This is a genomic window from Methylobacterium sp. D53M, from assembly GCF_053345625.1.
On the sequence record NZ_JBKFAL010000014.1, the window covers coordinates 1 to 111,389 of the forward strand.

Sequence of the window (111,389 nt, forward strand, 5' to 3'; positions counted from 1 at the left end):
TCATGAAGCTCGTCGCCGCCGTCCAGGAGAGCCTGGGACCGCGCCTGCCGCTGCGCGCGGTCTTCGATCACCCGACGCTGGCGGATCTGGCCGCCCGGATCGACGCGGACGGCAGCACCGGCAGCACCGGCGGGGCCGGGGCGGCCGACCTCACCGACATGGAGAGCTGGCTCGACGCGATCGAGACGGCGGCAGGAGCGACGCGGACATGACCCTTCAGGCCACGCAGATCGCGCGACGCTTCGCCCGGCTCGCGCCGGAGCAGCGCCGGGCCTTCCTCGCCAAGCTCGCCGAGAACGGGATCGACTTCGCCACCCTGCCGATCGTTCCGGCGGACGGCGACAGGACGGCGCTGCCGCTCTCGGCGGCGCAGCGCGGCCTGTGGCTGACCTGGCAACGCGAGCCCCTGAGCCCGGCCTACAACCTGACCGGCATCGTCGAGATCGCCGGGACCCTCGATCCGGCGCGGCTCCAGGCCGCCGTCGACGACCTCGTGCGGCGCCACGAGCCGCTGCGCACCACCTTCGGGCTGGATCCGCAGGGCGAGCCGTGCCAGCGCGTCCACCCGGCCGCGCCTGTCCCGATCCGGGTCCGCGAGGGGCTCGACGCCGCCGGCAGCGACGCCCTCGCGGAGGCCCTGGCCCGCACGCCGTTCGATCTGGAGGCCGGCCCCCTGCTCCGCGTCGAGCTGCACCGCCTCGGGGACGGCACCGACCGGATCCTGCTCGGCCTGCACCACATCGCCGCCGACGGGCAGTCGATCCCCCTGCTGCTGCGCGACCTCGACGCCCTGTACGCGGCCCGGTCGCTGGAGGCGGGGGCCGACGGGCTGCCGCCGCTGCCCGTGCAGTACGCGGATTACGCCCTCTGGCAGCACGGCCGGCTCGAGGCCGGGGAGGCCGAGCGCCAGGCCGCGTACTGGCGCTCGGAACTGGGCGCGTCCCCGCCCGAGACGCCGCTGCCCCTCGACCGGCCCCGCCGCGCGGAGCGCGCCGCTTCGGGCGGGATCCACGCGTTCCGGATCCCGCCCGGGGTGAGCGAGACCCTGCGGAGCCTCGCCCGCCGCGAGGGCGCGACGCCGTTCATGGCCGCCCTCGCGGGGTTCGCCCTGACGCTGGCGCGCTACGGCGACGGCGCGGACGTGCGCGTCGGCCTGCCGCTCGCCGACCGCGCGCGGCCCGAGACGCGCGGCATGGTCGGCCACCTGACGGGCATCGGGGTCCTGCGGGCGCGGGTCGACCCGCGCGACGGTTTCCGCGTCCATCTCCGGCAGGTCCGCGATCGGCTGCTGGCCGCCCAGGCGCACGCCGACCTGCCGTTCGACCGGATCGTCGCGGCGTCGGCGACGGAGCGCCGGCCCGGGCTCCACCCGCTGTTCCAGGTCAAGGTCACCGAGCAGGCCGCGCCCCCGCCCGACGCCCGGTTCGCCGGACGGCCGATGCGGCTGCGCGGCCTCGACGGGGGCGACGTCCACTTCGACCTCAGCCTCGATCTCGTCGATTCCGCCGAGGGCCTGTGCGGCCGCTTGGCCTTCGCCCGCGACCTGTTCGACCCCGAGACCGTCGCGGGCCTGGCCGAGGCCTTCGCGACGCTGCTCGCCGCGGCCGTCGCCGAACCCGACCGCCCGCTCTACGCGCTGGCGAGCCCCGCCCCGGCCGCGGCGACGGACCCGGCTGCGCTCGACGTGGTCGCGCTCGACGTGGTCGCGGCCTGGCGCGCCCGTGCGGCCGAGGCGCCGGAGGCGCCCGCCCTGCGGCAGGGCCGGCGCTCCCACAGCCGGGCCGAGCTGGATGCCGCCTCGGACCGCCTCGCCGCGCGGCTGGCCGCGGACGGGGCGGGGCCGGAGACGCGGGTCGCCCTCCATCTCGGCCGCGGCCCCGAATGGGTGCTCGGCCTCCTGGCGATCCTCAAGACCGGCGCCGCCTACGTGCCGATCGATCCCGGCCTCCCGGCCGCCCGCCGGGCCGACCTCGTGGCCGAGTGCGGGGCCTGCCTCGTCCTGGGCGACCCGGTTCCGGGCGACCGGCCCGACCGGCCGGTGATCGCGGCGCGCTTCGACCCGGCCGCGGACGCGGCGGCCTCGCCCTTCGCGGCCGCGCCGCCGCATCCCGACGCGGCGGCCTACATCCTCTACACCTCGGGTTCCACGGGCCGGCCCAAGGGGGTCGTCGTGACCCGCGGCGGCCTCGCGCAGTACGTGGCCGGAATGCTCGCGCGCGTCGGCCTGCCCGCCGGCGGCCGCGTCGCGATGGCCTCGACCGTTGCGGCCGACCTGGGCAACACCGTGCTGTTCGGCGCACTGGCCGGCGGCTCGGAACTCGACCTCCTCGACCACGAGACCGCCCTCGACCCCGACCGCTTCGCCGCGGCGGTCGGTGGGGACGCGGCCGGGGGCCGGAGGATCGACGCCCTGAAGATCGCGCCGAGCCACCTCGGCGCGCTGCTCCAGGCGGCCGACCCCGCCGCCGCGCTGCCCGAACGGCTGCTCATCCTCGGCGGCGAGGCGCTGCGCTGGCCCCTCGTCGACCGGATCGCCGCGCTGAAGCCCGGCTGCCGGGTGGTCAACCATTACGGGCCGACCGAGGCGACGGTCGGCGCGCTGTGCCAGGAGGTCCGCGCGGGGGCGGAGCACCGGGGCGGTGCGCTCGGCCCGGAGGACGGGGCCGGACGCTGGGCCGGCGGCGCGCCCATCGGGACGCCGCTCCCGGGCGTCCGCGCGCGCGTGCTCGACGGATTCCTCGCACCGGTGCCGCCGGGCGCGACGGGGGAGCTCTACCTCGGCGGGCCGCAGGTCGCGCGGGGCTATCTCGACCGGCCGGGCCTCACCGCCGAGCGGTTCGTTCCGGACCCTTACGCCGGCCCCGGGGCGCGCCTCTACCGGACCGGCGACCGCGTCCGGCTTCTCCGCGACGGCAGCCTCGCCTTCGTGGGCCGGGCCGACGACCAGGTGAAGATCCGGGGCCACCGGGTCGAGCCCGGCGAGGCGGCCGCGGCCCTGCGCGAGATTCCGGGAATCCGCGACGCCGCCGTCATCGCGCTCGCCGAACCGGAGGCCGACGGGGCAGAGGGCCCGCGCCTCGCCGGCTACGTCGTGGCCGACCCGGACCTCGACCTCGCGGCGCTGGGCGCCCGGCTCGCCGAGCGCCTGCCGCCGGCCCTCGTGCCGACGAGCCTGACCCGGCTCGACGCGCTGCCCCTGACCCCCAACGGCAAGCTCGACCGGCGCGCCCTGGCGTCGCTGGAGGCGGCGCGCGGGACGGAAGGGAAGGATCCTCCCCGGGACGGGACGGAACGGGTACTCGCCGCCCTCTGGGCCGACCTCCTCGGCCTGGATCCGTCCGCGATCGGCCGCCACGACGCCTTCGCCGACCTCGGCGGCGACTCGATCCTGAGCCTGAAGATGCTCGCGCGCATCCGCCGGCAGGGCGTCGCGGGGGGCAAGACCCTCACCCTCGCCCAGATCCTCGGCGCGAAGAGCCTCGCCGACCTCGCCGAACGCGTCGCGCCGGCGGCTCCGCGCGGGCCGGAGATCGTCCATCTCCGCCGCGAGGGCGGACGGATTCCGCTCTTCTGCGTCCCCGGCCTGATCGCCAACGCGACCGAGTTCGCCGCGCTGGCCGCGCGGCTCGGCCCGGAGCGGCCGGTCCACGGCTTCGTCAGCCACGTCTACACGGAGGCGCGCTGGCAGGGGTACGACGTGCCCGCGCTGAGCGGCGCCTACGCGGACTGCATCGCCGCGCACGCGCCGGGCGGCCGGTGCGCGCTGGTCGGCTGGTCGTCCGGCGGCGACCTCGCCTACGAGACCGCGCGCCGTCTCGACGGGCGCGTGCGCGTCGACTTCCTGGGCCTCGTGGATGTGTTCGAGTCGGTGCCCTTCGCGGCGCCGCGGGCTCTGGACGCGGACGCGCGGGCGCTGGCCGCGCGGCGGCGCGCGGACTGGCTGGACGGCTCGCGGATGGCCGAGCAGTGGCGCGGGCTGATCGCCCGCATGGACGCGGACGAGCGGGAGGCGCTCGACGCCTACCTCATCGACAACCCGGAGCTGCCCGCAGACGGGCCCGACCTGACGGCGCGCGAGTTCGAGCTGTGGGCTCTCCTGGACAAGCGCGTGCGGGCCAAGCGCCACGCCTTCGCGCCGCTGGCGCGGCCCGTGCACGTCTTTCAGGCCGCGGATTCGCTGACGCGACCGGAGCGCCTGCGCGACTGGAGCGCGCTGGCGCCGGTCGCGGACCTGAGGATCATTCCCGGCGCGCGGCACCTGGACATCCTCCGGAGCACCGCGTTCCGGGACGCGTTCGCCGAGGCCCTCGACGCGGCCGAAGCCTGATCCGGGCGCGGGCCCTTCCGCGAGGGCCCGCGTCGATCCCGACAGGACGGCGCGGACCTCTGCTCCCGCGCGCGGGACGAGGGGCCGCGGCGGCGGCGGGGACCCGGAGCGCGCGGCGCTCCCGGTCCGCGGCGGGCGCAGGGGTGCGTCGGATCAGGGATCGCGCGCCGATCCGGCCGGGATCACGGCGGCGGGGTCACGGCGGCCGTCCGACGCGGATGCCCGGGCGCGGTCCCGCCGCGTCCGGACCCGCCGCCCCGCGTGGGGCGGCCGCCGGCGAGAGGCTCACCACCGGTATGTGAGCGTCCCGAACACGTTGCGCGGCTCGCTGTACCGGCAGCCATTCACCGTGACGCAGGTGACGTAGGAATGGTCGAGGACGTTGCGGGCGTTGATCTGGGCGCGCCATCCCTTGAGGCTCGGGTCGGCGACGCCGAAATCGTAGAGCGCCACGAGGTCGAACAGGGTCGCCGCGCGCGAGTCGAAGGTCGCGCCCGAGATGTTCGAGCTGCCGACGTAGCGCACGCCGCCGCCGAGCCGCAGGCCCGGGATCCCGAACAGGCCCATGTCGTAGGTGCCGAACACGCCGGCTTGGTTGTAGGGCACGAGGTCGAGGCGCTGGTTGAAGTTCGCCGCGACCGTGGTCCGCGTCTGCCGGGCATCGGTGTACGAGTAGGAGGCGACCGCCTCCAGCGGGCCGAAATTCGTCCGCGCCTCGGCCTCGAAGCCCTGCGAGCGGACCTGCCCGGCCTGCGTGCTGAAGACCGGGTTGACCGGGTCCGCCACCAGCGCATTCGTCTGGTTGATCCGGTAGAACGCGGCGCTGAGCAGGGTGTCGGCGCCCGGGACCTCCCAGCGCAGGCCGCCCTCGTACTGCTCGCCGAGCGACGGCTGGAAGGGATTGCCGTTCCGGTCGGTGACCGCGAAGGTCTGGAAGGACTGGCTGTAGGAGACGTAGGGCGCCAGCCCGTAATCGCCGAGATAGAGCAGGCCGAGCCGCCCGCTGAAGGCGCTGTCGTTCTGATCGAGCTGCGCGCCGGTGCGGTAGGTGAGGACCTGCGTGCGCGCGAAGTCCTGGCGGCCGCCGGCCAGGAAGACGAAGCGGTCGAACCTGACCTGATCCTGGACGTAGATACCGACTTGGTCGAGCAAGCTCTTCGAGCCGGTGTTGATCGCGTAATTGATCCGCGGGTAGGTCAGGCCGTAGACCGGGGCGTAGACGTTCAGATTGCCGACGGTGCCGTTGGTGTAGCGCTCCGAGTTCAGGAAGCTGCGGTAGTAGTCGATGCCGGTCAGGAGCGTGTGCGCGGTCGGGCCGATGACGAACTTCGTCTCGAGCGAGGTGTCCGACGCCACGCCCGTCGCGTTCTCGTTGCGCATGCTGATGCCGCGCGTCGCGACCTGCCGGTTCGCCAGCAGCCCGTTCGGGAGCAGGTAGTCCCAGTCGACCCCCGACTGGTAGTAGCGCAGGGCGTGGCGCAGCCGGACCGAGTCCGAGAAGGCGTGGTCGATCTGGTAGCCGATCGCGCCCGACCGGGAATCGAAGCGATCGAAGGCGGGCTCGCCGTAGAACCGGTCGATGGCGAAGCGGGGGAACCGGCCGTTGGGCAGCAGCGTGCCGACCGCCGAGAGCGGCGGCTGGAAGCGCGTGTGGATCTCCTGATAGTAGCCGAGCAGCGTGACGGAGGTCGCCGTCGACGGCCGCCACGTGATCGCGGGCGCGATGTAGCGCTTGTCGTCGGGCGTGTACGCGAGATAGCTGTCGCTGTTCCGGATCAGCCCGGTCAGCCGGTACGACCACGCGCCGTCGTCGGTGAGCGGTCCGGTGAAATCGCCCGACACTTCCTTGCGATTGTACTGGCCGAAGGTGACGTTCATCTCGTTGAACGGCGTCTGGAGCGGATGCTTGCTGACGGCGTTGACGATGCCGCCGGGCGAGAGCTGGCCGTACAGGATCGACGCCGCGCCCTTGAGGACCTCCAGGCGCTCCAGCCCGTACGGCTCCTGCGTCCCGTCATAGACGCCCGATTGCAGCTTCAGGCCGTCGCGCAGCAGCCCCGAATTGCCCGCCTCGACGGTGAAGCCGCGGATCGTGAAGCCGTCGGAGACCTTGGCGAAGCCGCCCACGGCCTGGCTGCTCAGGCCGGGCGTGTAGGCCAGGGCCTCGGCCAGCGTCGAGGCCCCCTCGTCGCGTATCTGACGGGCGCCCACGACGTTGATCGTCTGCGGCGTCTCGATGATCGGCGTGTCCGTCTTCGTGCCGGACGCGCTCGCCTTGGCGACGTAACCGTTGACCGGCCCGGTCGCCGTGTTGGGCGACAATCCTCCCTGTCCGACAACCTGGATCTCGTCGAGGGTGACAGCAGTCTGCCCGCCGCTCACCGGCTGCGCGGCCAATTCGTCGGCGGGCAACGAGATACCGACGGCCGCCGACAGCAGGAGCGGCCCCCAATACGGGAGGCGCTTCTGTGGTCGATCGGACGGAGCGGGAGCGAAATCGACGCACATGCAGGCAACTCTTGGGCGCTGCAGCCGCCGCGGTCGGATTCGGCTGCGAGACCTCCATCTGCGCGGCCGCCGTACAGGAACGCAATAGGTCAATCTCGCCTGTGAGCCTATAACGGCAGTTCAGTTGCAGATCAGAGACAAAATCAACATGTAATAATTCTAATTTGCGAGATTTCCCCGGACCGCCCCGTCCGATCACTCCGCGCGAAATCGGCGGAAGAGAGTTGCGCACAATCGCTCTACTGCGATGTGCTAGTCCTCGCAGGACAACCCGGCAGGGATGGCGGGATCGACGTGATCCGTGACGCGGGCGCGGGAGCCCGCCGAACATCGCCCGGCTCGGGGCCCGGATCGGGGCCCGGATCGACGCCCGGATCGACGCCCGCTCTCAGACGGCCCAGTCCGCCGCCAGCGCGGCGGCCGCGTACCGGGCGCGCGCCGCGGCGTCGCGCGGGAGCCCGGCGCGCTCGCACCACGCCGCGAAGATCTCCGGCTCGACCGGCACGCGCACGACCTCGACGCCGCTGCGCTGCACCTCCCGTTCCATCTGCTCCGTGGCGACGCGCCAGGTCTCGTAGTCGGGGGGCAGCTTGGCGCCGTCCGCGAGGCTGGTGCGCAGGGATGGGTACTGCTCCGGGGTGTACCAGGGCAGTCCGACGCGGCGGGGGCGGTCCATCTGGGCTCTTCGAACGGTCACGCTGAACGACCGTCAACGGTCATGGGCGGCCTCTGGTTCGAACCCGCATCGCGATCATGCCCCGGCGGCCTCGACCCTCACCGTCTCGGGCTTCCGCGTGCGGCTCGGCCGGCGCCGAGGTCCGGGATGTCCAGATCGAGGAGCGCGGCGCCGAGGCCCTTGCCGTGCGCGTCGAGGGCCAGGGAGCGGGTAACGCCGCCGCCGAGCGCGCCCGTGAGCACGAAGTTCAGCGCCCCGAGCTTCGGCAGCGCGTAGCGGGTCACGTCGCCGGTCACGAGCCCGCGGAAATGCGCCCGCACCCGCTCGACCGTGACGTGCGCCGCGAGGTGCTCGTAATCGGCCGCGTCGTAGGCGATCAGCGCGATGTTCGACGTGTTGCCCTTGTCGCCCGTGCGGGCATGGGCGAGCGCGCGCAGCTTCATCCTCGGATCTCCCGGCTCTCAGGCTTCGACGACGTGCACGTGCGGCCGGGCGAGGGCGGCCGGGACGAGGACCGACTGCACCGCCACCACCTCGCGGGCCGATTTCCAGGCGCCGCCGCCGCCGGCCGGGCCGTTGGTGTAGAGCGTCTCGACCTCGTTGCCGATCCGCACGGCCTCGGCGTGGGTCTCGGTCCGCCCGGCGACCCGCAGGCGGACCTCGTAGGGCTCCCGCCCGCCCGACAGCGCCGCGCCGTGGAGCGCGTCGACGCCGATCAGGTCGCAGCGCAGCTCGGTCGTCGCCACGCCGGTGAGGGCGAGGCGCTCGCGCACCACCGACAGGGCGAGCCGGCCGCGGGCCAGGGCGCCGGGCCCGGCGTAGGAGATCTGCCCCTCGCCGATATAGGAATCCACGTACCCGACCGAGACCTTCAGGAGGCCCGTCGCCGGCGCGCCCGTCGCGCCGCGCACCCGGACGCGGTCGGGGCCGACCTGCTCCATCTCGACCTCGGAGAAGTCGCCGACCACGTCCGGCTGGATGTAGCGCGCCGGGTCGTGCACCTCGTAGAGCAGCTGCTCCTTGCAGGTGGCGAGGCTGATCCGGCCGCCCGAGCCCGCGACCTTCGTGATCTCGACCGTGCCGTCCTCGGCCACGATTCCGATGGGGAAGCCGAGGCGCGCGAGGTCCGGTACGTCCTTGCAGCCCGGATCGGCGAAGTAGCCGCCGGTGATCTGGCCGGCGCATTCGAGGAGGTGGCCCGCGAGGGTGCCGCGGCCCAGGCGCTCCCAGTCGTCCATCGCCCAGCCGAAGGCGTGCACCAGGGGGGCCAGGAACAGGGCCGGATCGCCGACGCGGCCGGTGATGACCACGTCGGCGCCGTCCGCGAGGGCGGCCACGATCGGCGCCGCGCCGAGATAGGCGTTCGCCGAGACGACACGGTTGCCGAGGCCGGCGACCGGCTCGCCGCTCTCCTCCAGGACGAAGTCGCCCGCCCTCACCGCGTCGAGCAGGTCGTCGCCGGTCACCGCGGCGATCCGCAGGCCGGCGAGGCCCATCTCCCGCGCGAGCGCCCCGGCGTTCCGGGCGGCGGCGACCGGGTTGGCCGCGCCCATGTTGGTGACGATGCGGATGCCGCGGGCCCGGCACGGCGCGAGCACGGCTCGCAGGCGCGCCTCCAGCAGCGGATCGTAGCCGCCCTCGGGGTCGCGCAGCTTCGCCTGCTGCGCCAGCGCGATGGTGCGCTCGGCGAGGCACTCGAACACGAGGTAGTCGAGGTCGCCGCGCTCGGCGAGTTCGACGGCGGGCTCGATGCGGTCCCCGGCATAGCCGGCGCCGGCGCCGAGGCGGACGGTTCTCATGGCGCGCTCTCCGCTGTCAGAGGGGTTCAGATGGGGAAGACGCCGAGGACGACGCAGGCGAGGGTCATCACCACCGAGGCCGCCAGCAGGAACGGGAAGGTGAATCTCTGGTGGTCGGCGAGGTCGATCCCGGTCAGGCCGCAGACCAGGAAGGTCGCGGGCGTCAGCGGGCTGACGGGGAAGCCCGTCGTCATCTGGCCGAGCAGCGCCCCCTGGGCGACCTGCACCGGCGGGACGCCGAGCTGGTGGGCCACCTCCGCCACCACCGGCAGGACGCCGAAGTAGAACGAGTCCGGGTCGAACAGCATCGACAGGGGCATCGACACGAGGCCGAGCCCGAACGGGATGTGGCGCCCCATCTCGGGCGGCACGAAGGTGACCGCCGTCTGGGCCATGGCCCTGAGCATGCCGGTGCCCTGCATGATCCCGGTGAACACGCCGGCGGCGAGGAGGATCGAGGCCATCAGGATCGCGGCCCTGGCGTGCGCGTCGACGCGCTGCCGCTGGGCGTCGACCTGCGGGTAGTTGATGACCAGCGCGAGCGCCGTGCCGAGCATGAACATCAGCGCCGGCGGCACCTTCTCGGCCAGGAACACCATCGTCCCGAGGACCGCGGCCGTGAGGACGATGTTGATCCAGAAGCGGTCGGGCCGGCGCAGGGCCCGCTCCGCGTCGCTGAGGGTCCGGGCGGTCGTGGCCGGGCCGGGCGCGGACCCCGCGGACCCCGTCGCCCCGGGGACGAGGGCCAGACGGCGCTCCTCCCGAAGGCCGAGCCAGTACGAGGCGGCGAAGATGAAGACGAGCCCGACCGCTTGTACCGGCACGAGGGGCGAGAAGATCTCGGGGATCGGCAGCTTGAGGGCCGCGGAGGCGCGGATCATCGGCCCGGTCCAGGGCAGGAAGTTCACGCCCGCCGCCATCGAGGCGGCGCAGGCCAGGATGCGCCGGTCGATGCCGACGCGGTCGTAGAGCGGCAGCATCGCCGGGATGGTGATCAGGAACGTCACCGCGCCCGACCCGTCGAGGTGGATCAGCAGCGCCAGCAGGGTGGTGCCGGGCACGATCCGGGTGGGGCGGGTGCCGACCCGGGCGAGGATCCGGTCGATGATCGGGTCGAGCATCCCGGCATCGCTGACGATGCCGAAGAACAGGATCGCGAACACGAACATGCCGACGACGCCCGCGAGGCTCTGCAGGCCGGCGAGGACGAACTTGCCGGTGTCGAACCCGAATCCGCCGATCAGGGCGGCCGCGACCGGGATGACGATCAGCGCCACGAGGGGCGACATCCGCTTGGTCAGGATGACGGCGAGCAGCAGCCCGATCGTGCACAGGCCGAGCAGGGCCAGCATCCGTTCCTCCCGTTGGCGCCGGCGCGGTTCGGATCCGCGCCTGTATCGGGTCAGGAAACGGCGGAATACTTCATGATACAATTGAAAAGATCGGATCGCAGCGATAGTCTGAGATTATGGATCTCAGCCTGCGGCAAGTCCGGGCCTTCGTGTCCGTCGTCCAGGTCGGCAGCTTCACCCGCGCGGCCGCCCTGCTAAACCTGTCGCAGCCCGCCCTGACGGTTCAGATCCAGCGCCTGGAGGAGATGCTCGACGCGCGGCTCCTCGACCGGACCAGCCGCACCGTCGCGCCGACGCGGCTCGGCCGCGAGCTGCTGCCCGTGTTCGAGCGGGTGCTGCGCGACCTCGACGCCGTGGTGGTCGACACCCGCGACCTCGCGGCACGGCGCCACGGGGTCGTGCGCGTCGCGACGCTGCCGTCCTTCGCGGCGAGCGTGCTGTCCGACGCGATCGTCCGCTTCCGCGCCGAGCACCCCGCCGTGACGTTTCGGATCAAGGACGTCATCGCGCAGCGGGTGCTCGACCTCGTGCGCGACGAGGAGGCGGATCTCGGCATCGTCGGCGGCGACGTCCGCGATCCGGAGATCGGCGTCCTGCACCGGACGCGCGACACCCTGCACGTGATCTATCCCGCCGATCACCCGATCGGCGTGCTGCCCCGGGTCACGATCGCGGCGCTCGCCGAGCACCCCCTGATCCTGATGGACCCGGCCACGAGCGTGCGGGCGGTGGTCGACCGCGCCTTCGTCGGCTCGGGCCGCCTGCCCCGCGTGGCCTGCGAGGCCACCTACATGATGACCGCTGTCAGCATGGTCCGGGCCGGCCTCGGCCTGACGATCCTCCCGGGCGCGGCGCGGGAGATCCGGGCCGAGCCCCTGCTCCGTTCGCGGCCGATCGACGACCCGCTGTTCGAGCGTCCGGTCTGCCTGATCAAGAAGGCCGGGCGGACGATGCCGCCGGCGGCAGAGGCGTTCTGCCGGATGGTGGCGGACCGGCTCGCGGATCCGGGCGGGACGGCCGCCGGCGCCGCGCCGGGCCCCTGACCGGTCGGCCAGGTCCTCAGGCCCGGTGCCGCACGACGCCGTCCATCATGGTCAGGGCGACCTTGGTCCGGTGGATCTCGTGCGGATCGATCGTCAGGATGTTGCGGTCGAGGACGATCAGGTCGGCGCGCTTGCCCACCTCCACCGACCCGATCCTGTCGTCCATGCGGAGCTGGTAGGCGGCGCCCATCGTGTTGGCGTGGATCGCCTCCGCGACCGTCAGACGTTCGTCGGCGGGGCTCAGCACGGGCGCGTCCGGCCGGCCGACCAGCTGCCGCGTCACGCCGACCTGGATCGACGTGAGGGGCTCGTAGGTCGAGACGTAGCCGGCCGCCGGCCAGTCCGTGCCGAAGGAGACCCGCCCGCCCTGCTTCAGGATCGTCCTGGTCCGGTACATCCGGCTGGCGCGGTGCGCGCCGTAGCGCGCCATCATGTTCTGCAGCGTGTCGGGGTCGGCCGACGACCAGTTGGCCGAGAACTGCGCGGTCACGCCGAGCCGGGCGAAGCGGGGCGCGTCGCTGTCCTCGACATAGACCAAGTGGGCGATGGCGTGCCGCCGGTCGCGGGCCGGGTTGTTCGCCACGGCCTTCTCGATGGCGTCGAGGGCGACGCGGGCGGTCCGCTCGCCGCAGGCGTGGACGTGGACGTCGAAGCCCGCCGCGTCGACCGCGCCGACGAGGTCGTGCCACTGCGCCTCGGTGAAGGGCGACCCTCCGGTCGAGTCGGGCATGTCGGCGTAGGGCTCGATCAGCCACGCCGTGTAGCCGCCCTGCGAGCCGTCGCCGACGATCTTCACGATGTCGACGTGCACGAGCTCGCCGGAGACCTGCCGACGCACGGCGTTGAACTGCTCGACCGTGTCGTCGATCGGCAGCGACTTCACCGAGTAGGAGGCGGAGACGCGGAACGGCAGCGTGCCGCGCTTCTCGGCCTCCACGTAGAGCGCGATGATGGCGGCCTGATCGCTGCCGACGGGCGGGACGCCCGCGTCGAAGACCGTGGTGATGCCGGCGGCCGCGGCCTTGGGCAGCCAGCCCTCCAGCAGGCTGCCCATGGCGGCGACGCTGATGGGTTCCACGGCGTTGACCAGCCCGAGGACCGCGTTGACCTCGAGCACGTAGCCGGTGGGGTCGCCCTTCTGGTCGCGCGCGTAGTAGCTGAAGCGCGGGATCGGGTCGGGCGTGTCCCGGTCGACGCCGGCCATCGCCAGCGCCTTGGAATTGGCCCACAGGCTGTGCCCGTCGATGGCGAAGAAGAAGGCCGGCCGGTCCGGCAGGATGGCGTCGAGTTCGGCCCGGTTGGGGCCCTCCGGAGGAAACATGTCGACGCGCCACCCGAAGCCGCGGATCGGCCCGGTCGGATGCGCCTTCGCGTAGGCCTCGATGGCCGCGAGGACCTGGGCGAGGTTCTCGCGCTGCAGGTCGACCCCGGACGTCAGGAACGCGCCGAGGAAGGGGTGGGTGTGGCCCTCGACGAAGCCGGGCATCAGCAGCCGGCCCTGGAGATCCACCACCTGCGTGGCCGGGCCGGCCAGCGCCAGCGCGCCGGCCGCGTCACCGACATGGACGATGGTGTTGCCGCGCACCGCGACCGCCTCGGCCCAGGGGGCCGGCCCCGCCACCGTGTAGACGGGGCCGTTGTGGAACACGACGTCGGCGGGCCCCGCTGCGGCCGCGCGGCCGCTCCCCGGTTCGGCGCGGGCGCCCGTCGGGACGAGGTCCAGCGCGAGCGCCGTCGCGGTGATGGCCGCGCCCGACCGCAGCACCGCGCGCCGATTGACGGCGCGCCCGCCCCCGAAGGCCTGGAAATGGGGCGCCCAGTCACACGCGACGCACATGCGAGGCTCCCTGTTCCCGGATCCGCTCTCGACGGGACCCGATCCCGCTCTTGTAAATACTTAGCTAATATTTATTAGCGATCGACTAAGATCTGACCGGATAGCTTTCGCCCCATGATCGCGCGATCGGATCGGACCGACCGGGCCGGCAGCCGAACCGGTCCGCCAACCGATCGCTCCGAGCGCAGTCGGGACTCTATCGGCCAGTCGGATTACGGTGGATAGTGGAGCCATCCGGCTCACGACTGGACGAAGGCGGTTTCGGGAGGCGACGGATACTGCCAAGCTGTTTCACGCGCGCTCGACGACGGGAGGTACGATGACCCGAACCCTCTTCCGCTCCGCGGGCCTGGCCCTGCTGAGCTTGGCCGTCCCGGCCACCCTCGCGGCCCAGGGCCTGGCGCCCGACCAGACCGGGACGGGCGGCGGCCCGGCCACGACGATCACGGCGCCGAACACCAACAGCCTCGGCGTGACCAAACCCCCCGGCACGTCCCTCGGCCCGGGCGAGGTGCCGCCGCGCGCCGTGCAGGAGCACGAGCGCGCCCGGCTCAACAAGATCGAGCGCAGCATCTGCGACGGCTGCAACTGAGCGCGGGCGGGGCGGCCCGATCCCCGGGCCGACCGGCGCGCCGAGGCCCCACGCGGGCGGCGGTCCCGGTCGTTGTGCACCGTTTCGGAATATAGATCCGGGAGACAGACGCTCCGGCGGGGCAGCCGCGCCATGCCCCCTCTGCCGTGCGGGAGAGGGGCCCGCACCGCGGACGGCACGGGCTCGGCGATCGCCCCGTCGCGCCTCGATCGGGCGCAGCTCTAGGCGGCCCGGACCTCGTCCAGGAAGCTGCGGACGGCCCGGCTGAGCCCGTCGGACCGGACCGCGAGAGTGCGCGCGGCGTCGAGAACCTGCGTCGCGGCCGATCCGGTCTCGCCGGCCCCCTCGCGCACCGATCCGATATGGCCCGTGACCTGCCGGGTCCCGTGCGCGGCCGCCTGGACGTTCCGCGCGATCTCGCGCGTGGCCGCGCCCTGCTCCTCGATCGCCGAGGCGATGTGGGTGGCGATGCCCGACATGTCGTCGATCGTGCGGCTCACGCCCTGGACCGCCTCCACCGCGCCCCGCGTGGCGGACTGGATCGCGCCGATCCGGGCGGAGATCTCCTGGGTCGCCCGGGCCGTCTGCTCGGCCAGCGTCTTGACCTCGGCGGCCACCACCGCGAAGCCGCGGCCGGCCTCGCCGGCGCGCGCCGCCTCGATGGTGGCGTTCAGGGCGAGCAGGTTGGTCTGGCTCGCCACGCCCGAGATCAGGCCGGCCGCCGCGCCGATCCGGTCGGCGCTGTCGGACAGCTCCCGGATGATGGTGCCGGTCTCCTGCGCGCGCGCGATGGCCGAGGCGGCGATCTCGACCGAATGGGTCACCTGCCCGCTGATCTCCTGCACGGAGGCCGCCATCTCCTCGGTCGCGCTCGCGACCTGCTGGACGTTACCGGAGGTCTGCTCGGCGGCGACCGAGACGCTCGCCGCGAGGGTGTTGGTCTGCGCGGCGATCTCGGTCATCGAGGCGGCGGTCGCCTCCATCTCGGTGGCGGCGGCGGTCAGCTCGTCCGTGAGCGCCCCGGCCTCCCGCTCGAAACCGCGGGTGATGCGGTCGAGCAGCTCGGCGCGGCGCATCTTGGCGGCGTCGGCTTCGGCCTGGAGGGCGGCCAGCCGCCGCGCCTCGATCCCCGAATCCTTGAAGACCTGCACGGCGTCGGCGATCTGGCCGATCTCGTTCCGCTCGCCCTGGTGCGGGATCGCGACCGCGAGGTCCCCGGCCGCCAGCCGCCGCATCGGTTCCAGCACGGCGCGGACACTGGCGGCGATGCTCCGCACGATCAGTGCGCCGAGCGCGGTCGCGAGCACGAGGGCCACGGCGCCGATCGCCAGCATGAGCCGCTTCGCGCCGGAGGCGGCGGCCGCGCCCTGGGCGATCGCCGTCTCGCCGCTGGCGTTGTTGAGCGCCACGATCTCCTCGAGCGCCTGGGAGGCCGCCTTGATGTGGGGGCGGACGCCGACCAAGCTCTCGCGCAGCGCCAGATCCTTGCGGCCCGTCCGCGAGTATTCCAGCACGGCCGGGATCGCCGCGAGGTAACTCTTCCATTCCCGGTCGAACACGTCGAAGAGCGCGCGCTCCTTCGGACCGTCGATCAGCGGCGCGTAGTTGCGCATCGCGGCGGCCACCGCCTCCGTCTTCTTCGACAGGGCCGCCTCCTCGGCCCGCATGTGAGCGGCCTCGGGATAGAGGATGTGGTTCACGACGCTGACGCGCACGTCGATCACGTTGCCGCGCAGCTCGCCGGCGTAGCGCACGCTGGGCAGGGTGCCGTTGCCGAGGCGGATCTGGTCCTCGGCGAGATCGCCGACGGCGTGCAGGCCCACGCCGCCGACGAGGAGCAGACAGACGATGAGCAGCGCGAGTGCTCCGACCAGCCGGTGCTGGATCGAGAGTTTCGCGAACCAAGCTTTCATTGTCCGAGCGCAGCTCCAGAGCGGGGCCACCAAGATGGAAGCGCGACGATAAGATTCCGTTACGGGATCTGTTGCTGATGCTCCCACAAGCAGATCGCCCAAATCAATTTTCAGTTGAACTCTTCGCGCCCATCATTTTGTCTGTCCACGCATCGTCACTGCTGAACGAGATCTGACGCAGAGCGTGCAGCTGTCCTCCGCGGATGGGAGCGGCTCGCTGCGGCGCCGCGCGGGCCCGCGCACGGCCGGGATCCGCGCTTCGTCGCCGCGCCGGGCGGCACGACCGGGAACGGGTCGCCCTCGGCGCGTCGGGCGCGCGGCGTCACAGGGGATAGCGCATGGCCACGTTGCAGCGGGCATAGCGCCGGCCGAACCGATCCATGATCTCCGGGTCGTGCCGGAACCCGACCTTCTCGTACAGGTGCACGGCGGCCGCGCACTTGGTGTTGGTCAGCAGGTAGAGCGTCTCGATCTCCATGGCCGCGGCGCGGGCCAGCACCGCCCGCAGCAGGTGCTCGCCGGCCTTGCGGCCCCGGGCCCGCGCGGACACGGCCATCTTGGTCAGCTCGTAGCAGCCCGCCTCCGTCCGCATCAGCGCGCAGGTGCCGACGATCCCGAGATCCGCCGACTCAACGAACAGGATGAGCCCGCCGCGGTCCAGGATCTCGCCGCGGGGATCGGACAGGATCCGGCGGTCGTTCTCCTCCAGCGCGAACATCGCCTCGATCCACTCGGCGTTGATGTCGCGGAAGCGGTCCGCCAGCGCGTCCGTGTAGTCTCGGATCGTCAGGCCCGTCGCGGTGTCGCCGGCCGCGCCGTCCTGGCGGATGCGGGCCGCGAACGGGGCGGCGTCGAGCCTGCGCTCCAGGGCGGCGACCTGGTCCAGCAGGGGGCCCGACAGGCCGGCACACAGGCTCGCGACGGCCCAGTCGACGCGCGGCCAGAGCGCGTCCTTGGCGCGCGCCATCAGGGCCTTGCCCGCACCGCTGAGCGACAGCGCCTTCTGGCGAAGGTCCGCGTCCGACCGCGCCTCTTCGAGCAAGCCGAGCGCGACGAGGCTCGCCGCCGTGCGCGTGGCCGCCGGCTGGCTGACGCCGAGGGCGGCGGCGGCGTCGCCGATGGTCAGCGGCCCGTAGCGGTCGATGGCGGCGAGGAGCGGGAACTGGGCCGGCTGGATGCCGAGCCCCTCGTCCCGCAGTATCCGGGCGGCGTCGGCCTGGAAGCGGTCGGCGAGGCGCTTGAGGCGGCTGCCCAGGAACAGCGGCCCGAGTTCGTCGAGGATGTCTGCCGGCATATCGGTCCTCCCGACACGATTTATATAACGCGTTATGCTTTACGCAAGTCCTCATAACTCGAAGGTCGGCGCATCGCGGCACTGCCGCGATGGGACGATGGCTCAGCGGTATAGCCAGTCGCCCCTCCGGAAGCGATCGCGTCAGATCGTAGATTGTGTCCCGTGCGCACTGGTCGATCGCGCAACGTAAGGTAAAATCACTCAACCCTCGCTCATCGGTCCCGCCGTGAACGTCGTACCCCGTTCCCTCTTCACGACGGATGCCCTGCCGGAGCGCGACCGCTTCGCCGCGTGGCGCGCGCTGTTCGCAGCCCACGACCTCGATGCCGATCCGCACGGCTTCTCGGGCCGGATCGAGACGACGCTGATCGGCCCGATGGCCCTGCGCGTCATGAGCGCCGCACCGCAGGGGCCGGCCCGGTCCCGCTCCCGGATCCGGCGCGACGGTCAGGACGGGTTCGTCCTGCACCTCAGCCGGCACGCCTACAGCGTCGAGACCGAACGGGGCGTGGCGGAGGTTCCGGCGGGCGCGGTCAGCCTCAACGACCTGTCGCAGCCGTACCGCCGCAGCCGGGTGCCGGAGACGGACTCGCTGATCCTGGCCGTCCCGCGCGCCTCCATCGCCACCGTGCTGCCGGACGAGGACGCGATGCACGGGCTGATCCTGACCGGCGGCGCGGGCCGCCTGCTCGCCGACCATATCCGGAGCCTGGCCGCGCATAGCGGCGCGATCACCGCGACCGACGCCGCCCCGATCGCGCAGGCCACGCTCCACATGGTCGCGGCCTGCGCGCGCCCGAGCCTGGAGGGAGCGGCCCGCGCGGCCGCGCCGCTCGAGGCCGCCCGGCTCAGGGCCGCGAAGCGGTTCATCCGCGGCCAGCTCGACACGCCGCCCCGGATCGACGCGATCGCGCGGGCGCTCGGCATATCGCGCTCCCAGCTCTACCGCCTGTTCGAGCCGGAAGGCGGGGTGGCGCGTTACCGCGCGCGGCAGCGCCTCGCGGCCGTGCGGGCCGCCCTCGACAATCCGCTGGAGCCGCGGTCGATCGGCGCGATCGGGGAGGCCTACGGCTTCGGGAGCGGCGCCCAGCTCAGTCGCGCGTTCCGGGAGACCTACGGCCTGACCCCGCGCGACTACCGGGTCTCGCGCAGCGGCGGCTGACGCGACCGGGACGCCGGGACGAAGTCCGTCGCGGCGTGGGTCTGCCGCGAGGGGGGTCGGGACCCGCGTGTCGTCGTGGCGCCGGCGGTCAGAACCGCCCGGCGATCGTCAGGCGCACGGCCGTGGGCTCCACCGGGTGGAAGACGCGGTCGATCAGCCCCGCGGCGGGCTCGCCCGGAAGGCGCGAGACGTAGGCGTAGGTGATCTGGTCGGCCTTGCTGTTCGTCAGATTGAGCACGTCCAGCGAGACGCTCACCCCGGTGTCGAACAGGTAGCCGATGCGGCCGTTGAGCAGGGCGGTCGCCCGGGAGCGGATCGCGTTGTCCTCGATGAGCGGGCGCGGCCCGAAATAGCGGACCCGCAGGCTCCCGAACCAGCCGAGGGGCTCGCCGAAGGTCACGCCCGCCGACGCGATGGTCGTGGGCGCCTCCGGCACCCGGTTGCCCGCCGGGTCGTAGCTGGAGAACCGGGCGTTGGTGATCGTCAGATCCCCGTCCAGGGACAGCCACGGCGTCACCGCGTAGCGGTTCGTCCACTCGACGCCGAACCGGCGGGTCGGGCGGCTCGGCTCCGTGGTGCCGGTGTCGCCCTGGAAGATGTTCTCCGAGGCGAAGTCGAGCCGGAACAGCGCGAGGCTCGTCTCCAGCCCGGCGATCGACCGGTTGCGCAGGCCCAGCTCGTAGCCCGTGGAGGGCACCAGGAAGGGCGACCGGGTGATGTTGAACAGGGGGCTCGCGGGATCGACCGTGGCGGTCACGCCGCGCGCGTCGTTCGAGTGGAAGCCGCCGCCGTAATTCACGTAGATCTCAGTGTCGGACCACGGTCCGAACACGAGGCCGAGCTTCGGGTTGACGATGCCGTCGGTGGCCCGTCCCGAGTTCGCCGGCGTGTCCGAGCGGACGTCGGCGTAGTAGCCGTCCGCCCGCACGCCGACGCTCGTGCGCAGCCACTCGGTCCAGCGCACCCGCGTGTCGAGGTAGAGGGCGCCGCTCGATTCCAGCACGCGGTCGTCGAGCACGGTCGAGCGGTACTGGCGGACGGCGGTGTTGAACAGGCCGACGCGGATCGAGTCCGTCCGCGTCTGGGCGCCGACCTCGACCTCCAGCGGCCGGCCGAACAGGTCGCCCTGGAAGATGTGCAGCACCTCGCCGCCGCCGAGGACGCGCTGGTCGAGCTGGTGGAACTGGTCGCCGCCGACGGGATCGTTGAGGAAGTAGGTGAAGTCGTTGAACAGGTTCATCTGGTAGCGGATCACGTAGGCCGAGGCCCGGGTGATGCCGGTGTCGTCCGTCGCGCTGAACCGCCCCGACAGGGAGAAGCGGGCGGTGTCGCCGCCATCCTTGGGGTTGAGGGTGCCGTAGCGGCCGATCAGCCCCGCGCCGACGGCCCGCTCCGGGATCTGGTTGGTGGCCGTCCAGCGGGACGCGTAGGCCATGCCGGTGACCGCGAACCCGTCCAGCGCCGTGCCCTGGCTGTAGCGGGCGACGCCGTTGAGCTTGCGCAGCGCGTCCGGGACGGTCCATGGCCCGTCGTAGACCTGCGCCTCGCCGGCCACCAGCAGGGTGCCCTCGCCCAGCGGGGCCGAGGCGATCGACAGGGCCCGCTTGTAACCGAAGCTGCCGATCGAGGTCAGCGCGAGATTCTCCCGCACGGTGTCGAGATAGTCGATGCGCACCGAGCCCGCGGAGGCGAAGTCGCCGTCGCGCACGAAGTACGGCCCCTTGTGGTACTCCACCGCGCCGACGAGTTCGGGGATGAGGAAGTTGAGGTCGGCGTAGCCCTGGCCGTGGGCGTGGGTGCGCATGTTGACCGGCATGCCGTCGACGCTGATGGCGATGTCGGTCCCGTGGTCGAGGTTGAAGCCGCGCAGGAAGTACTGGTTGGCCTTCCCCTCCCCGCTGTGCTGGGTGACGATCAGGCCCGGCACTGCCTCCAGCACCTCGCCGGGCCGCGTGACCGGGCGGGCGTTGAGGACCGCCCCGCCGATGAGGCCGGCGCTGGCCGCGTCGACGCTCAGCAGGGCGCCGCCGATCCCGGTGACGCCGCCGACATAGCCCGCGCTGGCGCCGGGCCCGTCCGTCGCGGGGATGACTGGAGGCGCCGCGGGGACCACCGAGATCTCGGACAGGGTGACGGCCGACGGTGTCGGGGCGCCCTCAGGCGCCGCCCAGCCGCGCCCGGCGGTCGCGACGACGAGGCCGCCCGCGGCGAGCAGCCGGGTCACGGCGCGGAGGCCGGGGGCGGCAGGCCGGTGGCGGCAGACAGGACGGGAAGTCGAGCGGGAAGTCGGGCGGGACACCGGCAGACCGGGCGAGGCGTGGCGATCCCCGGACTCTCGCACGCCGCCCGTATGATAAACATACGAAAAAATCATACGGGCGGATTAGGCCGGCCGTGTTGCGCGTGGGGCGCAGTCGACGGGGCGCCGGATCGCGGGCGGGGGGCGCCCTCACCCCGGGCCGTCGTCGCCGTGGCCCGGATGGGCGTGGGCGTCGTCACCCTCCGGGATGAGGTGCAGGTGACCGTAGCGGACGCCGCGCTGCGTGACGACGGCGTCGGCGTAGCTCTGCATCCGGGCCACCGGCCCGCGCAGGACCGCCACCTCGAGGCACGCGTCGTGGGTCAGGTGCACGTGCAGGCTGGCGATCGAGACGCCGTGCTCATGCCCCTCGCCGGTCAGCCGGCGGGCCAGGTCGCGGGTGCCGTGGCTGTAGACGTAGCTCAGCGCCCCGTAGCAGGCCGCCGATCCGTCGGGCTCCGCGGCGCGGACCGGCGCCAGGGCGTCGCGGACGATGTCGCGCACCGCCTCCGAGCGGCTGCCGTAGCCGCGCCGCGCGCAGAGGTCGTCGACCGCCGTCAGCAGGGCGTCGTCGATGGTGATGGTGATGCGCTGCATGCCCGTCCTGCCGCTCCCGTGGCCTTCTGGTACGGGGACGCGGGGCCCGTGAACAGCCGCCGGGCCCGCATCGCCCGGCGCGGCAGAAAAAGAGCCCCGAGGGCCGCGCCTCGAGGCTCAAGTTCTGGGTCTCGGGGACATGTCCAGCGTGCGCTTGGGATGGACCGCGCTGGAACGCCTGGGCCGAAGGATCAAGGGCGTGAAAATCGACGACACAGGCGCGACCGGCTGGCATGCCGGCCGAACCATTCTGCACAGATACAGTCGACGCGCATCCGATATATGTCAGGCTTCGGAAGTTATTTTGAATTAATTCGCCGCACTGGGTTCAATATACCAGTTCAATTTTATCATATCGTCTCCCGATCTCCCGGTACCGGCATGCCGGGCCGGGTCTGGTCCCGCCGCGCGTGCCCCGCGATCGAGAGCCCGGCGGCCTCCGCGGGGCCGCGGGACGCTCCGCCGCGCCGCGCGATCGTGCGGACCGCGAGCAGGATGAGGGCGGCGAGGGCCAGCATCGCGCCGTCGAAGGCGAGGAAGACCGGCTCGACCGGCGCGTCGCTGCCGAGCCGGAGCGCGACGAGGCGCCCGACATCCGCGGCCGCGACGGCGCCGTACAACGCGGCCGCCGCCGTCAGCGTCTCCGGCCAGACCCGCCCGGCCGGGCGCAGGAGCGCCGCCACGGCGACGAGCAGCCAGACGACGAAGAAGGCCCCGACCTCCCACTCCGCCCGCGCGGGCAGCGCGGCGGGGAGCAGCCGGTTGGCCAGGAAATAGGCGGCGACGGCCGCGGGCAGGCCGGCGATCGTCGCGACGTTCAGGCCCTGGACGAGGCGCAGGCCGAAGCCCCGGGGCGCGTCCCCCTTGGGCAGGCGCGCCACCGCCCAGAGCAGCAGCCCGGTCGCCACCATGGCGCTGCCGGCGAGGCCGCACAGGAAGAACAGCACCCGCAGGGCCGGGCCGGCGAAGTGCGCCTCGTGCAGGCCGACCATCGCGGTGAACGTCTTGGTCGCCGGCCGCAGGCCGCCCGCGCGCACCTCCAGGACCGCGCCCGTCACGCCGTCGAAGGCGATCTGCGGGTGCTCGTGGGAGAGGCCGTGCGGCTCCTCGAACACCGCCACCACGGTGGCGCGCGCGTCCGCCGGGTTGACCACCGTGATCCGCTCCAGGGGTTCCGGCCGCATCGCCAGGGCGCGGACCACCAGCGGCCCGACCGGCACGAGCGTGCCGGGCTGGCCGGCGGGCGGGCGCGGCGCGGTGATCTGGCCGGACTCGGCGAAGTAGCGCTGGCTGTCACCGCGATAGGCCGTGTTCAGGCCCCAGGGCACGTACATCACCATGAGGGTGGCGAGCCCGGTATAGGTGATCATCAGGTGGAACGGCAGGGCGAGCACGCCCGTGACGTTGTGCGCGTCGAGCCAGCCCCGCTGGGCGGACTTGTCCCGCCGGAAGGTGAAGAAGTCGGCGAAGATGCGCCGGTGGGTGACGATCCCCGAGATCAGCGCCACCAGCATGATCATCGCGCAGGCGCCGACGATCCAGCGGCCCCAGAGCGGCGGCAGATTCAGCTCGAAGTGGAAGCGGTAGAGGAAGTCGCCGCCGCGCGTCGCCCGCACCGCCGCCGGCGCGCCGCTGTCGGGATCCAGGAGGACGTGGCCGGGCGGGCGGCCCGGGCCCGTCCGCCAGAACAGCTCCAGCACCGGCCGGTCCGGCCGCGGCAGCGCGAGGAACCACGTCCGCGCGCCGCCCGCATGGGCCTGCAGGTGGGCGACGCCGCGCTCGGCCGCCGCCGCGAGCTCCGCCGGCCCGAAGGTCCGGTCGGTGCGGAGCTCGGGCCGCATCCACTGCGAGATCTCGGGCCGGTAGTAGCTCGCCGTGCCCGTCACGAAGACGGCGAACAGCACCCAGCCGACGACGAGGCCCGACCAGGCGTGGAGCCACGCCATCGACTGCCGGAAGGTCTTGCCCACGGCGGCCGCCTCACCAGCGGTAGCGCAGGGTCGCGTAGACCGTGCGCGGCAGGCCGTAATAGCAGCCCGAGTAGGTGAAGCAGCCGGTCACGTAGCGCTCGTCGAGCAGGTTCTGCACGTTGATCTGCGCGCTGAGGCCGGCGAGCCGCGGGTCGAGGTGCTTCATGTCGTAGGAGGCGACGGCGTCGACCAGCACGCTCTCGGGCACCTGGAACGTGTTGGCGGGATCGCCCCAGGACGGGCCGAGGTAGCGCACGCCGCCGCCGAGGCCGAGGCCGATGAGCGGGCCGTCGGTGAAGCGGTAGTCGACGAACAGCGAGGCCGTCGTGTCCGGCACCTGCACCGGCCGCAGCCCCTGGAGCGGCACCTGCCGGCGGGTCAGGTCGTTCGTGGTGAAGCCGGTGTCGCGGACGTTGCGGATGTCGAGGAGCGAGAAGCCGCCGATCAGGCTGAGGCCCTCGGCGAGGGTGGCCCGCGCCTCGAACTCGACGCCCTGCACGCCGACCTCGCCGGTCTGCACGACGAAGCCGGGATTGACCGGGTCGGTGGTGGTGGCGTTCGAGCGGCGGATGTCGAAGAACGCGGTGGTCAGCAGGATGTCGGTGCCGGGCGGCTGGTACTTGATGCCGGCCTCGTACTGGTTGCTGGCGATCGGGACGGGGATGCGCCCGGCCGAGCCGAAGGCGGCGTCGAAGATCCGCCCGTTGACGATCGGCTCGAACGCCTCGCTGTAGGAGACGTACGGGGCGACACCGCTGTCGAACAGGTAGAGCAGGCTGGCGCGGCCGGTGAAGGCCTCGGCCGGGACGTCCTGGATGGTCAGCCCGTTCGGCGCGAAGGTGCGGGTCGGGCCGGTCTGCCGGGCGGTGTCGTAGCGGCCGCCGAGCGTCAGGATGAAGCGGTCGAACTTCGCCTGATCCTGGAAGTACACGCCGGTCTGCTGCGCGTCGATCCGCGAGGTCGACGTGAAGGCGGGGAACCGGATCGGCAGGTCGTGGTCGGGGGCGAGGGCGTTCAGGCTCGTCGTCGCCGGGAACGGGCCGGTGACGGACCGCGTGCTGAAGGTCCGGTGGTCGACGCCGAGCAGGGCCGTGTGGGCGATCGGGCCGGTGTCGAAATCGGCGATGAAGTTGTTGTCCATCGTGTAGGCTTCGATGTCGACCTGGGTGCCGCCGACCGACCGGCCGATGATCGGGCCGCTCGTGTACGGGCCGTTGACGTCGCCGAAGGTCGTGAACACGCTGCGGTAGTCGCCGTTCGAGCGCAGGTAGCGGCCGGCCGAGTGGAAGCGCAGGTTCTCGGCGATCCGGTGGTCGAACAGGTACTCGACGGAGGCCTGGGTGCGGTCGGAGCGCTCGATGGTGCGGTCGCCGTCGTAGAAGTTCACCGGCAGCCGGCCGAAGACGCCGCTGCCGAAATTGCGCGGGAACACCGTGCCGACGGCCGGGAAGCCGCCGTAGAAGCCCGAGAACGGGTCGCGCTGGTAGTTGGCGATGACCGTGAGCGAGGTGTCGGCGGAGGGCCGCCACGTGAGGCTCGGGTTGATGAAGGCGCGCTCGACCTTGGTGGTCACGGCCGGGCCGTCGCCGTTCCAGCCGAGGCCGATGACCCGGTAGGCGAACTGGTCGGCGAGACCCGGGATGTCGGACGCGATCGGGCCGCCGACGTCGAAGCCGCCGCGGACCTCGCTGAAGCCGCCGCCCTGGACGAAGATCTCGCCGTGGCGGACGAATTGCGGGACCTTCGAGACGAGGTTGACGAGGCCGCCCGGACCGGACTGCCCGTAGAGGACCGAGGCCGGCCCCTTGATGATGTCGACCCGCTCCAGGCGGTAGGGATCGACGCTGGGGAAGGCGTCGCGGTTACCGGGCAGCGCCATGTTGTCGAGGAAGATCGGCGCGGTGAAGCCGCGGATGTAGAACTGCTCCAGGCGCGTCGAGCCGGCGCCGCCCCGCTGCTCGGTGGTGACGCTCGGCGTGAAGCGCAGCGCCTGGTTGATGGTCAGGGCGTTCTGATCCTCGATCTGCTGGCGCCCGATGACCGACACCGACTGCGCCGTCTCCAGGATCGGCGTGTCGGTCTTCGTGCCGACCGTGCTGCGGCTGGCGACGTAGCCGGGCACCGGCCCGGTCGCTCCGCCGCGCCCGTACAGATCGCTGTTCAGGCTGCGCGCGCGCGCCTCGCCGCTCACGCTGAGTTCGGACAGCTCGATCTCCGTGGCGGGCGCCGGCTGGACGGGCGCGGGCTGGGCGAGCGCGGCCGCCCCGAGCGTGAGTATAGATGTCGACGATACAAACCCGATCCGGAGCAGCCTCTCCGCGCGATCGAACGCGCGCGACGCGGTCCGTTCATTGACATATCTCGACATTATACCGACTCTAAACAGGAATTACTGGGCGAAGATACGCGCCGATGCCCAGCTATCACGGATCCGTGAGCAGTATGTGCCTCTGATGACACATCTTTAAGAAACGTATTTTGGTATTCCTCTAATGAAAATATGCTGCGGGCGGCCGGGCCGGGAGCGAACGCCCCGGGCGCGCGCTCCGCGCGGGGGACGGGCCGGCGGGCGTCGGCGGCGCAGCGACAGAGCGCGCGTTCCCGGCGACGGTCACCTCGGGTAAGATCGGCCGGCCGCGATCGAGGCGGCCCGGCGCGGGTGCCGCCCCGTCGGCCCTCACGCCGTGCGCCGATGACCGAGCCGATCTCCGCCGCGGCCCATGCCCGCACGATCCTCTCCGCGCACGAGCATCGCCGCCCGATCGCGCCGCTGACCGACTGGGATCCGGCCCTCGACCTGCCGGCGGCCTACCGGGTGGCCGAGGCGGTCCGGGTCCTGCGCGGGGAGCGCGGCGAGCGGCCGGTCGGCTACAAGATCGGCTTCACCAACACGACCCTGTGGGAGCGCTACGGCGTCCGCGCGCCGATCTGGGGGCACGTCTACGACACGACCCTGCGCGACCGGGCCGCCCTGTCGGGTCCGGTGCCGCTCGCCGCCTTCGTCGAGCCGCGGATCGAGCCGGAGATCGTGTTCGGGCTGGCGCGCGCCCCCGAGCCCGGCATGGATGCCGCGGCGCTGATCGCCTGCCTCGACTGGGCGGCGAGCGGCTTCGAGATCGTGCAGTCGCTCTATCCGGGCTGGCGCTTCGCGGCGCCCGACACCGTCGCGGCCTTCGGCCTGCACGGGCTGCTGGTGGTGGGCGAGCGGGTGCGGATCGCCGCGGACGCGCGATCGGCCTGGCTCGGCGAACTCGCGGGCTTCACCGTCGAGCTGCTGCGGGACGGGGCCGTCGCGGACCGGGGCGGTGGCGGCTGCGTGCTCGGGACGGGGCCGCTCGCGGCCCTGGCCCACCTCGTCGATGCGCTGGCTAACGATCCGGTGGCCCCACCGCTCGACGCCGGGACTGTCGTCACGACGGGCACGCTGACGGACGCGCTGCCCGTCGCCTCCGGTCAGCGCTGGCGCACGCGCCTCGACGGGCTGCGGCTTCCCGGCATCGACCTTGCCCTGATCTGAGAGACCCGGCACGGGTTATCGTGCCGGGTGCGTGCGGTTTCCCGGCCGGCTCCGGGTCTCAGGCATTGGTGATGGTTAGCCGACATGCCAAATGCTGGACCATGCCTGGACGCCCGCGGCGACGCCACACGACCTTCCTCGTCTCCGTGACCGCGGAGGGCGCCTGCGCGGCGCCCGGCGCCACGGTCTACGCAGTGATGAAGCCCAGCGCCGAGGAGGCGCTGGAGGCCGTCCGCGCCCTCGCCGGCCCGTCGGCCAGCCTCGCGATCGTGGGGAGCCTGTCCACCCGGATCGCCAAGGCTCTCAAGCTGAAGCCCGACACGCCGCGGGTGGTCTGAGCCGCCCGGCGGCCCGCAGGCGGCTCAATCCACCGCGAGCCGGTAGCCGACGCCCCGCACAGTCTGCAGGAAGACCGGGTTGGCGGGATCGACCTCGGTCTTGCGACGCAGGCGGTTGATCTGCACGTCGACGGTGCGCTCGGCCGCCGCGCCGCCCGGACCGGCGAGCTGCTCGCGCTCGACATTGGCGCCGCCCGCCGTCGCCAGGATCGTCAGGATCTCGCGCTCGCGCTCGGTGATGCGGATCAGCTCGTCGTCCCGGCGCAGTTCGCCCCGGTCGATCCGGAACGCGAACGGCCCGAAGGTCACGGCCTCGGCGGAGGCCGCGCGGGGCCGCGCGCTGCGCTTGATGATGTTGTTGAGCCGCAGCGTCAGCTCCCGCGGCTCGAACGGCTTCGGCAGGTAATCGTCCGCGCCGATCTCCAGCCCCATCACCCGGTCGTTCGGGTTGGAGCGGGCCGTGAGCATCAGGATCGGCACGCGCGAGGTCTCGCGGACGCTGCGCGCGTAGTCGAAGCCGTTCTCGCCGGGCATCATCACGTCGAGCACCATGGCGTCGAACACGACGCTCTGGGCCCGGGCGCGCGCCTCCGCGGCGCTCGCCGCCGCGGTGACCCGGAAGCCCTGGTCGGTGAGGTAGCGGGCGAGCAATTCGCGCAGGCGACGGTCGTCGTCGACCACGAGGACGTGGGGCGCCTCGTCGGGCAGGTCGGACCGGGCGGCGTGGCTCACGCGGGCTCCTCCGCGTCGAGGCGCCCCTCGGCCCCGCCCCCGCGCCGCGCCATCAGGCGCTGGACCGCCGGCCGGTCCTCCGGCTCGATCATCGCCATCAGGAAGTCCTCCGGGGAGCCCCGGGCATCCGGCGCCGCGAGCGCCCGGGCGAGGCGCCGGGCCTGGACCCGCGTCAGGTCGGCCGCGAGCCCGGCGCCGGCCTCGGTGCAGTACAGGAGGCGCTGGCGCCGGTCGCTGGAACCGGGCTTCTGCGCGACGTAGCCCTGCCCGATCAGGTCCTTGAGCACCCGGTTCAGGCTCTGCTTGGTGATGCGCAGGATGTCGAGGAGCTCGGCGATCGTCAGGCCCGGGTACCGGTCGACGAAGTGCAGCACCCGGTGGTGGGCGCGGCCGAACCCGTAATCGGCCAGGATCCTGTCCGGATCGCCGACGAAATCCCGGTAGGCGAAGAACAGGAGCTCGATCAGGTCGTCGCTGCCGAGGGCGGCCGGCGCGGCGCCCGGGACGGGTTTCGGCGCGAACATCTCCTCGCGCGGGGCTGTCCGTGTCACGGCGCGGCCGCTCCCAACGGGTGATAGGTCAGTCCCCATGACGTTTCTCAAGGCGGCCGGGGCCCGTCAACCCTGGCCGGGGCGGCCGGGGCGCCGACCGCCCCGGATCCTCAAGCGTGTACCCGCGGGATTGCCCCCGGTCCGACGCCTCCGCTACGCAGGCCCTCGGGCGACGGGAGCGGACGCGCATGGCCGAGGCAGGGGAACCGGGATCGGGACGCCTCTGGATCCGCGACCCGCGCGCCGTCCTGGCCGAGGGCGCCGGCGGCGGAATCGTGGTGGCGGGTACCCGGATCGTCGAGTGCGTGCCGGCGGGCGCGCGGCCCGCCGCGCCCGTGGACGCGACCTTCGACGCGTCGCGCCACGTGGTCATCCCGGGGCTGATCAACACGCACCACCACGCCTTCCAGACGCTGACCCGCGCCCATCCGCTGGCGCTCAACAAGCCGCTCTTCCCCTGGCTGGAGGCGCTCTACACGGTCTGGGGGCGGATCACCCCGGAGGCGTTCCGGCTCGCCACGCGGGTCGCCTTCACCGAGCTGCTGCTCTCGGGCTGCACCACGGCGGGCGACCACCACTACCTGTTCCCGAAGGGCCTCGAGGCGTCGATGGACATCCAGGTCGCGGAGGCCCGCGACCTCGGGATCCGGGCCGCGCTCACCCGCGGCTCCCTGAGCCTGTCGGACCGGGCGGGCGGCCTGTCGCCCGCGGCCCTGACCCAGGACGACGACGCGATCCTCTCGGACTGCGAGCGGGTGCTGAACCTGTTCCACGATCCCGCCCCCGGGGCGATGGTGCAGATCGCCCTCGCCCCCTGCTCGCCCTTCTCGGTGACCGAGCGCCTGATGCGCGCGAGCGCGGAGCTCGCCGCCCGCAGGGGGTGCCGGCTGCACACCCATCTCGGCGAGACGCGCGACGAGGAGGCCTATTGCCAGCAGATGTTCGGCTGCCGCCCGGTGGAGTACCTCGAAGAGGTCGGCTGGCTGAGCGACCGGGTCTGGCTCGCGCACGGCATCCACTTCACCGATGCCGAGGTCGCGCGGCTCGGCGCGGCCGGCGTCGGTGTCTGCCACTGCCCGACCTCGAACATGACCCTGGCCTCGGGCCGCTGCCGCACCTGCGAGCTGGAGGCGGCGGGCGCGCCCGTCGGCCTCGGTGTCGACGGCTCGGCCTCGAACGACAGCTCGAACCTGATGGAGGGGGTGCGCCACGCCCTCATGATCAACCGGCTCACCTACGGGGCGGAGGCCGTGACCCACCTGGACGCCCTGCGCTGGGCGACCGAGGGCTCGGCCGCCTGCCTCGGCCGCTCCGATATCGGCCGGATCGCGCCGGGCCGCGAGGCGGACCTCGCCCTGTTCACCCTGGACGAGCTGCGCTTCTCCGGCGCCCACGACCCGCTGGCGGCGCTCGTCCTGTGCGGCGCTACCCGGGCCGACCGGGTGATGGTCGCGGGGCGCTGGCGGGTGATCGACGGGCAGCCGCTCGGGGTCGATACCGGGATGCTGCGCGAGGCGCATTCCCGGCTGGCGGTGGACTTGTTCGGGGACGCGTAGGGGCGGCCCCTGATCCGACCCGCTCCGTCATCGCGAGCGCAGCGACCCAGGGCAGCGCGCGATCTCCGGATACTGTGTGTCCCTGGATTGCTTCGCTCCGCTCGCAACGACGAACGGCGGGGCCCGCCCGTGGGCGAGCCCCGCGCGACGTTTCTCAGAACAGCCCGTCGATCTGCCCGTTGGCGTCGAGCCGGATCGTGTCGGCGGCCGGCACCCGGGGCAGGCCCGGCATGGTCATGATCTCCCCGCAGATCGCCACCACGAAGCCCGCGCCGGCCGAGAGCCGGACGTCGCGCACGCCGACGATGTGGCCCTCGGGGGCGCCCATCAGGGTCGGGTCGGTGGAGAACGAGTACTGGGTCTTGGCCATGCAGATCGGCAGGTGGCCGTAGCCGTCCTTCTCGAAGGTGGCGAGCTTGCCGGCGGCCTTGGTCTCGATCTGGATGTCGGCGGCGCCGTACAGCTTGGTGGCGATCGCCCGGATCTTGTCGGTGAGCCGGCTCTCGGTCTCGTAGGCGTGGCGGATCGGCGCCGGCTCGGCCTGGCTGAGCTTGACCACCGCGCGGGCGAGCTCCTCGGCCCCGGCGCCGCCCTCGGCCCAGTGGCGGCAGGTGATCGCCTCCACGTCGAGCCGCTCGCGGCACAGGTCCTTGAGCTTGGCATGCTCGGCGTCGGTGTCGGCGTGGAAGTGGTTGACGCCGACCACCACCGGCAGGCCGAAGCCGCGCAGGTTGGTGACGTGACGGGCGAGATTGGCGAAACCCTTCTCCAGGGCGTCGATGTTCTCGGACCCGAGGTTCTTCTTGTCGACGCCGCCGTGCATCTTGAGGGCGCGGACCGTCGCCACCACCACCACGGCCGAGGGGGTCAGGCCCGCCTGCCGGCACTTGATGTCCAGGAACTTCTCGGCGCCGAGATCGGCGCCGAAGCCGGCCTCCGTCACCGTGTAGTCGGCGAGCCGCAGGCCGGCCCGCGTGGCGATCACCGAGTTGCAGCCGTGGGCGATGTTGGCGAAGGGGCCGCCGTGGATCAGCGCCGGGTTGCCCTCGAGGGTCTGCACGAGGTTCGGCTGCAGGGCGTCCTTGAGCAGCACTGTCATGGCGCCGGTGGCCTTCACGTCCTTGAGGGTGACGAGCTTGCGGTCGCGGGTCTCGGCGATGACGATCCGGCCGAGGCGCTCCTCCAGGTCGGCGAGGTCCTTGGCGAGGCAGAACACCGCCATCACCTCGGAGGCCACCGTGATGTCGAACCCGTCCTCGCGGGGGAAGCCGTTGGCGACGCCGCCGAGCGACTGGTTGATCGCGCGCAGGGCCCGGTCGTTCATGTCGACGACCCGGCGCCAGTGGATGCGGCGCACGTCGATGTTGAGCTCGTTCGTCCAGTAGACGTGGTTGTCGATCAGCGCGGCCGCGAGGCTGTGGGCCGACGTGATGGCGTGGAAATCGCCGGTGAAGTGCAGGTTGATCTGCTCCATCGGCACGACCTGCGCCTTGCCGCCGCCGGCCGCGCCGCCCTTCATGCCGAAGCACGGCCCGAGCGAGGGCTCGCGCAGGCAGATCATGGTCTTCTCGCCGATGCGGTTCAGGGCGTCGCCCAGGCCCACCGTGGTGGTGGTCTTGCCCTCGCCCGCGGGCGTCGGGGAGATCGCGGTGACCAGCACGAGCTTGCCGGGCTTCCGGCTCTCCAGCCCGGCGATGTAGCCGTGGTCGATCTTGGCGATGTGCTTGCCATAATTGTGGAGCGCGTCATCCGGGATGCCGAGCTTCTCGGCGACCTGCGCGATCGGCTTCAGGGTCGCGGCGCGGGCGATCTCGATGTCTGACGGCATGGGCCTTCCTCCCTGGGTCGCGGGCACGTGCCCGCCCGCCGGCTCTTGCCGTGCGAATCTCCTGCCGGGCGGGACGCGGCGTGGCCGCCCGCGAACGGCCACGCACTGTGCGTCAAAGCTCGCGAAAATGCGCGTCGATTTTTATGAGCTGGCGGACAAAATACTCTTGTCGATCGCGCTGTCCCCCGCTCCGACGCCGGCGCGCTCCCGGATGGTCCGTCCGAGCCCGGCCGCCGGGGGTCTTCGCGGGCCCGCGCCGCTCAGAACTTGACCAGCTCGACGCGCCGGTTCTGCGCCCGCCCCGCCTCGCTGTCGTCGGCGGCGACCGGGCTGGCGGCGCCGAAGCCCTTGGCCCTCAACCGGTCCTTCGCGATGCCGGCGCCGACGAGCCTCGCCATGACCGCTCTGGCACGGCCGTCGGACAGGGCCTGGTTGTGCGCGGCGGCCCCGGTCCCGTCCGTGTAGCCGTTGATCGCGAGCCGCAGGCCGGGATCCGTCCGCAGCAGGGCCGCCACCGCATCGATCTGCGGGGCGGAGGCCGGCAGGATCTCGGTCCTGTCGGTGGCGAAGTTGACCTGGATCACCGCCTTCCCGGTCTTGTCGAGATCCTGCTTCAGCCGCTCGGCGGGCAGGAGGGCGGCGGTCTGCACGAACGGCTTCGTCTCGAGGATCGTCCAGGCCGCGGTGAAGCTGTCGGGCACGAAATGCACCCAGATCTGCCGGTCCGGCCGGCGGATCACCCAGGTCTGGGCGGGCACGTTGTAGACGTCGCCCAGGCCCTCATACATCCCGATCCGGATCTCCTCCGGCAGCGTCTCCGTCACGGAGTTGGGGATCCGGCCGTCGGCGATCTTCCGGCCGCCGGCCTGCGTCAGCACGGCCTCGATGTTCTTCTTCAGCTCGTAGGCGGAGTAGGTCTTGCCGTCCTTGGGACCGATCAGGGACTGGAAGACCTTGCCTTCGACCTCGTGAAGCGCTGCGCCGGTCCAGAACAGGAAATGCCCGAATTCCCGCGTCTCGGGCGGGTTCACCGGCTGGTAGCCGTCGGGCAGCGCGAAGTAGGGAAAGCGGCCGAGCGGCGCGTCCGAGACGGGAACGGAATCGAGCGCGAAGGCCTTCGGCGCCGCCGCCGCGTCCTGCGCCCGCGCGGGATCGGCCCCGATCCCGGACGCCGCGCAGGCGAGGACCAGCAGGACACAGACAGGCTTCAGCGCTCTCACGTCGCACTCCGGAACGTTGCGGAGGCGCGACGATAGCGGGCGCGGATCGGTGAGCAATTAGGTCGCTCGACCTACGGCCTCCGGGCCGCAGCGCGGGCGCCCGAAGCCGCGACAGGGCTGCGGGCGCGGGCCGGATCTCGAGGCCTCGCGTCCCGAAATGGCCCGCGCATCGTCGGGACGGCGCGGCAGCCGCACCGCCCCGAGGTGGGACCTGGCGGGAGGCCTAGCCCCCCGACTTCTTGGCCTTGTCGGCGGAGCCCGGCGCCTCGTGCGGCTGGGGCGCGCCCTTCGGGAGTTCCGGGTTGTCGGGATTGTGCGGGGCGGCGACCGGGGCCGGCACCGTCTCGGCGGTGGCGGTGGGCTTCTCGATGTCGGGCAGCCCGTCCTTCAGCTTCGCGTTGATCTGGGTGAGGTCGTCCGGCTCGGGGTTCAGGTCCTTGGCGTGCTGCCACTGGAACTTGCCCTCGAGGCGCCGGCCCGCGCGCCAGTAGGCGTCGCCGAGGTGGTCGTTGATGGTCGGATCGCCGGGCTTCAGCTCGACCGCCTTCTCCAGCTCGCGCACCGCGTCGTCCCAGCGGCCGAGGCGGTAATAGGCCCAGCCGAGGCTGTCGACGATCATGCCGTCCCGCGGGCTCGCGTCGGCGGCCTGCTGCAGCAGCTTGAACGCCTCGTCGATGTTGATGTTCTGGTCGACCCAGGAATAGCCGAGGTAGTTCATCACCTGGGCCTTGGCGGCCGGCTGGTTGGCCGGCACCAGGGACAGGGCCTTCTTCAGGTCGGCCTCGGCCTTCGGCCACTGCTTGGCGCGCTCGTAGGCGGTGCCGCGGAAATAGTAGGTCGTCCAGTAGTTGGATTGCGGCCGGTTCCCGATCAGGTCGATGGCGCGGGTGTAGGTGGCCGCCGCCTCCTCGTACTTCTTGCGGGCGCGCTGCACGTTGCCCAGCGCGGTGATGACGTCGATGTCGTCCGGGTGGGCCTTCATCGCCGCGTCGAGATGGGCCAGCGCCTCGTCGCCCTTGCCCATCTGCTCCAGGTTCAGGCCGATCTGGATGTCGGCGTTGAGCTTGAGCGGGGAATTGGCCGGGATCTGCGCGTAGGCCTCGTTGGCGCGCTCGGGCTGCTTCATCCGGTCGAGCGTGTCGGCGAGCGTCAGCCGGGCCAGCGCGTGGTCGGGGGCGAGGTAGAGGGCGAGCCGCAGGTAGATCACCGCGGGCAGCTCGTCGCCCTGGGTCGAGCCGGCGGAGCCCAGCCCGTACAGCACCTCGGCGGCGCCCTCCTGGGCGGTGCCGATCAGCCGCGTGAGCGGCTTGCCGTCCTTCAGCTTCTCGAGGGCGTCGCGCACCAGCGGGTGGCGCGGCGAGAGCTGGTCGAAGTCGGAATAGGCCTGGATCGCCAGGTCGGTGCGGCCGAGGCTGGCCTCCATGCGGGCGTAGGCGTCGACGATGCGCAGGGTGTTGTGGTCGGCGTCGTAGGCGGCCTTGAGGCGACGCTCGGCCTCAGCGTTGTCGCCGGTCACCGAGGCGATCAGGCCGGCATGGTAGTCCCGGAAGGTGTTGTAGTAGCGCTCGCCCCGGAGCTTGTTGACCGTCTCCAGCGCCTTCTTGCTGTCGCCGGCGCCCGCGTAGGACCAGGCGGTGAGCAGCGTCGCGGTCAGGTCCGTGGCGGCGCCCCGGCCGCTCCGGGAAAAGTTCTGGCGGGCGGCGGCCCACTGGCCGGCCTTGATCTGGCGCACCCCGAGGGAGAGGTTGGCGAGGCCGTTGGTCGGATCGCGGGCGATCAGCTTCTCGGCGGTGCGGAACGCGTCCGGCAGGGCGCCGTCGGCCAGCAGCGAGATGAAGGCGCGCTCGACGAGTTCCGCGTTGCGCGGGTCGGCCTTCACCGCCTCGCGGTAGAAGGTCGCCGCCGCCGCCGTGTCCCGCGACGCGCCCGCGATGTAGGCGGAGAGGAAGTTGCCCTCGAGCGAGTCCGCGGGCTCGTAGTCGAGCACTGGGGTCGATTCCTTCGGCTGCGCGGCGAGCACGGTCTGCGGGAGCCCGGCGGCGAGCAGCAGGGCGAGCGCCGAAACGCTCCGGCGGGCGCGTGTCATCATCATGAACCGATCGCGGCTCCTGGGCGCCGGCCCGTCGGGGGCCGGGCGCGAGAATGGCGGGGCATCCCCGAAAAAACGTTGGGGACACTGAACCCATCCCGCCAGCCCCGCAAGGCGAAAGGATGGCGCGGGGGTTGAGGCCGGGTTGGTCGGCCGTCCCGTCATCGCGAGTGCAGCGAAGCGACCCAGGGCGGCGGGACGTCTGCCCACGGAGCGGTTCACTGGATTGCTTCGCTGCGCTCGCAAAGACGTGAGCCTCGGCCCCTCGGCCGAGGGCTGACCTCACATGTTCGGGTAGTTCGGCCCGCCCGGACCCTCCGGCGTCACCCAGTCGATGTTCTGGTTCGGATCCTTGATGTCGCAGGTCTTGCAGTGGACGCAGTTCTGCGCGTTGATCTGGTAGCGCACGCCGTCGCGGGCTGAAGAATCCTCCACCCACTCGTAGACGCCGGCCGGGCAGTAGCGGCCGGACGGGCCGCCGTAGACGTCGTGCTCGGAGCGCTTCTGCAGCTCCATATCGCGGACCTTGAGGTGGGGCGGCTGGTCCTCCTCGTGGTTGGTGTTCGACAGGTAGACCGAGGAGAGCCGGTCGAAGGTCAGCTTGCCGTCCGGCTTCGGGTAGACGATCGGCGTCACCTCCGAGAGCGGCTTGAGGCAGGCGTGATCCGGCTTGCCGTGGGACAGCGTGCCGAACGGCGAGGCGCCGAGGATGCTGGTCGCCCACATGTCGATCCCGCCGAGCCCGACGCCGACCAGCGTGCCGTACTTGGACCAGAGCGGCTTGACGTTGCGCACCGCCTTCAGGTCCTGCCCGATCGGGCTGTCGCGCCATCCGGCCTCGTAGGCGGTGAGCTCGTCGCCGGCGCGGCCCGCCTTCAGGGCGTCCGCGATGGCGTCGGCCGCCTGCATGCCGGACAGCACCGCGTTGTGCGAGCCCTTGATCCGCGGCACGTTCACGAAGCCGGCCGAGCAGCCGACGAGGCACCCGCCGGGGAAGACCAGCTTGGGGACCGATTGCCAGCCGCCCTCCATGATGGCGCGCGCGCCGTAGCCGATGCGCTTGGCGCCCTCGAACGTCTCGGCGATCATCGGGTGGGTCTTGAAGCGCTGGAACTCCTCGAACGGCGACAGGGTCGGGTTCTCGTAGTTCAGGTGCGTGACGAAGCCGACCGAGAGCAGGTGGTCATCGAAGTGGTAGAGCCAGGAGCCGCCGCCGGCCTTGTTGGGCAGCGGCCAGCCCATCGTGTGCTGCACCAGCCCGGGCTCGAACTTGCCGGGCGCGAGCTGCCAGAGCTCCTTCACGCCGAGCCCGTACTTGAAGTGGTCGCTGTGCCGGTTGAGTTCGAACCGCTGGATCAGACCCTTGGTCAGGTTGCCGCGGGCGCCCTCGCCGAACACCGTGTACTTGGCGCGCAGCTCCATGCCGCGGGTGTAGTCCTCGCGCGGCTCGCCGGACCGGCCGATGCCGAGATCGCCCGTGGCGACGCCCGCCACGGCGCCGTTGCCGTCGAACAGCACCTCGGAGGCCGGGAAACCCGGGTAGATCTCGACGCCGAGCGCCTCGGCCTGGGCGCCGAGGTACTTGCAGACGTTCGAGAGCGAGCCGACGAAGTTGCCGTGGTTCGACATGAGCTTAGGGAAGAACACGTTCGGCAGGGTGATGCCGCTGTTCTTGGTGAGCATCATGAACTCGTCGCGCTGCACCTCCGTCTTGAGCGGCCGCTCCGGGTCCTGGCGCCACTCCGGCAGGAGCCGGTCGAGGCCGATCGGGTCGATCACCGCCCCCGACAGGATGTGGGCGCCGACCTCCGAGCCCTTCTCGACGACGACGACCGAGATCTCCTCGCCGATCTCGGCGGCGCGCTGCTTCAGGCGGATCGCGGTGGCGAGGCCGGCCGGGCCGGCGCCCACCACGACCACGTCGAAATCCATGCTCTCGCGTTCGGGCAGCGCCATCCTCGGGTTCCTTTTCTTGTTCCGGCGCCCGGTTCGTCGCCGGGCCGGCCTTCCTGATGCCGTCTCAAGCGATTCCAAGCTAGAAAGGCAAGTTGCCGACGCTCAAGCTCAAGGCAAAGTTCCCTTTGCCGCAGGGAACGGCGTCACAGCGCTGCGCCGCGCCGCGCTGTTCGGTCACGCAAGTCCTTGCCACCCGGAGCGATTCGGCGAGTTGTCCACAGGCCCCGGCGATCCCACATGCTGAGTCCCATGCCGAGCCCCACCGACGCGCAAGCCGACCTGATCGCCTATCTCGACTTCCACGTGGAGGCCGGGGCCGACGCGGCGCTCGACGAGCACCCGCACGACCGCTTCAACGAGGCCGATACGCCGGCCCCGACCCTGCGCGCCGCGCGCCGCGCGGCATCCCGGGCCGCCGAGCCGTCCGCCAGCCCGGTCGCCAACACGCTCGTGCCGCCCCCCGGATCGCTGCCCCCGGGCACGGCCGCGCCCACCGCGGCGCCGCGGACCTTCGGCCGCGCCGCCAGCGCCCAGCCCGACGAGGCCGCGAGCGACGCCCGTGCCCGGGCGCGGCAGGCCAAGTCCCTCGACGAGCTCGAACGGATTCTCGCGGATTTCGACGCCTGCCCGCTGCGCTTCACGGCGAAGAACCTCGTCTTCGCCGACGGCAATCCCGAGGCGCGGGTGATGTTTCTCGGCGAGGCGCCCGGCGCCGACGAGGACCGGATCGGCAAGCCGTTCATGGGCCGCTCGGGACAGCTCCTCGACAAGATGATGAAGGCGGTCGGGCTCGACCGGACGAGCGCCTATATCGGCAACATCGTGCCCTGGCGGCCGCCGGGCAACCGCAACCCGACCCCCCAGGAGGTGGCGGTGTGCCGGCCCTTCGTGGAGCGCCAGATAGAGCTCGTCGACCCGGACATCATCGTCTGCCTCGGCGCGCCCGCGACCCAGACGCTGACCGGCACCAAGGACGGCATCCTGCGGACCCGAGGCCGCCTCTTCCCGTACAAGTTGCCGAGCCGCGAGGTGAAGCTGCTCGCCACGCTCCACCCGGCCTTCCTGCTGCGCCAGCCGGTCCAGAAGCGTCTCGCGTGGCGGGACTTCCGGTCCCTGCGCGCCCTCCTCGACGGGAAAGCGTGACCGCGAGCTTGACCGGAGTGACGGAACCGGCTCTCCCCTCCCGCCATTAGAGCTTCGTTCCCGCTGCTGGCGCGCCATCGGCCGGACACGACGACGCACAGCCAATCCCGGCCCCCCCGAGGCGGCCGGCGCAGCACCGATGGCGGGACCCAACCATGCGCTGGGAAGATCTACGCAGCTCCGACAACGTCGAGGATCGCCGGGGCGAGGGCGGCGGCGGTGGCGGCATGGGCTTTCCCGGCGGCGGCGCCGGCGGGCTCGGCATCGGCACCATCGTGGTGCTGCTGATCATCAGCTACTTCACGGGCATCAACCCGGCGATCCTGATCGGCGGCGCCCAGCAGATCGGTGGCGGCGGCCGCAGCCAGCAGGAGCAGGTCGACCCGCAGACCCAGGCCAAGCGGCGCCAGGCCCCGACCGACGAGAGCGGCCGGTTCGCCTCCAAGATCCTCGGCAACACCGAGGACGTGTGGAGTCAGATCCTGCCGCAGCAGACCGGCAAGCAGTACACCCCGACGACGCTGGTGCTCTACACCGGCGGCACGCGCTCCGGCTGCGGCTCGGCCCAGGCCGCGATGGGCCCGTTCTACTGCCCGCTCGACAAGAAGGTCTATCTCGACACCGGCTTCTTCAAGGAGATGGCCTCGAAGTTCGGCGTGAAGGGCGACTTCGCCTACGCGTACGTGATCGCCCACGAGGTCGGCCACCACGTCCAGGACGTGCTCGGCATCCTCGGCAAGGTCCAGCAGCGCCAGCAGCAGGCCTCCAGCAAGACCGAGGCGAACGCCCTCTCGGTGCGGATCGAGCTGATGGCCGACTGCCTCGCCGGCGTCTGGGCCAAGAACTCCAATGACAAGTACGCCGAGCTCGAGCAGGGCGACATCGACGAGGCGCTGAACGCCGCCGCGCAGATCGGCGACGACGCGCTCCAGCAGCGCTCGCGGGGCTACGTGGTGCCGGATTCCTTCACCCACGGCTCCTCGGCCCAGCGCCAGCGCTGGTTCATGGCCGGCTACAAGAGCGGCCAGACCAAGTCCTGCGACACGTTCCGGACGGCCAACAACTGAAGGCGGATCGCGGCTTCACGAGCCGTCCCCGTCATCGCGAGCGCAGCGAAGCGACCCGGGGTAACGTGACGTCGCCGGATGTGGCGCCGCTGGATTGCTTCGCTCCTCTCGCACTGACGGCGCGCGGAGATCCGGCGGCCACGCGCCTCACCCCCGGCTCAGCCGCCGGGCGTTGGCCTGAACCTTCCGCCGGTAGCTGCGGATCACCTTGCCGTTCGAGGCGCCCGCGGCGAGCATGAGCGCCGCCTCGCCGGCGGCCAGCATCTTCTCCGTCACCATGAGCTGCGCCTCGGCCTGGGCCGCGGGGCCGCCGAGGGCGAACATCGCCATGCGCTGGGCGATGACGCCCTGCGCCTCCAGCCCCAGCATGGCCATGTCCATGCCCGTCATCCACCAACCGAACAGCATCGCGATCCTCATGTTGCCCAGGGCAACGGCCGAGCCTCATCCTGGGTCCCGGGATGCGCCCAGGCCTGCGCCGGACGCAAGCGTTATCCCGCACTGCGGCACCCTGCCTTTGCGCCGCGTCGGCCGATGCCGTAAGCGGCCGGGATACTCCCGGACACCTTCCGGACAGCGACCTCCCGGACAGCGCCCGCCGCCATGATACGCCTGGACAAGATCACCAAGCAGAACGGGCGGCAGCTCGTCTTCATCGAGGCCTCGGCCGCCCTCCAGCGGGGCGAGAAGGTCGGCCTGGTCGGCCCGAACGGGGCCGGCAAGACCACCCTGTTCCGGATGATCATCGGCCAGGAGCAGCCCGACGAGGGGCAGGTCGCGGCCGACCGGGGCATCACCATCGGCTATTTCAGCCAGGACGTCGGCGAGATGTCGGGCCGCAGCGTCGTCACCGAGGTGATGGACGGCGCCGGCCCGGTGAGCGCGGTCGCGGCCGAGCTCGCCGAGCTCGGCGCGGCGCTCGCCGACCCGGACCGCGCCGACGAGATGGACGCCCTGGTCGAGCGCTACGGCGAGGTCCAGGCCCGGTTCGAGGAGCTCGACGGCTACGCCCTGGAGGGCCGGGCCCGCGAGGTGCTCGACGGGCTGAGCTTCAGCCAGGAGATGATGGACGGCGACGTTGGCGCCCTCTCGGGCGGCTGGAAGATGCGCGTCGCGCTCGCGCGGATCCTGCTGATGCGCCCGGACGTGATGCTCCTCGACGAGCCGTCCAACCACCTCGACATCGAGAGCCTGATCTGGCTCGAATCGTTCCTGAAGGCCTACGACGGCGCCCTGCTGATGACCTCGCACGACCGCGAGTTCATGAACCGCATCGTCACCAAGGTCATCGAGATCGACGGCGGCGCGCTGACCACCTACTCGGGCGACTACGCCTTCTACGAGGGCCAGCGGAAGCTCAACGAAGCGCAGCAGCAGGCGCAGTTCGAGCGCCAGCAGGCGATGCTGGCGAAGGAGATCGCCTTCATCGAGCGGTTCAAGGCCCGGGCCTCCCACGCCGCCCAGGTGCAGAGCCGGGTGAAGAAGCTCGACAAGATCGAGCGCGTTGAGCCGCCCCGGCGGCGGCAATCGGTGGCCTTCGAGTTCCAGCCGGCACCGCGCTCGGGCGACGACGTCGTGATGCTCAAGGGCGTGAACAAGCGCTACGGCAGCCGCACGATCTACGAGGGGCTCGACTTCTCGGTGCGGCGCAAGGAGCGCTGGTGCGTGATGGGCATCAACGGCGCCGGCAAGTCGACGCTGCTCAAGCTCGTCACCGGCACCACCGCGCCCGACGACGGCTCGGTCACGGTCGGCGGCAGCGTCAAGCTCGGCTACTTCGCCCAGCACGCCATGGACCTGCTCGACGGCGACCGCACGGTGTTCCAGACCTTGGAGGATTCCTTCCCGCAGGCCGGCCAGGGGTCGCTGCGGGCGCTGGCCGGCTGCTTCGGCTTCTCGGGCGACGACGTCGAGAAGCGCTGCCGGGTGCTCTCGGGCGGCGAGAAGGCCCGGCTGGTCATGGCGCTGATGCTCTACGACCCGCCGAACTTCCTGGTGCTCGACGAGCCGACCAACCACCTCGACATGGGCACCAAGGAGATGCTGATCGAGGCGCTGGCCAACTACGAGGGGACGATGCTGTTCGTGTCGCACGACCGGCACTTCCTGGCCGCCCTCTCGAACCGGGTCCTTGAGGTCACGCCGGAGGGCATCCACCAGTACGGCGGCGGCTACACCGAGTATGTGGCCCGCACCGGCCAGGAGGCGCCCGGCCTCCGGAGCTGACGGTCCGCTCCGTCCTCGCGGGCGCAGCGTTCCGGCCGGGAGCCCTGCGACCGGCGCGCCGCTATCGCCCCCCGGCGCCCCGCGCTAGGCTGCGCGGAAACGGCCCGGGTGAGACGCCGTGCGACGCCTGCTGAAATTCCTCCATACGATGGGGTCCGCGGGGCTGCTGGGGGCCATGGCGTCCCTGGTCGTCATGCTGAGCCTGGCGCCCGCGCCGTCCGCCCTGACGGGCTACGCGGCGATGCGGGGCGCGATGGGCGCCGTCGCCACCTGGATCTTCCTGCCCGCCCTGGCGGTGACGCTGATGTCGGGCCTGCTGGCGATGGCGCTGAACCGCGCCTTCCTCAACGCCGGATGGGCGTGGGTGAAGCTCGCCACCGGCGTCCTGATGTTCGAGGGCGGGCTGGTCTACGTCCAGGGCCCGATGAAGCAGGAGGCGGAGCAGAGTGCCCGCGTGCTGGCGGGCCTCATCGACCCCGCGGTGCTGGCCGTCTCGCTGACCGGCGAGCGCGGCACCCTCTGGGTCCTGCTGGCGGTCGCGACCGCGAACGTGGCGCTCGGGATCTGGCGGCCGCGGATCCTGCGGATCCCCCAGTAGCGAAGCCGCGTCGGGCCCGATCCAGCCCGATTGGTTGCCGGCTTTAAATCTATTTCCCGATGCAGAACCCGCTGAACAGCCGGTCAAGAACGTCCTCGACGCCGACATGGCCCGCGACCGCGCCGAGCGCCCGCACCGCGAGCCGCAGATCCTCCGCGGCCAGCTCCGGGAGACCGCCCGCACTCCCCGAGACGCGATCGAGATGGCCGATGCAGGCCTCCAGCGCGGCCCTGTGCCGGGCGCGGGTGATGAGCGCGTCGCCGGTGCCGAGACCGTCCGTGGCCGCGGCCTGGATCGCATCGAGCAGGGCATCCATGCCGGCGCCGGTATGGGCCGAGACCGTCACGTCCGCCGGATCACCCCCTTGTTCTGAGCCGGCAAAAAGATCGGCTTTGGTACGCACGGTCAGGATCGGGCCGCGCGCCGGCCCGAGGTCCGGGACCGCGCCGCCGGGGGGCACGAGGGCGACCACGAGATCGGCCGTGTCGATCCGCGCCCGCGTCCGCACGATCCCCGCCGCCTCGATCGGCTCCACGGTCTCGCGGAGCCCGGCCGTGTCGACCAGCATGACCGGGAGGCCGCCGAGGTCGAGCCGCACCTCGATGGCGTCGCGGGTCGTCCCCGGGCTGTCCGACACAATGGCCACGTCCCGTCGGCTCAGCGCGTTCAGCAGGGTCGATTTCCCGCTGTTGGGAGCCCCCGCCAGCACCACCATGAACCCGTCACGCAGGCGCTCGCCGCGCTGGCCGTCGCGCAACGCCGCGGCGATCGCGTCGCGCAGGCGGGCGGCGCGGTCGAGCAGCGCCGCGTCGAGCCCGGCATCGTCAACGTCCCCCTCGTCGGCGAAGTCCAGCGCGGCCTCCGCGGCGGCGAGGCAGTCGATCGCCTCCGCGCGCCACGCGGCCACCTGCCGGCTGAGCGCGCCGTCGAGCTGGCGCAGGGCCTGCCGGCGCTGGCCCTCGGTCTCCGCGTCGATCAGGTCGGCGACGGCCTCTGCCTCGGCGAGATCCATCCGCCCGTTGAGGACGGCCCGCCGGGTGAAAGCCCCAGGCTCGGCGGCCCGACAGCCCGGGAGGCGGGCGAGGGTGGCGAGGACACACATCCGCACGGCCGTGCCGCCGTGCAGGTGCAGCTCGCCCATATCCTCGCCGCTGTAGGTGTCGGGCCCGGGAAACCACGCCACCAGCGCCCGGTCGAGCTCGGTGCCGTCGCGGGGATCCCGGAGGCTCCGCAGCGACAGCCGGCGGGGCGGCGGCAGGCGTCCGCCCAGGGCGACGAGCGCGTCGCGCGCGGCCGGGCCGCTGATGCGGATCACCGCGACAGCGGCCCGGCCGAAGCCGCTGGCCGGCGCGAAGAGGGTGTCAGTATCGATCATGGTCCCACAGGCCGCGCGAGGGGCGGAGTTTCACGTGAAACAATCGCGGCCGCCCTATACCATCCCAGCGCCGACGCGCCGCGCCCGCTTGCGCCGTCGCGGTCTCGAACGGGGATGCGCCATGATCGTCTGGACCCGCCGCGCCGTCGGCCTCGGCCTGCTCGCCGCGCCCCTCACCGCGTCCCTCGCCCTGCGCGCGCGCGCCGCGGAGGCCGAGCCGGACTGGGCCGCCATCGAGCACCGGCTCGGCGGCCGCCTCGGGATCGCGGCCGCCTCGGCGGACCGCGTCCTCGCCGCCTACCGCGCCGACGCGCGCTTCCCGATGTGCAGCACCTTCAAGGCGCTGGCGGTGGCGGCGGTCCTGGCGCGGGTCGATGTCGGCCGCGAGACCCTCGACCGGGTCGTCAGCTACGGGCCCGGCGACCTCCTGAGCTACGCGCCCGTGACCCGGAAGGCGCTGGAGGCCGGCGCCGGGACCGGGCGGATGCGCGTCGCGGACCTGTGCGCGGCCACGCTGATCTGGAGCGACAACACGGCCGCCAACCTGCTCCTGGCGGATCTCGGCGGCCCCGAGGCGCTGACCGCGTGGCTGCGGACCACCGGCGATCCCGTCACCCGCCTCGACCGGACCGAGCCGACCCTCAACACCGCACTGCCCGGCGACCCGCGCGACACGACCACGCCGGACGCCATGCGGGCGACCCTGGGCCGTGTCCTCCTCGGAACCGTCCTGTCGCCGGACTCGCGCGCCCGGCTGGAGGCCTGGATGGTCGCCTGCGAGACCGGCCGGAAGCGCCTGCGGGCCGGCCTGCCGCCCGACTGGATCGCGGGCGACAAGACCGGGAGCGGCGACAACGGCACCGTCAACGACGTCGCGATCCTCCGGCCGCCGGGGCGCGCGCCGATCCTCGCGGCGGTCTACGTCACGGAATCGACCGCCTCCCCCGACACCTGCGCGGCGGCCTACGCGGAGATCGGCCGCCTCATCGCCGCGCGCGCCCATTCGACGTGACCGGACGAACCATGAAGACAGCCGCCAAGACACCCAACAAGACACCCAACAAGACACTTTCCAAGACGACCCGCGCGACGCTCGCCCTCGACAAGGCCGGCATCCGGTACAGCCTCCACGTCTACGCGTACGATCCGGACGCGCCGCGCATCGGCCTGCAGGCCGCGGAGGCGCTCGGGGTGGACCCGGGACGCGTGCTGAAGACCCTGATGGCGTCGGTCGACGGACGGACGGTCTGCCTGCTCGTGGCCTCCGACAGGGAGGTGTCGATGAAGCGGGTCGCCGCCGCCTTCTCGGGCAAGGCCGCGTCCATGCTCAAGCCGGCCGATGCCGAGCGGCTGACCGGCTACCATGTCGGCGGGATCAGCCCGCTCGGACAGAAGCGGTCCTTCCCGACCGCGATCGACGCCGGATCCCTGACCGAGCCGGCGGCCGAGATCCACGTCAACGGCGGCGGCCGCGGCTTGCAGATCCGGCTGACCGAGGGCGATCTGGCCGCCGTCCTGGACGCCCTCGTCGTGTCGCTGACGTGATCCCGCGGTAATCACTCGTTTACCCTGCCGTCGCACGGTGTCGCCTTCCGACAGAGACGAAGGCGGCGCAGGGGCGGCATGCGGGAAACGGCGCGCAGGGCGGTGACGGCGCTCGGACTCGTCCTGCTGCTCGCGGTACCGGGCCGGGCGGCCGATCTCGACGTCCGCTACGGCGCCGAGGCGGGCGTGGGCGGCAGCCCCCGCTTCTTCCCGCGCAACGACGGCCTCGACCGTCGGCCGGTCTACGCGGTCCGGTCCCGTCGCGTGCCGGTGGGCTGCACGCCCCGGCGGGTGCCCGTGCCGACCAACGCCCCGGACGATCCGAGCTACGTCGGCTCCGAGTACGGCCTGGGGCATCCGAGCTATTACGGCTTCACGCCGCCGCTGGGCGTGGACGATCCCTTCGGGCGCTCCCTCCTGCCCTACTGCCCCTGACGCCGATCGCGACGACGGGATCCGGCGTCGACTGCCGGATTCCACCGCTCCCCATCATGCTCTAGACCGGCCCTGCCCTCCCCCGGAGCCCGTGCCGTGTCCGAGTCGACCTTCCAGTCCTTCCGCGACCTCGCAGCCCTGCGCGGATGCGTGGCCGCATGGCGCGCGGCGGGCGAGCGCGTCGTCCTGATCCCGACCATGGGCGCCCTGCACGACGGGCACCTCGCCCTCGTGGCCGAGGCGCGGCGGATCGGCCGCCGGACCGTGGCCAGCATCTTCGTCAATCCGACCCAGTTCGGCCCGAACGAGGATTTCGCCCGCTATCCGCGCGACCTCGACGCGGATCTGGCCCTGCTGGCGGGGGCCGGCGCGGACGCCGCCTGGACGCCCGGCGTCGAGACCATGTACCCGCCGGGCTTCGCCACCCGGATCGAGGTCGCGGGCCTGACCGAGGGGCTGTGCGGGCCGTTCCGGCCCGGCCATTTCGCCGGCGTCGCCACGGTGGTGACCAAGCTCCTCAACCAGGTCCGGCCGGACGTCGCCCTGTTCGGCGAGAAGGACTTCCAGCAGCTCCGCGTGCTTCAGCAGGTGGCCGCGGATCTCGACCTCGCGGTGGAGATCCGCGGCGTGCCGACCGTGCGCGAGCCCGACGGCCTCGCGCTGTCGTCGCGCAACCGCTACCTCTCGGCCGAGGAGCGCGCCGTCGCCCCGAAGCTCCAGGCCGTCCTGGCCGAGATCGCCTCCGCCTCCCGCAACGGCACCCCGGTGGCCGGCCGGATCGCCGCCGGGCGGGCGGCGCTGGAGGCGGCGGGGTTCCGCGTCCAGTACCTCGCGGTCTGCGACGCCCGGACCCTGGTGCCGGTGGAGCGGGTCGACGGCCCGGCCCGGGTCATCGCCGCGGCCTTCCTGGGCCGGACCCGGCTGATCGACAATCGCGCCGTCTAGGCCGGCGCCGGTCCGACCACCGACGGTCGTGGCCGCCGGGCCACGACGCGCGGATTTCCGGCTTTGACTGCGCCAGGTGATTGGCGCCGCCCGGCCGACCTGCTCTCTGCTGGTCGCGTGATCGGAACGCGCACCGCACCGGCCATCCTGGCCGTGTCCCTCGTCCTGGCGGGCCCCGCCGGCGCCGGCGAGGACGCGTTCGAGGGGATGGCCGGCCCTTACGGCGAGCGCCTGCGCTACGACGCGAAGGGGTTGACGCTCACCTTCCCCGAGCCCGACGTGAAGCTCCGGATCGGCGGGCGGCTCCACATCGACGGCGGCGCGGCGGGTTTCAGCCGGCCGGACCTGCCCGAGGCCTTCCCCGACAACGTCGCCGTGCGCCGGGCCTGGATCGAGCCGACGCTCACGATCGGCCGCGACTGGGTGATCGCCTTCCAGTACGATTTCGCGGACCCGATGCTGCCGATCAACGACGCGCTGGTCGCCTGGAAGGGGCTGCCGGACACGATCGTGACGCTCGGCAACATGAAGGAGCCCTTCAGCCTGGAATGGCTGCAGAGCAACAACGACACGCTGTTCGCCGAGCGCTCGGTGGCCAACGCCCTCGTGCCGGAGCGCCGGTTCGGCCTCGCGGCCGGGCACCACGGGGCGGCCTGGACCGCGGTGGCCGGCGTGTTCGGCAACGCCGCCAGCAGCGGCATCGACGGGGACGGCGTCGCGGTCGCGGCCCGCGCCACCGTCGCGCCGATCATGGAAGGGGACGAGACCCTGCATCTCGGTCTCGCCGGAGTCTTCCGCAGCCGGTCCCGGTCGGATGGGGCCTTCAGCTTCTCCAGCCCCGCCGGCGCCTTCCTGTTCGACCGCCCCCTGGTGGATACCGGGGACCTCCCCGACGCCGCCAGCGTGTCGCGCCTCGGCGCCGAGCTGGCCTATCGCCGCGGCCCGTTCCTGCTGCAGGCCGAGTACATCCGGGCCGCGTTGCAGCCGTTCCGCGGTCCCGGCCAACCCGGCACCGCGCTCGATTTCCAGGGCGGCTACGTCGAGGCGGCCCTGGTGCTCAACGGCGAGGGCCGCGCCTACGCGCTGACGCCGCAGAGCGGCACCACCTACGCGACCTTCCGGGGCGTGGCTGTTCCGGAGGCGCAACGACTCTCCCGGGGCGGGATCGGGGTGTTCGAGCTGGCGGTGCGCTACAGCGCCGTCGACCTGGACGCCCGGGGCTTCCGCGGGGGCATGGAGCAGGACGTGACCCTCGGTCTGAGCTGGTATCCCGAACCCAACCTCCGGTTGATCGGGAACGTCGTGCACGGGCGCGTGCAGCCGGGGGTGGCCCAGGCCGAGACGCTGGGTACCCGCCCGTTCACGGTCGACACGGTGATCGCGCGCCTGCAGATCTACTGGTGACGGGACCGCCGGCCCGGCAGCGTGCCCGGGCACGGCCCCTCACACGGCCCTGCGCAGGACCGACCGGAACGGGCGCCGCTCCGGCTCCGGCGGGGGCGTCGGCTCCTCGGCGGGCGGGGTCGCCAGGACCTCCGCGCGCACCGGGCGCGGGGCCGCGAAGGCCGTCCCCTGCGCGAACGGTACGTCGAGGTCGATCAGGTCCGGGACGTCGGCCTCGTCGGCGACGCCCGTGGCGACGACGCGGATCCCGGCCCGGGCCAGGGCCGGCGCGGTGTCCTCCAGGGCGATGTCCGACAGGCTGCTGCGGCCCGCGCCGGGCCGGAGCAGCATCTCCGCCGGCACCTTGACCTGCCCGATGCCGAGCGCCGCGAGTTCGGCGGCGTCGAAGCGGAGGTCGTCCGGGCGGTCGAGGCTGAACCCGATCCGGCCCTGCAGGGGCGCGAGCAGGCCCCGCTGGCCGGCATCGAGACGGCGCCAGCTCTCCTGCGGCAGCGCGATGGTCAGGCCGGCCAGGGCCGGATCGTCGGCGGCCGTGCGGGCCAGCTCGCGCAGGAGGCCGGGCTCGAACAGCGACAGCGGCGACAGCCCGTAGGTCAGCAGGGTCTCGCTGCCGCGCCGGGCGAGGTGGCGCGCCACGATCGTGGCCCGCTGCAGCATGCGGCGGTCGAGTTCGGTGGTGCGCCCGTAGCGCTCCAGTACCGGCAGGAAGATCTCGGGCTCGGCCGGCGGCGCGCCGGGGCCGCCGATCCGCAGCCGGGCCAGCGCCTCGTAGGCCACCACCTTGCGCTGCGGCAGGGTGACCACCGGCTGCAGGTGGATCTCCAGACCGTCCCCCTCGAAGGCCGCGACGATCGCGCCCTCGTCCGCGGGGGGAATCGCGGGGCGGGGCGGGATCGGCCGCGGCGGGATCGGCCGCGCCGGGACGGACGGGGCCGAGGCCGGGGCGAGCTGAGACCGGGGCGGGACTTGCTCGAGCGGGGCGGCCTGAACCTGCGGAGGCGGTACCGGCACGGGCTGCGGCGACGGGGCCGCTGCGGCATCCGGAAGGGCTGCGCCGGGCACCGCGGGCATTGGCCGGGGCGCCTCGGCGGGTGCGATCGCGGGCCTGATCTCGGGCGCGATCTCCGGCCTCGCCTTGAGGCCCGCGATCTCGGCATCCTGGGCGCTCACGACCGTGGTGAGGTCGCGGACGATCCCGCTGAGGAGCCCGAACTCGACGGTCAGTTCCTCGATCTGGGCGCGCAGGGCGGCCTCGGCGGTCTCGGGCCGCGGCTGGGCCGCCGCGGTCGCGGCCGCCGTCTCGACCTTGAGCAGGCGCCGGGACAGCAGATCGACCTCGCTGGACAGCTTCTCGCAGCGCGCCTTGAGGGTGGCGATACGGGTCAGGGCGAGACCGCCCGCCAGGGCGGCCGCGGCGCCGAGCGTCAGGGCACTCCAGAGCGGCAGGAACACCGCGAGCGGCCCGAGAACGACGAGCCCGAGAAGGCCGACCGTCAGCAGCCCCGCGTACCGGCCGAGGACCGGGACCATCGTCTGAACACCTGCCGGGAACGCGCGCCGGTCGCCGGGGGACATCCCGAGCGATCCCCACCGGGCGCGAACCGAATCGCAGGATCTTTGGCCGCCCGCACCCCGCCCGGCAAGGCTCAGGGACCGCGATGGCGCGCCGCCGCCTGTTAATTCCGCGCGGTGTGACGCCCGCGCCCGCTGGAACGTTGCGGATTCATCACGGCGGACCCGATTGCGGGGCGATCCGGGGAGGGTTGCGCGGCTTGCGAATGCGGACGGGATGAAAAAGGATCATAAAGCGTGGCCATGACGCCCGCCCCCCCGCGTACTCCCCGATTTCGCGCCGTTCTCGGCGCCGGCGCGCTCCTCGCGACCCTCGGCACGACGGCGCCGCGGGCCGCGGATCTCGGCGCGGATCTTCCGCGCACCACGCCGACCTTCGCGATGGTCGATCCCAACACTTGGATCGTCACGCTCAGCGGCTCGATCCAGGCCGTGCCGCGCTACCCGGGCGCGAGCGACTACACGGCCGTCGGCTACCCGTCGATCGACATCCGCCGGGTCGGCGAGCCGCGCCGGTTCTCGACGCCGGATGACGGGTTCAGCTTCTCGCTCTTCGACACCGAGTCGTTCCGCATCGGCCCGACCGCGCGCTTCGTGCCGGGGCGCTACTACGGCGACGACCGGCGCCACCTGTACGGTTTCCGCGACGCCCGCTTCGCCGTGGAGCCCGGCGTGTTCGCGGAGTTCTACCCGGTCTCGTTCATCCGGACCCGCGTCGAGCTGCGCCAGGGCGTCTACGGGCACCACGGAACGGTCGGCTCGGTGGCGGCCGACTACCTGATCCCGGCGGAGAAGTTCCTGTTCTCCATCGGGCCGCGCCTCAATGTCGGCGATGCCAGCTACGCCCGGAAGTACTTCGGCGTCTCGCCGATCGAGGCGGCGCTGAACGGGCGCGTCACCCCCTACGATCCGCGCAGCTTCTACTCGGCCGGCGTGCTCGGCGGCGTGACCTACACGCAGAGCGAGACCTGGGCCTACACGGCCTATGCCGGCTACACCCGGATCCTGGGCGCCTCCGGCAACAGCCCGCTGGTGCGGCGCCCGTTCGGCAACCCCAACCAGTATCAGTTCGGCCTGCGCATCGATTACGCCTTCCGCATGCCGGCGCTGTTCTGAGCCGACATCCGGCTTGCGCCGGCCCCGCCGGGCCCCGACATCCCGGGGAAGCGGTTATGGAGGCCCCGATGGACGAGACGCGCGCCGACCTGCTGATGCGGGTCGAGGGCATGACCTGCGACGGCTGCGCCGCCGCGGTGACCCGCACGGTGAAGCGGATCGATCCCGCGGCCGACGTGCAGGTCGACCGGGACGCCGCGCGCGTGGCGATCCGCACCGACGCGCAGGCGCTGACCATCGCCGAGGCCCTGACCAAGGCCGGCTACACCGCGACGGCCATGACCGGCTGAGCCGGCTCGGCGCCCCGCGTTCGCGGGCCGCGGGAGGCACCGTGCGGCTGTCCGCGCGCGGTGCGGTCATCCCGGCCGGCGCGACGCTCGGCCGGGAAGCCTGGCGGGAAGCCTGGCCCGAGACGACGCGCCCCCCCTCAGGAGCGGCTCAGGAACATCCCGGTCAGGAGCAGGGCGAAGCCCGCGAGGCCGAACAGGCCTTCCTTGCGCCGGGTGCGGTCGAGGAAATGGGCGGCGGCGCCGGCCGCGCAACAGGCGGCGCCCAGGCCGATTGTCAGCGACGACATCTCGAGTCTCCTCCTCGCGCGTCGCTCGGCGGCGCGGCGAAAACGGTCCCTCTCGTGGGCCTGCCGGACGGCGTTGTCCGCACAGGATCGCGTCACGGCGCAAGATTTGCACGGCCCGCAGCTGCTGACAAGGCGCGACGCCCAAGTCCTCGCGGGATCCGCGACAGCAACGCGCGCGGGAACGACAGATCTTCACGCGACGGGCGTTCTGAATACCGCATCCAGAGTATCCGCCGGCGCCGGCGAAGGGTGCGTCGTTGCGGCGGACGGGACGCGTTGACCCGCGCGCCTTCGCGCGCTTAGACCTCCCGGCAGATCCGCCGGTCCCGCGCCCACCCGCCGTGCACGGCCCGGGGCGCTCCTCGCACCCGCGGCGGGATGTCCGCGAAAGGCTGCTCGGTACCCGATGCTCACCCCCTCCTCCGCCCGGTTCGACGTCGCGGTCGTCGGCGGCGGCCATGCCGGCGTCGAGGCCGCCGCCGCCGCGGCGCGCTGCGGCGCGCGCACCGCGCTGGTCACCCACGATCCGGCGACGATCGGGGCGATGTCCTGCAACCCGGCGATCGGCGGCCTCGGCAAGGGCCACCTCGTCCGCGAGGTCGATGCCCTGGACGGGCTGATGGGCCGGGTCGCCGACGCGGCCGGCATCCAGTTCCGCCTGCTCAACCGCCGCAAGGGACCGGCGGTGCGCGGCCCCCGGACCCAGGCCGACCGCAAGCTCTACGCGGCCGCCATGCAGGCGGCCGTGGCCGGGACCGAGGGGCTGACGGTCATCGCCGGCGCCTGCGAGGACCTGGCCTTCGACGCCGAAGGCCGCCTCCGCGGCCTCGTCCTGGCCGACGGCCGGACCCTCGCCTGCGGCGCGGTGGTGCTGACCACCGGCACGTTCCTGCGCGGCCTGATCCATATCGGCGAGCGGCAGATCCCGGCGGGCCGCGTCGGCGAGGCGCCGGCGGTCGGGCTGGCGCGGACCCTCGACCGGATCGGCCTGCGCCTCGGGCGCCTGAAGACCGGCACGCCCCCGCGCCTCGACGGGCGGACCATCGACTGGTCCGGCCTGGAGATGCAGGAGGCCGACGCCGAGCCGGTGCCGTTCTCGACGCTGACCGAGCGGATCACGACGCCGCAGATCCGCTGCGGCATCACCCGGACGAGCCGGGCCGTCCACGACCTGATCCGCGCCAACCTGCACCGCTCGCCGATGTATTCCGGCGGCATCGCCAGCCGGGGCCCGCGCTACTGCCCGTCGATCGAGGACAAGGTCGTGCGCTTCGGCGACCGGGAGGGCCACCAGATCTTCCTGGAGCCCGAAGGTCTCGACGACCCGACGATCTACCCGAACGGCATCTCCACGGCGCTGCCGGAAGAGGTGCAGCGCGATCTCGTCCGCCTGATCCCCGGGCTGGAGCGGGCCGCGATCCTGAGGCCGGGCTACGCCATCGAGTACGATTACGTGGACCCCCGGGAACTCGACATCGGCCTCCAGGTGAAGAGCCTGCCGGGCCTGTTCCTGGCCGGCCAGATCAACGGCACGACGGGCTACGAGGAGGCCGCCGGCCAGGGGCTGGTGGCCGGCCTCAACGCCGCCCGGCACGCGGGCGGCCTCGGTATCGCGGGCTTCGACCGGGCCGAGTCGTATCTCGGCGTGATGATCGACGACCTCGTGACCCAGGGGGTCAGCGAGCCGTACCGGATGTTCACCTCGCGCTCGGAGTACCGGCTGTCCCTGCGGGTCGACAACGCCGACGCCCGGCTGACGCCGCGCGGGATCGCGCTGGGCTGCGTCGGAGGACACAGGGCGGCCCATTTCGCGGCCGGGCAGGCGGCGCTCGACGCGGCGCGCGCCCGCCTCGACGCGGTGAGCCTGACGCCGAGCCAGGCCGCGGCCCACGGGATCGTCCTGAACCGCGACGGCATCCGCCGCACCGGCTTCCAGCTCCTCGCCTACCCGGAGATCGGCTGGTCCGACCTGGCGGCGGTGTGGCCGGACCTCGCCGAGGTCGCCCCGCGGATCGCCGACCGGATGAAGACCGACGCGACCTACGCGGTCTATCTCGACCGGCAGGACGCCGACATCGCGGCCTTCCGCCGGGACGAGGCCGTGCGCCTGCCGGCGGGGCTGGACTACGCGGCGATCAGCGGCCTCTCGAACGAGATGCGGGTGAAGCTCGAGACCGTCCGCCCCGGGACCCTCGGACAGGCGGCGCGGATCGAGGGCGTGACGCCGGCTGCCCTCACCCTGCTGGCCGCCCACGCGCGGCGCGGGGCCCGCGCGGCGTCGGCCCCCGCGGACCGGCTCCCGGCATGAGCGATCCGGATCGCACCCGTATCCTGGCGGCGGCCGGTGTTTCACGTGAAACAGCCGAGCGGCTCGACCTCTACGTGGCGCAGCTGCGGCGCTGGCAGCCGATCAAGAACCTTGTCGGCCCCGCGACGCTGGCGGAGGTCTGGAGCCGCCACATCGACGACGCGCTGCAGCTCCTCGACCTCGCGCCGGAGGCCCGCACGTGGCTCGATCTCGGCTCCGGCGCGGGCATCCCGGGCCTGATCCTGGCCATCGCCGGCCAGGAGCGCGGCGTCCGGGTCGACCTCGTCGAGAGCAACGCGCGCAAGTGCGCGTTCCTCACCGAGACCGCCCGGCTCACCGGGGCGCCGGCCCGGGTGCGCAACGCCCGCATCGAGGCGGTGATCGGCGAGTACGTCGGGACCGACGTGGTCTGCGCCCGCGCCCTCGCCCCGATGGCGCAGCTCCTCGCCTGGACGGAGCCTCTGTTGAAAACGGGCACCACCGGCCTGTTTCCGAAGGGGCGGGACGTACAAGCCGAATTGACCCAGGCCGGCGCGCAGTGGAGAGTCGTTAACGACCTCGTGCCGAGCCGGACCGATTCCGAAGCCCGGATCGTGCGCGTCACTGCCCTCGCCGCCCCGAGCCACCGATGAGCGAAGCGATCCTCGGCGACCCCGCCGACAGGTCCATGGATTCATCCATGCGACGCCCTCTGCGCGTTCTGGCGCTCGCCAACCAGAAGGGCGGCGTCGGCAAGACCACGACCGCGATCAACCTCGGCACCGCCCTGGCGGCGATCGGCGAGGACGTGCTGGTCGTCGATCTCGACCCGCAGGGCAACGCCTCCACGGGTCTCGGGATCGACCGCGCCAAGCGCCGGGTCTCGACCTACGAGGTCATGGCCGGCGAGGCCTCGCTGGCGCAGGCGGTGGTCCCCACCGCCGTGCCGCGGCTGTCGCTGGCACCCTCGACCATGGACCTCCTCGGCCTGGAGCTTGAGCTGGCCACCCTCCCCGACCGGGCGCACCGGCTGCGCGGCGTGCTAAAGAGCCTGACCCAGGCGCCGAGCCTCAGCCGGATCAGCTACGTGCTGATCGACTGCCCGCCCTCGCTCAACCTGCTGACCATCAACGCGCTGGCGGCCGCCGACGCGGTGCTGGTGCCGCTGCAGTGCGAGTTCTTCGCCCTGGAGGGCCTCAGCCAGCTGCTGCGCACCGTCGAGCAGGTCCGCGGCGCCCTGAACCCGAAGCTGACGATCCAGGGCATCGTGCTGACGATGTTCGACCCGCGCAACAACCTCTCCGCCCAGGTCGTGGCGGACGTGCGCGGCTTCATGGGCGACAAGGTCTACGAGACCGTGATCCCCCGCAACGTCCGGATCTCCGAGGCGCCCTCGCACGGGAAGCCGGCGCTGCTGTACGACCTGAAATGCGCCGGCAGTCAGGCCTACCTGCGTCTCGCCTCGGAGGTGATCCAGCGCGAGGGCCGGGTTCCGGCCGCGGCCTGACGGGTTTGAGTCCCCCTCCCGGTTCGAGGGGCGAGTGTGGAGCGTGACACGGGTGGCGATCATGGCGGAGGAGGGGGCGAAGCCTCGACTGGGGCGCGGGCTCGCGGCGCTGATCGGTGACTTCAACGAGGCCGGCAAGGCTTCGGCCAAGGCCGAGGAGCAGCGCCGGGTTCCGATCGAGTTCCTGCGCGCCAACCCGCGCAATCCGCGCCGGAGCTTCGCCGAGACGGAGCTGTCCGAGCTGGCGGCCTCGATCGGCCAGCGGGGCATCATCCAGCCGATCGTGGTCCGCCCGATCGGTGACGTGCCCGGGACCTTCGAGATCGTAGCCGGCGAGCGGCGCTGGCGGGCCGCCCAGCGCGCCGGCCTCGACGAGGTGCCGGTGGTGGTGGTCGAGATCGACGACCGCGGCTCCCTGGAATTCGCCATCCTGGAGAACGTCCAGCGCACCGACCTCAACGCGATCGAGGAGGCGTCCGGCTACGAGCGCCTGATGAAGGATTTCTCGTACACCCAGAAGGAGCTGGCCGAGATCCTCGGCAAGAGCCGCAGCCACCTCGCCAACACGCTCCGGCTGCTCAACCTGCCGCTGTCCGTGCAGGAGCGGGTCACCGCGGGCGAGCTGACCGCCGGCCACGCGCGCGCGCTGCTGGCCGTGCGCGATCCGGAGGCGACGGCGCGGCGCGTCGTGGCCGAGAGCCTGTCGGTCCGGGACGTGGAGGCGATCGCCTCCGCGGAGGCCGCCCCGGCCGAGACGCCCCGCCCCGGGCGCCCGCGCCTCTCGGCCGAGCGTCCCGCGACGGTGCGCGACCTGGAACTGCGGATCCACCGGGCCCTCGGCGTCCCGGTCTCCTACAAGCCCAAGGACGCCGATTCGGGCGAGATCCGCATCCGCTACGAGACCCAGGACGAGCTGCAGGCCCTCCTCAACCGGTTCAAGGTCTCGGACGCCTGAGGAACCGTCCCGGCCAGCCCGGGGGCCCGGGCTCAGCGAGCCCGGCGCAGGCCCGGCGCGGGCCCGGCACGAGGGCGGCCAGCAGGCCGCGGCGCGCGGAGGCAGAGGGCGTGGTGTCTCGCTCAGGTCAGGCGGTCCGGGCCGGGCGATGGAGCACCGACATCGCGCGTCGGTGTCCGCGTCGGGTCGTGTCGCAGCCCTCTCGCATGCGGGCCTCTCCGGCCAAGACTGTCGCGCGGTAACCCCCCTCTCCGGTGCGGGAAAGGCAATCCGCGCCGCCGGCGGCGCGGCCTCAGCGCCGCCGCCGCGCGCCCGCCTCGGCGACCCGCAGGAGGGCCGCCGAGGCCAGCGCGTGGGCCAAGTCGGGCTCGGCCCGCCGGCAGGCGAGGACGGCCTCCTGCAGGGCCGCCACGGCCTGCCGGAGGGTCCCGGGCGGCCACGCACCGAGTTGGCCCTCGATACTGGCCCTGCGCTTGAAATGCAGGCCCCGCCACGTCGCCACCATCGTGGCGGGTGTCTTGTCGGGATTGTCGAGGCGGGTGGTGAGCAGCGTCAGGGCGTGCCGCAGCGCCGAGCCCAGCACCACGCCCGGGTCGAGGCCCTCGTGCCGGAAGCGGCGGTAGTCGCGCTCCACCGCGTCGCGGCGGCCGTCGAAGGCGGCGTCGATCAGGGTGTTGAGCACGCTCGCCGCGACGTCGCTGGTCACGGCCTCCACGTGCTCGAGGGTCACGGTCCGGTCCCCCTCCCCCGCGGCGTAGAGGGCGAGCTTCTCGATCTCCATCAGGCTCGCCCGGCGGTCGCCGCCGAGGCTGCGGGCCAGGACCTCCCGGGCGGCGCGGTCGATGCGCAGGCCGCGCTCCTGGAGCGTGCGCTCGATCAAATCCGAGAGGGTTCGCTCGTCGTCGGCGTAGCACGGGATCGCCAGCGCCTTCGGCGAGCGCTCGCAGAGGGTGCGGAGCGGGTTGTTCTTGGCGAGGTCGCCGGCCTCCACCACGATGCGGGCGTCGGCGACCGTCGCGCCCAGCACGGCCTCGACGGCCGGCGCGTAGTTGCGGGTGCCGGGCCGGACCCAGATCGACCGCCGGCCGCCGAACAGCCCCAGGGTCCCGGCCTCGTCGCACAGCCGGCCCGGATCAGAGGCGAGGGCGTCGCCGTCGATCCGTACCAGCGCGAACGGGTCGGCCGGGTCGTCGACGAAATCCTCGGCGAGCTTCCGGGCCCGCTCGGTCACCAAGCCGGTATCCGGCCCGAAGACCAGGATGACGGGGATGCGCGGATCGGGCCCGCGCCGGATCAGCCCCTCGATCTCGCCGGCCTTGACCGCCGTCACGTCGGATTACGGCTTCGTCGAGAGCACGGCCGCGAGGCGGCTCTTGATCTGGTCGGACAGCACGCTCGCCAGCCGGATCTCGGCGTCGCGCGCTGCCCGCTGGCTGGCGAAACGCTGGATCGAGCGGTCGTAGGTCGCCGTCGAGGTGGCGACACCCTCGGTGTAGACCTTGGTGCCGCTCATGTCCTCGAGGCTGTACTTGATGTTGGCCACCAGGGTGCCGGCCTCGGCGCGGCCGGTGGTGGAGGAGACGATCGGGGTCTGCACGATCTCGGAGCCCGAGAGCTTCAGCCGGTAGCGCTTGGTCGCCGGGTGGCCGGACCCGTCGAGGTCGAAGACCAGCTCGCTGCGCAGGTAGTGGCCGAGGCGCTCCTGGCCCTGGGCCATCGCGACGTCGTCGACCTGGACCGAGGCGAGCAGGGCCTGGACGGATTCCCCCGAGGCGGTCGGCCCGTAGAGCGGCCGGAAGCAGGCCGAGAGGCTCAGCGCCAGGCCGGTCGCGCAGGCGAGGCGGGCGATCCGCCCCGCGATGGAAACTCCCGAACCCACCATCCGCCGTCGTTCCGCCCCTGCCTGTCGGATCGTTCTAGCGCGGACACGGCGTTCCGCGCCACGACGCTACGGGGCAAACGTTACGATTCCTCTGCGGCAGGAGCGTGGTCGCCCGGTTTCCGAATGTGAGGCCGCGGCCGTCCGGAGAGCCCGGGATCGACCGGGCCACCTAGGCGATCGCCGCGAGGTAGGCCGAGACCGTCACGACGGCCAGCACGGTCGAGACCAGCACCACGGTGGCGGTCAGGTCGGCCTCGCGCCGGTAGAACTCCGCCAGCATGAACGGCCCGGTGCCGGTGGGGAGGGCGGCCATGAGCACCGCGGTGTGCAGCAGGAGCGGGGGTAGGTCAAACAGGTAGCGGCCGAGGCCGTAGGCCAGGAGCGGGTGGAGCACCAGCTTCAAGCCGACGAGCAGCGCGGCGGTGCGCCCCTGCTCGCCCCCGGTCTGGCGGGGCTGGGCCAGGAACAGGCCGAGCGCCACCAGGGCGCAGGGCGCCGCCGCGCCGCCGAGGAGCTTCAGGAACGTGGCGACCGCGTCCGGCACGGCGAGGCCGGCGCTCGGCACCAGCGCGCCCAGCACCGGTGCCACCAGCAGCGGGTTGCGCACCAGCGAGCGGCCGACCGTCCACCACACGGGCCGGCGCGCCCCGCCGCCCCTCCCCGACGCGGCCGCCTCGCGCCGCAGACCGGTCTCGATGAGCACGATCGCCACCGCGAAGACCCCGCAGACCGTGAGGATCGCCGCCACCGTGGTGGGCGCGAGCGCCTCCGGCCCGAAGGCGACGAGCGCCAGCGGGAAGCCCATGAAGCCGGTATTGGCGTAGCCGGCGTTGAGCCCGTCGACCGCGGCGTCGGCCAGCGGCCGCCCCGCCCCGCCGCGGATCAGCACGGCGAGGGCGAAGATCGCGAGGCTGCTGAGTCCGAAGGCCCCGATGAAGCCGGGCTTCCAGATGGTGCTCCAGTGGGCGTGCGCGGTCACGTCGAACAGCAGCGCCGGCAGGGCCAGGAAGACCACGAACCGGTTGAGTTCGGTGGTGGCGGCGGCCCCGAGCACGCCGACGCGCCGGGCCAGCCAGCCGGCGAAGATCAGCGCGAAGATCGGCAGCACGACCAGCAGGGTCGAGAGCATGGCGGGTCCGGGTCGGAGGACGATGCTCCGGCCTTAGGACGGTTTCCGATCCCGGCTCCAGTGCCGGGGGCGGGGACCTGCCATGCCGCGGCCCCCGCTCCCGGACATTACCAGCGGTAGATCAGGCTGCCGATGACTGTCGCGGGCGCGCCGCGGTAGCAGAACCCGGCCTGGCAGGTCGTGTAACTGCGATCGAAGATGTTGGACGCGTTGATCTGCGCGCGGAAGCCCCTGTACTTCGGGTCGAGGGCCGCGAAATCGTAGGCGACCAGCGCGTCGAACAGGGTCACGGTCGGGTTGCGGACGGTGTTCTCGTCGTCGGCGAAGCTCGTCCCGGCGTAGCGGATGCCGCCGCCCAGTTGCAGGCCGGCCAGCGGCGAGCCGGGTGCGAACTGATAGGTCCCGAAGGCGGTGAAGCTGTCGCCCGGGATCCCCGAGAGGGCGTTGCCGTCGATCGGCCGCCCGGTGACCAGGGAGGTCTGGCGCAGATAGCGAAGGTTGAGATGGGTGTAGGACAGCGTCAGGTTGGTTCCCGGCGCGAAGTTCGCCGTCAGCTCGGCCTCGAACCCTTTCGATTCGACCGACCCGGTCGCGACCTGATTGGCGATGTTGTTCGGATCCTGCCGCAGGAGCGACGATTGCACGATGTCGAACCCTGAGAACGACGTCGTGATGTTGGTGTTCGGGATGGCCGCCTTCACGCCGGCCTCGATCTGGTCGCCGGTCGCGGCCTTGAACGGGTTCCCGTTCACGTCGACGCCGACCTGCGGCGTGAAGGTCGTGGCGTAGCTGGCGTAGGGCACCAGGAAGTCGGTGAGCAGGTAATTCAGGCCGATGCGGCCCGAGAAGGCCCGATTGGTCTGGTCGGCGACCGTGCCGGCCGTCCGGTCGCTCGTGTTCTGGAAGACCCAGTCGTGCCGGCCGGTGAGGGTCAGCACGAAGCGCCCGAGCTTGGCCTGATCCTGCAAGTAGGCGCCGATCTGATCCTGCGCCTGGCTCTGGAAGTTCGTGTAGCGCGGCCGGGCGATGACCTGCTGCCCGTAGTTCAAGGTCAGGAGGTTGAGGTCCGGCGCGGCCCCGAAACCGAAGGCGCGCGTGTAGTCGTAATGGGCGTAATCGACCCCGCCGATCAGGGTGTGCTGGATCGGACCGCTGGTGAAGCGGCCCTCGAGCTGGTTGTCGAGGGAGATCTGGCCCAGCGTGTCCAGGTAGGCGCCGGCCGTCCGCGCGCCCAGGGTCCGGGCCGGGTTCAGCCCCGTGATCGAGGTGTAATCGTAATCCGCGCGGACGTCGTAGTAGCGAAAGTTCTGACGGAAGATCAGATCCGGCGAGAACCTGTGCTCGAAGGCGTATCCGACGCGATACTGCTGCTGCTTGTACTGGTTGAGCGCCGGATCTCCGGAGTAGAAATTGGTCACCCGGAAGCCCGGATCGTTGTAGAAGAAGGACGTTCCCGGCAGGCGCGACTCGAAATACTCGCTGAGGAAGGTGAAGCTGGTGTCGGAATCCGGGCGCCACGTGAAGGACGGGGCGATGAAGGTGCGGTCGTCGTCGCCGCCGGGCAGGTAGGTGTTGGACTGGCGCTTCACGCCGGTCACGCGGTAGGCCATCGTCCCGTCGGTGCCCGCCACCGGGCCGCCGATGTCGAAATTGCCCTGGAAGCGGTCGTAGTTGCCGGCCTGAAACTGCACCTCTCCGAAGGGTACGAAGACCGGCCGCTTCGAGGTCGAGTCGACGATGCCGCCGGGCGAGCCGAGACCGTAGAGGCCCGAGGCCGGACCCCTCAGGATGGTGACCGCGTCCAGCCCGTAGGGCTCGCTGCGCGGGATCGTCAGGCCCACGGCATTGAGGCGCAGGCCGTCGCGGAAGATGCCGTTGTAGGTCGCGCTGAAGCCGCGGATGTAGAAGGCATCGTAGCGGGGATCGAAGCCGAACACGCTGCTCGACACGCCCGGCGTGTAGGCGATCGCCTGGGCCAGATCCTGCACGTTGCGGTCGTTGAGCTGCTCGCGGGTGACCACCGAGACCGATTGCGGGGTCTCGAGCAGGGGCGTGTTGGTCTTGGTCGCCGCGGGGCTCACGCGCGCCACGTAGCCGGTGACGCCGGAGGGGCCGCCGCCGCCGCCGCTGGTGGCCGCGCCGCCGCCGTCGCCGCGGCTGACATTGCCGCCGCCGACGCCGCCCGTCGGGGCCGCGGCGGCCGCCGGGCGGGCGGCCTCCACGGAGATCTCGTCGAGCTGGACGGCGGCGCCCTGCGCGGCGGCCGCCGGAACGAGGGCGACGGTGGTCAGTGCGGTGGTGGCGAGGAGCAGACCGGACGGAGCGGAACGAAACGACATCGGGGACCCACGAACGCGCCTCTACACGGCGCCCGGGGCTCCCGTACCATCGATCACGGCCGCTCGATCAAGCCGAAAACGTGTTGTAAATGACACACTTGGAAGCGTTCAAATCTACAATCGTTCGCGCCTAGAACTCGAGCGGGGGCTCCCGCAGGGCGGTCGCCTCCCGGGTGCAGGCGGCCTGATCGGGAACCGTCCCGGGGCTGGCGAGGGCGCCGCGAAGCTCGGCGCGGGCCTTGTCGAGATCGGCGCGGAAGGCCGCGTCGCCCATCAGGGCGGCGAAGACCGCGGTGCCGGTCAGGCGTCCCGCGGCCACGTCGCTGAGCCAGTGCACGCCGCAGACGATCCGGCTCTCGCCGTAGGCCCGGCCGCGGGCCAGGATCGGGGTCGCCTTCTCGGGCACCAGGGACGCGAGGATCAGCGCGTAGGCCCAGCCCTGCGTGGCGTGGCCCGACGGGTAGCTGAAGCTGTCGGCCAGGGCCTGGCTGCGCTGCACGCAGATCGGCGCCTCGTTGCCGACGAACGGGCGGAGGCGCCGGTAATGGACCTTGGGTCCGCGCGTCGCCCGGGCGAGATCGAGACGGGCGCGCTCCAAGAGGTTGATCACCGCCGGCACCCGCGCCTGATCGATCCGGGTGCCGAGCACGCAGGCGAAGTTCTCCAGGACGGCGGCGGCGCCCTCGGACACGTCGTTGGCGGCCAGCTCCCAGCGCGGCGACCCCTTGAGGGCGCGGGTGCTGTTGAAGGCCGCCCGGTCGGCCTTGTCGAGGGGCGCGTCGTGGGCCGGCGGGGAGGGCAGGAACTGGACGGCATCCGGCACCGCCCCGTCGGCGAGGTAGGGCTTCACGGCCGGCTTGCCGGGCTTCAGCGTGTCGGCGCCGAGGGACTGGGCCGCGGGCGTTGCCGGGGGGGCCGAGGGGGCCGGGCGGGGGGAATCCTCGGCGCGGGCCGCGACGGCCAGGAGGAGGGCGAGGGCGGCCGGGGCGAGGAGGGGCAGGGACGGCGTGCGCAGCATCGGATCCGGGACTCTCTCGGATGGAATCTGCGGGGCGCGCCCGCTGCCGGAGGAACGGCTCAGCCGGCCCGTTCAGTCCCTGCACAGGCGGCCCGATCTGTCCAGCGTGCGGCGGCCGAGGCGCCTTATGAACCGCTGCATGTTGTAGGTGCGCATTCCGATCGGCGCGCGGTGCGAAGCGTCGTCAGAGCATGGCGATGCCCGGGGAAACGCACGTCGACAACCTCCGATGCAAGCCCGAGGCAAGTTTGCTCGGCAACACTGACCGGTAGATGTTCTATCGCGGGCAGCGCAAAGCGGCACTCTGATGATTGACACCCAGAAGGAGGATCACCGCCGCGAAGAACTTGGGTCCCTCTACGTCATCACGGCGCATGAATTCAATCATGTCGCGAGATCGACGCCGATAGACAGGAAATTTTTCGACAGGGACCTCCCCGCGAAATTCTATTTCGTCGATAAAACCGGCGCGCCACGCGATTTTCGGAGCGCGTATATCGAGGAACGCATCCTCAATCCCAGCATCATTGACGCCGGGAGCAGATTTATCGCGGAATGGTCGTTCCTTCTCACTGAATTCGAGAAGCCTTTCGCGCAGTATCCGTTCTTCGTCGTGTCGTCACGGTTCTTCGAGAAGAATCTGTCCCTACCCCTGGAGCTTCAGACGTTGCTGGCGTTCGCCTTCCCGTGCCTGAAGTGTTACGGATGGGGATATCTACCTTCGTACGATCGAAAGGCCAATTTTCAAGATCTCCAATTCTACAAGGAAGTTGGCTATCTCGGCATCAAGGATGAGGGAATCGCTTTTCTAGACGGGCTGTACGGCGTGCGCTTCGTCGATCAGTACCGCATGATTTCCGACTTTTTCTGCAACTATATCGGATTCCAATCGCGGGAACATCTGATCGAGTACGTCAAATTCTATCTTCCATTGATACGAAGATTTTTTGACGCAGACTGGAACATCGTTCGACAGCCCGAACTCTACGTGCGCAGAACAGGGACGTATCGGAACGAGAAGCCATTCACCTTCCTTCTGGAAATGGCGTCCCATCTGTTCTTCTACAAGAATAACCTGAGGTTTTGTGGCGTCAGCTACGACGGCATTCACGAAGTCGACGAGCGCGAAACGATCATGAGGCCGATCATAACGTGGGATCAGGCGGGATGACCGGCTAGAACCTTTCCGGGAGCCCTCGAACGAATTCAGCCTTCCCGGATCGCGGCGGCCACGGCGTCCGGATGCTCCTCGTGCGGGCTCAGGGCGCCGGGGATCGCGGCGCCGGTCACGCGGCCGCCGGCGACGAGGGCGTCCATCTCGGCGCCCGAGCGCCGCGGGGCGCCCGCGGGGCGCAGCACCAGGGTCGGCGGCAGGCCGTCGCCGAACAGGGCCAGGAAGGCGTCGCGGCTGCCCACCGGGTCGAGGCCGCCGGTGACGAAGGCGGCGGTGCCGAAGCGGCCGTTGCGCTGGCGGGTGATGGCGTGCTTGTCGCGGACCACCGCCGGGGTAACCCGGGCCGCGTCGGCGTAGACGTGGGCGCGCATCATCCGGCCGATGATCGGCGGGCTGATGTTGATCCGGTAGAGTGCCTCGCCGAGGAGTGGGGCCTCCACGGCCCGTCGGATGCGCGGGAACCAGTGCGCCCGCCCCGGCATCGCGGTGGGCAGCGGTCCCCGCCAGGTCGGGGCCACCAGGATCAGCCGCCCGAAGGCCCGCGGGTGGCGCCGCGCCGCCGCCACGAGGTAGCCGGCGGCGTGGCCGGCCGCGACGCCGAGGGCGTAGGGGCCGGGCGCGGCCGCCAGCAGGGCGTCCAGGAAGGCGTGGAAGGTCGCCGGGGCGAGGGGGACCCGCGCCCGCGGCCGGGCGCCGAAGCCCGGCCAGTCGGGGACGAGGCAGCGGTACTCCGTCCCGAGGCGGCCGGCGAGGCCGCGCATCTCGGCCCGCGCCGAGATGGTCGACAGGGCCGGGAGCAGGAGCGCGTCCGGCCCCGCCCCGATCCGGTCGCAGGGGGTCGGCACCGTCCGGCCCGCCACCGTCAGGGTCAGCTCGGACGTCTCCATCGCGCTCCCGCCAGGTCCCGGATGAATCAGGTGCGCAGCAGCTCGTTGATGGCGGTCTTGGACCGCGTGCCGGCATCGACGCGCTTGACGATCACCGCGCAGTAGAGGCCCGGGCCCGGCGTGCCGTCCGGCAGCGCCTTGCCGGGCATCGTGCCCGAGACGACCACCGAGTAGGGCGGCACCCGGCCGTACATGACCTCGCCGGTGGTCCGGTCGACGATCTTGGTGGAGGCGCCGATATAGACGCCCATGGACAGGACGCTGCCCTGGCCGACGATGACGCCCTCCGCCACCTCGGCGCGGGCGCCGATGAAGCAGTCGTCCTCGATGATCACCGGGTTGGCCTGGAGCGGCTCCAGGACGCCCGCGATACCGGCGCCGCCCGAGATGTGGCAGTTCTTCCCGACCTGCGCGCAGGAGCCGATCGTCACCCAGGTGTCGACCATCGTGCCCTCGCCGACATGGGCGCCGAGATTGACGAAGCTCGGCATCAGCACCGCGCCGGGGGCGATGTAGGAGCCCCGGCGGACGAAGCAGCCCGGCACGGCGCGCAGGCCCGCGGCGCGGAACTCGGCCTCGCCCCAGCCGGCGAATTTCGACGCGACCTTGTCCCACCAGGGCGCGCCGCCGGGGCCGCCCTCGATCGTCGCCATGTCGTTGAGGCGGAAGGAGAGCAGCACCGCCTTCTTCAGCCACTGGTTCACCACCCAGTCGTGGTTGCCCGACTTCTCGGCGACGCGGGCCTTACCCGAATCGAGCAGCTCCAGGGCCGCCCCGACCGCCTCGCGCACCGCGCCCTTGGTGGCGGTCGACACGTTGGCGCGGTCGTCCCAGGCGGCTTCGATGGTCTGGGCGAGATCGGAATGGGCGAGATCGGAATGGGCGAGATCGGAATGGGGCTTGCCGGCCTGGGACATGGGACGGGTCAGAACTCTTGCGGCGGGAGCCCGTGCTTACAAGCGGCCACCGGAGCTGTCACCTGAGGAGATGCCGTCGATGACCTCGAGCAGTTCGCGGACCTGATCGAGATCGGTCACCAGCCCGGCGAGGTCGTCCGCCAGGGTGTCGTGGACCGCCCGCGCGGCGGCGGGGAACTCCTCCAGCACGCGGCGCATCAGCATCGGGGTGATCCGCATCACCGCGGCGCTCCCCTCGGCCCGGGCCTCGGTCGGGCGCGTCCCGCGCACGAACAGGGCGAGCTGGCCGATCAGGGCCGAGCGCCCGGCCCGCACCGGCTCGGCCGTCGGAACCCGGGGCTCCAGGCGGATCGTGCCCGCCATCACCACGAAGCCGCCATCGGCCGGATCGCCGCGGGCGAAGAGCAGGTCGCCGTCCGCGAGGTCGCGCCGTTCGGCCGCGAAGGTCAGCAGGCGCAGGGCGTCCCGGTCGAGGAAGCCGAACAGCGGCGCGGCCGCGAGGATCGCGATATCGTCGTCGAGCCCCAAGAACGCCTCACCACCCTGCGCATACGCGAACCCGCCGGATCGCCTACACGTAAAGCTTCAATTCGTCAGGGCAGCAACTTGTATCCGCCGCCCTCGGTCACGAGGATCGCGGCGGTGGCGGGGTTCGGCTCGATCTTCTGGCGCAGCCGGTAGATATGCGTCTCCAGCGTGTGCGTGGTCACCTGGGCGTTGTAGCCCCAGACCTCGGCCAGCAGGGTGTCGCGGTTCACCACGGCCCGGCCCGCCCGGTAGAGGAAGCGCAGGATCGCGGTCTCCTTCTCGGTGAGCTTCAGCTTGGAGCCGCGCTCGCCGACGAGGAGCTTGGCGCCCGGGCGGAACGTGTACGGGCCGATCTGGAAGACCGCGTCCTCGGAGGCCTCGTGGCTGCGCAGGTGGGCGCGGATCCGGGCCAGCAGGATGCCGAACTTGAACGGCTTGGTGACGTAGTCGTTGGCGCCGGCCTCCAGCCCCTCGACGTGGTCCGCCTCGGAATCCTGGGCCGTCAGCATGATCACCGGGCCGCGGAAGCCGGCGGCGCGCATCCGGCGCACGGCCTCGCGCCCGTCGAGGTCGGGCAGGCCGACATCCATGACGGCGAGGTCGATCCGCTCCGCGGCGACCCGCCGGATCGCGTCGGTGGCGTTGGCCTCGGTGAAGACCGTGAACTCGTCGCAGAGATCGAGCTGCTCGGTCAGGGTATCGCGCAGGACCGCGTCGTCGTCGCAGATCAGCAGGCGGTAGACATTCGGCATCGTCCGGGCCCCAATGCGTGCTGCGGGAGGGGCGAGGGCCGCCTGCCGGGTGCAGCATGCGATGATGTCAGATCTCGGCAGGATCGCGCGACGATCCTACCCAGGCTTGTGTTTCCGCATCCTTTCGCCGCCGTGACAAGCGCCCCGGCGAACGGGCTGCGGGATCGGGGGCGCGCCGCTCCGGGATCGCGGCGGCGGTCCCCGCGGCGCGGCGGGGGGCTGGCGCGCTCCCGAATCCCGGCTCGGCGGCCCGGGTTCAACCGAGAGATAGAGCATCCTTTGTGGCCGGAAGTTGCCTTGTGCGCAATTTTTCACCGGTTCGAAGTACCGATCCCGGGCATAAGGCCCCGGGACCGGGCGGATTCGGGAGGACGGAGATGCGGCGGCCGAGCAGGGGACCCATCCGCCTGACCCTGGGGGAGATCCGCGTCCGCGCCCTCGTCGGGGACCGGCGGCGCGGGCAGCTCCTCGTCGGCCCGGCGGTGATTCCCTGCGCCCTCGGGGCGGGCGGGATCGTCGGCGACAAGCGCGAGGGCGACGGCGGCTCGCCGCGCGGGCGCTTCCGCCTGCGCGGCGGCGCGTACCGGCCCGACCACCTCGTGGTCCGGCCGCGCACGCTGCTGCCCCTGCGGGCGACCCGCCCCGAGGACGGCTGGTGCGACGAGAGCCGGGACCGCCGCTACAACCGGCCGATCCGCCTGCCGGCCCCGGGGGTCAGCGCCGAATCGATGTGGCGGGGCGACGGGCTCTACGACGTGGTGATCGACCTCGACTACAACCGCGCCCCGATCCGGAAGGGGCGGGGCTCGGCGATCTTCCTGCACATCGCCCGGGACGGGTACCGCCCCACGGAGGGCTGCGTCGCCCTGGCCCGGGCCGATCTCCTGCGCCTGCTCGGGCGCCTCGGGCCGCGGACGCACCTGCGGATCGGCTGAGGCCCGGGCCCAGGTTGAGGCCCGGGCCCAGCGTCAGGCCTTCCGGGTCCGGGCCCCGAAGATCGCGGTCCCGACCCGGACATGGGTGGCGCCGAGCTGGATCGCCGCCGGGAAGTCCGCGCTCATGCCCATAGAGAGGATCGGCAGGTTGTGCTCGTGGGCGAGCCGGGCCAGCAGGGCGAAATGGGCCGAGGGCGGGTCGTCCGCGGGCGGGATGCACATCAGGCCCTGGATCGCCAGCCCGTGGGTCTCCCGGCACTCCGAGAGGAGGGTGGCGAGCTGGTCCGGGAGCACGCCGCCCTTCTGCGGCTCCGCGCCGGTGTTGACCTGGATGAGCAGCTTCGGGGTCCGGCCGGACCGCTCGATCTCCTTGGCCAGGGCTGCCGCGAGCGACAGCCGGTCGAGGGAGTGGATCACGTCGAACAGCGCCACCGCCTCCCGGGCCTTGTTGGATTGCAGCGGCCCGACGAGGTGCAGCTCCACGTCCGGGAAGCGGTGGCGGAGGGCCGGCCACTTCGCGGTGGATTCCTGGACGTAGTTCTCGCCGAAGACGCGATGGCCGGCCTTCAGCGCCGGCAGGATGCCCTCGGCCGGGACGGTCTTGGAGACCGCCACGAGTTGCACTTCGGCCGGGTCGCGCTCCGAATCCTCGGCCGCGCGGGCGATGGCGGCGCGCACCTCGGCGAGCCCGGCCGCGACATCTGCCTGACCGACGGGGAGCTTGTCGGTCCTCTGTCCCATCCCGTCGGCCGGAGGGGCGTTCGTGCCGGTCGTCGCGTCGTCCATGGCGTGCCTGTCCTGTCGCTGCCGGGCGTCGGTCTGCGTGGTCTGAGCCTCGGCGCGCGTCGTCGTCGCGCCTGATCCCCGCCGACCTATGCGTTCGCGCGCCCCGCGCAAGCCCGAATCGCGCGCCGCGTTGACCGGCTGCGGCGCAGATATGCTATCGCGGCGCGACCGTGCCGTGGTCATCCTTCGGAATGACCGACGAGCCCCTGACGCAGCCGGATCCATGACCGCCAGCACCGCCCCCCAGCCCGTCGAGCGCTACAACGCCAAGGATGCCGAGCCGCGCTGGCAGGAGGCCTGGGCCGAGAAGCGGCTGTTCGAGACCGACAATGCCGACGGCCGCCCGAAATACTACGTGCTCGAGATGTTCCCCTACCCGTCGGGGCGCATCCACATGGGCCACGTCCGCAACTACGCGATGGGCGACGTGGTCGCCCGCTACAAGCGCGCCCGCGGCTTCAACGTGCTGCACCCGATGGGCTGGGACGCCTTCGGCCTGCCGGCCGAGAACGCCGCCATGGAGCGCAAGGTCAACCCGCGTGACTGGACCTACGCCAACATCGCGTCGATGCGCGACCAGCTGAAGGCCATGGGCCTGTCGCTCGACTGGAGCCGGGAGATCGCGACCTGCGATCCCGACTACTACAAGCACCAGCAGCGCATGTTCCTGGACTTCCTGGCCAAGGGCCTCGTCACCCGCCGCACCGCGAAGGTGAACTGGGACCCGGTGGACCACACGGTGCTGGCCAACGAGCAGGTGATCGACGGCCGCGGCTGGCGCTCCGGCGCCCTGGTGGAGCAGCGCGAGCTGACCCAGTGGTTCTTCAAGATCACCGACTTCGCCGAGGACCTGCTGACCGCGCTGGACGGTCTGGACCGCTGGCCCGAGAAGGTCCGGCTGATGCAGAAGAACTGGATCGGCCGCTCGGAGGGCCTGGAGGTTCTTTTCGCACTGGCCCGGCCGGTGGCCGGCGCGCCCGAATCCGTGACCGTCTACACGACCCGGCCCGACACCCTGTTCGGCGCCAAGTTCCTGGCGATCGCCGCCGACCATCCCCTGGCCGCCGCGCTGGCCGAGGGACGGCCGGAGCTGCAGACCTTCATCGAGGAGTGCCGTCGCACCGGCACCGCCCAGGCCGCGATCGACACCGCCGAGAAGCACGGCTTCGACACCGGCCTGACCGTCCGCCATCCCCTGGACCCGTCCTGGGAGCTGCCGGTCTACGTGGCGAACTTCGTGCTCATGGAGTACGGCACCGGCGCGGTGTTCGGCTGCCCGGCGCACGACCAGCGCGACCTCGATTTCGCCAACAAGTACGGGCTCGGCAACACGCCCGTGGTCTGCCCGGAAGGGCAGGACCCGGCGAGCTTCGTCATCACCGACACCGCCTATGTCGAGGACGGGCGGATGATCAACTCGCGCTTCCTCGACGGGATGCGCACGGACGAGGCGTTCGAGGCCGTGGCCCGGCGGCTGGAGGGCGAGGGGGTCGCCCGGCGCAAGGTCCAGTTCCGCCTGCGCGACTGGGGCGTCTCGCGGCAGCGCTACTGGGGCTGCCCGATCCCGATCATCCACTGCGACAGCTGCGGCCCGGTCCCGGTGCCGGTGGCCGACCTGCCGGTGAAACTTCCGGAAGAAGTCTCCTTCGACCAGCCCGGCAACCCGCTGGAGCGGGACGCCGCGTGGCGCAACGTGCCCTGCCCGCATTGCGGCGCGGCGGCCCGGCGCGAGACCGACACGATGGACACGTTCGTCGACTCGTCCTGGTACTACGCGCGCTTCACCGCGCCCTGGCTGGCGGACGCGCCCACCGACCGGGCCGTGGTCGACCGCTGGCTGGCGGTGGACCAGTATATCGGCGGCATCGAGCACGCGATCCTGCACCTGCTCTACGCCCGGTTCTTCATGCGGGCGATGCGCGAGACCGGCTGGGCCGGCGTGGCCGAGCCGTTCGCCGGCCTGTTCACGCAGGGCATGGTCGTCCACGAGACCTACAAGGACGCGGCCGGCGCCTGGGTGCCGCCGGCCGAGATCCGCTTCGCCACCGAGGAGGGTGAGCGCCGCGCGTTTCACGTGAAAACTCAGGCGCCGATCGCGATCGGCCCGATCGAGAAGATGTCGAAGTCGAAGAAGAACGTGGTCGACCCCGACGACATCATCGCGAGCTACGGGGCCGACACGGCGCGCTGGTTCATGCTGTCCGACTCGCCGCCCGAGCGCGACGTGATCTGGACCGAGGAGGGCGTGCAGGGCGCGGCCCGCTTCGTCCAGAAGGTCTGGCGCCTGGTCAACGCGGCCGGGCAGGCGGCGGGCGACGGCGCCGCGGACCTGACCCTGCGCAAGGCGGCCCACCGGGCGCTCGCCTCCGTGCAGGACGATATCGAGCGCCTGCGCTTCAACCGCTGCGTCGCCCACATCTACACCCTGGCCAACGCCCTGGAGGATGGCCTGCGCGGGCCGGTCTCGGCCGGTGCCGCCCAGGAGGCGGCCGGCATCCTGGTGCAGCTCATCGCCCCGATGATGCCGCACCTCGCCGAGGAGTGCTGGTCCGTCCTCGGCCGCGGCGGCCTCGTCGCCCAGGCGCCCTGGCCCGAGACCGAGGCGGGGCTCTTGGTCGAGGACGAGATCACCCTGCCGGTCCAGATCAACGGCAAGAAGCGCGCGGACGTGACCGTGCCGCGGGACGCCGACGCCAAGGCCGTGGAGGCCGCGACTCTGGCGCTGGAGGCCGTCCAGAAGGTGCTGGAGGGCAAGGCGCCGCGGAAGGTGATCGTGGTGCCGGGGCGGATCGTGAACCTCGTGGTGTGATCCGGCGTCCGCTCGGTGGCATCGATCCCGCCGTCATCGCGAGCGCAGCGAAGCGATCCAGGGTCGCGCCACGGTCACCGAGAAGTCGCGCTGCCCTGGGTCACTTCGCTGCGCTCGCGATGACGGAGCGCGCGACTCCTGCCGGAAGAGCTCACTCTCGGTGAAGGCGCCGCGCCCGGGGACAGGCTCGGCAATCCGGGCCGCCGCTCATGGCGCCGCCAGCTCCGGATCCTGTCCGCTGGCCTCCAGGCCGCGCCGCACCAGCCCGTCCCGCTTCGCCCGCGCGATGAAATCCGCGAGATACGCGGCCCCCGCCGGATGCCCGACCGGCATTCCCATCGCCTGTGGGATCTCCATGAAGTGCCCCGGCAGCAGCCGCACCTCCGGGTGGGCCGCCGCGTAGGCGGCGAGGGGCTGGTGGACGCCGGCCGCGACGTCGAGCCCGTCCCGGGCGAAGGCCGTGACCGCCTCGGCCGAGGTCGGCGCCCGCACCAGGGTCGCGTGCTGCAGCGCCCGACTCAGGAACAGGTCGTAGGCGCTCCCGCGCCCCACCGAGACGCGCACGCCGTCGCGGTCCACCGCCTCCGGGGAGCGGATCTGCGAGGCGGTCGGCACGAGGTAGCTGCCGGCGATCAGCACGTAGGGCTCCGTGAAGGCGATCCCCTCCGCCCGCTTCGGGTCGATCGCCAGGAAGCAGATGTCCCAGGTCCCGGAGCCCGCCGAGCCCGAGACCGCGCCGGCCCCCGGGAAGGACACGAACGCCACCGGCACGCCGAGCCGGGCCGCCAGCGCCCGCGCGAGGTCGACCGACACCCCCGCGGGCCCGTCCGGTCCGGCCTGCGCCAGCACCGGGTTGCCGAGGTTGATCGCCGCCCGCAGCGTGCCGGTGGGGGCGAGGTCGTGCAGGACCGTCGGATCTGGCGCCATCGGTTTCGTCTCCGCGTGGACGGCGGCGGGGAGGAGCAGGAGGAGGAGGGCCGCGCGGATCCGCATGACGCTTGCTCCGCCCTCAGGCGCGCCGCGCCGGCCCGGTCGACGCGGGGGCGCCGTCCCGGGCGGGACGGCGGCGCCGGCGGGCCAGCATGTTGAGGCCCTCGACGCCGGCCGAGAAGGCCATCGCGGTGTAGATGTAGCCCTTCGGCACGTGCGCGCTGAACCCCTCGGCGATCAGCGTCATGCCGATCATGATCAGGAAGCCGAGGGCCAGCATCACCACGGTGGGGTTCCGGGCGATGAAGGCTGAGAGCGGCTCGGCGGCGACCAGCATCACCACCACGGCGACCACCACCGCCACCATCATCACCGGCACGTGCTCGGTCATGCCGACCGCCGTGATGATCGAGTCGATGGAGAAGACGAGGTCGAGGAGCAGGATCTGGCCGATCGCCGCGCCGAAGCCGATCGTGCCGCCGGTCACGCCCGGGGTTTCGGGCTCCGGATCCACCGTGTGGTGAATCTCCTTAGTCGCCTTCCAGAGCAGGAACAGGCCGCCGCCGATCAGGATCATGTCGCGCCAGGAGAAGTCCTGGCCCAGCACCGAGAAGACCGGCTCGGTCAGGTGCACGATGAACGCCACCGTGCCGAGCAGCCCCAGCCGCAGGATCAGCGCCAGCCCGATCCCGATGCGCCGCGCCCGCGTCTGATGCTCGGGCGGCAGCTTGTTGGTCAGGATCGAGATGAAGATCAGGTTGTCGATGCCGAGCACCACCTCCATCACCACGAGCGTGGCGAGGGCAGCCCAGACGGCGGGCTGACTGGCGAGCTGGAGCAGATCGGTCACGGGCGCGGTGCCTCGCTGGTCGGGAACAGGCGGCTCCCGAGGGCCGTCAGGTCGAAGGGGGCCGGTCCGCGCACCGGTTCGGGCGCCAGAACCTGCAGAATCTTCGGAAAGACCTTGAAATGGGCGGGCGTGCGCGTGGTCAGCTCGCCGTCGGTGTTCACCGGACGGGGCCTGCGGGTCGAGAGCCGGATCTCCTGGGTGTGGAACGCCCGCACGTCGGCGGCCCGTCCATGCGTGCCCCGCCGCAGGGCGGGCAGCAGCGCGAGGAGCCGCCACCAGTGCTTGATCTCCAGGCTGTAGAAATCGAGCTTGCCGTCATCCACTGCGGCACTCTCCTCCACGGTCATGCCGCCGCCGTAGTGGCGCCCGTTGCCGACCGAGACCTGAATCGTGGTGACCTTCTCCACCACGCCGTCGTGCTCGATCGTCACCGTGAAGGGCCGGACCCGGCGCAAGACCCGGACGGCCGCCACCGCGTAGCCGAGGACGCCCCAGGTCTTCTTCGATTCGGACGTCAGCTCGCCCGCGAGCTCCGCCGAGAAGCCGATGCTCGCCACGTTGAAGTAGTAGTGGCCGTTGACCCAGCCGAGATCCACCGGCCGCGCCTGCGCGGTCGGGATGAAGCGGGCCGCCGCCAGGGGGTCGAGCGGCAGGTTGAGGGAGCGGGCGAGGTCGTTCGCCGTGCCGAGCGGCAGGATCGCGAAGGGCAGGCCGCTCGCCACCAGCGCGGGCGCGGCGTAGTTCATGGTGCCGTCGCCGCCGCCCAGGATCACGAGATCGACCGCGCCGGCCCGGTCGCGGATCACGTCGCGGCAATCGGCTTCCGGCGGCGGCTCCTCCGGCTCGATGCCGCCCGCCCGCAGGATCTCCCGCACCTCGTCGAGATCCAGGGCGCCGTTGCGCGCCTTGGCGTTGCAGAGCAGCAGGGCCCGGCGCGGCTGCGTGCTCATCGCGCGCTCCCGGGAAGCGGGCCGGCGGGCGACTCGGTCTCAGGTCGGGCCAAGGGATCCTCGGTGCACGGGGGAGCGGGCAGTCTGGAACGCGGTAGGGAACCTGGGACCGGCCAAAGGCCAAGTCTGTCCCCGACTTGGTACCCAAACGCACGAACGCAACCCCATCATCCCCGCAATTCCGGGCTGGTCGCCGGCGCGGAGTTCGGCAGGATGTGGGCGCGCCCGAGCCCTTCGTGGAACCCCCGACCCACGCGGGCGCGTTCTCCATGATGCCCGCCCCGGCCGCCAGGAAGGCACCGATGTCCGCCACACGTCCCGTCCGTCCCCAGGCCCTCGCCCTCGGCATGCTCCTGCCGTTCGCCCTCGCGGGCGGTGCCGCCGCCCAGAGCGCCTGGGTCGACCCGCCGCCCCGGGCCGCCGCGCAGGCGCAGGGTTCCGCGCAGGGTCCGGGGAAGGAATCGACGCAGGAGGCAGCGAAGGACGCGGCGAAGGAATCGACGAAGGACGCGGCGAAAGCGCCGGTGCGCGCCGCCGAGCCGGTCCGGCAGGCCGCCAGACCCGAGCCGGGCGAGGACGCCCTGCCGAAGGCGGCGGCCACGCGGGCGCCGGGGCCGAAGCGGGCGGCCGCCCTGGAGCGTCCGCCGGTCCGGGAACACCTGCACCACCCCGCGCGCCACCCGCACCGGCTCGCCGAGACGCCGGCCGCGCCCGCCCCGGTGCCGGGCGCGTCGGCGGAGCGCGTGGCCGCCGCCCGGGCGCTGACGACGAGCTACCTCGCCACCGTCTCGGGTCCGAGCGACACCATGGTCGGGGCCGCGACCCAGTACTACGCGACCCGCGTGCGCTTCTACGGGCGGCCGATCACCACGGCGGCCCTGGTCGCCGAGAAGCGCAGCTTCGTCCAGCGCTGGCCCGAGCGGCGCTACGAGCCGCGGGCGATGCGCGCCGCCTGCGACACCGAGACCTGCACGATCCGCACGATCGTCGATTTCCGCACCGCCAATCCGGGCCGGGGCGCCGTGTCCAGCGGCGAGGCCGAGCTGGTCCTGGAGGTGGGTTTCGCCGGGACGCGGCCCTACATCCTCGGCGAGACCGGTCGCGTCCTGCGGCGGAGCATCCAGGCCGGAACCCTGGCCGCCTCGCCCGGCAAGGCGTAAGAGCCGCGCGTCGCGGTCCGCCACCTCGCGGCGGGCACGGGCTCGCGCGGGGTGTGCGGCGGCCCCTACAAGAACGCCTGCAAGGGCGGCTAAAAGGGTGCCAGCGAGGGAAGCGTGCGGCGGGGCGCGTCGCGGGATCGGTCCTGCGGGTCGGGCGTTCCGTGGGGCGCCCGCGGGCGCCCTTCGTCGGGAGGCGCGATCGAGCCTCCTTCGCGCCGCGCGTCGGTGATGCCGGGATCGGGTGAATGACGTCTTCAACGGTGGTGGAGCAACAGGAGACGGAGCCGGCCCGGCCGGTTCTCGACAGTCCCGGCCGCCTCGCCCTGCGCGAGACGATCCGGGCCGAGATCGCGCGCGCGCGTCCGCGCCCCGTCGCGGTCCGGACCCTGGAGCTCCTGGCCGAGGCCGCCTGCGCCCCGGACGAATCCGGGACCGGCCTCCGCGTCCTCGACCGCCACGGGGCCGCGCGGCGGCGGGAGGGCACGTCCGAGCCGATGACCTTGGCGGACCTCGTCGCGGAGCTGCGCGCGCGCCATCCCGCCCTGTTCCTGCCGCCGGAGCCCGAGCCCGAACCGGCCCCGGCGACCGCCGAGGAGGCCCGGGACTCGTCCCTGCTGAGCGGCGCCTACGAGATGAAGGCCGCGACCGCCCGCTTCGTCGGGACCCAGTCCGAGCGGGCGCGCTCCCTGGCGGAGCGCTCCTCCGAGCAGGGCCGCGTGCTGGCGCAGACCGCCGCCGGCCGGTTCGCCAGCCTGCGGACGAACCTGCGCGGACGCTTCGCCCGCCCGCCCGTCGACGCGGAGGCCGGGCCGGCCGCGGGCGCGGATCCGGCGGCGGCCTGGAACAGCGGTCCCGGACGGTTCGGCGAGACGCTGCGCGACGGCCTCGGCCACGTGCGCGACCGCCTCAGCCTCGGCGGGGGCGGGATCGATGACGGCGCGCGCCGGCAGCGCCGGCTGCTCCTCGGCGCCGTCGCCGGCACCCTGGTGGCGGTGCTCGCCGCGGGGCTCGTGCTGGACCGCTCCGCGCCGGAATCCGGGCGCCCCGCCGCCCCGACCGCTTCCCGCGCGGAAGCCCCGAGCGGCGCCACGCCGAACGCGCGGCCCGCAGGCCCCCCGGCCTCGGCCCCCGACACGGTGACGCCGCCCCCCGAGACAGGCGGCGATCCCGAGCCCGACGCGCCGCTGCCGCCTAACGCCGTGACCGGACAGGCCCAGGTGATCGATACCGCGACCCTCAAGGTCGGCGGCAAGGTCGTGCATCTGTTCGGCGTCGAGTGGGTGCGGGGCGGCCAGGCGGAGGAGCTGGCCCGGTACATCGGCAACCGGTCGGTGACCTGCCAGCCCGCCCCCGGCAGCGCGAACATGAACTGCCTCGTGGACGGGCGCGATCTCTCCGAGGTGGTGCTGTTCAACGGCGGCGGCCGCGCCGCCCCGGAGGCGAGCCCGGAGCTGGTCGCGGCCGAGGACCACGCCCGGAGCGAGCGGCTCGGCGTCTGGAAGCGCTAGCCGGATGCCGGCCGAACCGTTCGGCACGACGGCGGACGGCCGACCGGTCGGCCGCCACACCCTGAGCCGGGGCAGCCTGCGCGTCGCCGTCATCGAGTACGGCGCGGCCGTCACGGCGATCGAGGTGCCCGACCGCGCCGGCCGTCCGGCCAACGTCGTGCTCGGCCTCGACACCCTGGCGGGCTACGAGACCGTGAGCCCGAGCTTCGGCGCGATCGTCGGGCGCTACGCGAACCGCATCGCGGGCGGGCGCTTCAGCCTCGACGGGCACGACTACCGGCTGCCGGTGAACGAGCCCCCCAACACCCTCCACGGTGGCCCGGAGAATTTCGGCCGGCGCCTGTGGCGGGCGGAACTCAGCGACGCGACGCGCCTCGTCCTGAGCCGCCGCTCGCCGGACAGGGAGGAGGGGTTTCCGGGCACTCTCGACGTCCGCGTCACCTACAGCCTGCCCGCGGAGGGCGTGCTGCGCGTGGACTACGCCGCGGTGACCGACCGGCCCACGGTCCTGAACCTCACGAACCACAGCTACTTCAACCTCGCCGGCGAGGGGGCGGGCAGCGTCCTCGGCCACGTCGTGCGGGTCGAGGCGGACGCCTTCGCGCCGACCGACGCGACCCAGATCCCCACCGGCGCGCTGCTGCCGGTCGCCGGGACGCCGTTCGATTTCCGCGCGCCGCAGGCCCTGGAGGCGCGGATCCGCGCCGGGGACCCGCAGCTCACCTACGCCAAGGGCTACGACCACACCTTCGCGCTGCGCGGGGCCGCCGGGACGCTGCGGCCGGCCGCCACCTGCGTCGATCCCGGCAGCGGGCGGCGGCTCGACGTCTGGACCACGCAGCCGGCGCTGCAGCTCTACACCGGCAACACCCTCGACGGGCGCCTGATCGGCCCGTCCGGGCGGATCTACCGGTCGGGCGACGGCGTCTGCTTCGAGACGCAGGGCTTTCCGGACGCGCCGAACCAGCCCGGCTTCCCCTCCGCGGTCCTGCGGCCGGGCGAGACCTTCGCGGCCGCCACGGAGTTCCGGTTCTCGGTCGTGTGATGGTCGTGTGATGGTCGTGTGATGGTCGTGTGACGGTCGCGGCGCGCTCAGGCCGCCGCGCGATCGAGCGCCCGGGGCGCCGGGACCGCGGCGGCCGGCGCGGCGGGATCGGGACGCCGCGCCTCGCCGAGCGCCAGGAGGGCGGCCTTCACGGCGTCGAGCCGCGACGGCTCGCCCTCGGCCATGCCCTCGGCCGCGGCGACCTCCTTCAGGTACTCGTCCCAGGCCCAGCGCCGCAGGATCTCCCGCTTGCAGCTCGGCAGCAGCCGGGGATGATCGCGCAACGCGGCCGGGGTGTCGAACACCGCGGCCGGGTTGACCAGGGCGCGCTCTAGGTCGGGCAGGCGCGCGGCCGCCGGGCCGGGCGGGATGGCGTGTCGGATTCCGATCGTCCCATCTTGCATGGTTGCCTCCCTGGACGGGCGCGCTCAGCCGCCGAAGAGGCCGAGGCGCGCCGCCGATTGGACGGCGAAGCTCGCCGCGAAGGACAGCAGGGCCGCGTCCCAGGCGGTCAGGTGCCGGGCGTTGGCCGGTGGACCGGCCCGCGTGATCGCCCGGCCGAGCCACGCGAAGCCCGACAGGCTCAGCAGGGCCGCCAGCACCCAGGGCAGGGCGGGCGCCGGGCAGGGCGCCGCCAGGGCGAGGCACAGGGCCACGGACAGGAACCAGCGGCCGAGCACCGTGCCGTCGGTGGTCCGCGCCGGCCCTCGGCGCCGGCCGCGCCGCGACCGGGGCAGGAGCCCGTGCCCACCCCGCAGGTCGAAGGTTGCCATCGCGCGCCTCCCCGGCTCAGTTCAGCAGGGGCTCCGGTCCGGCCGGACCGCGCTCCCAGCGCCGGATGAGCGCCGCGGGGACGGGGGGCTCGGGCGGCGGGGCTGCGGGCGGTGCCGAACCCTCGTCGAGCGCCTGGAGCGCCTCCAGGATCGCGCTCAGCGGCACGGGCTCGGCCCGGCAGCCCGGCAGGCAGCGCAGGGTCGGGCAGGACTCGACCGCGCGGGCGTCGGAGGCCCAGGAGGCCAGGATCGCCCGCTTCTCGGCCCGCGACAGGCCGGGATAGCGCAGCACCTCCCGGGGATGCCGGAAGACGTCGCCCGGCGCCACGAAGGCCTCGAACGGCTCGACCGCCTGCGGCCTCAGGCTGGCGGCCGCCACCGGACCGAGGCGCCCGATCTCGGGACGGAACGCGGGATGGACGGGGTTGGTATCGATCGGCTGCATGCGACCCTCCTCATCGTGAGCAAAGGCTGGGGCGGCCGGCGAGCCCGATCGGGCCGCGCCGGCCGTCGCGTCATGCGTTCGGGTCCGCGACCGCGCAGGCGGTCACCCCCCAGGGTCGGCCCAGGGCCCGGCTCAGTGCTTGGCGGCCGGCGCGCCGGTGCCGTTGATGGCGATGCGCCGGCGACGCTCCGGCGCCTCGGCCGCGCGCGGCAGCGTCACCGTGAGGACGCCGTTGCGGAACGTCGCCGCGGCCCTGTCCTCGTCGACCGGCACGGGGAGGGCGATCGACCGCTCGAAGCGGCCGTAGCTGCGCTCGGAATAGCCGCGGTCCGTGTCGGTGGACTCCGCGCGCTTCTCGCCCTTCAGGGTCAGGACGCCGTCCGCGATGAGCAGCTCGACGTCCTTCTCGTCGAGCCCGGGAAGCTCGGCGGAGACGCGCAGCGCACCGTCCGCCTCCGCCAGCTCGATATGGGGCCAGCCGAAGCCGCGGCCCGCGAGGCTCGGCACGCCGCCGAACCCGCCGAACACGTCGTCGAACAGGCGGTTCATCTCCCGGTGCAGCGTCAGGAAGGGGCTGGCCGGCTCCTGCGACAGGGCGGCCGGCGCCGGGGCGGGGGTGCGGTTCCAGGGAATCAGATCTCTCACGCTCATGGTCCTCGCTCCATCGAATGCGGTGCAGTCGTGGGAACGGGCCCGCGGGTCCGCGGACCCGTGAGGGATATCATCCGTGTCGACAGGGGTGCCCGGGCGCGCCGCCCGGGGCACCGGATCAGGCCGCCATTCAGGCTGCCTTGGCCTCGCGGGCGATCTGCGCCGGGGCGTTGTCCTGGCCGGACGCGGCCGTCGTGCCGCCGATGGCGATGCGGCGGGGCTTCAGCGCCTCCGGCACCTCGCGCTTCAGCGCGACGGTGAGCAGGCCGTTCTCCAGCGACGCGCCCACGACCTTCACGTGCTCGGCCAGATTGAACGTCTGGCGGAACGTGCGGGCAGCGATGCCGCGGTAGAGATAGTGCTTCTCACCTTCCTGGGCGGCCTTCTGACCCGAGACGAGGAGCGTGGTGTCCTGCTGGGTCAGCTCGATCTCGTCGGGCGTGAAGCCCGCGACCGCCATGGTGATGCGGTACTGGTCCTCGGCCAGCTTCTCGATGTTGTAGGGCGGCCAGGCGGCCGACGGCTCGACGCGGTCGGCCTGGTTGATCAGCTCGAACAGGCGGTCGAACCCGATGGACGACCGGAACAGGGGCGAAACGTCGTACGTCCTCATAACCACATCCTCCGACGAGCAACGTGACTACAAGCAGCGCCGGACACCGTGCCCGGCGCCCTCAGAGCGAGCCCGTTTCCAGGCCTCGCACGCGCGTAACGTGCGGGCGAAGGGCCGGTTCCGCGTCGCGCGAAATTTTTCGGGTTGGGCGGGGGCTGGCCGAATACGGTGATCCGATCCGCGCGGCCTCTCCCGCTGAGCTGCCGGCTGCACGCGCTCGCGGTCTCGGTCAATCCGTCCATCAGAATGAGAGCGCGGGTCCCCTTTCCCGAGCGGGAGAGGGACAGGGTGAGGGACGCGAACGTTCAGAAGACGGCCCGCCCCGTCTGCGCGTCAAACCCGTGCCCTGTCCGGAGACTTCCCATCCCTCACCCCAACCCTCTCCCGCTCGGGAGAGGGGGCGCGTCGCGCTCCGTCGCAGGCCGCACCGCGAACACGTGTCGGCCGCAAGGGGGAGGGGGTGCCGCGGACGCGACAGGCCCACGCTCTCAGCCGACCGCCTCCTCGACGAGGATCTCGCGCTTGCCGGCGTGGTTGGCCGGCCCGACGATGCCCTCGACCTCCATCCGCTCCATGAGCGAGGCGGCGCGGTTGTAGCCGATCTGCAAGCGGCGCTGGATGTAGCTCGTCGACGCCTTCTGGTCGCGCAGCACCACCTGCACGGCCTGATCGTAGAGGTCGCCGCCGGCCTCGCCGAAGGAGCCCTGATCGAACACAGCGCCGTCGAGTTCGAGCTCCGCGGCGCCGGCCTTGCCCTTGCCTCCGCCCTTCTCGGGCGTCCCCTCCTCGTCGTCGGCGGTGACGGCGTCGAGGTAGCTGGGGCGGCCCTGGCGCTTGAGGTGGGCGACCACGCTCTCGACCTCGCTGTCCGAGCAGAACGGCCCGTGCACCCGCGTCGTGCGCCCGCCCCCGGCCATGAACAGCATGTCGCCCTGGCCCAGAAGCTGCTCGGCGCCCATCTCGCCCAGGATCGTGCGGCTGTCGATCTTGCTCGTCACCTGGAAGCTGATCCGGGTCGGGAAGTTCGCCTTGATCGTCCCGGTGATCACGTCCACCGACGGACGCTGGGTGGCCATGATCAGGTGGATGCCCGCCGCGCGCGCCATCTGCGCCAGGCGCTGGATCGCCCCCTCGATGTCCTTGCCGGCCACCATCATCAGGTCGGCCATCTCGTCGACCACGATCACGATGTACGGCAGCGGCGCCAGATCCATCGCCTCGTCCTCGTACACGGCCTCGCCGGTGTGGCGGTCGAAGCCGGTCTGCACGGTCCGGGTCAGCACCTCGCCGCGCGCCGCCGCCTCGGCGACCCGGGCGTTGTAGCCGTCGATGTTGCGCACCGCGATCTTGGCCATCTTCTTGTAGCGCTCCTCCATCTCGCGCACGGCCCATTTGAGGGCGATGACCGCCTTCTTGGGGTCGGTGACGACCGGGGAGAGCAGGTGCGGGATGCCGTCGTAGACCGACAGCTCCAGCATCTTCGGGTCGACCATGATCAGGCGGCACTCCTCGGGCTTCAGCCGGTAGAGCAGCGACAGGATCATGGTGTTGATCGCCACCGACTTGCCCGAGCCGGTCGTGCCGGCGACCAAGAGGTGCGGCATGCGCGCGAGGTCGGCGATGATCGGCTCGCCGCCGATGTTCTTGCCCAGACACAGCGCCAGCTTGTGCTTGCTCTCGGCGAAGTCCGTCGAGGCCAGGAGCTCGCGCAGGTAGACCGTCTCGCGCTTGGCGTTCGGCAATTCGATGCCGATGGCGTTCCGGCCGGGCACGACCGCGACGCGGGCCGAGACCGCCGACATCGACCGGGCGATGTCGTCGGCGAGCGCGATCACGCGGCTGGACTTGGTGCCGGGGGCGGGCTCGAGCTCGTAGAGGGTGACGACCGGGCCCGGCCGTACCGCCAGGATGTCGCCGCGCACGCCGAAATCGCCGAGGGTCGCCTCCAGCAGCGTGGCGTTCTGCTCCAGCGCGTCCGCCGAGATCAAGCTCGCCTGGGACGGGCCGCGGGGGGCCGCCAGCAGGTCGAGGGCGGGCAGGGCGTAATCCTCGGGACGGACGGGCGGCGCGGGCGCGCGCCGTGCCGGCACGGGCGCTGCGGGTGGCGGCGCCACCCGGGACGCGGTCGGCTCGGCCCGCGGCGTGACCGGGCGCTGCGGCGCCTCGAACGCGTCCGGATCGTCCTCCGCGTCGTCCCGCGGCGGCGCGGCGCGGCGGGCCGGCGCCGCGGGGGAGTCCTCGGACGCGTCGAAGACCGGCTCGCGCCGGCTCGCGCCGGCCTGCCGCCCCTCGGGCAGGTGATCGGCCCAGGGCAGGTCCGCGTCCGTGAAGGCGCGGCGGGCCGCGAGGGCGGGCGACGCGCCGTCGATCGGCTCGGCCCGGCCGGCGCGCCACGCGGCGATCCGGTCGGCCGCGGCGCCGCGCAGGCCCATTAGCCCCTGCGCCAGGGCGCCGACACCCACGAGGCCGAGGCTCGGCTCGTCGGAATCCTCGCGCTCGTCGCGGCCCGAATCCCGGCTCCGCGCCGGCGCGCGCCGGACAGGGTAGGGATCGTCGTGCAGGCTGTCGTCCTCGACGGCGCCGAACCGGCAGGCGCCGGTCAGGCTGAGGATCGCCACGGCGGCGTAGCCGAAGCCGACGAGGTGGGCCGCCGCCGACGAGACCGCGCCGACGATCACCCGCGCCATCGACAGCAGGCCGTCGCCGGCCACGCCGCCGAGGCCGGTGGGCAGGGGCCAGCGGGTCGTCGGCGGGAGCGCGCTCGCCACCGCGCTCGCGGCGCAGAAGCCGATGATCCAGAGGGCGATGCGCAGCCCGCCCTCGGGCAGGTTGCGCTCCCGCATCAGCCGGATACCCCAAAGCACCGGCGGCAGCACGAAGGCCAGGGAACCCAGGCCCAGGATCTGCATGGCGAGGTCGGCCACGACGGCGCCCGGCTGGCCGAGGACGTTGTGGGCGGCGTGGTCGGTGGCGTGGTTGAGGCTCGGGTCGTCGATCGACCACGTGGCCAGGGCCACGGTCAGCGCGACCGCGCCGGTGAACAACACGAAGCCGCCGAGCTCCGTCAGGCGCTTGCCCAGGAAGGGGCGAACGCTGTCGACGAAAGTCTCGTAGGGCGATGCGGGACGGCGAAGCGAGCGCATGCGGGACCGGACGCAGGACGGGGACTTACCCCCGAGGCTAGGCACGACCCCCTTAACGACCTGCTAAGGTTGAGGAAGGCTCACCGGCGCCCGGCCGCGCATCCCCAGGCTGTCGCCGTCCGCGCCCACGGGTGCAAAATCCGCCCCGCTGTGGCACAGGGTCGGCCATGAACATCGACGGCCAGCCCTACCGCACGATCTTCCCGGACCCGGACGGCCTCAGCGTCCAGGTGATCGACCAGACCCGCCTGCCCTTCGCGTTCGAGCTGAAGCGCCTCGCCACGCTGGAGGACGCCGCGGTGGCGATCCGCACGATGATCGTGCGGGGCGCGCCGCTGATCGGCGTCACGGCCGCCTACGGGCTGGCGCTCGCCATGCGCGCCGACGCGTCCCACGACGGGATCGACCGGGCGGTGGCGACCCTCGCGGCGACGCGGCCGACCGCGATCAACCTGCGCTGGGCACTGGACCGGGTCTCCACCAACCTGCGCCAGGTCGCGCCGGACGAGCGCTTCGCCCGCGCCTTCGCGGAGGCCGGCCGCATCGCCGAGGAGGACGTGGCGAGCTGCCGCTCGATCGGCGCCCACGGCGGCCAGATCATCGCCGACCTCCACGCGGCGAGGGGCGGCGACCGGCCGGTCACGGTCTTGACCCACTGCAATGCCGGCTGGCTGGCGACGGTGGACTGGGGCACGGCGCTCGCGCCGATCTACGCCGCCCACGCGCGGGGCGTGCCGGTCCACGTCCTGGTCGACGAGACCCGGCCGCGCAGCCAGGGCGCCGCGCTCACAGCCTTCGAGCTGAACGGCCACGGCGTGCCGCACACGGTCATCGCCGACAATGCCGGCGGCCACCTCATGCAGCACGGCGGCGTCGATCTCTGCATCGTCGGGTCGGACCGGACCACGGCGAGCGGCGACGTCTGCAACAAGATCGGCACCTACCTGAAGGCGCTGGCGGCCCACGACAACGGCGTGCCGTTCTACGCCGCCCTGCCGTTCTCGACCATCGACTGGACCCTCGACGACGGGGTGAAGGAGATCCCGATCGAGGAGCGCGACGGGCGCGAGGTCACCCACATGACCGGCCGGCTGCCCGACGGCGGCTTCGCCACGATCGAGGTCGTCTCCCCCGGCAGCCCGGTGGCCAACCCCGCCTTCGACGTGACGCCGTCGCGCCTCGTGACCGGGATCATCACCGAGCGCGGCATCTGCGCGGCGAGCCGCGAGGGCCTGTACGAGCTCTACCCGGAGCGCCGCCGGGCGGCGTGAGGGCGGATCTCCGCGCGGCCGCGGCCGCCCGGCACAGTATCCGGGTCTTCCCGAACGCGGTGTGACCGAAAAGGCAGCCTCGGGGGCAATTCGCGCCCCGTATCCGCGCGGCCGCTTTCGCGGCTCGACGGTGTTCGGCAGAACGGATGCCGGAGCGCCGTGGGGAAGAACAAATCTCGACGGCGGACGGACTGATCATCCCAGTCCGATCTCGACACCTTCGAGGTGGCCGCGATGGCGAAATTTCATTTCGTCGAGGATTACGAGGCGTACGTCCGCCAACTGATGCGCGACTTGCCCCTGGACGAGGCGATGAGCGTGGCGGTGGGCGGCGACTACGACCGCATCGGCGCGATCGAGTGCGAGATCCTCCAGCATTTCGGGCTCCGGGACGGCCAGTCGGTGGTCGATTTCGGGTGCGGCTCCGGGCGCCTGGCGGTGCATCTCGCCCGCACCGCGAGCGTCGCGTATCTGGGCCTCGACGTCGTCCAGGACCTGCTGGACTACGCGAAGCGCCGCTGTCCCAGGGACTACCGCTTCGCCCGGAACACGGCGCTGTCGCTGCCGGTCGCCGACGGCAGCGTCGACCTCGTCTCGGCCTTCAGCGTGTTCACGCATCTCCTGCACACGGAGTGCTACATCTACCTGGAGGAGATGCACCGCGCCCTCAGGCCCGGGGGCCGCGTCGTGGCCTCGTTCCTCGAGTTCAGCATGGCCTCGCACTGGGGCGTCTTCACCAAGACGGTCGGCGAGCAGCGCACCAGCACGGTGCCGCACCTCAACACGTTCATCGAGCGCAGCGTCTGGCAGACCTGGGCCGACCATATCGGCTTCGACAGCGTGACGTTCCTCGACGGCACGGCGGCGCCGTGGCCGTCGGGCGTGTATCTGGGTCAGTCCCTCGCGGTGCTCGGCAAGGCGCCGGCCTGAGGCCCGCTCACGGCTCCCACTGGTGGAAGACCGCGCTGTCGAAGGCGAAGACCGCCTCGCCGCGCTGGTTCACCCCGGTGTTGCGCGCGAAGGCCAAGCCCCAGCCCGGCCGCGACGCCGAGGCACGCTTGTCGGTGAGCTTGGCGCTGAACCGGACCGTGTCGCCCGCGTAGACCGGCTTCAGCCAGCGCAGGTTCTTGAACCCGGGGGAGGGGCCCGCCTCCGGGACCGGCCCGCGGGTGGCCGTGTAGGCGGCGTCCCGGGCGCGGGTCGTGAGCATCCGGTTCATGTAGGCGGCGGTCGTGTGCCAGCCGGAGGCGCAGAGGCCGCCGAAATGGCTGCGCTTGGCCGCGTCGTGGTCGAGGTGGAAGGCCTGCGGGTCGTAGGCCCGCGCGAAGGCCACGATCGCCTCGGCGCTGAACGGGTAGGCGCCCAGCTCCCGCACGGCGCCGATCTCGGCGTCCCGCAGGAACGGCAGGATCTCGGCATCCTCCGGCTCGGTGACCGGCCCCGGCACGCCGATCTCCACGGGCCGCGGGGGCAGGGGATCGGTGCCGCGGCGGGCCAGCATGAAGGTGAAGCGCTGGGTCAGCACCGTCTCGGCCCGCTGGTTGGCGAGGGCGACCTCGGCGGTCAGGAAGCCGAGGCCCGGCTTCGAGGCCGAGTCGCGCAGGCCCGCGACCCGGAAGGTCAGCGTCAGCGCGTCCCCCGGCAGGACCGGCGCGAGCCACCGCAGCTCGTCGATGCCGGGCGCGCCCAGCGACGAGCCGCCCCGGAACGGCCCCTGCTGGAGCAGGCGCATGCCCAGGGCCGCCGTGTGCCAGCCCGAGCCGATCAGCCGGCCCGCGAAGGTCGTCTCCGCCGCCGCCTCGTCGAGGTGGAAGGGCTGGAAGTCGAAATCCTTCGCGAAGCCCACGATGTCGTCGCGGGTCACCGTCAGCGGCGCCCCGACGATCACGTCGCCGACGGAGAAGTCTTCCAGGGCGGGATCGGGCATGGTGGGCTCGTCACGTTGATCAGTGGGGCAGGCGATCGGGATCGCCGTCTTTGCGAGCGGAGCGAAGCAATCCAGGCGGCGCCGCGCACACCGATGTCGCGCTGCCCCGGGTCGCGTCGCTGCGCGCGCGATGACGGGGTGGGGCCGACCTCAGTTGGCGAAGCGGAAGTGCAGCACGTCGCCGTCCTGCACCACGTACTCCTTACCCTCCAGCCGGAGCTTGCCGGCATCCCGGGCCCCGGACTCGCCGTTGAGCGCCGTGTAGTCCTTGAACGCGATGGTCTCGGCCCGGATGAAGCCCTTCTCGAAATCCGAGTGGATCACCCCGGCCGCCCCGGGGGCGCGGGTGCCCTTGGTGATCGTCCAGGCGCGGGCCTCCTTGGGGCCGACCGTGAAGTAGGTGACGAGGCCGAGCAGGTCGTAGCCGGCGCGGATCACCCGGTTCAGGCCCGGCTCGGCGAGGCCCACCGCCTCCAGGAACTCGGCTTGGTCGGCCTCCGGCATCACGGCGATCTCGCTCTCGATCTTGGCCGAGACCACCACCGCCACGGCACCCTCCGCCTTGGCGCGGGCGAAGACAGCGTCCGAGTAGGCGTTGCCCTTGTCGGCGTCGCCCTCGTCGACGTTGCAGACGTAGAGGACGGGCTTGGCCGTCATCAGGCCGAGCGACTGGAACAGCTTCTCCTCGTCGGGCTTGCGCTCCACGAGGCGGGCGGGCTTGCCCTCGCGCAGCAGCGGCAGGGCGCGGTTGACGAGGTCGAGGGTCTCCTTGGCCTCCTTGTCGGCACCCTTGGCCTTCTTCTCCAGCGCCTGGGCGCGGCGCTCCAGGCTGTCGAGGTCGGCGAGCATCAGCTCGGTCTCGATGGTCTCGATGTCGGCGGCCGGATCGACCTTGCCCTCCACGTGGGTGACGTCGCCGTCCGTGAAGCAGCGGACCACGTGGGCGATCGCGTCGACCTCGCGGATATTGGCCAGGAACTGGTTGCCCAGACCCTCGCCCTTGGAGGCGCCGCGCACGAGGCCGGCGATGTCCACGAAGGTCAGCCGCGTCGGGATGATCTCCTTCGAGGAGGCGATCCGGGCGAGGTCATTCAGCCGCGGATCCGGCACCGCCACCTCGCCGACATTCGGCTCGATGGTGCAGAACGGGTAGTTCGCCGCCTGGGCGGCCGCCGTCTGCGTCAGCGCGTTGAAGAGGGTCGACTTGCCGACGTTCGGCAGGCCGACGATGCCGCATTTGAAGCCCATGGGTCAGTTCCGTCGCAGCGCGTCGTCGAGCGACGCGCGGAATGGGTTGATGAGAATCGGGCCCGCGAACACGACGCCGCGCGCCCCGTCCTCGGTCGAGCGCGCGCGACACCGACGCGCCGGGCCGCGGCCGCCGGGAGGCAATCGAACCGCCGACAGCCGGGCGCGACGCGCACCGCCTTCATCGGACCCTCTCGCCCGCCCCGATATCCCGTCCCCGTGTGGGCGTGTCAATTTCTGGCGCCCAGCGTCTTCACGTCGTCCCAGCCGCGGCCGGCCATGGCGAGGTGGACCTTGTTCTGGAAGCTCGCGTCCTCGCCGGCGGCGAGCAGGGCGGCGTGGTCGGCCACCGCCCGGCAGAGATCCTCGACCCAGGGCAGCTCGGCCTTGCCGAAATCGTTGAGCACGTAGGCATGGACCAGCGCCTTGTCGCCGGGATGGCCGATGCCGAGCCGCACCCGGCGGTAATCGTTGCCGCACTGCGCGGTGATCGAGCGCAGGCCGTTATGGCCGGCATTGCCGCCGCCGAGCTTCACCCGGAGCTTGGCCGGGGCGAGGTCGAGCTCGTCGTGCAGCACGATCACGTCGCCGAGCGGGATCTTGTAGAAGCGCTGCGCCTCCGAGACCGCGCGGCCGGACTCGTTCATGAAGGTCGAGGGCTTCAGCAGGATCGCCCGCTCGGTGCCCAGCACAACCTCGGCGGCCTCGCCCTGGAACCGGTGGCGGAACGGGCTCGCCCGGTGCTGTCGGGCGATCGCGTCGACGGCGAGGAAGCCGATATTGTGCCGGTTGCCCGCGTAGCGCGCGCCCGGGTTTCCGAGGCCGACGATCAGCCGCATGGTCTGCATCCCTCTCAGGCCGCGGTCTGTGCCACGCTTCGGCGCGGGACGCATCCCCGGCCGTGCCTGGGCCCGTCGCGCGCCTTCCGGCCCGCGCCGCGTCTCCCCGTGCGCCAGCGCACGGCGGCGGTCGAACCCGGGGCAGAGTATCTCCGTTGAGAGGTCACATTCGGCCAAGCAAAGCCGGAGCGATCAAGACCGCCGCCCAGCGCATCGCGACGACGATCTTCCTCACTCGACACGGTTGACCGGATGACTTCCCGCTGAAGTCATACGAAGACACTCGGAGATCATCATGACCGTTCGCATGCTCGCCGCCGCCGCCCTGGTCGCCGCGGTCGCCACGCCCGCCCTCGCGCAGGGCCTGGACTCGAAGCACTCGCCCTACCCGGCCTCGGCCTATTCAGGCTGGGTCGGCAACGCCCCCGTCCTGTACCGGGACGCCGCCGGCCCGGCCCGGCCAGCCGCCTACCGCTACAGCGGCCCGCATGCCGGCGGCCCGGCCAACGCCCTGCCGCGGTTCTGACGGGGGGCCGTCCGTCAGGACGGCAGGACGGGCTGACCGGCCCGCGCCGCGGTCCCGTTGCTCGAAGCCGGGGCTCCGCCATCCGCAACCGTCGCGGCCCGGATCTCCCCGGGCCGCAGGGTTCCCACCAGAAGATCGACCTGGCTGACGAGGCGCACGAGCGACTGTCCGCGATCCAGCGCCGGCCGCTCGGGCACGGGCCTGTCCGCGCCCAGGGCCGCCAGGGTCGCGGTGATCCAGGCCCGCCACGGCTCCGCCTCGGGGGCGGCCGCCTCCGGGGCGTGCCGCAGGACGATCAGCCGGGCGCTGATCCGGCGCAGGGTCGCGTCGGCCACCAGGGCGGATTCCACCTCCGGGTGGCTGCCGGCCCGGGGCTGCTGCAGGGCGCGGGAGAGCGCCGCCTCCAGATCGTTGAGGGCGAGGCCGGCCTCGCGGCTCTGCGCCGCGATCGCGGCCTCGCGGCCCTCGCCGGGCGGCGCGCGGAGCACCGCCTCGGCGAAGCCGGCCTGGGCCTTCAGCGCCCGGCGCAGCTCCTGCCGGACCTGATCGGGCTCCCAGATCGGCCAGAGCACGAGGCAGCTCGCCACCGCGATCACGCCGCCCAGCACCGTGAAGCCGCCCCGCATGGCGACGATCTCCCAGGAGCTGTGGCCGGGCTCCAGCAATTCGACGAGCAGCACCACGAGGGGCGTCAGGCAGGTGACGAAGAACCCGTACGAGATCTGGCGCGCCGCGAAGCCGACGATGCTGAGCACGAGGATGAGCCCGGCCTCCGCCAGCGGGCTCGTGGCGTAGTAGGCGAGCACGGCCCCCACGAGGCCGCCCAGCACCGTGCCGCCGATCCGCTCCAGGGCCCGCTGCCACGTCGCCGCGTAGAAGGGCTGCATGGTGAGCACCACGGTCATCACCAGCCAGTGCGTGAAGGCGCCCGCGTAGGTCAGGGTGGCGGCGAGCGCCGGCGCCGCGACCGCGCTCGCCCGCAGGGCGTGCCGCAGGTTGGGCGAGGCCAGGGTGAAGTTCTGCGCCAGCGGCCCGACGTAGCGGGTCCAGCGGTCGAGGCTGCCGCCCTCCGTGATCGTGCCGCCGGGCCGGTAGCCCTCCGGCGTCGACAGCTTGGCGCCGAACCGCACGCGCCCGGCGATCCGGTCGGCGAGGCGGGCCAGGGTCGGGTCCTCCGACAGGCCGTCGGCCACCCGGGCGATGGAGTGCTCCAGGCGGCCGAGGTCGAGGTTGACGTCGTCGCGGATCGCCCGGGCGATGGTCACCAGCAGGGGGCGCAGGCGCCGCAGGAAGACCTTGGCGAGCGCCCGGCGGCGCGCGTCGGGCCGGCTGTCGATCAACTCGCCCACGGCGATCAGCGCGGCGAAGATCTGCTCGGCGCTCTCCAGGCGCAGCAGGGCCTGGGCGGTGCGGTCCGAGACCCGCTCGCGGGAGCGGGCGAGGTCGAGGATCATGGTCCGCGCGGTCTCGATGCTCGCCCGCACGCCGCGGCGGTGCCCCCGCGCGTGGCCGTCGAAGGCGGCCGTGTCGGGCTCCGGCAGGGCGACGAGCCGCTCGAGGTCGCCGCAGAGCCGGGCGAGATTGTGCCAGACCTCCGCCACCGCCCGGTGGGCCGGGCGGTACGGGTGCAGCCGCCAGATGACCAGGGCCAGGAAGGTCGCCCAGAGACCGCCGGCCGCGAACATCGCCGCGGTGACGGCCGCCTGCGCGACGTCGAGCGGCCGGTCGAGGGCGATGCACAGCACCACCACGAGCACGTTGCCGGCCGACTGGGCCTGCACGCTCCAGACGCGCGCGTACGAGCAGACGAAGATCAGCGCGCAGGCGACCGGGACGACCACCGGCAGGCCGAGGGGCTGGATCAGGCCGAGGCCGGCCCAGAGCAGGCCGCCGAGGAACGAGAAGGCGGTGAGGACGCGCAGGCGCGCCCGCATCGGGCCGCCGTTGTCGCAGAAGCAGGCGAGGTTGGCGGCGAGCGCCATGGTCAGCAGCGGCGACCACTGGATCCAGATGTTGAGGAGGATGACGACGCCGAACGCGAAGGCGGCGCGCACGCCCTCCACGAGCCGCACGTTCCGGAGGTCGAGGCCTGTGGGCAGGCGCCGCAGATCGCCGCCCGGCCGGCTCAGGCTGCCCCGGCCGGCGGCGAGGCGGCGGCGCCGGACATGTCCGGGGGGCGAGGCTGTGGGACTCGGCGCGGTCAAGCTCGGTCTCCCGACGGGGGCGCGGCGCCCCGGCATGAACCGCGCTCCGGCCTGACCGGATCCGCGGCGGCGCGCAACCCCGGCCCGCTCCCGGCGCCGGATCGCGAAGGCGCGTCCGGCGCATCGCCGCGGGGCAGTCTCTCCATCCTCGGCCCGATCCGGGACGCCGCGCCGGTCCTCGCCCCGCGCGCTTGACCCTCGGGCGAGCCCGTGGCTTCTGGGGCCGCCTGGCCCCGACTCCGTAGCTCAGCTGGATAGAGCAGCCGCCTTCTAAGCGGCAGGTCGTAGGTTCGAGCCCTACCGGGGTCGCCAGGATTTAACCCGCCACGTCAGTGACTTGGCGGGTTTTTCTTTGCCGCAGCGACCCATTCTGACCTCACAACACGTCGCAACACGGACCGTGAAATTACAAAGGGTTACGACCCGAGCCTACGTGGTTGCGGTTGCTCCACGCAACACGGAAGCAACACGAGAAGGCTGCATTCCTCCTGGCCGCGCAGGCACGTTTTTCGTGCCCTCAGGCCTGATTGATCAGAGGCCCGGTACCTCATCGATGTCGGGTGCCGGCTCTTTGCCCGGCGGCGCGGGATCGTCGTCAGGAGCCGGCGGTAGCCTCGGTGGCGGCATGTCGCCGGTGTTGGGCGGCATCGGTAGACCGTGGGGCAACTCGGGCTCCGGCGGGTCGCTCTCAGGTCTCTTCGTCGGGCCAGCCATCCTTTGCACTCCTGTCGCCGCAGGAAGCGAACAGGTAGCCAGGACGGGTGTTCCACGTGGCGAGGTCACCGCCTGCCTAGCAGCGCGCCGCCGCCAGTCAGCTGGCCTTCGACCAAAGCAGGAAGCCTATAGCGGCCAACAGGAGCTAACCGGACACGCGGGCTATCTCAGCCGCCGGCTCCTCTACTTCCTGACGATCATGATCAGCCTCCGCTAGGATCGTGGAGCACAGCGCGGTCTCGAGGCTCAGGACGGCAGCCAACCACGGCGACATGCTCGAGCCTCACGAAAGAGGCCGGAGTCCGTAGGCCCCAGCCGTGTCTGGGAGGATACGCCCGCCATGGGCGAAGTTGCGTCGTGCATGTTTCGGGCTGCAGCCGCGCGGCTGCGGCATGCTGCCAGTATCGAGCTACTCGGCGACCATGCGGCGGCCCTAGGCCCACAATCCCGCCGCGATCGGCGTGCCTCCTGAGGGCCATGGGGAGGCGGCCGCTTAGTTCACGCCGTCCGGAGTGCCTGCATTGTTGAACACGATCCTGGCGCTTGTCGCCGTCCTCGCCGTCATGGCTGCCCATGCCCTCTACAGGCTCGTGCGGCTGCCCTTCCGGCTCGTACGCGGCCTGTTTCGACACAAAGCCCCGCGGGCCCAGCTGACGGCGCGCTAACCCGTCTCCAGCATGATGCTGTCGAGCCGCGTCGCGTAACGGTCAGGCTCACCGCTGGTGAGATCCGGGGTTCCCCCGCCGTCTGTGATCGGATCAGGCGACGGGGCCGAACCGACCGGCGTCAAGCAAGGGTCGCTGTGGTGCCTGCCGTGCGACAGCGAGTCGAGTGCAAGTCGGTGCCTTAATTCTTGACGATCCGCACATCGCCCTCCGACAACTCGTCGCGCTGGTCGGTGCACCACTGCTGTTCACCGACCTTTTTCACCTCGGCGTAGCGCCGCGCCAGCTCGTCCTTGAAAGCGGCGTTCGCCCGCTGCTGGCCGAGCACCTTGGTGGCCACGTCTCGCGCGGTCTGAGAGATCCGCAGCGCGGTCGTGCCGTCGATCGCGTAGTGCTTGCCGCAGAACGTGATGATGGCCGACTGCGCGCTGGATGCGCGAAGCAGGGCCAAGGCTTGCTCTTCCTGGGTCTGCGCGTAGGCGGGTGCGGCATGCACGCCAACGGCGAGGGCCAAGACAACAGGGGCTCGGCAGCGCATAGCCAGGTCTCCGGCGGTCGCGCCGCCTGCTTTTGTCAACGGGGCAACGACGCGGAGGATCGTGGGTTGCTTGGCTCCGGCGCGGGCTCATCTGGGGCGGGGCGCTTTCCGGAGCCGGCGGATCCGGTTCGAGCTGCTGCCAGGCCTCGTGAATTGCCTTCCGGGTCAGGCCGAGGTCGGCCCAACTGGCGGGGGCGAGCGATTTCGCCTCGCTCCTGGGCGGCATCGTACTTATCTAGCAGCTGCGTGACGCGGAAGCGGCCGACGCTCTCGAAATTGATGCCCAGACCAAGCAGAAGTGAGCACCAATCCGGTCATGGCTGGTGACGACAAAGCCCCGGCCGGGTAGGCGGTCCGGGGCTTTTTTCATGCCATCTCCCTGGTCGTTTATTCGGCAGAAGCTGCCTTCTTTGTCTTGCGAGCCCGGGTTGGCTTTTCGGCCGCCGCTGCAGGCTCCGCAGCCTTCTTCCGGCCACGGGCCTTCGGCGCGTCAGCAATCGCTTCGTCGGCGGCAGCAGCCTTCGCAGCTGCCTTCCGTCGCTGACCGAGCCCGTTGCTCCGGGCGAATTCAGCGCGCATGGCTGAGTAGCTGGCGGCCGTGGACGGATAGTCCACCGGCAGCCCGAAGCGCTGGCGGTACTCTTCCATCGTCAGGCCGTTGCCGGTGAGGTGCCGCTTCAGTGTCTTGTAAGGCTTGCCGTCGATGAAGCTGATCAGCGCGTCCGGTGTGATCGACTTGCGGATCTGGGCCGGGGTCAGCTCCTCCGCCTTTGCCTCGGCTGAAGCAGAAGCGCCGTTGAGACCGGCGATCGCAGCGTGAACGCTCGACAAAAGCGCCGGCAGTTCAGCCACCGGCACGGAGTTGCTCGCCACGTAGGCCGCAACGATCTCGGTCGTTAGCTCGACGAAGGTAGGTTGTTCCGTCATCGGGGTTGATGTGCTCTCGTCCATTTGCGCCTCCATGATGTGCGTGCGCGATGAACGAAATCAATTTGGAGGTTCGTCAAGGGTTTTCGCGGGGTCGCGATAGATATCTACCGGTTTTGCGATTGATTTCTGGCTGATATCAAATTGTAATCAGCTGGGAATGAGAGGAATCCCTGACCGCTCAGACGGGTTGGATCGGCTTTCGGCGATGGGATCGCACCAGCCGGCGTCGAACAGAAGGAGCAAATGGTGAGCGCTGACTTCAACCTCGCTCCGGCGATCAAGCGGACTGAGCTCAGCCGATCGCCGGTTACCGGTCTCGATCACCTTGAGATCGTCACCCAACTGGTGGACTTTCCGCCTGGCGTGACCTCGCCGCGCCACTATCACCATGGCGAAGAGACGTTCTACGTGCTTGAGGGCGGCACGGTGCAGGAGCCCGGCCGACCGTCGCGAGAACGTGTCTCAGGCGAACACGGGGTCATCTCACGCGGCATCCATCACTCGGGCTACAACGTAGTCGGCGACAGGACCATCAAGGTCCTCTCGGTCTACGTCGTCGACAAGGGGAAGCCCCTGCAGGAATCCGTCTCATAAAGGACGGCCCCTGACTGGAATCCGCCGGGCGCAAGCCGAGGCGGGTTTTTCGTATCCGGCCCTCAGATTGTTAAGTGTTTGGCGCTAGCCGTGGTGCTCGAAAACTGGAGCACTCGCGATGGCCAGGGTCAGCCACCTAATTGTCGATGGCTTGGCGCTTGTTCTGATGGGAGTTGGGCTGACTGCGGTCTACGTTGGCTCGGAGCGGAAACTGTCTATCCCCGTTGCCCAGCAGGCGAAATCAACGGCAGGCATATCAGACCCGGTGGTGACTGGCTCGATCGCTGATAAGCCGCACGATGCGGTGGCCACGCCGATCGTCGCGCGAACGAAGCCCACGCTTCAGGCGGTTAGCCAGTGGTCTCCAGTGACGCGTGTGTGGGTCGATCCGCCGCGTCGCTAAGGCGGCGGTCGGATCCGATCAGCAACCGGTAGGCCATGCCGAGCTCGTATCCTGTCTGCGCTATCACGGGTAGGACGGGATCATGATATTCCCGCCTCTTCCAAACGCTCTGGTCCTGGCGGCTCTCGCGATCGTCGCAGTGGCGGACTCGCCGACTGGGCCTTGCTGGTGCCCGATGATCCGATTGAAGCCTTCTCCGACGCCGCAATCGCCGGCGGGTCGGCGACAGCTCTTATGCTGCCGCTCATGATACGTTGATGCCCGGGGCGGCACAGCGACGAACTTGCGTCTGCCTCCCACTTACGATCATGGCCACTACGGTGGCCGGTAACTCAAAGGCTCGAGCCGACCGCTCACAACGGTCTGGTTTCAGGTTCGAGTCCTGCCGGGCCCACCAATCCTCCCGGAAGCTCAATGCCCTACACGCTTCATCGCCTGGCGCCGGGCAGCTACGACCTGCTCCTCGATGAATCGGTAATTGGGAGCGTGACGCGTGACGTCACCAAAAGCGGGCTTGTCAGAGGCTGGGATGTGGAACAGCTGGATGCAGTTCCACCCCTGCCGGCCCCCTTCACTCAGGAAGCGTACCGGTTCGAAACGATGGAGGCGGCCGTCGCTTGCCTTGGCGGAGCAGCCGTTAGGGATGATGATTGATCGGGTCTCACCGCCTGTGGTTGCAACCTTCCGCATATATCAAACAAGAGCGCCCAGGAGTGTGCTTCGAACAAGATCAATCGTTGTCTGAGATTCGGTTTTTCCGAAAGTTGCCGTTCCTGTCTGCGTAAGTAAGATGCTCTCTGATAATCTGGCGGAACTCTGCAGCTTGATTTTTTCAATCTTCCTCGGCCGATCTGCAATAAATCTTTCAGCCGAATTTCGAACATCGGACCTGCTGATTATAACTGCTTTGGCCACAGCCTCTTCATCGAGTCTAATCCCACTTAGCTGCATACTTCCAGCAAAATATTCGTCGCCCACTTTATTTTCTATTAAGCTACACCAGCGCAGCACGTCGACTTCGATTTGAGAAAACGAGATGCTATAATCTAGGATTTCTGACAACTTGTTCGTAAAATCTCTTATTCCAATCGGCGGATTAACTAACTCCAGACCAACCTCATCGTACGACGCAAGAAATTTTACGTGACTGTATGCAATCCTTGAGCTGAGCAAAACGTTTCCAAAAGGATCTATCGAAGTCTCATCGAGTTTGATCCGCTTCACGTAACGAGCCTCCAGATTGTGCTCTCTAAAGCGATCAATTATGAACCCCTCGCCGAGATCCTCGCGGTAATCCATCTTGCGGAGCAGCGATGCGAAAGAACGCATATCGATCGGCCAAGCAGCTCTGATCCAACGATGGCGTCTCACGACAGAGCCCCCACGCCTGCGTCTTTCTCCTTCGACGCTGTTTCGCGAATGTTTTTAACAAATCTCAACGACGTCGTCTCTATCAAACGCCAGATCGCGGGTTGGCGATTGGCTTCCAGTGCTTCAAATTTGTCAGTTAAGAGACCCGTTTTGAGCCTACGGGCAATCCGAGCCGCATATTTGAACCCCAATCCTTCTCGCCCATCTTCAAACGAAACTTCAAACTGAAGCATATCGTGTGGCCGCTCACGCTGAAGTGCGCGCCAAGTTGCCGATGAAAGGAAGTTATCTTTTCGCCTCAAGGATTGGTATTCTTCCGATTGATCTAAATTCAAGCCTGATAATATGACGCTATTGACAATGCCGATAACTTGTTCTTCGGTAGTTTCGTCCGCCTCCATGTCGACATCTAAATCAGCTGAGATTACGCCCGGCGCGTTAGAAGCCACCTTCATGTTCACAGCGGTTTGGTATTCGTACCCCGGCATCTCCCTCATCATCTGCATAAAAAAACTTGTCTTCTGATCAGCATTAAGACCCGACAGCTCAACACGGGCCGGCTCTAACCTCTGAAGTTTTACCCGCTCTGCGTGATTTTTATCTGATTAACGATTTCCTTAGCCTTATCAGTGGCCGGCATTCGTATTGTTGTCGCATCCCCATCCGTGATAAATTCGATGGCAGCGTCTCGTTTCTGCCGCTGTATCAGTCTTGTCTTCGAATAGTCGATTTCCGCATATTCAATATTAACATACAGATCGTGCGCCCTGCGGGGCTGAACATTTATTTTTTCGTCTGATCCGCAGCTTTCCTCATAGTATGCTATGATTTGCTTCAATTCCTCTCGCGAAAAAGCCACTGGCAGCGTCACGCATGTCAGCTTCTCGTGCCTTCTCCCCGTTTCTCGCAGTTTAATGAGCTCTGATATTGAGCTGTAATCGTGCGGCATCAGCGATATTTCAGAGATGACGCGCTGTGTTTGTGTATAAGCTGAGTAAATGAAGCCCCGCTTAAGGGCGAAAGATCGCAACGTCGAGTCGGAAAACCGTTGCCTATTTGACATTAGTAGATCAAAAATATCTTTATCTGTCGCGTATGTAAACTGTAGATCATCGGTCATAATTCATGCCCACTTCGCGACGAGAGAATTCCGGAACGATGGCGTTTATTAGCGAATAAGAAATGCTATTGATGTATTTGTGTATTCCGTCTTTGTTTTCGGCGCCGCCTATTTTTTCGACATACATCTGACGCGCCTTTTGGAATAGATTGGGAGCTTTGCCGGATTGGTCTATGGATTTTATGCTGATATGAATTCTCTCGTGAAGCATCTCGTGTTGCCTAAGGAAATCGATCAAATATAAGTATTCTTCTGTCGTTTCGTTCCGGCCCCGATAGAATATCAAATAACCTACAAAGAAATCGGCGCTCGTCGGCGGATATTTAAGCACAACCCACGGGCTGGTCAGGACTTCCAAGGTTGCAGGAGCCATATTTTCGACGCCGTTCATAATCCGCGTAACTGGCTGCGGATAGAAAAACGAGCACTTATCGCGTTCCGGAAGACGCTGTGCGCCCGCCTTGCCACGCATCCGAATTATCTCCTGTGAGACATTATACAGCCAATGTATCTCAACAGGGCCTAGAACGACGATTTTCGCGTTCTCCGGCAGGTCCAATTCGGGGAGTTCTAGTCCCAATAAAATATCGTCGAAGGTCTGGTCGTAACCGCCATCGTGGTTAAAAACAAAAAGCATTCCGCAAATTTGAAAACTCGAGTGGCCGTGAAGATACCGATCTTGCCATCCAGGGCTGCTTTCCGCGCACGAGACTTGCATCGCTAAGCTAACAATGGCCTGTGTCAGAGCATGCTTGCTGATACTGCCGGCAGCACAACTTTTCAGATCCGTTTGCACATAAGTAGTAGAGTCGCCAAATGGTTCTTTGTAGAAAAAAACGACGTCTGATGGATGTGTTTCTTTGTGATGCTTATTTTTTTTCACGCACTCCCAATCTTCGTTGATAGGGCCAACTTTATTCCAACCAAACTCAGGGAAAATGTCGTCCGAAATGATTTCGGCGATCAAGGCGGTGTTGTTGGTTTCGGCCATAGGAAGAGCCACTTGAGGAACTGACGAGCGAACGTCGCAGGTTAGTACTCCAAGGAAACGGCTCAAGCTGAGGTTGTAGGTTATGCACCGTTAGCCCATCCGAAGGGACACGCGCGTGCCGACCGCCATCCTGCCTTCCGCCGGCACTCCCGAAGGCCGAGGGCGACCAGCTTCGGCTGGAACGCCTCCAGGGCGGTTCTCAGAGCCGTCTCGTCCGGCCAGCGCCCGGCAGCCAGCAGAGGCGGCACAGGATGCCGTCCCTTGCTTGCCAGGACCTCCAGGGTGCGCAGGAGCGCCCCACCGGCACCGTCGGCGCCGAGCGGTCCGAGCAATAGCATGGCCGGCCACGCCGACGGCCGCGAGCTTCCCGGCCGGGGCCTTCACGCCCAGGCGTATCTCGGCGCGGATCCGGTCGACCTCTGCGGCCAGCCGGGCAGCATAAGCCTCGTCATAGGGCTGTTCGTCAGCGGCTGGGTCGCTGACTGGCAGCGACCGCCGCCCGGCTGACCGGAACCGCCGCCCCCACCGGTGCGTAGTCCGGCCTTTTGGTCCTCGGCACGAACCACCTTGAACCGCCCGGCTCCGGCCGCGGCGGTTTTTTCGTGCCTGACCCCTACGCGACGACGAGATGCACAATCCACATGATCAGCAGCATCAGCGGCACCGTGATCCAGAGCATGCCGGACCATGCAGCGATCCCGATACCGATGCCACGATCTCGGACGGCAGCCATGATCGTGCTCGGCATCATCAGGAACGGCATGACAGCTCCCGCGATGATGCCCGCCCAGTACCACGTCATGCCGCACTGATCCTGCTCGCTGGTGGCTTAGCGCGGCGAGGCCAAGGGCGCGATGCTCGTACCGCCACAGCGCGCCCTGGCCCGCCGCTTGCGATGGCTTGGTATTCCTCCCAGAGATTCACTCAGCCCCGCCGGCGGCGCCGCGCGGGGCTTTTCGTCCTCTAAGCGTTTTCGCTGGGCTTCACAGGCTTTCCGAGCACATGCCGCAGATCGGCGCTAACTTGCTCAAAGGGCACAGCAACGATCACCATATCACCGGGGCCGAAGTAGATCATGGTGGAGCTAAGATCCGGTCCAGAGCGGATGTATCTGACTTGGTGCGGATTCACCTCGACCGTGCCGAGGTCGTTCGACAGCGTGTAGTGATTTTGCTGGATACCTTCAGATTCACTCATTGTAGACCTCAGGTTGGCAGAAGGCCACCCTTCTGCTTCACCCGATCCCGGTGCGCAAGAACGCCGTCATCGATGTCGTCGTGGGTCGAATCCCGGCGAGGGCTCGACAAGCCACCGCCCGGGGGTTCTCGTACTGTGGTCAACAAGCCCGGTCGGCCAGCGCGAACTTAGCTTGGTGCCAGCCGACGAACCGTTCCTCGTTAGGGAACCGGACGTCAACACGATAGCGGCATGCCGGAGGATCGTAGGTTCGCAGAACTACGCCGACGGCATCTTCGTCAATCCCCTGTTCCAGGGCATGTCGTCTGTCGCGGAATTTGACCTTATCGCCAGCTTGCAGATTGATCATCTTTTTCCTCTGCTCCAACCACTACGTTTCCGCCGGGACAGAGTCCTCTCGCCGGTGTAAATCCCCGCCCCGTGAGCAGATCGGGGCGAGGCCGAGCCTTTAATCCGTTATCGGCCTCTCAGCGTCGTCCTGTCAGCGGGTCAGCGGGATGGCGGTGAGGAACCGCATGGTGCGCTCACCGTCCTTCTCGCCGACCTCCCATACCGTGCGCAGCGGCATGTCGCGGCCATCCGGCGCTCGCACCGTACCGCGGAATTCGACGCGGTTCGGTCCCTCCGACTGCGGTTGGATGACGCCGGGCAAATTGTTCATCGCGTGCTGGACCAGCGCATCAGCGAGGGCTCTTTCGTCCTCACGGGTGAAGCCGAAAGCCGACAGGTATTTCCAGCGCGATGCGCCCTTGCGATGGTTTGGGTTGAGGAGAAATTCGGCGATCTTCGGCCCCTGGATAGACCAGAGGACCGGGACAGTCCCGCCGCTCACCGTGTGCCGGGCTTCGCTAGCTCGATCTGGTGCGGGAGTACCGTCGCCACGGCGCCGTCAGGCTCATCGAACTCGACGGCGTAGCTCTCGCCCTCGCCGTGGACGCTGAGGATCGTGCCAAGCGTGCCGGCCGGGATGGTCACGCCGTGATCGCCGGCCACGGCTGTCCGCAGCACCACGTCATCGAGATCCTGAAATCTCGAGCGCGGGGCGTCCTGCTTGAACCGATAGGCGAACTCGAACGACATGCGCTCACATTTGCGCTTCGGTTGCGTTCCTGCAAGTGCGCAAATGCGCGAGCCGTCGAAATCGCGCGCTCGCAATCGGAAAGGTGCTCTGCGAAATTCCTGAATTTGGCGGCATGCCGCACGGGCAGCCTCGTCCAATGAGCAAGCCAATTCGGTTTTGGCAGCGGGCCCGCATAAACCGCCCGCCGCGCCTGAAATCCAGGAGTTGGAGAAATGGCCAAATAGGCAGCGGCCCGGGATTCGAATTAGGGGCTGAAATTCCGGACCGCCGGAGAAAATAAGTCCGCGTAGCACATGGTGAGATGGGACCTCCTAAGGGATTTCAGACTCATTATAGGCCCCATGCTTTCCCCTAGCGTTTCGCATCTTACGCTTGGTCCCGCTAGCGAGGTGAGCAATCTATGGTCAGCCGCCATCGAGGTGCCGCCCGCAAGCCGACGTTCGGCTTTGCGCCCAAGTTGGTCATTCGGTAGGTTTGCGGACCTGCCCGGAAGCGGACACGCCTGGGAGCCCCGAAATAAACCTGAGAAGTACGCTCGTGTTCCAGTCCAATTAGGCATTATGGGATATGGGGAGGCAGGCCGGCCAAGCCTCTTACGCCTTCATGAATCGGTAGGCGAAACGATCCGTTCGACCCTTGATCGACGGATCGAACACCTTGATCGAGTGCGGGTCCTCCTCGTTCGCAAGCAAGGTGCTCACGGCATCCAGCACGAAGCCGGCCGCCTCGACCTCCTCTCGGACCAACGCGGGATCGATCCGGTGGAGGGATTGGGTGTCGCTCGTGCCCGACCCGGCGGCGGCGGCGTGGTCGATGACGACATAGCGCCCGCCGGGCCTCAGAAGGTCATGGACGGCCCGGTTGAAGGCGGCCGCCGTCGCGCCCTTGCCCTGGATCAGCGCGGTGTGGAGATCGTGGTAGAACAGGTGGAGCCACAGGACGTCCGCGGGCTGCGTGACCTCCGCCAACGCGACGAGGTCCGCGGAAACAGCGTCGACGTTTTCCCGGCCCGGCTCCTTTGCCAGCGTCTGCATGAGGCCGATAGGGTCGTTCTTGAAGTGCGCGACCTCGGCCGGCACGAAGCTGTAGACCCGGCCTTCGGGTCCGACGACGTCCGAGAGGATACGGGTCCAGTCACCGCCTCCCGGGTAGACGTCGATGACCGTGGCACCCGCGTCGACTCGTGCGAACCTTACCAGTTCGGATTGCGTGGCTTGGTCGTACATCGGGATCTCCTTCAGGGTCGATCATGCGACGAGCGTGCGGCGTCGGGACGCCGCTCCGCGGTGCGCACGATGTTGGGGCAAGCCTCACGAGGCTTGCCCTACGGCCACGGTGTCAGGTCAGACCTGAGCCATGCCGCCGTCGACGGCGAGATCCACGCCGGTGACGAAGGAGCTTTCGTCCGAGGCGAGGAACAGGACGGCGGCCGCGACCTCCTCAGGCTTGCCCCTGCGGCCGAGCGGGACCTGCGCGGCGAAGCTGGCGACCGCCTGCTCGACCTGCTCGGCAGTGAGGCCCACCTTCTCCAAGGCCGAAGTCTCGATGGGGCCGGGGCTCATGGAATTCACGCGGATCCTTCGATCCTTCAGCTCCACCGTCCAGCCGCGGGCGAAGCAGCGCACGGCCGCCTTGGCGGCGGCGTAGGCCGTGAAGGCCATGTCTCCCCGGACGTTCGCGACCGAGGAGGTCAGGATGATCGAGCCCCCATCCCTAAACAGGGGAAGGGCCTTCTGCACGGTGAAGAACGTCCCCTTCGCGTTGAGGTCGAAGGTCTTGTCGAAGTGGGCCTCGGTGGCCGCCGCGAGCGGCGCGAGCTCACCCCAGCCGGCATTCGCGAAAAGCACGTCGATGTGGCCGTGCTTCTCCTTCACGAGCGCGTAGAGCCGGTCCAGGTCCTCCAGCCGGGTGACGTCGCCCACGACCGTCGTGACGTTGTCCCGGATCGAGGCTGCCGCCTCCTGCAACTCCTTCTCCCGACGCCCGGTGATCACGACGTGGGCGCCCTCCTCGACGAAGCGCTTGGCCGTGGCCAATCCGATCCCGCTGTTTCCGCCGGTGATGACCGCGACCTTGCCTTCGAGCCTCTTCATGACTGCCACTTCGGTGCTCCGTTCCTGACGTCCGGGGGTGTCCCCGAGAGCCCCGAGATGCATCCGTCGCCGCCGGATGTTGAGTACGAAGGTGCGCACAAGGGTGGTGCGAAATCGATCCACCTGGCGCGGCAACCGGGTGGCGGAGATTGGTGGCGCCGGCTAGAACCGGCAGGCCCATAGCCACCTCAATGCCCCCATCCAGAGATGCAGATGCGTTGCCGTTCGGGCCGTCGGCACACGAGCTCGATACGGACTGCCCCCGGTGACAGGACGCACCATGATAGACTGGGACGATGTCCGCTATTTCCTGGCCGTCGCGCGCGCCGGCTCGGTGCGGGCGGCCGCCCAACGCCTCGGCGTGAACCACGCGACCGTGCTCCGGCGTGTCGGCCAGCTTGAGGACCGCCTCGGCGTTCAGATGTTCGAGAAGCTGCCGTCAGGCTACCGCATCACGGGCGCGGGCGAGGAGGTCCTCGAACTCGCGGACCGGATGGAGGCGACCTCGCACCTGCTGGAGGGCCGCGTCTTCGGACGGGACAAGGGCGTGCGCGGGCTCCTGCGGGTGACGCTCGCGCCGTTCCTCTCGACCCACCTCCTCATGCCCGACCTCGCCGAATTCGCGCGGCTGCATCCGGACATCGAGATGGACATCTCGTCGTCCGGCGAACTGGCGAACCTGACGAACCGGGAAGCCGACGTCGCGATCCGGGTAGTATACGACCGCAAGAGCCTGCCGCTCAATCTCCACGGCTTGAAGGGGCCCGACCTGTTCGGGGGCGTCTATGTCTCCCGCGACTGCATCGCCGCGCAGCGTGCAGGCGCGCCCGATCCCATCCGCTGGATCGTCATCAGCGCCCACGGGGTCCCGGACTGGGCCGGCGAGGGCGAGGTTCGCACCGCCGAGGTGCCGTTCAGGGTCACGGATGCCGGGTCCCAGCTCGCGGCGGTCCGGCAAGGGCTCGGGATCACAACGCTGCCGTGTTTCGTCGGGGATGCCGACCCGCTCCTGGTCAGGGTGCCGGGGACCGACCTGCACATGTACGGGACGCTCTGGCTCCTCACCCAGGGCGAAGCGCGGAAGACGAAGCGCGTGCGGCTGTTCACCGAATTCCAGTTCCGCAGGCTTGTGGCCCACGCTCCCCTGCTCGCCGGGTTGAGTCCAGCTCGCGACTAACGCGCACCAGATTCCTGGCATTAGCTATGCACCTAGAAGCGGGTATTCGGCTTGGCGCCCATCTCGGCCATTCTTCGGCCATTGCCGGCATCTTCATAGCGGACATTGACACGAACCAAATCATGGATCCCACTTGCGCCACGACTGGATTTTCGGTTTGAGCTGAATTGAGATCCGTCCCGGACGGAATTAATTTCTCCCTATCCGAAGGAGCAACAGCAACGCCGCTCAAAACAATTTCGCCGTCGCCGGAGCTTTCCTCCGGACATTCCCACCGGAGCCCCTCTTTACTGTCTTGTAAACGGCCTAAGATTATATTCCTGCGGCTGCGTTCGCTCGATCGCCGCAGCCGCCCGCACCACGTCGAACTCGCCGAGGCTGGGACCCACAATCTGGATGCCGACGGGCATTCCATCCGAGGCAATCCCCGCGCAAACTGATGCTGCGGGCTGGCCTGTGAGGTTGAAGGGATAAGTGTAGAAGGCCCAGGAGACGAGGCTGCGATCTTCGAGTTCGTCTGGGATGTTCCGCCCTGCTTTCAAGGACGAGATAGGCAGTGTTGGCGACAGCAGGACATCGTAGTTGGCGAAAAAGCTGACCATTCGATCTCGCAGCGCATAGCGCGCGAATACGGTTTCGTAATAACTGCGCATCTCCTGTGCGAGTGCGGCGTCGAGCACGTCAGCCACTGCCGGGTCCAGGAGATCGCGGCGGGATTTGAGGACACCGCGCAGCCGTGTGCCGATGCCGGCGTAGAACTCGGCGGTCCAAAGATCTGCCGGGTCGGACTCGAAGACGGCTTCGACCTCATCCACGACCGCGCCCTGGTCCGCCAGCGCCATCGCCGCGGCACCCGCGATGGCGGCGACTTCGGGGTTTGGCCGCGCGTAGCCGAGGGTCGCACTCCAGGCGACCCGTAGACCGGCCACGGAAGCCTTCGCCGCGCCCAGCAGGTCGGGCACGGGCCCGGCCACCGCGAACGGATCGCGCGGGTCGTGGCCGGCAACCGCACTCGTCAGCAGGGCGGCATCGGCCACGTTGCGTGCGAGAGAGCCGACATGGGCCAGGGTTGGCGTTGCAGAGGTCGGCCAGACCGGCACGCGTCCGAACTGCGCCTTGAGCCCGACGAGGCCGGTGAGCGCGGCTGGGATGCGCAGGGAGCCGCCACCGTCGGTGCCTAGCGCGATCGGCGTGATTCCGGCCGCCACCGATGCGGCCGCCCCGGCGCTCGATCCACCCGGCGTCTTCGTCAGGTCCCAGGGATGCCGGGTTATGCCGGTGAGCGGCGAGTCGCCCACGGGCTTGGCTCCGAATTCGCTCGTCGTGGTCTTGCCGACGATGATCGCGCCTGCCGCGCGCAGTCTTTCGGCTGAAGGAGCGTCGGCCGCGGCGATGTTCCCCGCCATGGCACGCGAGCCAGAGGCGTACGGTGCGTTCGCGACGGCGATCAGGTCCTTCACCGAGACTGGCAGGCCGTGGAGGAGCCCGAGCGGGGCGCCGCGCATCACCGCCTCTTCGGCGCGCTTGGCCGCGGCACGGGCCTCTTCCGGCATCAGGTGGCAGAAGGCGTTCAGCGTGCCTTGGCTGGCCTCTGCCCGCGTGAGGGCCCGCTCCGTGAGTTCCACCGGCGACACCGCGCGGGTCGCGATCAGGCGCCTCAGCTCAAGCGCGGTCATGAAGTCGAGGTCGTTCGTCATCGCTCCGCTCTCCGCATTCCAGGTGCGGCGCCCCGCAGGGCGCCGCAGGCGCGTCAGTCGTTGACGATGGCGAAGGCACGGACCGGCGAGCCGGAGCCGCCCTTGAACTTCAGGGGGACGCCGAAGAACTGCACCTCGCCCTTACCCAGAAGCTCCTCCAGGTTCACCAGCCACTCCCAATGGCTCATGCCGAGGTCGCGGCAGAGGCGGTGCTGGGCGAAGATGTTGTCGCTCGGCTTGTCGGTCGAGGGACCTTCGACGCCCTGCATCTTCGAACCGCGCTCGTACAGCCACTTCGTCGCTTCGGCTGTGAGCAGGGGGTTCTTCCACACCGAATCGACGCGCGGATAGTTGCGGGCGTGGAAGCCGGTGCAGAGCAGGACGATGTGACCATCGACCTTCACGCCGCTCTTGCCCTCCGCCGCCTCCATGTCGGCGACAGTGATGTCGCCGAGGTCGGGGATATGGCGCAGGTCGAAGCAGACGGCCTTGCCCATGAACATCTCCAGCGGCATCTCGTCGACAGGCTGTCCGTTCGGGTTCACGTGCAGGAACGCGTCCACGTGGGTGCCGACGTGATCGAGCATCGCGATGAAGTTGGTCTGGAAGGTCATCGCGTCGCCGGGGACGCCGAGTCCGAGGGCTGCCGAGCTCTCGTGGCTGAGATGGGTGGTGAGCACCGGCCGCTGGAAAAGCTTGTGGGCCGGCATGTTGTCTTCAATCAGGAGGCTCAGATCGACGACGCGCTGGGGCATGGCGGGTCCTTACAAGTCGTGGGGGATCATTCGCGGAATCGGTGGATGCCGCGTCGGATTGGGTTTCTGGAGATGCCGCTCTCAGGCGGCTTTCTTCTTGCCGAGAAAGGTCTCCATGACCTCGGGATCGCGGGCGAGAAGCCCGCTCGGGCCGTCCCGCACCACGCGCCCCTGCGCCACCACGTAGGCGTGGTCGGCGATGGCGAGCGCGTAGGATGCGAGTTGCTCGACGAGAAGAATGGTGAGGCCCTGGCGGTTGAGGTCGCGCAGGACGCCGATCAGTTGTTCGACGGCCCGCGGCGCGAGGCCGAGGGAGAGTTCGTCGATGACGAGAAGCTCGGGCTCGGCCATCAGACCCCGGGCGATGGCGAGCATCTGCTGCTCGCCGCCCGACATGCTGCCGGCGGGCTGACGCAATCGCTCGCGCAGTCGTGGAAAGAGGGCCAAGGCTCTCTCGAGCGTCTGCTTCGCCTGCGCGGTCTTGAGGCCGCCGTGGGTGTAGGCACCGAGGATCAGGTTGTCCTCGACGGTCTGGTCCGGGAAGATCAATCGTCCCTCGGGAACCATGGCGAGACCGCGCACGACCTTGGCATGGGCGGGTAGCCGCGTGACCTCCTCGCCCTTGAACAGGACGCGACCTCCGCTCGGGCGTACGAGCCCGGTGAGGCCGCGCATGAGCGAGGTCTTCCCGGCTCCGTTGTTGCCGATCACGGCGACCAGCTGGCCGCGCCGTACGGTCAGGCTCGCGCCACGGAGGGCTGTTGCCGCGCCGTAGCGGACTTCCAGATTCTCGACCAAGAGAAGGGGCTCATCGACCATCAGGCGGCCTCCTCGTCGAGGATGGCGGACGGACCGCCGAAATAGGCTTCGATCACCCGCGGATCAGACTGCACCGCCTCCGGGCGGTCGCTCGCAATGATCTGTCCGTAGTCGAGTACCGTCACGGTGTCGGCGACCGCCATGATGAGGTCGACGTGATGCTCGATGAGGAGCACCGAGACGCCGAGGCCCGCGATCTTCCGGATCATGCCTTCCAGTTCGTCGATCTCCTGGGTGGTCAGGCCGGCGGCGGGTTCGTCGAGGAGCAGCAGGCGTGGCCGCGTGGCGAGAGCCCGGGCGATCTCCAGGCGGCGCTGGTGGCCGAAGGGCAGGAAGCGCGCCTGCTCGTTGGCCGCCTCTCTCAAGCCCACGAAGTCGAGCAGGCCGATCGCGGCCGCGCGGCAGGCGGCCTCCTCGCGGTGGAAGCCGGGCGTGCGCAGGATCGCGCCGGGCAGGCGATAGCCGAGATGGCTGAAGCCGCCCACCATGACGTTCTCCAGCACCGTCATCTGCCCGAAGAGCTCGGTATTCTGGAACGTGCGGGCGAGACCGAGGCGAGCGATGCCGTGGACCTTGCTGCCGGTGAGATCGGTGCCGTCGAGGTGCACGCCTCCCTCGCTCGGCCGGTAGAAGCCGGAGATCGTGTTGACGAAGGTCGACTTGCCGGCCCCGTTCGGACCGATCAGGGCGTGGATCTCGCCCGGGGCGACTCGGATGCTCGCGGCGCTCAGCGCCGTGAGGCCGCCGAAGCGAACGGTGAGGCCGGCGGTCTCGAGGCTCGCGGGCTCGCGGCCCGCCAGGGTCTCGGCGGCGGGGACCCCCTCGGCCGGATCGACGCCGCGGGGGCCGGGGCGCAGGCGGGCGTAGAGCTGGCCCAGCGTGCCGAGGATGCCGCCCGGCAGGCCGAACATCACCGCGAGGAGCAGGGCGCCATAGGCGAACTTCTGCCACTCGGCGAAGCGCTGCAGCACCTCCGGCAGGTAGGTGAGGATGAAGGCCCCGAGCACTGGCCCGAAGGTCGAGGCCGCTCCCCCCAGGATCACCATCAGCAGGAAGCGGACGGAATCGGAGAAGGTGAAGATGTCGGGCGAGATGTAGGCGTTGAGGAAGGCGTAGAAGCTGCCGGCGATCCCCGCCGTGACCGCCGCGACCGCGAAGGCAAGCGTGCGGATCCCAGTTGCGCCGATGCCGAGGCTGCGGGCGGCCGTCTCGCTCTGGGCGACCGCCAGCATGGCGCGGCCGTAGCCCGAGTGCTTCAGGTTGTGCGTGGCCAGCGTGGCGAGGAAGAGCGTGACCGCGAGCACTGCGTAGAAGGCGTAGCCGGAGATCGGATACCCGAGAAGGTTCGGCCCCGGGATGCCCGTGAGCCCCGTGGTCCCGCCGGTGAGGCTCTGCCACTCGATGGCGACGTTCTCGACGATGAGGCCGAAGGCGATCGTCACCACCGCGAGATAGACGCCCCGCACCCGCACGCTCGGATAGGCGAGAGCCGCGCCGAAGAGGCCGGCGACAAGAGCGGCGCCGACGCTCGCGAGGAGGAGGTCGAGGCCGAACCGGATCGCCAGGATCGCGCCGGTATAGGCGCCGAGCGCGAACAGACCCGCCTGGCCCAGAGAGACGAGGCCGGTGAGGCCGACGAGGACGTTCAGGCCGACCGCGATCACGCCGTAGATCAGGAAAAGCATGAAAAGGCGCAGTTCGTACTCGTTGCCGGAGGTGAGCGGGACGGCGACGAGGATGGCCGCGAGCAGCGCGAAGCCAAGGATGTGGAGGGTCTTCATACCTTGAAGATCTCCCGGCGGCCGAACAGGCCCTGAGGGAAGGCGAGGAGCACGAGGATCATCGCGCTGAAGCCGACGATCTCGCGGGCCGCAGTCGAGATGTAGCCCTCGACGAACTTCTCCATGATGCCGAAGGCGAGGCCGGCCAGCACGACGCCGGGTCCGCTGGTGATGCCGCCGATGATCGCGACCGCGAAGCCCTTGAGCCCGAGCAGGACTCCCATGCTGGCCGAGGCCTGGATGACGGGCGCGACGAGCACGCCCGCGCCCGCACCTAACAGGGCGGCGAGACCGAAGGAGAACATCACGATCCGATCGACGTTGATGCCCATCAGGGCCGCCGCCTGCCGGCTGTGGGCCACCGCCTGCATCGCGCGCCCGACGAGGGTGTGTCGCTGCATCACGTGGAGCGCAATCATCGCCAGCACTGCGACTGCCGGGATGACCAGTTCCTGCGGATAGACGCCCGCACCGAAGATCGAGATCGCCCTGGCGACCCCGGGCGAGGGCAGCGGGCGGGAGAAGCCGCCGAACTGCATGGTGGCCAGCGACTCCGCCATGATGCCGACCGCGATCGTGGTCAGCATCCAGCCGATCGAGGCGTTCGCGCCGATGAAGGGCCGCACCGCGAAACGCTCCAGCACGACGCCGAACAGGGCCCCGCCCAGGATTGCCAGCAGGCAGGCGAGCGGCAGCGGCAGGCCGGCATCGACGCCCATCACTGCGAGCACGGCGCCGATCATCAGGGTGTCGCCGTGGGCGAAGTTCACAGCCTTTGCGGCCGACCACATGATGTGGAAGCCGAGCGCGACCAGGGCATAGATGCCTCCGATCGCGAGGCCCGAGAGGATGTATTGCAGGGCGGTCGTCATGGCTGCCGCGGAGGCTCCCGATGCGAGGCGGACGGGTCGTTCAGCGGAGTTGGGGCGGTCCGGCCCGGTGAGGGGGGATCCGGACGAACCGCCCCGGCCCCTCCCGCTGGGGAAGGAGCGAGAGGCGCGCGCGCCTTCAGTTCGTCTTGCCGTATGGGGTCTGAGCGATCGGCAGGAGCTTGCCGTCGGACCAGACGGTCAGCTTGTAGTAGCTCGGCAGGATCGCATCCTGGCGCTCGGGGTCGGAGGCGTCGAAGGCCGGGTCGTACTTGGCGACAAGGCCGTCGTACTTGACCTGGTAGAGCGCCTCGCGGACCTTCTTCCAGTCGTAGGCACCGGCCTTCTCGATCGCCTGCGCTACGATGTGGACGGCGTCGTCGGCGTTGGCGATGCCAGAGCCCATCTTGATCTGCGACGGGTCCTTCAGGCCGTACTTGGCTTGGATCTTCTGCCAGAGCGCCTGGCCCTTCGGGTCGAGGTCGCCCATGAAGCTGTAGGTCTGCACGACCTCGACGCCGTTGGCGAGCGGGCCGGCGAGTTCTCCGAGATTGCCGGCGATGCCCCAGGCACCGATGATCGTGGGCTTGTAGCCGACCTTGTCCATCGAACGGACGAGCTGGTTGCCTTCGCGGTCGAGAGCCCAGAACAACGCCACGTCGGCACCGGAATCCCGAGCCCGGATCGCCTGGGCGGTCATGTCCTGGTCGTTCCAGTTGAAGGTTTCGGTAGCGATCAGCTCCTTGCCGGCCTTGGCAATCGCTGCCTTGACGTCCGGAACGGCACCGTTACCCCAGCCTGTGTTCTCGTAGAAGAATGCGATCTTGCCGGTCTTCGAGGCCTTGGCGGCCTGCTCGACCAGGAACCGTGCGACCCATTTGTCCTTGGCCGAGACCCGGAACATGTAGTTCGGGTTGCGTCCGTTCTCGATCGCTTGCGTGTTTGCGGCGAGTACGCCAACGAAAGGGATCCCGATGGCGTGCACCGGCTCTACTTGCGCCACGGAAACGGTGGAGTGGTATCCGCCCAGGATGACCACGCACTTGTCGGCCAGCGCGATGCGCCGGGTATTGTCGACACCGCGCGGCGGCGCGCCGGCATCGTCGTACTGGACGAAGCGCAGCGGCTTGCCGAGCACGCCGCCCTTTGCGTTGATCTCGTCGATGGCGATCTCGGCTCCCATCTTGATCGCCTGCCCGCCGAACGCCGCCGGCCCCGTGATCGCCGCGGAGTTGCCGATGCAGGGCTCCTGCTGCGCCAGTGCGGTGCCGGGAACCGCTAAAGCCAAGGGCGCAGCCAGGAAGAGGCCGCGCAAATACTTGTGCGCATCCATGGGATGGTCTCCGATTTCCTGATGGCGGCGCCGGTTGCTGCCCGATGCTCGTTCAGCCGGCTCGAAGCTACGCAACGAATACAGACGACATCAAAGACCAATTTCCAATATGAG

At 70.8% G+C, this 111,389-nt stretch carries 99 protein-coding genes and 1 tRNA gene; 37 read left to right on the forward strand and 63 right to left on the reverse strand.

All coding sequences use genetic code 11. The features are described from left to right. Together ACLBYG_RS18900 and ACLBYG_RS18905 are read left to right on the forward strand one after the other, a co-directional pair. A partial coding sequence (locus tag ACLBYG_RS18900) for a phosphopantetheine-binding protein (RefSeq protein WP_447682415.1) occupies positions 1–212 on the forward strand: 212 nt, incomplete at its 5' end. Further along, positions 209–4,327, forward strand: coding sequence for an amino acid adenylation domain-containing protein (locus ACLBYG_RS18905; protein ID WP_447682416.1), 4,119 nt, complete (start codon positions 209–211; stop codon positions 4,325–4,327). The genes ACLBYG_RS18900 and ACLBYG_RS18905, both read left to right, overlap by 4 nt. 285 nt (positions 4,328–4,612) lie before the next feature. On the opposite strand, the gene ACLBYG_RS18910 is transcribed toward ACLBYG_RS18905, so the two are convergent. From ACLBYG_RS18910 to ACLBYG_RS18930, 5 genes are all read right to left on the reverse strand, one after another. Beyond that, positions 4,613–6,739 carry a TonB-dependent siderophore receptor gene (locus tag ACLBYG_RS18910; protein WP_447682417.1) on the reverse strand — a complete coding sequence of 709 codons (2,127 nt, stop codon included), beginning with the start codon at positions 6,737–6,739 and terminating at the stop codon, positions 4,613–4,615. Positions 6,740–7,223: 484 nt separating this feature from the next. Then, positions 7,224–7,511 (reverse strand): hypothetical protein, encoded by a 288-nt coding sequence (locus tag ACLBYG_RS18915; protein ID WP_091980712.1) that lies wholly within the window; start codon positions 7,509–7,511, stop codon positions 7,224–7,226. 98 nt (positions 7,512–7,609) lie between these two features. After that, positions 7,610–7,954, reverse strand: coding sequence for an AtuA-related protein (locus tag ACLBYG_RS18920; protein ID WP_447682418.1), 345 nt, complete (start codon positions 7,952–7,954; stop codon positions 7,610–7,612). Between the two features lie 18 nt (positions 7,955–7,972). Beyond that, positions 7,973–9,310: an acyclic terpene utilization AtuA family protein gene (locus ACLBYG_RS18925; RefSeq protein WP_447682419.1), complete on the reverse strand. Its 1,338-nt coding sequence runs from the start codon at positions 9,308–9,310 to the stop codon at positions 7,973–7,975. A 26-nt stretch (positions 9,311–9,336) separates the two neighbouring features. Further along, positions 9,337–10,662, reverse strand: a complete 1,326-nt coding sequence (locus ACLBYG_RS18930; protein ID WP_447682420.1) for a CitMHS family transporter — start codon at positions 10,660–10,662, stop codon at positions 9,337–9,339. A 116-nt stretch (positions 10,663–10,778) separates the two neighbouring features. Between ACLBYG_RS18930 and ACLBYG_RS18935 the strand changes: the two genes are divergently transcribed. After that, a complete protein-coding gene (locus ACLBYG_RS18935; protein ID WP_447682421.1) occupies positions 10,779–11,705 on the forward strand; it encodes a LysR family transcriptional regulator in 927 nt (308 codons plus the stop codon). A gap of 16 nt (positions 11,706–11,721) precedes the next feature. On the opposite strand, the gene ACLBYG_RS18940 is transcribed toward ACLBYG_RS18935, so the two are convergent. Continuing rightward, entirely contained in the window at positions 11,722–13,542 is a 1,821-nt protein-coding gene (locus tag ACLBYG_RS18940) for an amidohydrolase (protein WP_447682422.1), read from the reverse strand. Between the two features lie 319 nt (positions 13,543–13,861). Between ACLBYG_RS18940 and ACLBYG_RS18945 the strand changes: the two genes are divergently transcribed. Beyond that, positions 13,862–14,134 carry a hypothetical protein gene (locus tag ACLBYG_RS18945; RefSeq protein WP_020094328.1) on the forward strand — a complete coding sequence of 91 codons (273 nt, stop codon included), beginning with the start codon at positions 13,862–13,864 and terminating at the stop codon, positions 14,132–14,134. 221 nt (positions 14,135–14,355) lie between these two features. Here the strand turns inward: ACLBYG_RS18945 and ACLBYG_RS18950 are convergent, their stop codons facing one another. Both ACLBYG_RS18950 and ACLBYG_RS18955 read right to left on the reverse strand, forming a co-directional pair. Then, positions 14,356–16,047 carry a methyl-accepting chemotaxis protein gene (locus ACLBYG_RS18950; RefSeq protein ID WP_447682423.1) on the reverse strand — a complete coding sequence of 564 codons (1,692 nt, stop codon included), beginning with the start codon at positions 16,045–16,047 and terminating at the stop codon, positions 14,356–14,358. 322 nt (positions 16,048–16,369) lie between these two features. Further along, positions 16,370–17,341 carry a bifunctional helix-turn-helix transcriptional regulator/GNAT family N-acetyltransferase gene (locus ACLBYG_RS18955; protein ID WP_447682424.1) on the reverse strand — a complete coding sequence of 324 codons (972 nt, stop codon included), beginning with the start codon at positions 17,339–17,341 and terminating at the stop codon, positions 16,370–16,372. Positions 17,342–17,567: 226 nt separating this feature from the next. On the opposite strand from ACLBYG_RS18955, the gene ACLBYG_RS18960 reads away from it, so the two are divergent. Continuing rightward, complete coding sequence (locus ACLBYG_RS18960) at positions 17,568–18,503, forward strand: helix-turn-helix domain-containing protein (RefSeq protein WP_056533482.1); 936 nt, start codon at positions 17,568–17,570, stop codon at positions 18,501–18,503. An 88-nt stretch (positions 18,504–18,591) separates the two neighbouring features. On the opposite strand, the gene ACLBYG_RS18965 is transcribed toward ACLBYG_RS18960, so the two are convergent. From ACLBYG_RS18965 to ACLBYG_RS18980, 4 genes are all read right to left on the reverse strand, one after another. Continuing rightward, positions 18,592–20,727 (reverse strand): TonB-dependent receptor, encoded by a 2,136-nt coding sequence (locus tag ACLBYG_RS18965; protein ID WP_447682425.1) that lies wholly within the window; start codon positions 20,725–20,727, stop codon positions 18,592–18,594. Between the two features lie 225 nt (positions 20,728–20,952). Then, positions 20,953–21,399, reverse strand: a complete 447-nt coding sequence (gene nikR, locus ACLBYG_RS18970) for a nickel-responsive transcriptional regulator NikR (protein WP_447682426.1) — start codon at positions 21,397–21,399, stop codon at positions 20,953–20,955. A gap of 350 nt (positions 21,400–21,749) precedes the next feature. Beyond that, complete coding sequence (locus ACLBYG_RS18975) at positions 21,750–23,369, reverse strand: PepSY-associated TM helix domain-containing protein (RefSeq protein WP_447682427.1); 1,620 nt, start codon at positions 23,367–23,369, stop codon at positions 21,750–21,752. Between the two features lie 10 nt (positions 23,370–23,379). After that, the gene (locus ACLBYG_RS18980) at positions 23,380–25,737 is read right to left on the reverse strand and encodes a TonB-dependent siderophore receptor (RefSeq protein WP_447682428.1); all 2,358 of its coding nucleotides are present in this window, start codon (positions 25,735–25,737) and stop codon (positions 23,380–23,382) included. Positions 25,738–26,061: 324 nt separating this feature from the next. On the opposite strand from ACLBYG_RS18980, the gene ACLBYG_RS18985 reads away from it, so the two are divergent. Then, the gene (locus tag ACLBYG_RS18985) at positions 26,062–26,886 is read left to right on the forward strand and encodes a 2-keto-4-pentenoate hydratase (protein ID WP_447682429.1); all 825 of its coding nucleotides are present in this window, start codon (positions 26,062–26,064) and stop codon (positions 26,884–26,886) included. 101 nt (positions 26,887–26,987) lie between these two features. Beyond that, positions 26,988–27,224, forward strand: coding sequence for a hypothetical protein (locus ACLBYG_RS18990; RefSeq protein ID WP_447682430.1), 237 nt, complete (start codon positions 26,988–26,990; stop codon positions 27,222–27,224). Positions 27,225–27,248: 24 nt separating this feature from the next. On the opposite strand, the gene ACLBYG_RS18995 is transcribed toward ACLBYG_RS18990, so the two are convergent. Together ACLBYG_RS18995 and ACLBYG_RS19000 are read right to left on the reverse strand one after the other, a co-directional pair. Next, positions 27,249–27,956 (reverse strand): response regulator, encoded by a 708-nt coding sequence (locus ACLBYG_RS18995; protein WP_091682727.1) that lies wholly within the window; start codon positions 27,954–27,956, stop codon positions 27,249–27,251. Next, complete coding sequence (locus ACLBYG_RS19000; protein WP_091682725.1) at positions 27,953–28,480, reverse strand: MarR family winged helix-turn-helix transcriptional regulator; 528 nt, start codon at positions 28,478–28,480, stop codon at positions 27,953–27,955. The genes ACLBYG_RS18995 and ACLBYG_RS19000 overlap by 4 nt, the downstream gene beginning before the upstream one ends. Before the next feature lie 215 nt (positions 28,481–28,695). Here ACLBYG_RS19000 and ACLBYG_RS19005 point away from each other — a divergent pair, with 215 nt between their 5' ends. Then, positions 28,696–30,063 carry an 8-oxoguanine deaminase gene (locus tag ACLBYG_RS19005; RefSeq protein WP_447682431.1) on the forward strand — a complete coding sequence of 456 codons (1,368 nt, stop codon included), beginning with the start codon at positions 28,696–28,698 and terminating at the stop codon, positions 30,061–30,063. 154 nt (positions 30,064–30,217) lie between these two features. Here the strand turns inward: ACLBYG_RS19005 and ACLBYG_RS19010 are convergent, their stop codons facing one another. The 4 genes from ACLBYG_RS19010 to ACLBYG_RS19025 form a co-directional block, all read right to left on the reverse strand. Continuing rightward, positions 30,218–31,891: a formate--tetrahydrofolate ligase gene (locus ACLBYG_RS19010; protein ID WP_447682432.1), complete on the reverse strand. Its 1,674-nt coding sequence runs from the start codon at positions 31,889–31,891 to the stop codon at positions 30,218–30,220. A 260-nt stretch (positions 31,892–32,151) separates the two neighbouring features. Further along, positions 32,152–33,111 carry an OmpA family protein gene (locus ACLBYG_RS19015; protein ID WP_447682433.1) on the reverse strand — a complete coding sequence of 320 codons (960 nt, stop codon included), beginning with the start codon at positions 33,109–33,111 and terminating at the stop codon, positions 32,152–32,154. Positions 33,112–33,334: 223 nt separating this feature from the next. After that, positions 33,335–35,203 carry a tetratricopeptide repeat protein gene (locus ACLBYG_RS19020; RefSeq protein ID WP_447682434.1) on the reverse strand — a complete coding sequence of 623 codons (1,869 nt, stop codon included), beginning with the start codon at positions 35,201–35,203 and terminating at the stop codon, positions 33,335–33,337. Positions 35,204–35,482: 279 nt separating this feature from the next. Further along, positions 35,483–37,156 (reverse strand): electron transfer flavoprotein-ubiquinone oxidoreductase, encoded by a 1,674-nt coding sequence (locus ACLBYG_RS19025; RefSeq protein ID WP_447682435.1) that lies wholly within the window; start codon positions 37,154–37,156, stop codon positions 35,483–35,485. A gap of 237 nt (positions 37,157–37,393) precedes the next feature. Between ACLBYG_RS19025 and ACLBYG_RS19030 the strand changes: the two genes are divergently transcribed. Both ACLBYG_RS19030 and ypfJ read left to right on the forward strand, forming a co-directional pair. Next, positions 37,394–38,299 (forward strand): uracil-DNA glycosylase, encoded by a 906-nt coding sequence (locus tag ACLBYG_RS19030; protein WP_447682436.1) that lies wholly within the window; start codon positions 37,394–37,396, stop codon positions 38,297–38,299. A 155-nt stretch (positions 38,300–38,454) separates the two neighbouring features. Then, a complete protein-coding gene (gene ypfJ, locus ACLBYG_RS19035) occupies positions 38,455–39,366 on the forward strand; it encodes a KPN_02809 family neutral zinc metallopeptidase (protein ID WP_020094309.1) in 912 nt (303 codons plus the stop codon). Positions 39,367–39,513: 147 nt separating this feature from the next. Here the strand turns inward: ypfJ and ACLBYG_RS19040 are convergent, their stop codons facing one another. Then, positions 39,514–39,774 carry a hypothetical protein gene (locus ACLBYG_RS19040; protein WP_020094308.1) on the reverse strand — a complete coding sequence of 87 codons (261 nt, stop codon included), beginning with the start codon at positions 39,772–39,774 and terminating at the stop codon, positions 39,514–39,516. 195 nt (positions 39,775–39,969) lie between these two features. On the opposite strand from ACLBYG_RS19040, the gene ACLBYG_RS19045 reads away from it, so the two are divergent. Next, a complete protein-coding gene (locus ACLBYG_RS19045) occupies positions 39,970–41,592 on the forward strand; it encodes an ABC-F family ATP-binding cassette domain-containing protein (protein ID WP_091682716.1) in 1,623 nt (540 codons plus the stop codon). Positions 41,593–41,710: 118 nt separating this feature from the next. Beyond that, positions 41,711–42,190 (forward strand): hypothetical protein, encoded by a 480-nt coding sequence (locus ACLBYG_RS19050; protein WP_447682437.1) that lies wholly within the window; start codon positions 41,711–41,713, stop codon positions 42,188–42,190. Between the two features lie 49 nt (positions 42,191–42,239). On the opposite strand, the gene mnmE is transcribed toward ACLBYG_RS19050, so the two are convergent. Further along, the gene (gene mnmE, locus ACLBYG_RS19055; protein ID WP_447682438.1) at positions 42,240–43,565 is read right to left on the reverse strand and encodes a tRNA uridine-5-carboxymethylaminomethyl(34) synthesis GTPase MnmE; all 1,326 of its coding nucleotides are present in this window, start codon (positions 43,563–43,565) and stop codon (positions 42,240–42,242) included. Positions 43,566–43,686: 121 nt separating this feature from the next. On the opposite strand from mnmE, the gene bla reads away from it, so the two are divergent. The 5 genes from bla (at position 43,687) to ACLBYG_RS19080 (ending at position 47,894) form a co-directional block, all read left to right on the forward strand. After that, on the forward strand, positions 43,687–44,577 hold the full coding sequence (gene bla, locus ACLBYG_RS19060; RefSeq protein WP_447682439.1) for a class A beta-lactamase: 891 nt from the start codon (positions 43,687–43,689) through the stop codon (positions 44,575–44,577). Between the two features lie 11 nt (positions 44,578–44,588). Beyond that, entirely contained in the window at positions 44,589–45,110 is a 522-nt protein-coding gene (locus ACLBYG_RS19065) for an aminoacyl-tRNA deacylase (protein WP_447682440.1), read from the forward strand. A 78-nt stretch (positions 45,111–45,188) separates the two neighbouring features. Then, a complete protein-coding gene (locus ACLBYG_RS19070) occupies positions 45,189–45,545 on the forward strand; it encodes a hypothetical protein (protein WP_020094302.1) in 357 nt (118 codons plus the stop codon). A gap of 96 nt (positions 45,546–45,641) precedes the next feature. Beyond that, positions 45,642–46,490 carry a pantoate--beta-alanine ligase gene (gene panC / locus ACLBYG_RS19075; protein WP_020094301.1) on the forward strand — a complete coding sequence of 283 codons (849 nt, stop codon included), beginning with the start codon at positions 45,642–45,644 and terminating at the stop codon, positions 46,488–46,490. Positions 46,491–46,607: 117 nt separating this feature from the next. Beyond that, positions 46,608–47,894 carry an OprO/OprP family phosphate-selective porin gene (locus tag ACLBYG_RS19080; protein WP_447682441.1) on the forward strand — a complete coding sequence of 429 codons (1,287 nt, stop codon included), beginning with the start codon at positions 46,608–46,610 and terminating at the stop codon, positions 47,892–47,894. Between the two features lie 39 nt (positions 47,895–47,933). On the opposite strand, the gene ACLBYG_RS19085 is transcribed toward ACLBYG_RS19080, so the two are convergent. Continuing rightward, positions 47,934–49,469, reverse strand: a complete 1,536-nt coding sequence (locus ACLBYG_RS19085; protein WP_447682442.1) for an EAL domain-containing protein — start codon at positions 49,467–49,469, stop codon at positions 47,934–47,936. Positions 49,470–49,703: 234 nt separating this feature from the next. On the opposite strand from ACLBYG_RS19085, the gene ACLBYG_RS19090 reads away from it, so the two are divergent. Beyond that, the gene (locus tag ACLBYG_RS19090) at positions 49,704–50,582 is read left to right on the forward strand and encodes a MipA/OmpV family protein (protein ID WP_056533515.1); all 879 of its coding nucleotides are present in this window, start codon (positions 49,704–49,706) and stop codon (positions 50,580–50,582) included. A 68-nt stretch (positions 50,583–50,650) separates the two neighbouring features. Beyond that, the gene (locus ACLBYG_RS19095; protein ID WP_026605107.1) at positions 50,651–50,872 is read left to right on the forward strand and encodes a heavy-metal-associated domain-containing protein; all 222 of its coding nucleotides are present in this window, start codon (positions 50,651–50,653) and stop codon (positions 50,870–50,872) included. Positions 50,873–51,009: 137 nt separating this feature from the next. On the opposite strand, the gene ACLBYG_RS19100 is transcribed toward ACLBYG_RS19095, so the two are convergent. Continuing rightward, positions 51,010–51,159 carry a hypothetical protein gene (locus ACLBYG_RS19100; RefSeq protein WP_020094296.1) on the reverse strand — a complete coding sequence of 50 codons (150 nt, stop codon included), beginning with the start codon at positions 51,157–51,159 and terminating at the stop codon, positions 51,010–51,012. 406 nt (positions 51,160–51,565) lie between these two features. Between ACLBYG_RS19100 and mnmG the strand changes: the two genes are divergently transcribed. The 4 genes from mnmG (at position 51,566) to ACLBYG_RS19120 (ending at position 55,908) form a co-directional block, all read left to right on the forward strand. Then, positions 51,566–53,467, forward strand: coding sequence for a tRNA uridine-5-carboxymethylaminomethyl(34) synthesis enzyme MnmG (mnmG, locus tag ACLBYG_RS19105; protein ID WP_447682443.1), 1,902 nt, complete (start codon positions 51,566–51,568; stop codon positions 53,465–53,467). Then, positions 53,464–54,099 (forward strand): 16S rRNA (guanine(527)-N(7))-methyltransferase RsmG, encoded by a 636-nt coding sequence (rsmG, locus tag ACLBYG_RS19110; RefSeq protein ID WP_447682444.1) that lies wholly within the window; start codon positions 53,464–53,466, stop codon positions 54,097–54,099. Before mnmG ends, rsmG begins: the two co-directional genes overlap by 4 nt. Next, on the forward strand, positions 54,096–54,953 hold the full coding sequence (locus ACLBYG_RS19115) for a ParA family protein (RefSeq protein ID WP_020094293.1): 858 nt from the start codon (positions 54,096–54,098) through the stop codon (positions 54,951–54,953). Before rsmG ends, ACLBYG_RS19115 begins: the two co-directional genes overlap by 4 nt. A gap of 61 nt (positions 54,954–55,014) precedes the next feature. Further along, positions 55,015–55,908, forward strand: a complete 894-nt coding sequence (locus ACLBYG_RS19120; RefSeq protein ID WP_026605106.1) for a ParB/RepB/Spo0J family partition protein — start codon at positions 55,015–55,017, stop codon at positions 55,906–55,908. A gap of 292 nt (positions 55,909–56,200) precedes the next feature. Here the strand turns inward: ACLBYG_RS19120 and holA are convergent, their stop codons facing one another. The 5 genes from holA to ACLBYG_RS19145 form a co-directional block, all read right to left on the reverse strand. Then, entirely contained in the window at positions 56,201–57,238 is a 1,038-nt protein-coding gene (gene holA / locus ACLBYG_RS19125; protein WP_020094291.1) for a DNA polymerase III subunit delta, read from the reverse strand. A 6-nt stretch (positions 57,239–57,244) separates the two neighbouring features. Next, positions 57,245–57,790: an LPS assembly lipoprotein LptE gene (lptE, locus tag ACLBYG_RS19130; protein ID WP_447682445.1), complete on the reverse strand. Its 546-nt coding sequence runs from the start codon at positions 57,788–57,790 to the stop codon at positions 57,245–57,247. A gap of 169 nt (positions 57,791–57,959) precedes the next feature. Then, positions 57,960–58,919: an AEC family transporter gene (locus ACLBYG_RS19135; RefSeq protein ID WP_447682446.1), complete on the reverse strand. Its 960-nt coding sequence runs from the start codon at positions 58,917–58,919 to the stop codon at positions 57,960–57,962. Between the two features lie 107 nt (positions 58,920–59,026). Then, positions 59,027–61,258 carry a TonB-dependent siderophore receptor gene (locus tag ACLBYG_RS19140; protein WP_447682447.1) on the reverse strand — a complete coding sequence of 744 codons (2,232 nt, stop codon included), beginning with the start codon at positions 61,256–61,258 and terminating at the stop codon, positions 59,027–59,029. A 130-nt stretch (positions 61,259–61,388) separates the two neighbouring features. Beyond that, the gene (locus tag ACLBYG_RS19145) at positions 61,389–62,276 is read right to left on the reverse strand and encodes an acid phosphatase (protein WP_447682448.1); all 888 of its coding nucleotides are present in this window, start codon (positions 62,274–62,276) and stop codon (positions 61,389–61,391) included. Between the two features lie 307 nt (positions 62,277–62,583). On the opposite strand from ACLBYG_RS19145, the gene ACLBYG_RS19150 reads away from it, so the two are divergent. Then, positions 62,584–63,447 carry a hypothetical protein gene (locus ACLBYG_RS19150; RefSeq protein ID WP_447682449.1) on the forward strand — a complete coding sequence of 288 codons (864 nt, stop codon included), beginning with the start codon at positions 62,584–62,586 and terminating at the stop codon, positions 63,445–63,447. 35 nt (positions 63,448–63,482) lie between these two features. Here ACLBYG_RS19150 and ACLBYG_RS19155 read toward each other — a convergent pair whose 3' ends face one another. From ACLBYG_RS19155 to ACLBYG_RS19170, 4 genes are all read right to left on the reverse strand, one after another. Then, positions 63,483–64,337, reverse strand: coding sequence for an alpha/beta fold hydrolase (locus tag ACLBYG_RS19155; protein WP_447682450.1), 855 nt, complete (start codon positions 64,335–64,337; stop codon positions 63,483–63,485). A 26-nt stretch (positions 64,338–64,363) separates the two neighbouring features. Further along, positions 64,364–65,254 carry a 2,3,4,5-tetrahydropyridine-2,6-dicarboxylate N-succinyltransferase gene (dapD, locus tag ACLBYG_RS19160; protein WP_447682451.1) on the reverse strand — a complete coding sequence of 297 codons (891 nt, stop codon included), beginning with the start codon at positions 65,252–65,254 and terminating at the stop codon, positions 64,364–64,366. A gap of 36 nt (positions 65,255–65,290) precedes the next feature. Beyond that, complete coding sequence (locus ACLBYG_RS19165; RefSeq protein WP_020094283.1) at positions 65,291–65,782, reverse strand: cyclic nucleotide-binding domain-containing protein; 492 nt, start codon at positions 65,780–65,782, stop codon at positions 65,291–65,293. Positions 65,783–65,847: 65 nt separating this feature from the next. Continuing rightward, a complete protein-coding gene (locus ACLBYG_RS19170) occupies positions 65,848–66,534 on the reverse strand; it encodes a response regulator transcription factor (RefSeq protein ID WP_020094282.1) in 687 nt (228 codons plus the stop codon). 377 nt (positions 66,535–66,911) lie between these two features. Between ACLBYG_RS19170 and ACLBYG_RS19175 the strand changes: the two genes are divergently transcribed. Next, positions 66,912–67,469, forward strand: coding sequence for a L,D-transpeptidase family protein (locus ACLBYG_RS19175; RefSeq protein WP_447682452.1), 558 nt, complete (start codon positions 66,912–66,914; stop codon positions 67,467–67,469). 33 nt (positions 67,470–67,502) lie between these two features. Here the strand turns inward: ACLBYG_RS19175 and ACLBYG_RS19180 are convergent, their stop codons facing one another. Then, on the reverse strand, positions 67,503–68,210 hold the full coding sequence (locus ACLBYG_RS19180) for a YggS family pyridoxal phosphate-dependent enzyme (RefSeq protein WP_170855234.1): 708 nt from the start codon (positions 68,208–68,210) through the stop codon (positions 67,503–67,505). A gap of 268 nt (positions 68,211–68,478) precedes the next feature. Between ACLBYG_RS19180 and leuS the strand changes: the two genes are divergently transcribed. Next, entirely contained in the window at positions 68,479–71,064 is a 2,586-nt protein-coding gene (leuS, locus tag ACLBYG_RS19185; protein WP_447682453.1) for a leucine--tRNA ligase, read from the forward strand. A gap of 207 nt (positions 71,065–71,271) precedes the next feature. Here the strand turns inward: leuS and ACLBYG_RS19190 are convergent, their stop codons facing one another. From ACLBYG_RS19190 to ACLBYG_RS19200, 3 genes are read right to left on the reverse strand one after another with little or no spacing between them, the layout of a single operon-like run. Beyond that, positions 71,272–72,057 (reverse strand): ABC transporter substrate-binding protein, encoded by a 786-nt coding sequence (locus ACLBYG_RS19190; RefSeq protein ID WP_447682454.1) that lies wholly within the window; start codon positions 72,055–72,057, stop codon positions 71,272–71,274. 16 nt (positions 72,058–72,073) lie between these two features. Then, the gene (locus ACLBYG_RS19195) at positions 72,074–72,844 is read right to left on the reverse strand and encodes a TerC family protein (protein ID WP_447682455.1); all 771 of its coding nucleotides are present in this window, start codon (positions 72,842–72,844) and stop codon (positions 72,074–72,076) included. Then, a complete protein-coding gene (locus ACLBYG_RS19200; protein WP_020094276.1) occupies positions 72,841–73,794 on the reverse strand; it encodes a lipid kinase in 954 nt (317 codons plus the stop codon). Before ACLBYG_RS19200 ends, ACLBYG_RS19195 begins: the two co-directional genes overlap by 4 nt. A gap of 302 nt (positions 73,795–74,096) precedes the next feature. On the opposite strand from ACLBYG_RS19200, the gene ACLBYG_RS19205 reads away from it, so the two are divergent. From ACLBYG_RS19205 to ACLBYG_RS19215, 3 genes are all read left to right on the forward strand, one after another. Next, positions 74,097–74,954, forward strand: a complete 858-nt coding sequence (locus ACLBYG_RS19205; protein ID WP_447682456.1) for a hypothetical protein — start codon at positions 74,097–74,099, stop codon at positions 74,952–74,954. A gap of 245 nt (positions 74,955–75,199) precedes the next feature. Next, entirely contained in the window at positions 75,200–76,462 is a 1,263-nt protein-coding gene (locus tag ACLBYG_RS19210) for a nuclease (protein ID WP_447682457.1), read from the forward strand. A gap of 4 nt (positions 76,463–76,466) precedes the next feature. Further along, on the forward strand, positions 76,467–77,507 hold the full coding sequence (locus tag ACLBYG_RS19215) for an aldose epimerase family protein (RefSeq protein ID WP_447682458.1): 1,041 nt from the start codon (positions 76,467–76,469) through the stop codon (positions 77,505–77,507). Between the two features lie 47 nt (positions 77,508–77,554). Here ACLBYG_RS19215 and ACLBYG_RS19220 read toward each other — a convergent pair whose 3' ends face one another. The 6 genes from ACLBYG_RS19220 to ACLBYG_RS19245 all read right to left on the reverse strand — a co-directional run bounded on the left by ACLBYG_RS19220 (position 77,555) and on the right by ACLBYG_RS19245 (position 83,132). Beyond that, entirely contained in the window at positions 77,555–77,911 is a 357-nt protein-coding gene (locus tag ACLBYG_RS19220; protein ID WP_447682459.1) for a hypothetical protein, read from the reverse strand. Positions 77,912–77,935: 24 nt separating this feature from the next. Beyond that, a complete protein-coding gene (locus ACLBYG_RS19225; protein WP_447682460.1) occupies positions 77,936–78,280 on the reverse strand; it encodes a hypothetical protein in 345 nt (114 codons plus the stop codon). A gap of 16 nt (positions 78,281–78,296) precedes the next feature. Beyond that, positions 78,297–78,725 carry a hypothetical protein gene (locus ACLBYG_RS19230; protein WP_447682461.1) on the reverse strand — a complete coding sequence of 143 codons (429 nt, stop codon included), beginning with the start codon at positions 78,723–78,725 and terminating at the stop codon, positions 78,297–78,299. Between the two features lie 132 nt (positions 78,726–78,857). Next, entirely contained in the window at positions 78,858–79,376 is a 519-nt protein-coding gene (locus ACLBYG_RS19235; RefSeq protein WP_447682462.1) for an Hsp20/alpha crystallin family protein, read from the reverse strand. 130 nt (positions 79,377–79,506) lie between these two features. Beyond that, entirely contained in the window at positions 79,507–79,989 is a 483-nt protein-coding gene (locus tag ACLBYG_RS19240) for an Hsp20 family protein (protein WP_447682463.1), read from the reverse strand. A gap of 488 nt (positions 79,990–80,477) precedes the next feature. Then, entirely contained in the window at positions 80,478–83,132 is a 2,655-nt protein-coding gene (locus tag ACLBYG_RS19245; protein WP_447682464.1) for a DNA translocase FtsK, read from the reverse strand. A gap of 167 nt (positions 83,133–83,299) precedes the next feature. Between ACLBYG_RS19245 and mtnA the strand changes: the two genes are divergently transcribed. Together mtnA and ACLBYG_RS19255 are read left to right on the forward strand one after the other, a co-directional pair. Continuing rightward, entirely contained in the window at positions 83,300–84,403 is a 1,104-nt protein-coding gene (mtnA, locus tag ACLBYG_RS19250; RefSeq protein WP_447682465.1) for an S-methyl-5-thioribose-1-phosphate isomerase, read from the forward strand. 234 nt (positions 84,404–84,637) lie between these two features. Next, a complete protein-coding gene (locus tag ACLBYG_RS19255) occupies positions 84,638–85,333 on the forward strand; it encodes a class I SAM-dependent methyltransferase (protein ID WP_091682754.1) in 696 nt (231 codons plus the stop codon). Positions 85,334–85,340: 7 nt separating this feature from the next. On the opposite strand, the gene ACLBYG_RS19260 is transcribed toward ACLBYG_RS19255, so the two are convergent. The 3 genes from ACLBYG_RS19260 to pth form a co-directional block, all read right to left on the reverse strand. After that, on the reverse strand, positions 85,341–86,330 hold the full coding sequence (locus tag ACLBYG_RS19260; RefSeq protein WP_447682466.1) for a MaoC family dehydratase: 990 nt from the start codon (positions 86,328–86,330) through the stop codon (positions 85,341–85,343). A gap of 150 nt (positions 86,331–86,480) precedes the next feature. After that, the gene (gene ychF, locus ACLBYG_RS19265; RefSeq protein ID WP_447682467.1) at positions 86,481–87,578 is read right to left on the reverse strand and encodes a redox-regulated ATPase YchF; all 1,098 of its coding nucleotides are present in this window, start codon (positions 87,576–87,578) and stop codon (positions 86,481–86,483) included. A 230-nt stretch (positions 87,579–87,808) separates the two neighbouring features. After that, complete coding sequence (gene pth / locus ACLBYG_RS19270) at positions 87,809–88,417, reverse strand: aminoacyl-tRNA hydrolase (RefSeq protein ID WP_447682468.1); 609 nt, start codon at positions 88,415–88,417, stop codon at positions 87,809–87,811. 295 nt (positions 88,418–88,712) lie between these two features. Between pth and ACLBYG_RS19275 the strand changes: the two genes are divergently transcribed. After that, positions 88,713–88,943: a hypothetical protein gene (locus ACLBYG_RS19275; RefSeq protein ID WP_020094261.1), complete on the forward strand. Its 231-nt coding sequence runs from the start codon at positions 88,713–88,715 to the stop codon at positions 88,941–88,943. Positions 88,944–88,957: 14 nt separating this feature from the next. Here the strand turns inward: ACLBYG_RS19275 and ACLBYG_RS19280 are convergent, their stop codons facing one another. Next, positions 88,958–91,183, reverse strand: a complete 2,226-nt coding sequence (locus tag ACLBYG_RS19280) for an FUSC family protein (protein ID WP_447682469.1) — start codon at positions 91,181–91,183, stop codon at positions 88,958–88,960. A gap of 199 nt (positions 91,184–91,382) precedes the next feature. Between ACLBYG_RS19280 and ACLBYG_RS19285 the strand changes: the two genes are divergently transcribed. Beyond that, positions 91,383–91,459, forward strand: a tRNA-Arg gene (locus ACLBYG_RS19285). Between the two features lie 1,248 nt (positions 91,460–92,707). Here ACLBYG_RS19285 and ACLBYG_RS19290 read toward each other — a convergent pair. Together ACLBYG_RS19290 and ACLBYG_RS19295 are read right to left on the reverse strand one after the other, a co-directional pair. After that, positions 92,708–93,040, reverse strand: a complete 333-nt coding sequence (locus tag ACLBYG_RS19290) for a hypothetical protein (protein ID WP_447682470.1) — start codon at positions 93,038–93,040, stop codon at positions 92,708–92,710. A gap of 411 nt (positions 93,041–93,451) precedes the next feature. Next, complete coding sequence (locus ACLBYG_RS19295) at positions 93,452–94,015, reverse strand: MucR family transcriptional regulator (protein WP_447682471.1); 564 nt, start codon at positions 94,013–94,015, stop codon at positions 93,452–93,454. Positions 94,016–94,240: 225 nt separating this feature from the next. Here ACLBYG_RS19295 and ACLBYG_RS19300 point away from each other — a divergent pair, with 225 nt between their 5' ends. Both ACLBYG_RS19300 and ACLBYG_RS19305 read left to right on the forward strand, forming a co-directional pair. Next, positions 94,241–94,588: a cupin domain-containing protein gene (locus ACLBYG_RS19300; RefSeq protein WP_447682472.1), complete on the forward strand. Its 348-nt coding sequence runs from the start codon at positions 94,241–94,243 to the stop codon at positions 94,586–94,588. Between the two features lie 817 nt (positions 94,589–95,405). Beyond that, a complete protein-coding gene (locus ACLBYG_RS19305; protein ID WP_447682473.1) occupies positions 95,406–95,645 on the forward strand; it encodes a hypothetical protein in 240 nt (79 codons plus the stop codon). Between the two features lie 39 nt (positions 95,646–95,684). On the opposite strand, the gene ACLBYG_RS19310 is transcribed toward ACLBYG_RS19305, so the two are convergent. The 3 genes from ACLBYG_RS19310 to ACLBYG_RS19320 form a co-directional block, all read right to left on the reverse strand. Beyond that, a complete protein-coding gene (locus ACLBYG_RS19310) occupies positions 95,685–96,290 on the reverse strand; it encodes a hypothetical protein (RefSeq protein ID WP_447682474.1) in 606 nt (201 codons plus the stop codon). Between the two features lie 68 nt (positions 96,291–96,358). Beyond that, a complete protein-coding gene (locus ACLBYG_RS19315; RefSeq protein WP_447682475.1) occupies positions 96,359–96,850 on the reverse strand; it encodes a hypothetical protein in 492 nt (163 codons plus the stop codon). 621 nt (positions 96,851–97,471) lie between these two features. Further along, complete coding sequence (locus ACLBYG_RS19320; RefSeq protein WP_447682476.1) at positions 97,472–98,473, reverse strand: hypothetical protein; 1,002 nt, start codon at positions 98,471–98,473, stop codon at positions 97,472–97,474. A gap of 336 nt (positions 98,474–98,809) precedes the next feature. On the opposite strand from ACLBYG_RS19320, the gene ACLBYG_RS19325 reads away from it, so the two are divergent. Next, positions 98,810–98,980: a hypothetical protein gene (locus tag ACLBYG_RS19325; RefSeq protein WP_447682477.1), complete on the forward strand. Its 171-nt coding sequence runs from the start codon at positions 98,810–98,812 to the stop codon at positions 98,978–98,980. A gap of 106 nt (positions 98,981–99,086) precedes the next feature. Here the strand turns inward: ACLBYG_RS19325 and ACLBYG_RS19330 are convergent, their stop codons facing one another. The 7 genes from ACLBYG_RS19330 to ACLBYG_RS19360 form a co-directional block, all read right to left on the reverse strand. Further along, positions 99,087–99,275: a hypothetical protein gene (locus ACLBYG_RS19330; RefSeq protein WP_447682478.1), complete on the reverse strand. Its 189-nt coding sequence runs from the start codon at positions 99,273–99,275 to the stop codon at positions 99,087–99,089. Between the two features lie 161 nt (positions 99,276–99,436). Continuing rightward, positions 99,437–99,670 carry a hypothetical protein gene (locus ACLBYG_RS19335; RefSeq protein ID WP_447682479.1) on the reverse strand — a complete coding sequence of 78 codons (234 nt, stop codon included), beginning with the start codon at positions 99,668–99,670 and terminating at the stop codon, positions 99,437–99,439. Between the two features lie 139 nt (positions 99,671–99,809). Further along, on the reverse strand, positions 99,810–100,019 hold the full coding sequence (locus ACLBYG_RS19340) for a hypothetical protein (protein WP_447682480.1): 210 nt from the start codon (positions 100,017–100,019) through the stop codon (positions 99,810–99,812). A 132-nt stretch (positions 100,020–100,151) separates the two neighbouring features. Beyond that, positions 100,152–100,502, reverse strand: coding sequence for a DUF6883 domain-containing protein (locus tag ACLBYG_RS19345; RefSeq protein ID WP_447682481.1), 351 nt, complete (start codon positions 100,500–100,502; stop codon positions 100,152–100,154). After that, on the reverse strand, positions 100,499–100,750 hold the full coding sequence (locus ACLBYG_RS19350; protein ID WP_447682482.1) for a DUF4926 domain-containing protein: 252 nt from the start codon (positions 100,748–100,750) through the stop codon (positions 100,499–100,501). Before ACLBYG_RS19350 ends, ACLBYG_RS19345 begins: the two co-directional genes overlap by 4 nt. Positions 100,751–101,344: 594 nt before the next feature. Next, positions 101,345–101,977, reverse strand: a complete 633-nt coding sequence (locus ACLBYG_RS19355; protein WP_447682483.1) for a class I SAM-dependent methyltransferase — start codon at positions 101,975–101,977, stop codon at positions 101,345–101,347. Between the two features lie 117 nt (positions 101,978–102,094). Continuing rightward, positions 102,095–102,844, reverse strand: coding sequence for an SDR family NAD(P)-dependent oxidoreductase (locus ACLBYG_RS19360; protein WP_447682484.1), 750 nt, complete (start codon positions 102,842–102,844; stop codon positions 102,095–102,097). Positions 102,845–103,124: 280 nt separating this feature from the next. On the opposite strand from ACLBYG_RS19360, the gene ACLBYG_RS19365 reads away from it, so the two are divergent. Continuing rightward, positions 103,125–104,021 (forward strand): LysR family transcriptional regulator, encoded by an 897-nt coding sequence (locus ACLBYG_RS19365; protein WP_447682485.1) that lies wholly within the window; start codon positions 103,125–103,127, stop codon positions 104,019–104,021. Positions 104,022–104,308: 287 nt separating this feature from the next. Here ACLBYG_RS19365 and ACLBYG_RS19370 read toward each other — a convergent pair whose 3' ends face one another. The 6 genes from ACLBYG_RS19370 to ACLBYG_RS19395 all read right to left on the reverse strand — a co-directional run bounded on the left by ACLBYG_RS19370 (position 104,309) and on the right by ACLBYG_RS19395 (position 111,275). After that, positions 104,309–105,718: an amidase family protein gene (locus tag ACLBYG_RS19370; RefSeq protein ID WP_447682486.1), complete on the reverse strand. Its 1,410-nt coding sequence runs from the start codon at positions 105,716–105,718 to the stop codon at positions 104,309–104,311. Between the two features lie 53 nt (positions 105,719–105,771). Then, positions 105,772–106,473 (reverse strand): cyclase family protein, encoded by a 702-nt coding sequence (locus tag ACLBYG_RS19375; protein WP_447682487.1) that lies wholly within the window; start codon positions 106,471–106,473, stop codon positions 105,772–105,774. Between the two features lie 81 nt (positions 106,474–106,554). Next, positions 106,555–107,292 carry an ABC transporter ATP-binding protein gene (locus ACLBYG_RS19380; RefSeq protein ID WP_447682488.1) on the reverse strand — a complete coding sequence of 246 codons (738 nt, stop codon included), beginning with the start codon at positions 107,290–107,292 and terminating at the stop codon, positions 106,555–106,557. Then, positions 107,292–109,073, reverse strand: coding sequence for a branched-chain amino acid ABC transporter ATP-binding protein/permease (locus tag ACLBYG_RS19385; RefSeq protein WP_447682489.1), 1,782 nt, complete (start codon positions 109,071–109,073; stop codon positions 107,292–107,294). Before ACLBYG_RS19385 ends, ACLBYG_RS19380 begins: the two co-directional genes overlap by 1 nt. After that, positions 109,070–109,945 (reverse strand): branched-chain amino acid ABC transporter permease, encoded by an 876-nt coding sequence (locus ACLBYG_RS19390; protein WP_447682490.1) that lies wholly within the window; start codon positions 109,943–109,945, stop codon positions 109,070–109,072. The genes ACLBYG_RS19385 and ACLBYG_RS19390 overlap by 4 nt, the downstream gene beginning before the upstream one ends. A gap of 136 nt (positions 109,946–110,081) precedes the next feature. Beyond that, positions 110,082–111,275: an ABC transporter substrate-binding protein gene (locus tag ACLBYG_RS19395; protein ID WP_447682491.1), complete on the reverse strand. Its 1,194-nt coding sequence runs from the start codon at positions 111,273–111,275 to the stop codon at positions 110,082–110,084. Positions 111,276–111,389: the final 114 nt, after the last annotated feature.

What these genes read in the sequence shown, in the direction of transcription:
- ACLBYG_RS18905 (WP_447682416.1), top strand. Translation starts at nt 209, where the DNA reads ATGACCCTTCAGGCCACGCAGATCGCGCGACGCTTCGCCCGGCTCGCG.
- ACLBYG_RS18915 (WP_091980712.1), bottom strand. Translation starts at nt 7,511, where the DNA reads ATGGACCGCCCCCGCCGCGTCGGACTGCCCTGGTACACCCCGGAGCAG.
- ACLBYG_RS18920 (WP_447682418.1), bottom strand. Translation starts at nt 7,954, where the DNA reads ATGAAGCTGCGCGCGCTCGCCCATGCCCGCACGGGCGACAAGGGCAAC.
- ACLBYG_RS18925 (WP_447682419.1), bottom strand. Translation starts at nt 9,310, where the DNA reads ATGAGAACCGTCCGCCTCGGCGCCGGCGCCGGCTATGCCGGGGACCGC.
- ACLBYG_RS18930 (WP_447682420.1), bottom strand. Translation starts at nt 10,662, where the DNA reads ATGCTGGCCCTGCTCGGCCTGTGCACGATCGGGCTGCTGCTCGCCGTC.
- ACLBYG_RS18935 (WP_447682421.1), top strand. Translation starts at nt 10,779, where the DNA reads ATGGATCTCAGCCTGCGGCAAGTCCGGGCCTTCGTGTCCGTCGTCCAG.
- ACLBYG_RS18940 (WP_447682422.1), bottom strand. Translation starts at nt 13,542, where the DNA reads ATGTGCGTCGCGTGTGACTGGGCGCCCCATTTCCAGGCCTTCGGGGGC.
- ACLBYG_RS18945 (WP_020094328.1), top strand. Translation starts at nt 13,862, where the DNA reads ATGACCCGAACCCTCTTCCGCTCCGCGGGCCTGGCCCTGCTGAGCTTG.
- ACLBYG_RS18950 (WP_447682423.1), bottom strand. Translation starts at nt 16,047, where the DNA reads ATGAAAGCTTGGTTCGCGAAACTCTCGATCCAGCACCGGCTGGTCGGA.
- ACLBYG_RS18955 (WP_447682424.1), bottom strand. Translation starts at nt 17,341, where the DNA reads ATGCCGGCAGACATCCTCGACGAACTCGGGCCGCTGTTCCTGGGCAGC.
- nikR (WP_447682426.1), bottom strand. Translation starts at nt 21,399, where the DNA reads ATGCAGCGCATCACCATCACCATCGACGACGCCCTGCTGACGGCGGTC.
- ACLBYG_RS18980 (WP_447682428.1), bottom strand. Translation starts at nt 25,737, where the DNA reads ATGTCGAGATATGTCAATGAACGGACCGCGTCGCGCGCGTTCGATCGC.
- ACLBYG_RS18985 (WP_447682429.1), top strand. Translation starts at nt 26,062, where the DNA reads ATGACCGAGCCGATCTCCGCCGCGGCCCATGCCCGCACGATCCTCTCC.
- ACLBYG_RS18990 (WP_447682430.1), top strand. Translation starts at nt 26,988, where the DNA reads ATGCCTGGACGCCCGCGGCGACGCCACACGACCTTCCTCGTCTCCGTG.
- ACLBYG_RS19000 (WP_091682725.1), bottom strand. Translation starts at nt 28,480, where the DNA reads ATGTTCGCGCCGAAACCCGTCCCGGGCGCCGCGCCGGCCGCCCTCGGC.
- ACLBYG_RS19005 (WP_447682431.1), top strand. Translation starts at nt 28,696, where the DNA reads ATGGCCGAGGCAGGGGAACCGGGATCGGGACGCCTCTGGATCCGCGAC.
- ACLBYG_RS19010 (WP_447682432.1), bottom strand. Translation starts at nt 31,891, where the DNA reads ATGCCGTCAGACATCGAGATCGCCCGCGCCGCGACCCTGAAGCCGATC.
- ACLBYG_RS19020 (WP_447682434.1), bottom strand. Translation starts at nt 35,203, where the DNA reads ATGATGATGACACGCGCCCGCCGGAGCGTTTCGGCGCTCGCCCTGCTG.
- ACLBYG_RS19025 (WP_447682435.1), bottom strand. Translation starts at nt 37,156, where the DNA reads ATGGCGCTGCCCGAACGCGAGAGCATGGATTTCGACGTGGTCGTGGTG.
- ACLBYG_RS19030 (WP_447682436.1), top strand. Translation starts at nt 37,394, where the DNA reads ATGCTGAGTCCCATGCCGAGCCCCACCGACGCGCAAGCCGACCTGATC.
- ypfJ (WP_020094309.1), top strand. Translation starts at nt 38,455, where the DNA reads ATGCGCTGGGAAGATCTACGCAGCTCCGACAACGTCGAGGATCGCCGG.
- ACLBYG_RS19040 (WP_020094308.1), bottom strand. Translation starts at nt 39,774, where the DNA reads ATGCTGTTCGGTTGGTGGATGACGGGCATGGACATGGCCATGCTGGGG.
- ACLBYG_RS19045 (WP_091682716.1), top strand. Translation starts at nt 39,970, where the DNA reads ATGATACGCCTGGACAAGATCACCAAGCAGAACGGGCGGCAGCTCGTC.
- mnmE (WP_447682438.1), bottom strand. Translation starts at nt 43,565, where the DNA reads ATGATCGATACTGACACCCTCTTCGCGCCGGCCAGCGGCTTCGGCCGG.
- bla (WP_447682439.1), top strand. Translation starts at nt 43,687, where the DNA reads ATGATCGTCTGGACCCGCCGCGCCGTCGGCCTCGGCCTGCTCGCCGCG.
- ACLBYG_RS19065 (WP_447682440.1), top strand. Translation starts at nt 44,589, where the DNA reads ATGAAGACAGCCGCCAAGACACCCAACAAGACACCCAACAAGACACTT.
- ACLBYG_RS19070 (WP_020094302.1), top strand. Translation starts at nt 45,189, where the DNA reads ATGCGGGAAACGGCGCGCAGGGCGGTGACGGCGCTCGGACTCGTCCTG.
- ACLBYG_RS19085 (WP_447682442.1), bottom strand. Translation starts at nt 49,469, where the DNA reads ATGTCCCCCGGCGACCGGCGCGCGTTCCCGGCAGGTGTTCAGACGATG.
- ACLBYG_RS19095 (WP_026605107.1), top strand. Translation starts at nt 50,651, where the DNA reads ATGGACGAGACGCGCGCCGACCTGCTGATGCGGGTCGAGGGCATGACC.
- ACLBYG_RS19100 (WP_020094296.1), bottom strand. Translation starts at nt 51,159, where the DNA reads ATGTCGTCGCTGACAATCGGCCTGGGCGCCGCCTGTTGCGCGGCCGGC.
- mnmG (WP_447682443.1), top strand. Translation starts at nt 51,566, where the DNA reads ATGCTCACCCCCTCCTCCGCCCGGTTCGACGTCGCGGTCGTCGGCGGC.
- rsmG (WP_447682444.1), top strand. Translation starts at nt 53,464, where the DNA reads ATGAGCGATCCGGATCGCACCCGTATCCTGGCGGCGGCCGGTGTTTCA.
- ACLBYG_RS19115 (WP_020094293.1), top strand. Translation starts at nt 54,096, where the DNA reads ATGAGCGAAGCGATCCTCGGCGACCCCGCCGACAGGTCCATGGATTCA.
- ACLBYG_RS19120 (WP_026605106.1), top strand. Translation starts at nt 55,015, where the DNA reads ATGGCGGAGGAGGGGGCGAAGCCTCGACTGGGGCGCGGGCTCGCGGCG.
- lptE (WP_447682445.1), bottom strand. Translation starts at nt 57,790, where the DNA reads ATGGTGGGTTCGGGAGTTTCCATCGCGGGGCGGATCGCCCGCCTCGCC.
- ACLBYG_RS19135 (WP_447682446.1), bottom strand. Translation starts at nt 58,919, where the DNA reads ATGCTCTCGACCCTGCTGGTCGTGCTGCCGATCTTCGCGCTGATCTTC.
- ACLBYG_RS19140 (WP_447682447.1), bottom strand. Translation starts at nt 61,258, where the DNA reads ATGTCGTTTCGTTCCGCTCCGTCCGGTCTGCTCCTCGCCACCACCGCA.
- ACLBYG_RS19145 (WP_447682448.1), bottom strand. Translation starts at nt 62,276, where the DNA reads ATGCTGCGCACGCCGTCCCTGCCCCTCCTCGCCCCGGCCGCCCTCGCC.
- ACLBYG_RS19150 (WP_447682449.1), top strand. Translation starts at nt 62,584, where the DNA reads ATGATTGACACCCAGAAGGAGGATCACCGCCGCGAAGAACTTGGGTCC.
- ACLBYG_RS19155 (WP_447682450.1), bottom strand. Translation starts at nt 64,337, where the DNA reads ATGGAGACGTCCGAGCTGACCCTGACGGTGGCGGGCCGGACGGTGCCG.
- dapD (WP_447682451.1), bottom strand. Translation starts at nt 65,254, where the DNA reads ATGTCCCAGGCCGGCAAGCCCCATTCCGATCTCGCCCATTCCGATCTC.
- ACLBYG_RS19170 (WP_020094282.1), bottom strand. Translation starts at nt 66,534, where the DNA reads ATGCCGAATGTCTACCGCCTGCTGATCTGCGACGACGACGCGGTCCTG.
- ACLBYG_RS19175 (WP_447682452.1), top strand. Translation starts at nt 66,912, where the DNA reads ATGCGGCGGCCGAGCAGGGGACCCATCCGCCTGACCCTGGGGGAGATC.
- ACLBYG_RS19180 (WP_170855234.1), bottom strand. Translation starts at nt 68,210, where the DNA reads ATGGGACAGAGGACCGACAAGCTCCCCGTCGGTCAGGCAGATGTCGCG.
- leuS (WP_447682453.1), top strand. Translation starts at nt 68,479, where the DNA reads ATGACCGCCAGCACCGCCCCCCAGCCCGTCGAGCGCTACAACGCCAAG.
- ACLBYG_RS19190 (WP_447682454.1), bottom strand. Translation starts at nt 72,057, where the DNA reads ATGCGGATCCGCGCGGCCCTCCTCCTCCTGCTCCTCCCCGCCGCCGTC.
- ACLBYG_RS19200 (WP_020094276.1), bottom strand. Translation starts at nt 73,794, where the DNA reads ATGAGCACGCAGCCGCGCCGGGCCCTGCTGCTCTGCAACGCCAAGGCG.
- ACLBYG_RS19205 (WP_447682456.1), top strand. Translation starts at nt 74,097, where the DNA reads ATGTCCGCCACACGTCCCGTCCGTCCCCAGGCCCTCGCCCTCGGCATG.
- ACLBYG_RS19210 (WP_447682457.1), top strand. Translation starts at nt 75,200, where the DNA reads ATGACGTCTTCAACGGTGGTGGAGCAACAGGAGACGGAGCCGGCCCGG.
- ACLBYG_RS19215 (WP_447682458.1), top strand. Translation starts at nt 76,467, where the DNA reads ATGCCGGCCGAACCGTTCGGCACGACGGCGGACGGCCGACCGGTCGGC.
- ACLBYG_RS19220 (WP_447682459.1), bottom strand. Translation starts at nt 77,911, where the DNA reads ATGCAAGATGGGACGATCGGAATCCGACACGCCATCCCGCCCGGCCCG.
- ACLBYG_RS19225 (WP_447682460.1), bottom strand. Translation starts at nt 78,280, where the DNA reads ATGGCAACCTTCGACCTGCGGGGTGGGCACGGGCTCCTGCCCCGGTCG.
- ACLBYG_RS19230 (WP_447682461.1), bottom strand. Translation starts at nt 78,725, where the DNA reads ATGCAGCCGATCGATACCAACCCCGTCCATCCCGCGTTCCGTCCCGAG.
- ACLBYG_RS19235 (WP_447682462.1), bottom strand. Translation starts at nt 79,376, where the DNA reads ATGAGCGTGAGAGATCTGATTCCCTGGAACCGCACCCCCGCCCCGGCG.
- ACLBYG_RS19240 (WP_447682463.1), bottom strand. Translation starts at nt 79,989, where the DNA reads ATGAGGACGTACGACGTTTCGCCCCTGTTCCGGTCGTCCATCGGGTTC.
- ACLBYG_RS19245 (WP_447682464.1), bottom strand. Translation starts at nt 83,132, where the DNA reads ATGCGCTCGCTTCGCCGTCCCGCATCGCCCTACGAGACTTTCGTCGAC.
- mtnA (WP_447682465.1), top strand. Translation starts at nt 83,300, where the DNA reads ATGAACATCGACGGCCAGCCCTACCGCACGATCTTCCCGGACCCGGAC.
- ACLBYG_RS19255 (WP_091682754.1), top strand. Translation starts at nt 84,638, where the DNA reads ATGGCGAAATTTCATTTCGTCGAGGATTACGAGGCGTACGTCCGCCAA.
- ACLBYG_RS19260 (WP_447682466.1), bottom strand. Translation starts at nt 86,330, where the DNA reads ATGCCCGATCCCGCCCTGGAAGACTTCTCCGTCGGCGACGTGATCGTC.
- ychF (WP_447682467.1), bottom strand. Translation starts at nt 87,578, where the DNA reads ATGGGCTTCAAATGCGGCATCGTCGGCCTGCCGAACGTCGGCAAGTCG.
- pth (WP_447682468.1), bottom strand. Translation starts at nt 88,417, where the DNA reads ATGCGGCTGATCGTCGGCCTCGGAAACCCGGGCGCGCGCTACGCGGGC.
- ACLBYG_RS19275 (WP_020094261.1), top strand. Translation starts at nt 88,713, where the DNA reads ATGACCGTTCGCATGCTCGCCGCCGCCGCCCTGGTCGCCGCGGTCGCC.
- ACLBYG_RS19280 (WP_447682469.1), bottom strand. Translation starts at nt 91,183, where the DNA reads ATGCCGGGGCGCCGCGCCCCCGTCGGGAGACCGAGCTTGACCGCGCCG.
- ACLBYG_RS19295 (WP_447682471.1), bottom strand. Translation starts at nt 94,015, where the DNA reads ATGGACGAGAGCACATCAACCCCGATGACGGAACAACCTACCTTCGTC.
- ACLBYG_RS19305 (WP_447682473.1), top strand. Translation starts at nt 95,406, where the DNA reads ATGCCCTACACGCTTCATCGCCTGGCGCCGGGCAGCTACGACCTGCTC.
- ACLBYG_RS19310 (WP_447682474.1), bottom strand. Translation starts at nt 96,290, where the DNA reads ATGGATTACCGCGAGGATCTCGGCGAGGGGTTCATAATTGATCGCTTT.
- ACLBYG_RS19315 (WP_447682475.1), bottom strand. Translation starts at nt 96,850, where the DNA reads ATGCCGGGGTACGAATACCAAACCGCTGTGAACATGAAGGTGGCTTCT.
- ACLBYG_RS19320 (WP_447682476.1), bottom strand. Translation starts at nt 98,473, where the DNA reads ATGGCCGAAACCAACAACACCGCCTTGATCGCCGAAATCATTTCGGAC.
- ACLBYG_RS19325 (WP_447682477.1), top strand. Translation starts at nt 98,810, where the DNA reads ATGGCCGGCCACGCCGACGGCCGCGAGCTTCCCGGCCGGGGCCTTCAC.
- ACLBYG_RS19330 (WP_447682478.1), bottom strand. Translation starts at nt 99,275, where the DNA reads ATGACGTGGTACTGGGCGGGCATCATCGCGGGAGCTGTCATGCCGTTC.
- ACLBYG_RS19335 (WP_447682479.1), bottom strand. Translation starts at nt 99,670, where the DNA reads ATGAGTGAATCTGAAGGTATCCAGCAAAATCACTACACGCTGTCGAAC.
- ACLBYG_RS19340 (WP_447682480.1), bottom strand. Translation starts at nt 100,019, where the DNA reads ATGATCAATCTGCAAGCTGGCGATAAGGTCAAATTCCGCGACAGACGA.
- ACLBYG_RS19350 (WP_447682482.1), bottom strand. Translation starts at nt 100,750, where the DNA reads ATGTCGTTCGAGTTCGCCTATCGGTTCAAGCAGGACGCCCCGCGCTCG.
- ACLBYG_RS19355 (WP_447682483.1), bottom strand. Translation starts at nt 101,977, where the DNA reads ATGTACGACCAAGCCACGCAATCCGAACTGGTAAGGTTCGCACGAGTC.
- ACLBYG_RS19360 (WP_447682484.1), bottom strand. Translation starts at nt 102,844, where the DNA reads ATGAAGAGGCTCGAAGGCAAGGTCGCGGTCATCACCGGCGGAAACAGC.
- ACLBYG_RS19365 (WP_447682485.1), top strand. Translation starts at nt 103,125, where the DNA reads ATGATAGACTGGGACGATGTCCGCTATTTCCTGGCCGTCGCGCGCGCC.
- ACLBYG_RS19370 (WP_447682486.1), bottom strand. Translation starts at nt 105,718, where the DNA reads ATGACGAACGACCTCGACTTCATGACCGCGCTTGAGCTGAGGCGCCTG.
- ACLBYG_RS19375 (WP_447682487.1), bottom strand. Translation starts at nt 106,473, where the DNA reads ATGCCCCAGCGCGTCGTCGATCTGAGCCTCCTGATTGAAGACAACATG.
- ACLBYG_RS19380 (WP_447682488.1), bottom strand. Translation starts at nt 107,292, where the DNA reads ATGGTCGATGAGCCCCTTCTCTTGGTCGAGAATCTGGAAGTCCGCTAC.
- ACLBYG_RS19385 (WP_447682489.1), bottom strand. Translation starts at nt 109,073, where the DNA reads ATGAAGACCCTCCACATCCTTGGCTTCGCGCTGCTCGCGGCCATCCTC.
- ACLBYG_RS19390 (WP_447682490.1), bottom strand. Translation starts at nt 109,945, where the DNA reads ATGACGACCGCCCTGCAATACATCCTCTCGGGCCTCGCGATCGGAGGC.
- ACLBYG_RS19395 (WP_447682491.1), bottom strand. Translation starts at nt 111,275, where the DNA reads ATGGATGCGCACAAGTATTTGCGCGGCCTCTTCCTGGCTGCGCCCTTG.